The sequence below is a fragment of the Gimesia algae genome, from assembly GCF_007746795.1.
Lineage (GTDB): Bacteria > Planctomycetota > Planctomycetia > Planctomycetales > Planctomycetaceae > Gimesia > Gimesia algae.
In genome coordinates, this window is sequence record NZ_CP036343.1 from 832,837 (window position 1) to 948,179 (window position 115,343).

The following is a 115,343-nucleotide window of genomic DNA, read 5'->3' on the forward strand; positions in this document are numbered from 1 at the left end:
ACTCTCTTCACTACCAGATCACCGCAGTTATCGACGCACATCGGCACGCCATCGCTGCCTGTCACACCCATATCGCCCATGGATCGTCCCTATATCAAAACATATCAACCGCTCCTTTTATCCACCTGCTCAAAACAGACCGTTATAGTTCACGATCAATCAAATTGAACGCTCTCATTTCGATCTGGTCAACTGGACGTATTTTTCTTACTATTCGTCGGCGCGATCTCACGAACGGATTTAACATCGGCAACGAAAGGATTCACGATGCTCCCTCGTCATCGAATTTATTTAGTCGCATTTCTGTTTCTGGGCAGCGTGTTACCCACAACACAGGCAGCCGATCAGCAGCCCCTGACGATCCAAGTCATCAACCAGACCTGGAAAGCACGACGCGAGCGCCTGCAGGCGATGCGGATCGAACTTTCTGTGGATATCACGCGCAGCACACTTCCTTATATGAGATTTGCTGCAGGTGGTGACGATGAAGAAGTACCGCTGACGGAAGAAGAAACACTGCATTATCTGAATCAGACAGTCAATTTTAAAACACACTATTCACTGATCCTGGATAGTCCCCGCATCCGCTGCCGTCACTGGGGAGATTTTCCAAGCCCCCAGTTAGAGTCTATGCAAAACCTTGACTTAACCGTGACAACCGACGGAAAAACCGCTGCCCTTGCCTATACATACAAAGGCATCCGCAACCTGACTATCTTTAAATCACCGGAACCTCCCATGAGTGCTCTTTCGAATCTGACTCTGCTTCGCTGGTCACTGCTGGCAGGCGATTCTGTTTGTGGATTCACACTTGATCAATTCAGAGTCTGCCCGCAGCTCGAACAGGTACAGGGCATCCCTTGCACGGTCCTGGAAAAAAACGGTACGCATGGGTTACAACGCTTGTGGGTCTCACCGACAGATCGGGAATGTGTCGTCATGAAATATTCGGTTGAGCGATCCGGCCAATCTCTCTCTCAGCATGATTTCCATTATGTCGATATCCCGAACGAAGGTCCGGAACCGAAATACTGGACCACAAAAGTGTATCAACATAAATCGAACCAGGTTATCTTCACTTACGGTCGTCGCATCAATGTTGATTCTTTTGAGTCCCGGGCGACCGTCACCCCCGCCGACTTTCAACTGGAATTAACAACCGGTACGCACGTGACAGATACCAGAAAACGAAATCCCCAGGGCGGGGAACTCATCTATGATGTGAAATAAACAATTTCTCTCCTCCTTCAATCTGGAACGCTCACCATGTTAACCCGCGCCGCTGTTCTCCATGAAATGCAACGTCCGACTCCCTACGCGATTTCCAAGCCGCTGGTCATTGAAGAACTCAATCTCGCCGATCCCGGCCCCGGTGAAGTCCTCGTGGAAATGGCCGGCGCCGGCCTCTGTCACTCCGACCTCTCCACGATTGACGGTTCGCGCCCCCGCGTGATGCCGATGGTGATGGGACACGAAGCCAGTGGCATCGTCCGTGAAGTCGGTCCCGGCGTTCACGATCTCCAGCCCGATGATCACGTCGTCTTTTCGTTCGTCCCCCTCTGTGGTCACTGCATTCCCTGCGCCACGGGTCGCCCCGCGTTATGCGAACCCGGCGCAGCAGCAAATACCGCCGGCACATTACTTTCCGGCCGCCGTCCTTTCAGTAGCATCTCTGGTCAGGAAATCAACCACCATCTCGGCGTCGCCGCCTTTGCCGAACACACGGTCGTCGCCCAGGAATCGCTGATCAAAATCGATTCCCAACTCCCTCTCAGCACCGCGGCCCTGTTTGGCTGCGCCGTGATGACGGGCGTCGGCGCGGTCGTCAATACAGCGAAGATAGAACCCGGTTCCAGCGTCGCCGTCTTCGGTCTGGGTGGCGTCGGCTTAAGTACCGTCATGGGCGCCCGCGCCGCGGGGGCTGAAACCATCTTCGCCATCGATCTGCTCCCCGATAAACTCGAACGCGCCACCCAGGTCGGCGCGACACATACGATCAACGCCAGTGAAGAAGATCCGGTCCAGCTGATCAAAGACATCCAGAACGGCGTCGATTATACCTTCGAAAGCGTTGGTAACGAGTTGGTCCTCCAGCAGGCTTACGCTGCCACTAAAAGAGGCGGCACCACCATCACCATCGGCCTGCCACATCCCGGCAAAATGTTCTCCGTCCCCGCCGTCAGCCTGGTCGCGGAAGAACGCACGATCAAAGGCTCCTACATGGGCTCCGCCGTCCCCCGCCGCGATTTACCCCGCTTCATCGCCGCGTACCAGGCCGTTCTGTTCCCCGTCGACAAACTGCTGACCAGTACCATTCAGCTGGCTGAAATTAATGAAGCCTTCGACGCCCTCGCCACCGGCACCGCCGTTCGACAGGTGATTACGTTTGAGAAGTAACCGACCGGTAATTCTACGCAATCTTAATCAGGTTCGACATGAACCGCGGCTAACGCCGTGCGGCTGATTTTGTCTACAGGCATCTTCCATTTGTTGTTCCCTGTACCAATACGCCGACGACTACGAACGAGGCATACCTGATTAGCCGAAGGGCGTTAGCCCCGGTTGTCTCTCAATCCATTTTTGACTGCATATTTTGAATTATTGTTCGATTTAATCAGACGAATAACCCGACCCCACAATCCCCCACACCACATCCGCCATCTTCTGCTGTCCCGCCTGAGAAGATGAATCGAATCCAGCGTCGCATCTCCCCCCGCGAGGATTGACAGCAACACCCGTTTCGGCACCAGCTTCACTCCATGTTTTTTCGCCAGTCTCCGTTGAATCCGGCCAAACGCATGATAAAACGGAGGTAGTGGCAATTCCAGCATCACCAGCTGACGTCCCGGCGATGCCAGCTGGGTCAACAACAAATCCAGGTGGGTCGCAAACTCAGCCGGCGTGGTACTCCCCAGGACATCATTCCCGCCAATTTCCAGCAACACCAGCGGCGCATCGATGTTTGTCTCAGCGACCCGCCGCCTTGCCGTAAACACCGTATCCCCCACATGCGATAAGTCCTGTACTTCAATGTCATGCTCCCGCGCCAGAATGCGCGGCCACGTTTCCGTCTGTGCATCTCCCAGTCCCGCCGTCACCGAGTCCCCAATCACCGCCAGACGTCGCGTAGAAACCGGTTCCACTCCCGGCGTCAGATGATACGGCACTTCCAACAGCAGCCCCAGCAGCCAGATTCCCACCATGGCCTCCGCCGCTGCCTTCCGCCAGCGTTTCTTATAAGCGGTTCCCAGCCAGACCAGCGTCACCAGCGTCGCGACCCCATAAAACCACCAGGGCAGGGGAGTCGAAGAGACCGCCATCGCCAGCCCACCAATCACCAGCGAAAACACCATCCCCCGCCGCGCAAGTGAACTCTCACGCAGCGACAACAACGCCGACAGCAGCACCAGCGTCACCCCCGTAAAAAACGCCTGTCCCGAGGCACAGTGATAAACTATCGGATTCATAAATGGATTTGAACTTCACACTTTCGATTAGAGAATTACTTCACCTGACTGATAACTCTATTAATCCGACTTAAAATAGCGTTTCTTGTTCAACAGCGTTCCAATGCACATATTCAGTCCCCAACCAAGGGCGATTAAAGAAAACACCAGTTCCGCAAGAAAGCGACTGGGGCGAGACGAATTATCAATAACTGACTCAGCAGGATTCTGCGGATTTACATAACAGACTAATTCGTCACTCTTATTTTCCTGAAACAACTTGATCCTCTGATACAGGTCGCGGTGAAAAGAACCAAAATTGTCTCTCCCACGATATATGGATGCGCGATCGCCAGTGTAGATTTTTCCGTTAGTTTTGTATTCATAATTCACACAAACCTCTTCCGTATTATCTTCACCAACAGAGAGTTCGACCTTCAATACCTTGATCACGGGTGTGGGAACAGTGTCCTTAAATTTGTAATAATCCTGTATGTCAGACAGAAAATGAAAAATGAATAAATCTAGCCCGACTAAAGTCAGCACCGGACCAATCGAGATTCCCAGATAAAAATTCCGCGGACAATACAATTCCTTTTCTGTAGGAGGTTTCTCACTTGAACTGGTATTCCACCCCGACATTGATCACGACCTTTTATCAAACCATAAACCGTTTATTTTGAAATAACATCCACGCTTTAAGTCCCCCGATAACTGCGGATCGTCAGACAGATCCCGGAGATGAAAACGACCAGCCACTGCCACCCTGATTCAGTCCACCACTGATATCCCATGGAAACAGTACTCATTAACCAGAATGCTGTCACAAATCGTTCCCAGTGAGTGAGTGGCATATCGGGATCAATACTGCGCCGCCGGACTTCCGAAAACGGTTCCCACTTTTCCTGTTTTTCAAGAGGCACCGCATCACGCAGAAACGCAATGATAGCGTGTTGATCTCTTCGCTTGAAATGATCCAGATTGATTTCCAGCTTGTCAGTCGGCGAATTAAGAATGATCTCGTCTGACATCGATAACCAGTTGAGGCCTGTAATCTCATCCTTCGCAAGCACGTTTGTCTCAGGACCGATCACCTGGGTAATCGCCTGCGGCGAGAGCGTCAGCCGAAACTGCCTCCAGTAAGCCAGCCCCTGCCAGATACCTGACACACTGATTAGTACCATGACGACACTACCGAAAAGCGTAACCAACACTGATTTACTGGTGAAACTGCCTGTTTTAGAGTAGAAATAATTGATCAGAAAAATACCGGCACCAATCCAGAAAACCATCACCACAACAGTCAATACAGCATACCAGGGTTTAGCTCGATATCTCTGTTCCGATAAGATTTCATTCATGACAGTATTCTCGTCGATGATTCGATGTTACCAGGCTCCTGTCTGTACCACTTCTCACGAGCCCCGCCAATCATGATTCCCACGATCGGCCCCAACACAAACGCAGCCGGAATCCCGTACAGCCGCGCCGCATCAATGCAGGTGGTATCAGCCATTTTTGAATTATAAACCAGTGGCTCATTCCTGAGCCTGCTGCCCAGCAGCGCCCCACCCACGACCAGGGCCAGGCAACCCACCAGACCATACACCGCATGCCGCAACCAGGGTCCAAACTCAGCCGCCACAATAAAGGGACCCACCAGAGCCAGGATGCCCATACAGCCCAGCATGACAACCTGCGTAAAACGGACTTGTCCCTGCTCGAACAATACGTCCGTTTGAAAATGACCTGGCTCAATCACATAATCCCTGGTCAATACAGTCAGGTAAAAGCCCAGAATGAACCCGGTAAAGACGCCGCCTAACACACCTTTCAGAATAGTTTCCACGAGCTTCATCGTTACAGTCTCTTTCAGAAAAGACTCTTTAAATATCCACATAGTAGTCTAACAGAAATATCGCCCACTTCGAGAAATATCTGGCACGCCTCCCGGTAATTCAGTTATGATAATAGACGAGGATTTTGACTCGCTTCCACCAACAAAGGTTCTGTCCATGCGACGTATCATCTTCTGCTATCTTGTCTTCAGTTTACTGGCCATCGCATTCCTCTCCATTACGCCAGTCAGCGGCCAGAAACACCCGCCGAAAAACTCTGCCACATTCACCCCCTGGCCGTGGCCCGTCGCGCTCCCCACAAACAGTTCCGCGGAAATCAAAGTCGCCGCCGACCTGTTGGCAAAATCACTCAACAGCCCGCTCGGGGTACATCAGTCGAATCAGAACCCGGGCTGTGCACTCTGGCTGGAAGTAGGCTCCTGGAAACCCAATCCGTCCACACCCGGGTATCTCATCCTCATTCAACCCGGCGGCGGAAGGATCATGGCCTCCGACCTGAAACAGCTTCAGCTGGCCATCGAGCAGTTGAAGCAGAAAAAACATGTCCGCGACGGGAAAACCGAACTCCCTGTCGGCGTCATTACCAGTTACCCAATTCACCCTACACACTGATTTCCTGCAAACAATCCGTGACAAATCCATCAACGCCTGCTAATATTTAAACTAACTTAAATATTATTCTGACCCTCGCCAAATCTTCCCCCCGTAGAGAGCTGGTCCATGCCTGTACCAATACGGAACCTGATCCTGCCTGCAATCATCACGGTCTGCCTGAGTTCGTCTTTCTGGACGACACTTCAGACCGTTTCGGCAGCCGAGCCTTCGAAAAAAACGCCGCGCATCGAATTCAACCGCGACATCCGCCCGATCCTCTCTGAAAAATGTCTGCACTGTCACGGCCCCGATCCCGCTACCCGGGAAGCCGACCTGCGACTCGATGATCCGACAGACGTGAAACAGCCTCGCGACGGTTATGCCATCATCAATCAAAAGTCACCTGCAGACAGTGAACTGCTCGAACGACTGCTGACATTAGACACCGATCTCAAAATGCCTCCCGCCGATTCCGGAAAAGAAATTTCCGCAGCGGAAATCAAATTGATACAGGCCTGGGTCGAGCAGGGGGCAGAGTATCAGCAGCACTGGTCCTTCATTCCGCCACAACGGCCCGAATTGCCTGCGGTAAAAGAAACGAACTGGTCTCAAACTCCCCTTGATCATTTCGTACTCGCTCGTCTGAAACGGGAACAGTTACCACCGTCCCCCCGCGCGGATAAAGCCACACTCTGCCGTCGGCTTTCACTTGATCTGACCGGTCTACCTCCCACGCTCGACGAACTGGAAACGTTCCTCAACGATCATACTCCCCAGGCGTACGAGAAGCTGGTCGACCGTCTGCTTAGCTCTCCCCATTACGGCGAACACCGGGCCCGCTACTGGCTCGACGCCGCCCGTTACGCCGACACCAGCGGATATTTCACCGACGAAGCATGGGAGATGTGGCACTGGCGGGACTGGGTCATCAACGCCTTCAATCAGAACATGCCCTTCGATCAGTTTACCATCGAACAACTGGCGGGTGACCTGCTACCCACGCCCACCCAAGACCAGCTCATCGCCACCGGCTTCCACCGCAATCACATGACTACCTTGGAGACTGGCATCATCGATGAAGAATACCGCGTCGAATACATCGTCGACCGGATCGATACCACGTCCACCGTCTGGATGGGCCTGACCGCCGGCTGTGCCCGCTGCCACGATCACAAATACGACCCGCTCTCCCAGAAAGAGTTCTATCAGCTCTTCGCCTTTTTCAATAACACACCCGAAACCGGCAACACCCACACGGTCGGCAATGCCAAACCGATTCTCAAGATTCCCACGAAAGATTATCTCAACCGCGAACAGCAGCTCAAAGACGAACTCGCAGCGCTGGAACAAGCACACCAACAGCGCGAGACACAACTCAAATCGCAACAGAAACAGTGGGAAGAAACTGCGCGCAACAATCTCACGTCTCCGGCCTCCGATCAACTGGTGATCCACGAACCGCTGGACGAAATCACCAACAGCAAGTCGCTGACTTCAATGGGACCGGTCGAAATCAAACCGGGGTTTGTCGGTTCCGCTGCGAACTTCGACGGCACCGCACTGTTGGAAAGTAACACGCCATTCCGCTTCACACGCGACAAACCGTTTACGCTGGCTGCCTGGATCAACCCCGCCTCCGGTGGCCCCATCTGTCTGTTCTCTCAGAACGACGATACCAACCAGCTCCGCGGCTTCGATATCATGCTCCGCAAAGGCAAACTCTCCGTCCACCTGATCCACAAATGGAATTCCAACGCCATCCAGGTCGTCACCGACGCCGGCATCCGCACCGGTCGCTGGCAACATCTGCTCGTCACCTATGACGGCTCCTCCTCCGCAGCCGGCGTTCACATTTTTATCAACGGCGAACCGCAGACCACCTCCGCCCCTTACGACAGACTCACCGGCGACATTGCCGTCGACGAACCATTCCGCATCGGCCGCCGCAGCACCAGTGCCTTCTACAAAGGCGCACTCGACGACCTGCGAATTTATCAGCGTCCATTCTCACCCGACGAAGCCCGGGAACTCGCCGACGGACAATTCCTCAACGGCCTGCTTTCCATCCCTGCCGAAAAACGCACTACGCAACAGCAGCAGGAACTCCGCGACTATTTCCTTAAAAACGCCGCCCCTGATTCCCTGCGTACCGCCGAGAATCAACTGGCTAAACTCCGCAGCCGACTCACCAAGCTGCAGAAGAACATTCCCACCACGATGATCATGCATGAAAACGAAAAACCGCGGGAGACCTTCGTTCTGCTGCGAGGCGTTTACGATCAGCATGGCGAAAAAGTGACCGCCGCTGTGCCCCAGGTCCTGCCCGCATTCTCCACGCAACTCCCCACCAATCGTCTCGGCCTGGCCCGCTGGCTCACCAGTCCCGATCATCCGCTGACCGCCCGCGTGTATGTGAACCGTCTCTGGCAGCAGTTGTTCGGTGTCGGCCTCGTCAAAACCGTCGGCGACTTCGGTTCGCAGGGGGAATGGCCCAGTCATCCGGAACTGCTCGACTGGCTGGCCGTCGAATTCCAGCAAAGTGGCTGGGATGTCAAACACCTGCTGAAACAGATCGTCCTCTCGTCCACTTATCAACAATCCTCCCGCGTGACCGATGAACTTTACGAACGCGATCCCGAAAACCGTCTGCTGGCCCGCGGCCCCCGTTTCCGTCTCGACGCCGAAACCGTCCGCGATAACGCCCTGCAGATCAGCGGCCTGCTCGTGGCGAAGCAGGGGGGACCGAGCGTCAAACCATATCAGCCCCCCGGCCTCTGGGAAGCGGTCTCTTACGATGGCAATGTCACTTACAAACAAAGCACTGGCGACGGACTCTACCGCCGCAGCCTGTATACTTACTGGAAGCGTCAGAGCCCACCCCCCGGGCTGATGGCCTTCGATGCCCCCACACGCGAAACCTGCACCGTCTCTCGCCCTCGCACCAACACGCCGCTGCAGGCGCTCGTATTAATGAACGATCCTACTTACATCGAAGCGGCTCGCGTCCTTGCCACGCAGACATTAAAACGACAGGCAACCGCTGCCGAACGCATCGAGTTCCTGTTCCGCGCCGCCACCAGTCGCCCGCCCACTAAAGCCGAACAGCAGATTCTCAGCCGCATCCTCCAGCAGCAAACGAGCATCTATCAACACAACCCCGCAGCCGCTGCAAAACTGATCAATGTCGGCGAAACTCCGGTCGACAAAACACTGAAACCAAACGAACTCGCTGCCTGGACGATGCTGGCCAGCATGATTTTCAACATGGATGAAACCCTGACCAAACAATAACCGTGTTCACTCACAGGAACCGTCATGCAGATAGACCTGAATCAATTACAACACGATTTCACCCGCCGCCAGTTCTTCCGCTCCAGCGCAACCGGCATCGGTGCGGCGGCCCTGGGTTCGCTGCTGAACCCCGATCTGTTCGCCAGCGAAACACCGTCCGTCAGCAGTTCGCATTTCCCGGGCAAAGCCAAACGCGTGATCTATCTCTTCATGCATGGCGGCCCGTCACAGATGGAACTGTTCGACTATAAACCCCGGCTCAAACAGTTGAATTCTGAGCCGCTCCCCGATTCCGTTCGCGGCGATCAGCGTTTGACCGGCATGACTTCCGGCCAGAAGTCGTTCCCCATCGCCGCCCCCAATCAGTTCCGCTTTCAGCAGCATGGCGAAAGTGGCACCTGGGTCAGCGATGCCCTGCCGCACTTCGCGAAAGTCATCGACGATGTCTGCGTGATCAAATCGATGCACACCGAAGCCATCAACCACGACCCCGCCGTCACCCTGATGCAGACCGGACACCAGCAACCGGGCCGCCCCAGTTTCGGCGCCTGGTCGAGTTACGGCTTAGGCAGCGAGAACCAGAATCTCCCCTCGTTCGTCGTCCTCATCTCCGATGGCAGCGCGTCACGTCCTGCTGACCCGCTGTATGCGCGCCTGTGGGGCACCGGCTTTCTGCCTTCCAGCCATCAGGGGGTCAACTTCCGCAAGAACGGCGATCCCGTGCTCTACCTCTCCAATCCGCCGGGCATCAACGACGCCAGCCGTCGCGGCATGCTGGATGGGCTCGCCCAACTCAATCAGCGACAGTTCGACGATTACCGCGATCCCGAAATCCAAACCCGCATCGCGCAGTACGAAATGGCGTATCGCATGCAGACCTCGGTCCCCGATCTGACCGACTTCTCCAGTGAAACCGAACAGACGTTCGACCTCTACGGCGACGCCTCCCGCAAACCGGGCACCTACGCCGCCAACTGCCTGCTCGCTCGTCGCATGGCAGAGCGGGGCGTGCGATTCATTCAACTCTACCACAGAGGCTGGGACCAGCATTACAACCTCCCCAGCGATCTCCGCCTGCAATGTGGCGACATTGACCAGCCCACCGCAGCACTGCTGACCGACCTCAAGCAGCGCGGTCTGCTCGACGACACCCTCATCGTCTGGGGCGGCGAATTTGGTCGCACGATCTACAGCCAGGGCACCCTCACCAGCACCGATTACGGCCGAGACCATCACGGCCGCTGCTTCACCATGTGGCTGGCCGGCGGCGGCATCAAGCCCGGCATCTCGTATGGTGCGACCGACGACTTCTGCTACAACGTCGCCGAAAACCCCGTCCACGTCCACGATCTCAACGCGACGCTGCTACATTGTATGGGCCTGAACCACGAACGCCTGATCTTCAAACACCAGGGCCGCGACTACCGCCTGACCGACGTCCACGGCACCGTGATTGACAAGATCCTCGCATAGATTGATTAGACTACCGGGTGGTACTGTCGGCTTGCCCGACAGTGATAAATCAACGCCAATAAAGCAGCCGCGGTGGCACTGGTGGCTCGCCACCAGTGAAATCAATATCGATACCAGAACAACTAAAAAAGGGTGGGCTCGAATAAAATTCGGGCCGAGCGCAGCGAGCAGGAAACAGTCAGAGAAGGCAATCAATTCAGAACCGGATATCCAACCTGTACAGGATCTGCCTTCGAAAACATTCTCTTAATTCGAAAATACCCCACTCAGTTTCCCGTTGTCTGCGACGACACCGAATTGCTTCAGACATAATATGCGGCAGTCCGGATGACCAATACTTCTAAACCGGGTTTCAGTTGCTTCAACTCTTCAATTTGCTCGTCGTCACAGACTGGGTTTCGCCAGACAAATCGAGATACTGGAGAGAATGACTTCGATGCAAACAATTCACGAAAACTCTCAATCGCAGTACATCTCTCTGAATAGTCTTCCATGTCAGTCTCATGGTACTCCCCCCATTCAAAGCAGCTCAGCTGCGGAAAGCAGGTAGACTTCGCCAGATTTAAAATGAAATCCTGCGTATCAAAGCCAGCATCCACACTGAGAAACTGCAGCGGACGTGCTCCCACTTCAAAAAAACGGGCACTCGGAGCAGAAGGAATTGTCAACTCGGCTAAACGCGGCGCTTGTTCGAGTAATTTCGCAATGACTCCATCTTCTTCATATTCGGCGCCGATGATCGAACAGTTATGATCACCCGGTTTATTCTGCTGGATCGAAACTGATTCCAGATTCGAAAACGAGACTTCTGCCTCCAGCATCGGCTCAAGATCCCAACTCAGTGTTCCATTGGCCCCCTCATCAGGACTGCGAAGAATCAATGAGCGAATGTAGGGAGCTATCCCAGACTGTGAGAGCGCCTGCATTAATTCCAGGCAGCCTTCTCCAAAAGAATCGCCAAAAAAATCCAGATCGAACAATTCTTCTGACTGAATGACATTCAGACGTTGTAGATGACTGGCAGGATCCTCAGGTTCATTACAGGAGAAAATTCGCTGCCTTAAAGACTCTAACTGTTTCGCAACTTTTGACATAGAACTGCTCCTGGTTCGTTTTTGCTTTCAATTCGCTTTATTCAGGGGGGAGAAATACCCCACTAAGAATGTGACTCTGTTTTCCCATGCTCAACCGGGTCCGGTTCTCTCGGCTCACTCAGTTCCCTATCCTAATTCTCACAAGTCCATTCATAAATGAAGATCAATCGATAATATCGGGGAAACTGGAATCGTATGAAATTTAATCAACCTGTCTGAGTTCCCCGCGTACCCTCACCAGGATCTCACCCAGCCGATTGAGCCCGGTTCCCTCCTTGCCGCAGCCCCAGTAGTAGTCACCGGGAGCATTCTCCACAATCTCCTGTTCCCCGGTCGATAGCAACAATGTTTTCAGTTCCGCGTGTGTCTGAAATTTCTGGAGCACCCCCTGGTACATGACCTCATCCTTGACCTCTTCCCAGTCCGCCCGCAGGGGAACCTTGCGGCTCCGGCCCAGATTGGCCGCCTGCTTGGCATCATGTGCAGTCCTGATCCGTTCGCGGTACACGTCATCTGCAAACTTCTGCGCCTGAAAATAATGCTCTACTGTCGGCCACCAGAGTCCGTCCCGTTCCACTCCGTGCGGCGAGAAGTTCGAAAATTCGCCGTACGTATCGTTTTTCGTGTAGAAATAAATCGTCATCTTATCATTTCAAAAGCATTAATCAGAAATCACGCAGAGGATTATTCTCCTCAGGATGAAAATGGAGTCGATAATGATAGTAACGAAACCAGTCGACGGCATCTTCTACACTCTGACAAGCCCCCGCACCAAAAGTTCGGTCGATATACTGAGCCGTGACAAAATTATATCCTGCCCGATACGAATTCTGCTGATGAGTAGTTATATCGCTGATATGCTCTACCGTCACCTGAAAACGTTCGGCCATCAGGTACGTCAGCAGTTCTCCCCAGCGACTGCGCGTCTGGATGTACAATACAGGTCGTCCCTCCGCAATATCGGCTTCACTCTGTTGTTGACCGCGCTCCAACTCAACCGGATCCATTTCCTGTAACGCACTGCATTCCTTTTTAATAACAAACATAATACTCCTTACTATTTTCAAATGAAGAACAACCATAATTTTTTTTTGTGTGGGGGGGGGGGAGCCCGAATGCAATTCGGGCCGAGCGCAGCGAGCAGGATGTCGCAGCTCAAGCGTTCGAATCATCCAGACGAATCCGACTTACTATCGAAAACAGAGTGAGGTACGACTCTTCACCAGACAGCAGCCACACTACCACCTCCCGTTGTCTGCGACAACACCGATTTTGGTGTAGAAGAAGATAGTCATGGTTCAATACAGATCAATAGGGAACAGGAAATTGATTCAGACCAGAGAATCGGTCTCATCCCTCTCGACAAGAAACGCACGCACCAGGTTCGTTATCTGAAACAGGTTATCAGGATCGGTTTCATCCCTCATGCTCCAGTATTCAAATTCGTGAGCATGAATCACTCGATCATCCCACAGCATTGCGAGGCAGGTGCGAACACGTTGTTCGGAAATCATCTCCGGTAATAGGTTTTCCAGCGATTGAATCACAAAACAGCCCAGCACACGTTTTTCCTGATCTGTTGTTTGCGGCTGTTGATATAAATCGATGTAATCCGAAAGCCGGGTTTCATCCGCCAGCAGATACTCCCAGTCCTGTGGAATCATATCAAGCTGACTTTCATCCATATCAAGTTTCTTTAACACCAAAAGACAGGCTCCTTCACTCGGAAATTCAAATTGACTCTTCATTGAACAACTTCTTCAAAGGAGGACCTGCTAAAATCAACACAGAAAACTTACTTTATTAAACAGCCTCGACTCCCCAAATGGGGTGTGGGCCCGAATAAAATTCGGGCCGAGCGCAGCGAGCAGGAGGTCACAGCTCCAACGTTCGAATCATCCAGACGAATCCGACTTACTATCGAAAACAGAGTGAGGGACGACTCTTCACCAGACAGCAGCCACACTACCACCTCCCGTTGTCTGCGACAACACCGAATTGCATTCGGTGCCACCCGCGACTTTCAAATGTACCAGGCAGTCTTCACAAAAAATGTGAATCAATCTGCACGGCCGGCCAAGCCGACAGTAATGAAACAACATCAATGCCCCCCCAGGTGGCTCTGGTGGTTCGCCACCAGTGAAATAAATCTCGACACCCGAATAACAAAAAAAGGGTGGGCCCGAATAAAATTCGGGCCGAGCGCAGCGAGCAGGAGGTCGCAGCTCCAACGTTCGAATCATCCAGACGAATCCGACTTACTATCGAAAACAGAGTGAGGGACGACTCTTCACCAGACAGCAGCCACACTACCACCTCCCGTTGTCTGCGACAACACTGAATTGCATTCGGTGCTACCCGGAGGTTGGTTGATTATGAATGATGCATCTCAATCAACGCAGCGATTTTCCGGACCAGCTTTTCCGCGGACTTCGTTTTCGCGACCACGCTATAGCCCGACCAGAAATCCCATTCCAGGCCGATCACTTTTCTCAGGTGTTGAAAATCCTGGAAGCGTTCCTCCGCGCCCGTCACCGGTTCCCCCACGGGCTGCAGTTGAAACTGGTTCACCACGATCTGTGTGATTTGCTGATACAGGACGGCGTCGATGTTAAAAAACTCAATCGTCAGCCGCTGGCTGGCATCCCGATATTTATGCATCTTACTCAGGCTCAATCACCACCGCGGTTCCGTAACACAACACCTCCGTCGCCGAGCCTTTGCTGACCACTTCCGAAGCGTCGTACCGCAGACCGACAATCGCATTCGCCCCCTGTTCCCGGGCATGGGCGAGTAGACGATCATACGCCTGCTGCCGGGCCTGCTCGCACATTTCGGTATAGGCACCAATCTGCCCGCCTACGATATTCTTCAACCCTCCCAGAAATCCCTGCGCAATCGTCGGCGACCGCACGATGATCCCCCGCACAATGCCCTTGTATTCCTTAATTTTATAGCCTTCGATCGTAAACGTCGTCGTGACCGGCATGCTCATGTTGATGTTTCCTGGCTGGTTTCTACTTCTGATCGCTGGCGGGAACACTCACGATTTGAATCAGCGTTTGCGTATCCGCTTTGCCACGCGTGATTGAAATCGAAACCGTCCCCAAATCAGGCTGGTTCGTCAGCAGCAACTGAACCGAGGCCGCCTGTTCGCGTATGAAATGTTGAATGATCACAGTTTGCAGTTTCCCGTCCACTTCACGCTGTTGTGTCCAGTGGGCCGGCAGATAGAGATCAGTCCCGGGGAATTCGCGGCCCAGAATCGACCAGTTGGGTGGCTCAAATCCGCTCTTCTTCACATAAAACGCCACGACTTCCTGAAACGGTTTTTCGGACAGGTACTGTCCCGTATCAGTTCTTCTGCTGACACTCTCCACCTGATCCGGTTCTTTGACAGAATAAGTCGTTGCCCCCTGTTCCCTGGCTTCCGCACCGGGAATCACCCACGCTTCCAGTGGACTTTTCTCTTCAGCGGCCTGCAGGGGAGTCAGCATCAGACAGAATAAACACAGAAAAACAGACCGCATTCCAAACTCCTGGTAAAATTCTCAAAAAAAGAACCACGGACTACTCCAAAGGTTCGCTTACTTTCGTTATTCCCGCAACGATATTTTCAGGCAGCATGAACAGCCCGACTGCGGTCGGCCCCGGATTTCCTTCGGCGGGCTGCCACTGTTTCACGATGGTTTTTCCCGCGCTGCTTTTGAACGTGGTCTGAAACCGGTGTGGTTTCCCGTTCGGATAAGTCACTTCGACAATGCCGATCACATGTTGGGGATACCGGGTATCCACATCGATCGCATCGACCGAACCGGACGGCAGCGCCTGGGCAATTTCCATCAGAGGCAGTTCCCGATACAGGCTGTGGACGGCCCCCGCATTCTCCATCACCACAAACGGCTTCGCCTGCTTCTCAACTTTGTGGCTCCGATTGAATCCGAACAACGCAACCACAACAACCAACACAGCCAGCTTCACAAATAACCGCGTCACAGCAACTCCCCCTAACTTCCGTTTCGGGACGTGAATAAAAGGTGCGACACACATAGAAGAAGACATGCGTGTGTCTGGACCAGAACCAAGGCCGGAACAGAACAACCTGAATCAACCAGTCCCCATCATGACACGCTATCCACCTGAACACAAGCGAAGCTTCAGACTATGAGCAACACATTCGTAATGCGTAGGTCAGGAGTTCAACTCTTCTTTATGCGGTGAAGTGGTGTAATATCCCAGCGGCAATAGGATCGCTTAAATTAATTCACTTAAGGTTCGCGCGAGTTAAGCTGATATGTTTAATAATTTCTAGCTCATCAATTAGAGGCTAAGCTTATGGCGTACTGTTGACTTCTTTTATTTGGCTTTTTGTAGTATCTAAATAATACTTGCAATAACATACCCACAAGCCTTTAGTTCTTTTGCCACATCTGTTTTCCAAGCGCCGTTTTCATCAAGGGCAACGTACACGAGTCCACCAATATCATTAGGGGTTTCAATTTTGCCCTTAACGAGTGAGCAAACATTTTCTCTCCCTAGTTTTGCCATCAGATAACCATGTTCAAATACCACATTTTGACGGGCTCTATTTCTTGGTGGAATTTTGGTCTCATGAACGCCGCGACCATGATCACATGCCGTATACAGAACTAGTGCGAAATCCGCATCATTGGAGTAGTGCTCAATTTTTTCAATGATGGTTTTTCCAGTACTGGCTTGTTCATGAAGAATAATCGCCTCTAAACCTAACTTTTCGATAAAACGGCTAACTTCTTGTTTTGCTTCATTATCATGACCATGAACAATAAAGACCTTGCGCTTATTTCTTGCGACAACTTGTGTTGGAGGTGTTGTTGTTGAGGTGATTGTTTGTGCCTTTTCTGGTTGCGTCATTTGACCAAACTCTAGAGCATCAAGAATTGGGGTGAACTGCTCCGATAAATAGGTTCTCCGCTCGGCATAAGTACTGTATTTATGCTTTATGAACCCCCAGAAAGATCCGAGATTTCGATGTTGGCGTAACCACTGGGGTAGCATTGGAGCTAGTGTAGTATCACTTAGTAACTCTCGGCGTAGTTCTTCGAATTCTCGATTATCAGCATCAAGACCAGTTGCACTAGCAGTAAGCAGGTTCAGGAGATAACTTACCTTATCGAAATCGCTTTCTAATAACTCGATATTCAAACCATTTCTCCTTGTTAGCTCTGGTAACCTAAATCGCTATTCATCAGCATTGTATTTGGAATTGCCACTTGGACTCACGCAAATGTTATACCTCTTTTTGTACTGATCGAGGGGGTGTAACTGTAAACTTTTCAGCGTTCAATGCCCACCAAATATTAAATCTGGTACTGTGACATTCCCACCAGTTTGAAAGATTACAATCTTTAACACCAAATACACCGAGTGGATGGTCAAACAAGCGTGAAATAATAATGTTACGGCATTCATAGGGAACGTCGCGTAACAGTTTGCTGAATGCCCACGGGTTGTATCCGGCTTGTGCTGTATCCAACATCTTGGCAGATATTAGAGCCAAGTCGCAGACTCCGCTGTAAATTATCGCTAGAAGTAGGCCCGCAACGGAATGAATCGCGTGCGACAACGTGGCTTCAGTCTGGTTGCTAAATCTGTCGTGTTTAAGTTTGTTATAGGCTTTCCACCAAGGCGGCGAATCACATGTGGAACTACTCCAAACAGAAAACGGTTCAATTACTGCAGGGTTTGCCCCACCGAAAAACACGACCTTTTGGGCGGAGACCAAACCACGATAGCGGCTGTAATGGTCTTTGATATTTAGTTTTGATTTAGATGAAGATAGATTATTTGTTTTCTCTGCGGCGTTCCACAATGAATCAATTTGGCTTGCGCATTCGAGAATAATATGTGCGAATTGTGGCGACCAGACATTTAAGTGATCTGTGCAATATGGTACGAACTTTACAGCTTCTTCAAGCGCAGACTCAGCTGCAGAAAGACCTTCAAGTGCAGTAATTCCGTATGGTGGTGCATCCCTTAACTGGTGAATGTCGCGTATGTTCAAATTCTATTGAATCCAATATAGTAATAATTAACAATGATCACCGGGAACAACGCCAGATTTCCTGATTCAGTGTTCCCGAACTATTCTCTAAGATATCACTGAGTCTGATTCCACTTGTTTTGAATCTGACTCATCTATTATTGATCGAGTGTATTTCAGGAATTGGAACTGATGCACTGAATTGAATTCTATTACAAGAGACAACCTCTTCCTCTTTGGAACCTTTTGCCCCTAAGCTTAATACACTCAGAAACACTCCAGCACCTGCCTCACTGGTGGTAGATGCCGTGTCTGTCACTACGATATCAAAATGAATCGTTTGTATTGTATCCAATTGACTGGTAGTGCTTACACTTTCTGTCCCTGGGTCATTTTCAGAACTTGGTAAAATCCCCACCTCATGGGTGACAAGATCGAGCCTCGATTCAGAAACAGCTTCAACAACCTCTGTAATAGTCGCTTTGATAAAAGATTTTAATTCCATGTCTTACCTGACCTCCTTGAAAGTAAAGAAGAGAAAATGGCCTTCAAGACATCTCTCCCCGAGAAGACCAGTCACACACACAATTAAATGAAGAGATTATGTAACTAAAATTCAAGCACTTTTAGAATCAGAGCCTGATCCCCCATATTAGCCAGCAGTTGTCTCTGCACTTTACCGTTTTTTCGTTTTTACCGAGTACTCATTTTTAAGAGTGCTGGTGAAATCACAATGTAATGTAGATAGGACTGACATAGATTGCTGGAGAGGTCATAGAGATTCCTCCTGAATGCATATGAAGAATTAAGAATTTCCAATTCCTAACACACAATATAGTGTGCATCCCTAACTGATCACCATAACATATTGCGTGAACAAAATCAAGTAGTGTTCACAAAATAACACCATAACACTTTGTATAATTAGCACTTATGACATAATTTAATTTCAACCACAAATATTCTAAAATACAGCATAGTTCTTGAAACACCACCCGCCATTTACATTGTCACCAATATCACATACAATCGCCTCGACAGTTATTCGACCGAGGGGCGATGATGCAGATTTTGACACTCACCAGTTATATCAAAGCCGATCTGATTGCGCGGCTGTCGCGGGATGAGCTTCCGCCGGAATCGCTGACGCTCGCTGCGCTCTCGGATCATTACAAGGTGAGCGTCACTCCCATCTATCATGCCATCAATGAGCTGATCGAAGAAGGGTACCTCTATCGCGAAAAGAACCGGCGGCTCTGCGTCAATAGTGATCGAATCGGCGATGCCCGCACTGCGGCGCTGTCACCACAGCCAGCCCCTCCCGAAGATCATTTCAAACGGATCACCGATGACCTGCTCACGATGAGCCTCAAAGGGGAATCGCTGTTTCTGCGGGAGATGGCGTCTGCGAAAAAGTATGGCATCAGCCGCACCAGTCTGCGGAATATTTTCAATCGACTGGCGGGCGACGGCATGCTCGAACATGTGCCCCGGCGCGGCTGGAAACTGCGGTCGTTTAATCAGCACGATCTCGACGCCTTCATCGAAGTTCGCGTGGTGCTGGAACTCAAGGCCCTGGATCTGGCAAAGGGGAGACTTGACAGACAGGTATTGCAGAAGATTCTCGCCGGCAACCAGGTCCCCGCCACGGATGACGAGCCATTACAGATCGACAACAGTCTGCACGAGTATCTGATCAAGCAGTCGGACAACTATTACATCATCAGTTTCTTCGATCGGCACGGCCGCTATTTCGACCTGCTGTTCCTCTGGGAATCGAACGATCGCGCCGCCGCGATTCAGGAAATCCAGCAGCATCAGCGGATTCTCACGGCGTTACTCGAGGAAGACTGGACGACCGCCCGCAAAGAACTGGAGTTCCACCTCCGCAGCAATCATCCCGTATTATCGCAGCTGAAACGCTGAGTTCGTTAACATCACGTGGTGACCAGATAGCGTTTATTTGATCGCTTTGATTGTGATGCTCAAGAAAGCGACCTTTATCGACATTTGTATTAACCGGGGCTAACGCCCTGCGGCTGATCTTTTTTTGGTCATTAGCCGCAGGGCGTTAGCCCCGGTTTTTTCTCATTGCAAAGACAAATTCGAATTCAGAAACACTATCTAGTGGTGAGTCATTTTAAATTGGGAGTTGATAGATATAACGAGAGTGCGACAACAGAGCACGTAAACGTAAACACTACCCCCAACCCTCAAATTTCTGCTTGATTAAGCACTAGTCTTCTTTGTGATGCGAAACGGTGACCGTACTGCTGATTCCGCCGCGGGGAGTGAACTCGGCTCGCAGTTCCATCCAGCGGGGATCGGTGGCAGCGACCAGGTCATCCAGAATACGGTTGGTCACGTCTTCATAAAAGGCACCGACGTTGCGGTAACTCTGCAGATACATTTTTAACGACTTGAGTTCGAAGCAGACCTTGTCCGGAATGTAGGCGATCATCAGCGTACCAAAATCGGGCTGGCCGGTTTTGGGGCAGACCGATGTGAATTCCGGGCACACGGTTTCCATGACATAGTCGCGGTGGGGGTAGGGGTTTTCAAATGTTTCCAGCAGTTCGCGGGAGGCTTCGTTTTCGCTCATGATCGTCTGTTTCTAAAGTAAAATGAATCTGTTTTTAAAGGTGAACGAGTTCTATAGGCATTCCGCAGCGCGTGCAAGCAAAGCCAACCTGTTTTCAGGTAAATCGGCTCAAATCTTGATAAAGATCCGTTGCAGATACATCCAGAGACAGATCAGCCACAATACAAACAGCACGGTCGCTGAAACCGCGATGGGAGAATACGGACAGTCAGCGACGAACAGGGAATCATACACGGTCCAGCCGGTCGCCTGGTCCAATGTGTTCAGATGAATCTTGAGCGATTTTGTGATCCAGGGTCGCATCAACTGGGCCATACAGTACATGGCAATCGAGTTCATGCCGACCACCACAAGCGGGAAGGCCCATCTTTTGTACCCTTTGACATCAATGATCCAGTAAAAGACCGCCAGGAACCAGAAGGCCCAGCCGGCACTGAAGAGCGCCCAGCCGGGAGACCAGATGCGTTTCACAATCGGCACCAGATGCCATTCCCAGTTGTTGATATTCACGGGCCAGATGGACGTATCCAGCAGCATCGAAATTCCAAAGCAGATCAGCCCCGCCTGCAGCAGCCATTTGATCTTCCTTTTCTCCAGTCGATTCGAAATCAGCAGTTGTCCCGCCATCAGTCCGAACAGCATCGTGGCAATCGACGGGATGAAATTGAGCGTCTGATAGCCGCCGTTATTCACCCAGAACGTATCCCCCTGGTCGGGGTCATCTTTCGGGTTATCATACCGCGGAAACATATTCAGAAACTGACGATCGACGGCGGCCGCTGCGTTAGTATGTTTATTCCAGGCACTGCCGATCCCGGAAAACTGCGACCACTCCGCTTCGTCCTTATGCTGGACTTCCTTGAGATACGTTTTGACGGCGGCCAGTTCGTCCTCAGGGGGCATGTACTGATAGAAAAAGAACCAGTAGCCACCCAGAATGGTGGCCACGCCAATCAGCTGCGTCACAAACGAGCGGTTCACATAAAAGAAGACCACCAGGTATCCCAGGCCGATCTGACATAAGACATTCGCAAACGTGAAATTCGTCTGTGGTCCGGCTTGCGAAGAGAGAAAAACGCCCAGCGCCACCAGCAGGACGGCACGAAAGATTGCGTGCATCCAGATCTTGAACGTGGAATCTCCCTTCTGTTTGCGTTTACGGACGGAGAAGGGCATCGACACGCCGACCATGAACATGAACGAAGGTTGAATCAGGTCCCAGAAGGCGGACCCCGTCCATTCGACGTGACTCAACTGATAGGAGAGCGTCTGCCAGAGCGTTTTCCAGGAGGTCTCCCACTGTGTGCCGTTATACTGATCCAGCACTTCGGGGGAATTCCGCACGACACTGGCAACCGCCAGCCCGCCCGAGGCCATCGCCAGCATCACAAAGCCGCGATAGGCGTCCAGTGAGACCAGACGCTGATTGGCTTCCGGCTTTTTCTTTTCTTTCAGACGTAGATCCTGCTCCGTCACTGCTCTGGCCGGTTCGACCTCAGCGGAGACTTCCACGCCCGGCGTTTTCTGCAGCGGGATGGTTTCGGAGTTTTGCGAGTCGGAATTGGGATTATTTTGCGACATCTGATTTACCGATGACTGAAAAGTAGCTAATGTATGGCAGGAATCACTCAGCATGATCGATTCTAAGACCGATGGCTACTGTTATCCTAACCTTTTTGGAATTCAACGTAAATCATCTATCATTAACCCTCGATTGACTTTCAGTTTAAGAAGACCTCATGACGATCCTTGTCACTGGCGGAGCGGGCTATATCGGCTCACATTGTGTTCAGCAACTGCTCGCCGCCGGGCAGAAAGTATGTGTAATCGATAATCTGTCCCGCGGCCATCGCGCAGCGGTTCCCTCCCAGGCCTCGTTTTTTCAACTCGATCTGAGCGAGACCGATGAGTTAATCGACGTCATGAAATCGCAGCGGATCGAAAAAGTCATCCACTTCGCGGCACTCGCCTATGTTGGAGAATCGGTCGAAAATCCGCTGCCCTATTATGCGAATAACACGGCGGGCACGCTGTCACTGCTGCAGGCGATGCGACAGTCGCGCGTCAGCCAGATTGTGTTCAGCTCCACCTGCGCCACTTATGGGATTCCGGAGACCATTCCCGTTACGGAAGAAAGCGCACAGAGCCCTATCAATCCTTATGGCTGGTCGAAACTCTTCATCGAACAGATTCTGACCGACTGCGCCCACAGTTACCCCAACTTCGGGTTTATCGGCCTGCGGTACTTCAACGTCGCCGGTTGCGCCATCAATGGTTCACTGGGCGAAGACCACAGTCCCGAAACGCATTTGATTCCCAATTGCCTGAATACGGCGCTTGGCAAGCAGTCGCATGTGACTATTCTGGGAAATGACTATCCGACGGCGGACGGGACCTGCATCCGCGACTATATTCACGTCGAAGATATCTGCCAGGCGCATCTGCTGGCGTTGAACGCGCTCACGCCGCAGGCAAACCGGTTTTACAACGTGGGTCTGAGCAGCGGATTTTCCGTGCTCGACGTTGTCCAAACAACAGAGCAGGTGACCGGTCGTGCAATCCCGATCGAATATCAGGCCCGTCGTCCCGGAGATCCGCCAGTGCTCTCCGCCTCGCATGAAAAAATCACTCGAGAGCTGGGCTGGTCGCCACGCCATACTTCGCTGACCGAGATTATTGAATCGGCGTGGAACTGGTTTCAGAAACATCCTGACGGTTATCAGAGTAAGGGCCCAGCCGCCTCTTCCAGCGAATCCGGGGAGAACACGTGAGCAACGGTTTTCCTGAAATCCGGTTTCAGGGACAACTCCGCCCCTCCCAGGCCGAGGCGATTGCGATCATCGAACAACAGCTGGCGGCGGGACAAAAACGCCTGCATGTTGTCGCGCCTCCCGGTTCCGGGAAAACAGTATTAGGCCTGTTTCTGTGGGCGCATCATATCCGCAGACCGGCGCTGGTACTCTCACCCAATTCCGCGATTCAGTCCCAGTGGGCGGCCCGCACCGACCTGTTTCATTCAACGCTCACGCCAAAGCAACTGGTCTCGACAGAAACCGACAGCAGTGCGCTGTTGACGTCTCTCACATACCAGTCCGTCACGCTGCCGCGACGGGGAGATGCCGACCTGGAAGCCGACGCGCTGGACTTCTGGATTGATGTACTCATCTATAAAGAGCAGGCACAGGATCCGGTGGAAGCAGAGATCTGGATCAACGATCTCAAAGTGCATAACCCCGATTACTATGAAAAGCGGATGCGCGTCTATCGCAAAGCGGTCCGCGATGAGGCGATCCTGAAAGGGAACGCGCTGGAGATGCTGCATACTTCGTCACAGCAGACGCTGGAAACCTTCAAACAACAGGGTGTCGGCTTGATTATTCTGGATGAATGCCATCACCTGATGGGGCACTGGGGCCGGGTGCTGGCCGACGCGCATGACTATCTGGATCAGCCTGTCATCATCGGTCTGACGGCGACGCCTCCCGATGAAAAAGGGAAACGCCCGGAAGACATCGACCGCTACAACGACTTCTTCGGCCCCATCGATTACGAAGTTCCGATTCCCGCGGTCGTTAAAGATGGTTACCTGGCCCCCTACCAGGACCTGGCCTATTTCGTGAGACCGTCGCCAGAAGAATTGTCATACGTCGCCAACACCGACGATCAGCTGCTATTAATTATGGAAACCTTGTGTACGCCCCGCGTCACAGAACCGGAATCTCAGTCGGAAAATTCAACTGATTCAGAGAGTGAAGAGTCGCTACCCGTCGAACGTGCTGAGCCACTGCAGGAGTGGTTACTCCATCTACTGACGAATCTGGAGCTTCCTTCAGGCCAGGTAGTGGAAGACTGGACCACGTTTGAACGACGCGATCCCTCCCTGGCAGAAGCCTCGCGTCTGTTTCTGCAACAGCGTAGCATAAAACTCCCAGCCCATGTGCCTCCCATATCAGTCGATCTGATTGAAGAAGACATCCCCCGCTTGAACTACTGGGCTCCGGTGCTCGATCGCTACATTCGCCATCGCCTCAGGCGGTCTCCGTCACCGGCAGATCAGCAACTGGCAGAACAGGCGATCGATCAACTCCGATTACTGGGCCTGCAGATCACCGAAACCGGCTGCCAGGCGTGTGCTTCGCCCGTTGGTCGTGTGATAGCGTATTCTCGAAACAAAATCAAAGCGCTGGTGCCGATTCTCAGTCAGGAGATTGAGAACCTGCAGGAACATATTCGCGCGGTGGTGATCGCCGATTTTGAAAAGACGTCGGCCACTTCCGCGGAGGTGGAACATCTACTGGATGAAGAAGCGGGCGGCGCGATTGCCGCCTTCAAACAACTGGTCAATCATCCGCCGACCGACTGGTTGAACCCGGTGCTGCTGACCGGCTCCAGTGTATTGGTCGATGACGACATTGCGGATCTGTTGCAGAGCAGGGCAGAAGAGTGGCTAAGTGCTCGAAACATCGATGTCACCCTCAGTCGCGAACCTTTTGACGGCTTTGACCTGCTCAACGGCAGTGGTTCACAGTGGTCACCACGTGTCTATGTGGAGATGATTACTGATCTGTTCCAGGCAGGAATCACCCGCTGTCTGGTCGGCACGCGGGGACTGCTGGGCGAAGGCTGGGATGCGAATAAGATCAACGTGCTCATCGATTTGACAACCGTCACAACGTCCATGACCGTCAATCAGTTACGCGGCCGTTCGTTCCGTCTCGACCCGGAACAGCCGGAGAAGGTTGCCAACAACTGGGACGTCGTCTGCATTGCGCCTGAATTCACGAAAGGGCTGGACGACTACGAACGTTTCAACAAAAAACACTGCCGCCTGTTTGGCGTCACCGATGACGGCCTGATTGAAAAAGGGGTCGGGCACGTCCACGCCGCGTTTACCGAACTCAAACCTGAGGGGCTGGAAGAATCGGCCCAGTTACTTAACAGCGATATGCTGACCCGTTCCACGAAGCGCGCCGAATCCCGGAAACTCTGGAAGATTGGCGAACCGTACCAGGGTATACCTCTGAAAACGATTGAGATTAACAGTTCCAGCCGTAAAGGGTCAGGCTGGGGATTCATGCCGTTTCAGGGACTGCGTTCTCCCTGGTCGGCGGAATCGTTAACTAAAGCTGTCAGCCGTGCGGTCCTGGAGTCACTGCAGGAAGCGGGGCAGCTCTCGAAAGAATCTTCACTGCAGATCGGTGCCCGCTCCGGTAACTATATTCGCGTCTTTCTCGACAAGGCATCGGCAGCAGATTGCGACCTGTTCCTGTCCGCCGTCAATCAGGTCTTCGGCCCTCTGCAGGGAGCCCGCTATGTCATTCCCAGGCACGTGCATGAGATCGAAGACACCTGGATCTCGCGTTTACTGCCGGGGCTACTGGGACGTTTTTTTCGCAAGACCGAAAAAGAACTGGCGATGGTCCACGCTGTGCCGGCAACGCTCGCGCGAAATAAGCGGCTGGTGGCGATCTTTGAGTCACGCTGGAATCAGCACGTCAGTCCGGGCGAGGCGCTCTTCGCCTATCGGGGGGCAGGGGCAGAACTGGTTGAGGAAGCGCAACGAGCGGGCTTTGTTCCCCATAGCAAAATCCATGAGAAAGAGATTTTTCTCTAAACAACCACCGAATCATCTGGCCAGAATTCAGGCTACGATCATCAGGTTTTCTCACCACTCTACTGACAGGTTGCACCAACACTGCTACAATAATTACCCTTATTAAGAATTAGTTACTCTCCCGTTCCCCGCCTCTGCAGACAACAGGATTGATCATGGCTCTGAATTCACACCGACGCCCGTTTCTCTGGCTGACCTTACTGGCACTGCTACTATCTACCGCCGCTTCCCAAGCAGCCGACCCCCGCAAAGTCATTGGTCCCAGCACCGCAGATCAGAACCTGAGTGATTATTTTTATGATCAGACGCTGCAACTGACTAAGCGCAGTCTCAAAAACATCACAGATCTCGAAGACTGGAAAAAGAAACGTGTCACCTACCGCAAACAACTCTTTGAAATGCTGGGCCTGTCGCCATTGCCTGCGAAAACCGATCTGAAGCCGGAAATCACGGGCACGATCGAAAGCGATGGCTTCATCGTCGAAAATATTACGTTTCAATCCCGTCCCGGCCTGTATGTCACCGGCAACCTCTATCGACCTGCAAAACAGGCAGGTAAAATCCCTGCGATTCTGTATGTCTGCGGTCATGGCGGCGTTAAGAAAAACGGAATCATTTACGGCAACAAGGTGCACTACCAGCATCACGGCGAATGGTTTGCCCGCAATGGCTATGTCTGCCTGACAATCGATACACTGCAACTGGGCGAAATCGAAGGCCTGCATCATGGGACCTTCCGGGAAGGGATGTGGGAATGGCTCTCGCGCGGTTACACTCCTGCCGGTGTCGAAGCCTGGAACTGCATTCGTGCACTCGATTACCTGCAGTCACGTCCTGAAGTGGATGGCGAAAAGCTGGGCGTCACCGGTCGTTCCGGCGGGGGCGCCTACAGCTGGTGGATTGCGGCGCTGGATGAACGCATCAAAGCCGCCGTCCCGGTCGCCGGGATTACGACTTTGAAAAACCATGTGATTGATGGCGTGATTGAAGGGCACTGCGACTGTATGTTTATGGTCAATACCTATCAATGGGATTACGCCCAGGTGGCTGCACTCGTCGCACCGCGACCGCTGTTAATCTCAAATACAGACAAAGACAGCATTTTCCCGCTCGACGGCGTCGTTGACGTCTACCGCAGTACCATGCAGATTTATGACCTGTATGGCGTGCCTCAGAATCTGGGTCTGCAGATCACCGAAGGCCCGCATAAAGATACGCAGGAACTACGCATTCACGCCTTCCGCTGGTTCAATCATTTCCTCAAAGGGGATGACAGCCTGATCGAAATGGCGGCCACCAAGTTCCACACACCGGAAGAACTGAAAGTTTTCCAGACACTTCCCGCAGACCAGAAGAACGCGAAAATCCAGGAATCCTTCGTCAAACTGGCTGCCCCAGCGCCCATTCCTGCGGACACACAAGAGTGGGAACAGCAGACCGAGCGCTGGAAACAGCAGCTGCTGCAAAAATCCTTCCGTGCTTGGCCTGAAAAAGTGAACGCCAGCAAACCTGAAATAAGATCAATCACGAAAGACGGCCTGGTTCTGCAGACGATCTCCTTCGACAGCCAGAACCATGTGCCACTCGACCTGTTCGTCGTCTTGCCGGCAGACAGCGATGCCACGAAAATCGACAATATCAATCTGGTCGTACTGAATCAGGCGGACTGGAACGATAACTTCAAACACATTGTTCCCTTTTTTCCCGGGATGCAGGCTGAGAATGCGTCTTCCCCTGAAAGTGACAAACGTTTTCAGGAATTTCGTAAACAGGTGCTGGAAACGAAAGCCCCCATCGCCTACTTTGCACCTCGGGGTATTGGCTTGAGTCAATGGAATCAGGATAAGAAGAAACAGGTTCAGATCCGTCGGCGTTTCTATCTGCTGGGACAATCCCTGGAAGGTATGCAGGTCTGGGATATTCGTCGTGCCATTCAGACATTGAAATCACTCACCGACTCTTCTGGTGCGCAATTGACTTTGCAAGCGAGCGGTGACGCAGCAGTTTTGTGCCTGTATGCCTCGCTCTTCGAAAGCGGGATTGCGTCGCTGGAACTGGAAGGCATCCCTGTTTCACATCAGCAGGGACCAGCATTATTGAATGTACTGCGTTATCTGGACCTACCCCAGACTCTCGCCATGGCAGCGACACGCAGTCCTGTGATCTTAACCAATGCAAAACCAGAGGACTGGAAATATCCCGCTGAGGTCAGCAAAAAGCTGGGCTGGGACCAAAGTCGGCTCCAGATTAAGAAATAACGAAGAGAAATCGCAGCGAGTTTCAAACCAGTCTCTTCGCTCCGTTTGCTCATTTCCGCTGCGCCGTTATAATCGATATAGAGTCATCGGCAGCACGGATCAGGGATTGCCGATATTTCTGCAGGGTTATCGCATAGACGCTTTTTTCTCATAGACAAGGTACTTCGACGTGAACCGTCCTCCCCATACCGCAGCAGCATTTCCCGACCCCACTACGATTATGACCGAAGGCTGGCATTGCCTGCATTTGTATTATCGTGTTGATCAGGGAGCGTTGAATCAGATTGACCAGGCGACCCGTGCAGAAGGGCGCAGACAGTTGGCAGCCATTCTGGATGCGGAAGCCGAAGATGCCCCCATTCGCATGCAGACCTCAATCGTTTCCGGCCACAAAGCCGATCTGCAGGTGCTGGTGATGGATCCGGATCCGATCAAAATCGACAGTATCAAACAGGCCATTCGCAGCTGTGGACTGGGTCCCGCTCTGATCCCCACGTATTCGTTCGTTTCGATTACCGAAATTTCAGAATACGTTCCTACACTTGAACAGTTTGCTGCCAAACTCAAGCGGGAAGGAACTGATCCGGAAGGCCCCGCGTTCCAGGCGAAAATCAAAGCTTATGAAAGCCGCCTGCCAGCGATGAACCAGCAGCGTGTCTACCCCGAGTTTCCTGATTTTCCGGTCTGTACTTTTTACCCAATGAACAAATCACGAGTTCCCGGTGCCAACTGGTATATGGAACAGTTCAGCAATCGCTACAGCATGATGGCTGAACACGGAATGAGTGGAATGAAGTTCGCCGGTCGCGTGGTACAGGTCATTACTGCTTCGACAGGCTTTGATGACTGGGAGTGGGGAGTGACTCTCTGGGGTAGAGCACCCGAGCCCATCAAAGAAATCGTTTACACAATGCGGTTCGATAAAGCTTCCGCGAAGTATGCAGAGTTTGGCCCGTTCTACCTGAGCTATATCGTACCCCCGGAAGAAGCAATCGCCCATCTCAAACTCTGATAAGTTCGAGACGGGCGATGCAGGCTTTCCATCAAGATCACTTGTTCGGTTTAGCGACGAAAGCGGTAGTTGTTGTTCGTCTGGTCAAATTCGGTTGTAGCCAGTTCCGATTTCAGATTGATATCGGTAAATGAATATGATTCGATCAGGGTCTTTTCATCCAGTTCTTCAGCAGAAGCACTGGCCAGATCCTGTGCAGGCCAGCCGAAACCGCGAACAAAAATCGGCAGACACGTCTTCTGGTCAATATAGATGACTGATTTGCGATACGTTTCTGACTCTTTCTTATTGGCAAAATGAGCGATGAAGCAATAACAGTCTTTCCCATCATATTTCTGATTGGGAATCATCACACATTCGGTATTCAGGTTTTCATCCAGATCTTTCTTACGGTAATCGATAATTGTTTCCGCCAGCGCTTTGATACCTGCTTTGGTAATCGGATAACGAGATTCCTGCATCGCCAGAGAACCGTAGGGATCCAGTTTTAGAGTGGGAACCAGTCGGCCTTTCAAGCCACCCATTTTTACCAGCATTTTTTCTTCGTTTTCGCCATCTACATACAGCAGTTCCTGACCCTTATCGCCGACAACCCACTTCATGTAAACGCTGAATGGTTTGTGACGGCATTTCAGGTTGATCACCTGGTTGTCAGACAGTTCGCCTCCCACATATTCCTGCTTGGAAAAGGTAGCAGTATAATCGGGAATGGTTTCCAGATAGCGGCAACCTTTTTCCAGCAGCAGCTGATTCATCAGGATCGCCATACGTCCCGTCAGCATTCCGTTCGCCTGTTGTGACTGCTGCTTTTTAGCTTCACCTGGCTTATCTGACGGTTTAGAATCTGACATTTCCGTCGGCTTATAAGCGATGACCGGGATAGGGACAGGCTTGGACGCGATCAGCGCCATATCATTAGGATCAGCATCAGCGGGAGCAGGGTCAAAACTGAAATATAATATTCCAATTGCAGCAGAAATGATGGCCGACGCCATGACATTTGAAAAATGATGTTCTGATCTGATTCTTAGCATGCGCATCATGCGGTACCATTCCTTTTCGGTAAGAAAATGCAAGGCACCGTCTTGTCTGAATTGAATTCCCATAACGGAATCCACTCATCCGTGAAAAGACGTAAACCGGGCTTGCCCGTCGTGATATGATGTGGCCAGCACACGACAATCCCTGAGTGCGTCTGACAGATGTTTGATTTCATTAAAAGTGCTCTCATCACTCTGAAAATAGAACTCTCGTGACCCTTTGGCGGTTCTATCTTCAAATACGGAGAACAATACGCTCACTGCGTATTTCCGATTCGTGCATCTCCAGGTTCCGATTCAACCTCACTGTCAAACCGTATATTTCAATATTTGGGGGTGGCTATGACTAAAAATTCGTCATTTTAACTGCTGAGTATTAACAAAACTGATGCCTGATTTTTAATCAGATCACACTCAATACAAGAGGGGTTCAGATTAGATGAAACCCACAATCTCGCCGCAGATTACCCATACCCGCATGCGCCATTTTTCCTGCAACCGTGACTGCGAATTTGGAAAGCATGTCATTTTTTTCATAGCAGGTTTCATTTTACTAAGACATTCATTTACAATGATTTAGACTGTGTCCAGTTTTACTGTACCCTCTTCAGGGCCATTTGGACCAAGTATAAAAAATGAGAGACGCGATGCTTAAATGTGATACGCTCTAGCTGATACTTGCTACATTCTCTGATTCCGATATCTTCTCCCCTTTGCTTAAAAGGTCTGCACTATGAAATTGAATCGGCGCTCCTTTCTACAATCTTCTACTGCCGCTCTGTTCACAGGCACTTTGCTCAGATCACTTTCGGCATCTCCCTCCAAAGCAGCGGCGCAAAGATCACTGAAGCTGGATCTGTCCTGTGGTCGCATCGGTGTGAAAGCAGATCAGCGACAGGCGATTGACTATGCCCATCAGTATGGATTCGAAGCCGTCGTGCCGGACGCAGGCTACCTGGGAAAACTTTCTGACAGCCAGTTAGATGAACTCAAAGCAGATATGCGAGATAAAAATCTGGTCTTCAGCGCCGCCGGCATGCCCGTAGATTTTCGCAAAACGGATGCCATCTTCAAGCAGGGACTGTCGAAACTACCCCAAAACGCGGCTGCTTTACAGCGGGCTGGCGTGACCCGGACAGGCACCTGGCTGATGCCCACACATGCTGAACTGACCTATAATGCCAACTTCAAGCAGCACACGCGCCGTCTCAAAGAAGTCTCGCAGATCCTCGCTGACCACGGCCTGCGATTCGGGCTGGAATATGTCGGCCCTAAAACACTCTGGTCGAGTAAAATGTATCCCTTCATTCACTCTTTGCCCGAAGCCCGCGAACTGATCACCGCCATTGATGTTCAGGGGGTGGGCCTGATTCTGGACAGCTGGCACTGGTACACCGCTCACGAAACCAAAGACGACCTCTTAACATTGACCAACGCCGATATCGTTGCTGTCGACCTGAACGATGCGCCCGCCGGTCTGGAAATCGATCAGCAGATTGATCAGAAACGGGAACTCCCTATGGCAACCGGCGTAATAGATTTAGCAACATTCCTGAATACGCTGAACCAGCTTAACTACGATGGTCCTGTTCGCGCCGAACCCTTTAATGCCGCGTTAAGAAAAATGCCCGCCGATCAGGCAGTCGCTGCAACCGCAACCGCGATGAAGAAAGCCGTCGCGCTGATTCAGTAAACCGGATCAGACTACTGGACCATCAATACTGATTTGACAGAAGATCGACGCCAGCCGTGCACTCCAGCGAGCGCGCGGATCATTGCAGACAATGTGCGTTTCCCAGTCGGATAAGAGGCTACTTTTTTTCGTCTTTGGGTTTGGCTTCAGCAAGGGTAATTTCAATCGTTACCGGCGTGCCCCGTGGGGGAATCTTGTCCTTGTTTGCTTCGAACAGCAGGTTTTCTTCACCGGACGCTGAACTGGCGATATTCACATCAATGATCGCTGTTGGAAAGTTCGCGACGCAGATCAGGTCACCACTTTCTGCGTAGTAGTATTTTTCGCCGGTCATTTCATCGAGGGCAAAACCGCTGCCGGCAAAGATCCAGTCGAACTTCATTACCCTGGGCTGACTCTCATCATAAAACTTTTTGATCGCAGCTTGAAATGCTTTGTCTTTGCTCTTCGCTAAAAATTCATCCCGGGTCTCTTTAGACATCTGCCCGAACCAGATCAGTTCCTTATATTTCTCATCGAAGCGCAGCTCACTCTTTTTATCGATGGTGATACCTTCCGGTAACCGATCCAGCTTTGCGGTGAAATAACGATTCGTGGCCGTCCTGACCCACTGCTGAGCAATTTCGCGCTGCGCTTTCCCGTCCTTGCCTTTCCACACCAGAACAATATTCAGTTTCTGTCCCTGCGGGGGCTGAAACTTCGGCGTGAATTTAACAGGCGTCCCCACTTTGGCACCAATTGCCAGCAGGCCGGCGTGAATGGCCGTTGCCGGGGATTCGATCGACAGAATCGATTCATGCTCTTTGGTCTGTTTTTTACACAACAGCATTTCCAGCACGCCTTCCTGCAGACAGACATGCGTTTTCAACAACAGTTTTTTGTGGGGCAGATCCAGCAGGACCGTTTTCTGTTTATTCAGGGCAACCGGTCCGTCCGCATCTTTTGCTTTCGCATCCGCAGCAGTTCCCGATTTATCTTTAACAGGCTCGGCGGCTGTCAACGGTTGACTGCAAAGCAGTACGAACGCGAACAAAGAGAAGGTGGCAAAGAACGGTCGTTTCATAAATCCATCCATCGGGGTAAAAGGCGGTGAGTGCCCATCTGTGACATACTGTTATTCTAGGTACTTCAATCCAAAAGTCTGCCCTGATTCGACAGGAATTAGCAGATCTTCTCAGAAGAAATGGATTCGTTCAGCCAGTCGATATAATCGGCTGTTATCTGTTCGCGATCTGGTTCAAATTCCAGTGTATGCCGCGCTTCGGGGTAAGAAAACAGGGTTTTCTGATCAGACCTGATACGTGAAAAATAAGCTTCAGTCGCCAGATTATCAATAATCTGATCCTGTCCCGCCAGCTGACAGAACACCGGACAGTTGATCTGCTCAGTTGCTGCCTCCGACAGGTGATCCAGTTCCCGGTTGGCCAGCAGGAAGGCCACACTCACCTTATGTAATGCCAGGGGATCTTCCTGAATCCATTTCTGCCAGTCCGGATCAGCGGTAAACAAAGTCGGATCACTCAGAGGAATCGGCACCCGTTTGTCCCTGATTCCAAGTCGTTCGGCCAGTGAAAGTTGCAGCTGCTGCAGAGCAGTCGCATTGACCTTTGCTTTAATCCCAGGATAAAGTAACGCCAGTCCGTCGATCAATTCAGGTCGTTCTGCAGCAACAACAGTCGCCAGTTTTGCGCCCCAGCTCATACCCTGCAGCACGATTGGCACTGTTTGTTCTGGCTGCTCCCGTTGAAACCGAATCTGAGATAACAACTGCACTACATCCTGAACCAGCCGCCGCCAGTGGGAGGCATGTCCCCGATCCCGCGTATTGAGCCCCGAACCCCTGCGATCAAAAAAATAAATCCGCGCCCCCTGCTCACAGAGTTGACGGCACGAGGATTCGTACCAGCCGGAATGACTCTGAATCCCATGCAGGATCACCAACGTCACGCGGACTTGCTCATTTTCTGGATGCCAGACGCGTCCCTGCAGACGGTAACCATCCGAGGCAATGAATTCTTCTATGACTGCTTCCGTCATTCATTCATACCAGCATGGTTTCCAGAATACGCGAATAACAGCCGAAGGTCCCCTGATCAAACAATACGAACCGAACGAGTTTAATCTGCTTTGTCGACTCCAGCTTCGTCGCCACCGTCCGTAATGCAATTTCGCCAGCCAGATCGACTGGATAACGATAAACGCCTGTGCTGATGGAAGGGAAGGCCACCGACTGGCAGTCATATTGTTCCGCCAGGTTCAGACAGGTTTCGTAAGCTGACTCTAACAGTTGACTCTCCTTTTTTCCGCCTCCCTGCCAGACAGGGCCTACCGCATGGAAGATATACCGGGCAGACAACTGTCCGGCTGATGTCGCGACGGCACTTCCGGTCGGACAGCCATCCGGATAGCGACGTTCCAGCTCTTGCATGATTTCAGACCCTGCAGCATCGTGGATTGCGCCATCAACGCCGCCTCCAACTGCCAGATAGGAATTGGCAGCATTCACAATCGCATCCACCTCTTGTGTGGTAATATCTCCCAGAACCAGCTCAATCAGGGCAGATCCAAACTGTACGATCATCGGCTCTCCATCTATGATTCGAAATGATAAATCGCTAAGATCAGACATTGATCCTGACAGCCAGTATAAAATACTATTGTCTCAGATCAAAGAGCCAACTCGTCAACAATCCCAGCAACGATTGCGAATCAGTCTACCGTGATAAAAGTCAGCCTCCTCATTCCGACTCTGGATCAGTCCGGCGCAGAAAAACAGTTGTCTTTGCTTGCCACGTCACTGCCTCAAGAGGAATTCGAAGTTCAGGTCATCGCACTCACACGCGGCGGTCCCTATGAAACACTGCTCCGCGAACACAATATCCCGCTGACGATCTTAAAAAAACGCTTTAAGTTTGATCCTCTCGCTTATCGTGCGCTCAAGAAAACGATTCAACAGCAACAGCCCGATATCCTGCATACCTGGTTATTCGCTGCCAACTCCTATGGCAGAATGGCCGTCAAACGACTGTCTAAATCTCAGAAAACGCCCAAAGTCATTGTCTCCGAACGATGTGTCGACACCTGGAAAAGCAGATGGCAGCACAATGTCGACCGCAGACTGCTGCCGCAGACATCACTGCTGGTCGGCAATTCTCAAAGTGTCGTCGACTTTTATCAGGAGCAGGGCGTCCCTGAATCGATTTTACGGGTAGTCCCCAACGGGATTCCCATCCCCCAGGTCGCCGACACCGAAAACACGCGCAAGGAGCTCTTTCAACAACACGATATTCCCGCCGATGCGCGGCTGATGGCCTTTGTCGGACGCCTGGCGCGACAGAAGCGGATAGAAGACCTGCTCTGGACACTGCAACTACTGCGACAGATGAACGAAAAAATCATACTACTGCTGATCGGCGAAGGTCCCGAGCGTGCCAAACTGGAACAACTGGCACATAAATACACGGTGACTCCCAATGTGCGGTTTCTGGGACACCGCCCGGATGTGAAAGCACTGTTTCCCCTGTTCGACCTGTTTCTGCTGGCCAGTGATTTTGAGGGACAGTCCAACAGCGTGATGGAAGCCATGTCCTATGGAATCCCAGTGATTGCCAGTGATATTCCTCCTAACCGGGAACTGGTCGTCCATGGAGAAACCGGATTTTTAACGTCGGTGGGAGACTGCACCGGATATGCACAATATGCTGAACGCATCCTTGCAGACCCTCAACTCGCCACTGATCTCGGCTTAGCAGCCCAAAAAAAGATGCAGCAGGACTTCAGTATCGCTAAAATGACAGCAGGCTATGCTGCGCTCTACCGCGAAGTGCTCACATAAAATTATCGCGTCACACAACCAGATCTTTCATTTTAGTCGAAGAGTAGAATCCGTTTATCATGTGTGGAATTACCGGTACCTCGTGGACCTCGCGAGACAAAAATATCTCTCCCGACGTGCTCCAGCGCATGACCAGCGTGCTGGCGCATCGAGGCCCCGATGATTCAGGCGGTTTTCATTCGGATATTCCTGGAAAATCGATCCTGTTTTCTGCAGAGAATTCATTCGCCGATTTTCAACCCCACTCTGATGTGGGCGCTGCATTAGGCCACCGACGTCTCTCGATTATCGACCTGGGAACGGGTCACCAGCCTCTCACCAATGAAGATGGTACGATCTGGATTGTCTTCAACGGCGAAATCTATAACTACCAGGAACTGCGCAAAGAACTGATCCAGCAGGGGCATCAGTTCAAAACCGAATCCGATACAGAAGTCATCGTCCACCTGTATGAAGAGCAGGGGACTGCCTGCGTCGAACGCCTGCGTGGCATGTTCGCGCTTGCCATCTGGGATGAACGCCGCCAGCGACTGTTCATGGCCCGCGATCGCCTGGGACAGAAGCCACTCTTTTATCGTCAGGAAGCAGACCGCCTGAGTTTCGCCAGTGAGCTGAAATCGCTGCTGCAGATTCCTGGTGCCGACAGAACCGTCGATCCCCACGCGATTGATCTGTTTCTCGCCTATCAATATGTGCCACACCCCTGGTCAATCCTCAAAGGTTATCACAAACTGCCTCCCGCACACCGGGCCGTTTATGAAAACGGGCAGTTGCAGATTGAACGTTACTGGACACCCCCGTATCAACATCCGGAAATCAATTCCCAGTTTCCATTTCAGTCTGTTGATCAGTGGTCAGCCGCGCTGCGTGAGACATTGACTGAATCCGTTCGCATCCGCATGCGCAGCGATGTCCCCCTGGGCGCCTTCCTCTCGGGAGGCATCGATTCCACCATCATCGCCGGCCTGATGCAGAGCATGTCGGATCGACCGGTGCACACGTTCTCGATCGGCTTCCCGGTCAAACAGTTTGACGAACGCAGCTACGCACGTGAAGCTGCTAAAATGCTGGGAACCGATCATCACGAATATGTCGTCGACCCCGCAGCGCTGGAAATGCTGCCGCGCCTCTCCTGGCATTACGATGAACCTTTCGCGGACAGTAGCGCGATTCCCACCATGTATCTCTCGCAGGTCACCCGACAGGAAGTGACCGTCTCCCTGTCCGGAGATGGCGGCGATGAACTGTTTGCCGGCTATGATCGGTACCGTGCGGTTGCTTTGTCCCAATGGTTTGACAGGCTGCCTGCCTTCGCCCGTAAAATGATGACCGCATCCATCTGGCAAAAGTTGCCTGCGTCTGTGGAACAAAAATCATTTCGTCGTCGCGTCAAACGCTTTCTCGCCGGACTGTCTGTCCCACCCGAACGCCGCTATCTGAAATGGGTTGGCATTTTTGATACCGAACGACGCCACGAAATGTATGCCCCTGGCTTTCGGGAACAGCTCGCCGATTTCGATGCCGATCAGTTTCTGCTCGATGCCTACCAGCTCTGCCCGGATCGTGACTTTGTCACCCGTACCACAGCCACCGATGTGCAAACCTATCTCCCCTGTGATATCCTGACTAAAGTTGATATCGCCAGCATGGCACACAGCCTGGAATGTCGCAGCCCGTTTCTGGATCACCACGTGGCCGAACTCGCCGCGGCGATGCCTTTGAAATATAAAATGCACAAAGGGCGGGGCAAGCAGATTCTGACCGACACGTTTTCCGATCTGTTGCCCGAATCCATCCAGACCCGTAAAAAAATGGGCTTTGGAGTGCCCCTCAATCACTGGTTCCGCAACGAACTCAAGCCACTTTTGTTTGATGTACTGTTAGATCAACGGGCCCTCGATCGGCAGATTTTTGATCCGCAAGCAGTCGAGCAGTTGATCAGTGAGCATCTGAATCTGCAGTGGGATCACAGCGCGCGGCTCTGGTCGCTGCTGGTTTTGGAACTCTGGTTCCAGACGTTCCTCGATCCCGTATCCATTCCCGATCACTTCCCGGATCCGGTACTCATCTGAGAGCCAACACACGCTTTTTCGCGGACAACCCCTTGAGCTTTGTCCTCAAATCCGTGAAAATAGAACCCTCTGAAACAGTTTTCCCGCCAACCTGTTCCTACCCGTAAGAGATTCTGATGCGCAGCTTACTATTCCTCTTCATCAGTTTAAGCATCATGCCTGAAGTCGTATTGGCAGAAACTCCTGACACAGGAAACAATGCAGACAAAATACGATATGAAGAATGGCCTCAATGGCGCGGCCCGCGCGGAGATGGGACCTGGCAGGGACCGCCGATCAAAACCAGCTGGCCGGAAAGCGGATTAAAGAAACTCTGGGAGCACGAAATCGGTGGAGGCTATGGAGGCATTTCTGTTGCAAAGCGAAAACTCTATCTCATGGATCGCCCGGCCACATCATCAGAAGAACAGGAAAAAGCCCGGGGCATTCACGGGCATCGCGCAGACCGCCAGAACATTGAACGCATATTCTGTTTCGATGCGATCAACGGAAAACAGCTCTGGTCACATTCTTACCCGGCTGTCTATGACAAACTGGATTACGGCAATGGTCCTCGCTGTGCCCCCACAGTAGTGAATGATCGAGTCTATACCCTGGGCACGATGGGTGATGTCTTCTGCCTGGATGCGAATACGGGAGATGTCATCTGGAAAAAACACCTCGTCACAGATTTCGGCGGAAAAGTCCCGCAATGGGGTTATGCCGCGGCCCCCTACCTGATTGGTGACCTGGTGATTCTCATGCCAGGCGGAACCGACGAAGGAACTGCCATTGTAGCCCTCGACCCGAAAACGGGAAAAGAACGCTGGCGTTCCCTGAAAGATGAAGCCGGTTATGCCACGCCGCTCCTGATTCATCACAACCAGCAGGACCAGTTAATTGTCTGGTCGCCGAACCATATTCATAGTGTCGACCCACAGACGGGAGCCAATTTCTGGTCGGTTCCTTATAAAGTCACCTACGGCGTGGCGATTGCCAGCCCGATCGAAAAGGAGGGCCTGATCCTGGTCGCTGGTTACTGGGAGGGTTCCAAAGCCATCCAACTGGGAGACAAGCCAGAGCAGGCAGAACTCAAGTGGGAAGACCGCCGTACCTTAAGAGGTTTGATGTCTCAACCGCTCTACCGGGATGGGTACGCTTACCTGCTGGACAAACAGTTCGGTTTGACCTGTTTTGAATACGCCACCGGTAAGAAAATCTGGGATGATGACAATCAGATGACGCCCGGCAACAGCCGCAACCCGCAGGCAACACTGGTCTGGCTCAACGATTCCTCGCGCGCTTTGATTCTCAATTCGGAAGGTGCTTTGATTCTCGCTGAACTGACCCCCGCCGGCTATCGGGAACTTGCCCGCACCAGATTAATCGGGGAAACCTGGGCACATCCGGCTTACGCAGAAACACGTGTCTACGCGCGCAGTAATACCCGGCTCGTCGCCTGTGAGCTCCCCGTGGAAGAATCGATTTCTGATTCCCCATAAAAGCAAACAGGCTGACCTGTAAACTTCATGACGAACTCGATAAAATGCACTCTGGGCCCTCAGGAGATTTCCTGATCAATCCTGAAGTACACCTCTGTTCTTCGATCTGATGTACTGAGCGCTGATTCTGATTCTCCCGTTATCTAATGAAAACAGTTATACAGTATGAATTCACCAGCGGAAAAGCAGTCCGAGACCCCGCAAACCGGTAATGAACTCTTAGGACCAGAAATCTGGAACCTGCCGAATCTGATCACCGTCAGCCGACTGGTGCTCTCGCTGATTTTGTTCGTCATCATTTATCTGGAGGGCTGGTGGAAGACCTCTGCTGCCTTATTCATTCTTGCTGCTGCCACCGATTTCCTGGACGGCTATTTCGCCCGCAAATACAATCAGGTAACCACGCTGGGCCGGATTCTGGACCCTTTTGTAGATAAAATCATCATCTGCGGTGCCTTCATTTTTATATTGGAAAGTGGCCCCTCTTCGGGAATCAATGCCTGGTTTGTGCTGATTATTATTGGGCGCGAAATGTTCATCACCAGCCTCCGGGGTTATCTCGAACAGCACGGCCGTGATTTTTCCGCCAGTTGGAGTGGTAAAATCAAAATGGGGGTCCAATGTGTCGCAGTGGTTCTTTGTCTGCTGTCCCTTAGCCTGGAAGCCCCATATAACAGTCCCACATTTATTCTGCTTCGCGACATCTCTGTCTGGTCAGCGGCACTCATCACCCTGTACAGCGGAATCGATTACGTGTTTAGAGCCTCAAGAATTTTGCGTAATAAGCCATTGTCATAAACGTGATCTGATCTTTGAATACCGAAGAGTGAACCTGCAGCGGGAATTCATTTTCAAATTTTTCGAATTTCTCGTCTCTTCTAATAACTCCTCACCGTATAAAATAGCAGCAGCCGGACAACTGACTTTTATTTACTAGACATGTTCTTATGCCTGACAAAAATCATCCTCTACCTCCCCCTGATCCCGTCATTATTGTTCAACCACAGGACTACCAGACCGAGGTCAAAGATTTTCCCTCAGCGCAACCCGTTTTTAAAAGTACGGTCCGCTCGCCACGCAGTAAAGTGCCACTGATCCTGTTTATTCTGACGTGTCTCAGTACGTTCATCGTGGGCGCCACATATAACACCCCGTTTGTCCCCGTCCCCAGAGAATTCGCCCGCATCTATGAACATATTCTGCAGGTTGGCTGGTCCCAATTTCTGATTGATGGAATTTCTTATGCGGGGCCTTTGATGCTCATTTTACTGTCACATGAAATGGGGCACTACCTGCAGTCGCGACGTTATCACATTCCTGCCACCCGGCCTCTGTTCATCCCCATGCCTCTGACTCCGTTTGGAACGATGGGTGCAGTCATTATGCAAAAGGGCGGGATGGCAGACCGCAAACAGATGTTCGACATCGCCGTCTCCGGGCCGCTTGCGGGTCTGGTCTTTGCGCTCCCCATTGCGTACTGGGGCGTGCTGAATTCAACCGTTGCCATCACATTGAAACAACCAGGCTCCATCAGCTATGGAGAACCGCTGATTCTGCAGTGGATGATCAGCATGGTCCACGGACCACTGGCAGAAAATCAGGAAGTGATTTTAAACCCGCTGTTGTTTGCAGGCTGGGTCGGTATCTTCGTTACCGCCTTAAATCTTCTTCCGATCGGTCAGTTGGATGGTGGTCACATCCTTTATACACTGCTGGGTAAAAAAGCGAATCTGATTTCCCGCCTGCTGATGGCCACAGCAGTCGGATATATGTTTTACACAGGTGAGTTTGGTTACTCTCTGCTCATTCTGTTACTGGTGGTTTTCGGAATCAACCATCCTCCCACTGCCAATGACAGAGTCCCCCTGGGAACAGCCCGGATTATTATCGGCTGGCTGACACTGGCATTTTTCATCATCGGTTTTACGATCACGCCGGTCATTTTTCACACATAATTGTAACGTCGCATCAGATCACCTTGCAGGGGGCGCTGCTATTTAATCTTGCTCAGGATCTGTTCGGCGCGAAATACAATTTCCAGATCCTTATTTCTGGTGGCTTTCTGCAGTTGTGTCTGCGCGGCTTTGCCATACTCTTCCAGCGTCTTTTGTGCCGCTTCACGTTTCGCCCAGCTCTGGTTACCCAGTTGAGCAATCAAGGCATCGATGCGTTTCAGCAAAGCCGGGTCGGCATCCAGCAGGATGACAATTCCCGTGCGTCGCACCACATCGGGAAACGGGGTGATTTCCAGCGGCAAGATTTTATCGAGATAACTTTCATCAAGACAGTACACAATCGTCGCCTGATCGCTTCGCAATGCGTGCTCACCCAGAATCCGCAGGACATGCTCAACTTCTGGTGTGCCCAGTCCCAGATCAATCAGTTGTTTCCTCCAGACATCCAGTACTTCCGCCTGTGTCAGAGCAGCAGATTCAATATAAGGTACCAAAACAGCAGTTGCTTTTTTATCTGTCTTCGCAGCCTGAGCCTCTTTTTTATCGGCTGGCTTTGCAGCGGCATCAGCGAGTTTCGGTAACGCGCCTATCGCCTGTAACTGTTTCCCCACAGCTTCCAGCGCTTTGGCTTGGGCTTCTTTTTTTTTCTTGTTCAACGATTCTTCAGATAAAGGATCAACGGGTTTCGCTTTCGCTGGCTGATCTGATTTAGCTTCAGGCTGCTGGTCCTCTTTTTTTGTCCCGGGCACCTGATCGATGGCTGCCACTTTCCAGCGATCCTTCTGCTCAACAGGCTGCATGACCGTCAGATCCTTCAGGGGATAGGTGTCTGCATTCTGAACCTGAAATCCATTCTCGGCATGGGTCATGGTAAGACGCGGACTATGATTCAATTCCACGTCATACAGAATAAAGCGATCACATTTATCGATGCCTTTCACAAACAGGCGATCCGCCTTTTGCAGCGGGCTCAGCCAGTGGGAATCAGACAACGGCATGCTGAGCGGGCTCTCTTTCAGTAGATTCTGCGATCGCCAGTAGATGCGTTTTGACTGAATCCGGGCGGTCGGCCAATGTGTTAAGAAACGCCCGGCGGGAAATTCCAGCAGCACATCAATATCTTTGGTTGCCGGCCCTGCAAACGTAATCAATCCCAGTGGCGCTGGTTTGTCGCTCTCACTGGCATCGGCACTCAACCGACGGGACTGCATATAACCGGGGGTCGTGGATCGAAACAGCGCGGCGTCATTCAGCTTCTTACCATGCGCCGAGACCAGAAACACACTGACATCCCGCACGATCAGCTTTGGTGATGCCGAAGTCTTTGGCGCGCCGGCCCAACCAGTTCCACATGCACACAGAAGTCCGATTACACCAATCAATGCTCCTGCACGAGCCGAAACCCGCTTCCGCCCGTCTGATAAATCAGAGGTATTCTGAATCTGTTTTTTTGATTGTATAGACTGTTTCATGGTCGATCGTTGTAAGGGGGTTCGTTTTCAGTTACTTCTGATTGGCCTGTTTCTGATTGGCGGCCAGATCTTTGGGGACAGCCCGGATCAGTTTCGGGGCGCCCCAGACAAAGCGGTCCCCCACATCCTGATCTTTTCCAAAATCCACAACCAGTGACAATGTCTCTCGGCCTGTCACATCCAGATCGAGAGATTGCAGTTTCGTAGCAGAAGTGAATTCCGGATTTTCAAAAAGGGTTTTGCCATCGGCAATGACCTTAACCGCGACATTCCCCAGCTTTCCGGTCTCTGCCTGCAAGCCGGGGGTGGTCTGGAATCGTTCAAAGTTCTTACCCAGCTGGTAAACCAGCACGGTTCGGGCATGCACACACAGTCCATTGGAAAATGACTGCGTTCCAATCTTTAATGGCTGACCTGTCAGAGACTTGTTAACCTGATATGGATACTGCTGATAAAAAAAGGGAACCTGGGTCACACTGTCCGGCTGGATTTCCACGAGTGAAACCGAACGGGCATTCACGGTTTTCACCGATTCCAGATAGTCTTTGTTGATCGAAAATTGATCGCCCCAGGGCATCGTAATACTGGCGGTGTTCCCTCCATCCAGTTTGACCACACCGGGAATCTGAGTATTGCCAATCAACGTCATCAAACTCTGTAAAGCCAGATTACTCTCAGGCTTGACCCGATTCTTGTGCAACACCAGCCCCACGACACGGTCCAGATTGACTTCGCGTTGCTGTCCCTGATATTGAAACAACAGACTCTGATCGTTAACCCCCACGACTTCACCAGACACCCGATGGATATTACCATCCTGCGTGGTGACATAAGCCGAGTCTTCTGTCTTCGATTCTCCTTTGCGGTCCACCGTTTTCGACTTCTTCTTGTCTTCCTGAATCTTCCAGAGCTCATGGATGGCCCCCGGTTTTAAAATCAGGTTGATCTCTTTCTCAGCGACGGGAATCTGAAAGCGAACCCCCGTTTTCTTCCATTCCCCTAAAGTACCCGAAAACATTCCCGACTGAGAGAAGGTCACCTTCCAACCAGAACTTTGCTTACGTTTGGCCTGTTTGTAGAGTTCACTGGGATACGCGCCGAGATAGAGTTTCGCCTTGCTGTTTTTATCGGTTTCTACAGCAAACGTGTATTCGCCATCCTGGGGAATCTGGATCAGTCCTTCATAAACAATTCCGAAATTGATCGCACTGCGCCGGGACAGCAATGCCAGTCGCGGACTGGCGCCATATTTTTTAACAGGAACCGCTTTCAGGTCATGCACCGATTTGACTGAAACAGGATGACTCCATTCCATCAGTCGATACGCGATATATTTTTCCGGTTTTTCAATTTTGACAGGCAGCCGATACCCCTCAGCATCGAGCCTGAACTCCCTTGCGGGAATCTCCCGCACTTCGGTATTGACGCGAAACAGTTGCTCTTGGGGAACTTCTGCTTTTTTCATCCCGGGCCCTGACATCTGAATCTGCAGCTTCGCCAGTCCGACCGAGTGATAATAGAGCAGGGTAAAGCGCTGCAGACCTTTACGGAGCTTCACCTTCGCTGTACGGGGACCGGCTGAATAGCTCGGTTTCTCTCCGTCAATCAGCAGCTGACTCATATTCTGGGGCAGCGCCGGTTCCAGAAATTTATATGATGTCACATCAAACAGACTGATTTCCTGCAGATCCTTGCCTGCTTCGATCTTCAAGACCTTGGAATCGACAGAACGAATCGTACCCGTGACCTTTTTGCCATCATAGAGCAGCACTTCGTCGGCACGAGAGAGGGAGTTGCACAAGAGTCCCACCAGACCGATCACTCCCGCCAGCAATAAGCCGCTGAAATTACGTTTCTTCATAAGTGATACCATCTTCATCAAAGTCTTTAATCCTGTTTTTCAGTCGTCGTTTTTGATTTATCAACAGCCTGATTTCGCGCAAGACGGCGAAAATAATCTGCCAATATGTCTTCATAACCGGGTGGAAATCCTTCCGTTCGAGACTGCAGAATCTTCTCACGCTGTTTAGGGGTCAGGTCCGCCCAGTTACGTCCTTTTTTATCGGGAGCCTTCAGTTCCCCCTCACCGCCGGGACCTTTTCCCAACGTGGAAGAATTGGCCGGACGTGTCGGATTAGCACCTGCACCGCCGCCCCCTTTTTTACACGACTTTTCCAACATCTCCACCAGCGTATCCAGTCGACTGATTATACGGGGCTGAGTTGTTTTCGCCGGCTGGGTTGTTTTTCCATGATCAAAATCAGTAATCACTGACTTCACGTCGGTCTGAATATTCTTGAACGGATCCTTCAGCCAGGCTTCATCCTTCACCAGCGAATAATTATCTTTCGATTCCGGTGGAATGATCAGTGGTGCTTTCACCTGTTTGGCCTCTGGCTTTGCCGCTTCGACCGCATCTGCTTCACCATGTGCACTCTGCAGACTGCCAGTCATAAGCAGCGGGGCACAGATCGTCAGTGTGAGACAGCAATTTAAAGGGACCCTATTCCATTTGATACGTTTCATTATTCATCTCCTGCCAGACAATGGGGACAGGTCATACTGTGTAATCGTCCGGTGATTAAATCTATCTCTTTCTGGCGGACCGAAAGCAGATCAATCCGTTCCTGACGTGACGTTTCCGTGATTTTTTTCTGGTCGATCTGACGATCCAGCTGCTCTGTTCGCGTATGAACGGACTGCTGCATCCAACGTAACATTTTGACTTCCGCCAGCAGTTTATTACGATTCCCTTTACAGCCTTTGCATTGACCGCCTCCATTTTTATTGGACGGACGGGAGGCATCAATCATCGCATCCAGCAGCGCCTGCAGATCGTCCTCGATCTGTTTCTGATCATCAATCATCGCTTTGTCAGCTTGCCCCAACAACAGGCCTTCGTCGACCAGTTCCATCTGTTCCCGTACAGCGCCCAGCGCAACCGGCAGTACCAGGCTGAACTGCGTCAGTTCACAGAGTTCGATTGATTCGGAACAGGCGCTGATAATTTTTTCTTCTGAAGTCGCCAGTCGACGAACGGCAGCCAGAGCCTGTTTCTGCTTCTGCGCCACACGATCTTTCAGTTTCGTCGTCACTTCGCGAATCTGTTTCTGCTGCGCGATCATATCCTGCAGTTGATCCATCACGTGCTGGCGTACCAGCGATTCGACCTCTTTCCGCAGTTTGTCTTCCAGCTTTTTGGTTTCCAATTGTGCCGAGGTCAACTGCGAAATCGCTTTTTTCTGTTCCTCGGAAGCAGGTTTGGGTTGAGAGGCACCCAGCTTCTTGCAGGCTCCCCCCATACATTTCCCTGCGCCGGACAATGACTTGCAGATGCTCTGCGAAGCGGGTCCATACTCACGCAGCATCTGTTCCAGATTCTCTGCGGACTTCTGATTTCGCTGTTCGCTGGTTTCCAGCGCTTTCAAGTCTTTTTTATTGCCACTTTTTTTCTGCTGCTCCAATGTATTCGAGAGCTGCAATTCTTCTTTCTTCAGTAATTTATTCAACGTCTCACGCGAATCAATCAGCTTGCGCAACTGTTCCAGCTTCAGTTCCAGTCCGATATCAGCGGTCAGTAACAGCTTTTTGAGCTCTTCCAGCAGAACGAGAATCTCTTTCTGTTCCTGACTCGCCTTATCCAGTTTGAGATCATCCAGCATTTTGGAAGCTTCGCCCATGCGATCCAGGATCAACTGCTCCCGGGCTTTTCGTAATCCCAGCAACAGTCGCGCGGCATCGTCCGGCTGCGATTCGCGAATCAGCTTGGAAAGCCGAAACATCCGCTCTTCCAACTCCTGCATATGCGCTTTCGCTTTGTCCTGTTCAAACTGAATTCGTACTTGCGGTGCAATCTGCTTACCGTCATCTGCACTCTTGTTTGCATCTGCAGCAACTTTCTCCGCTGCACCAATCGAGCCCATCATCTGGGAACAGGCAAATAGAATCACCAGTCCCGTCGCCATGACTTTCTGCTTGTTCTGCATTTCCCTCACCTCCATTACAGGGGGGCCTTGAAACTTATTTCTGACTTCAATTATCGAAGATCGAATTGACCTGTTTTTTCTTCAGTTCTTCTGTTTTTTCTTTCACCAGCTGTTCCAGTTTGATCACCGCATTCAACTGATTGACGACATCAATAAAACTGTCCCACTGGGCCATACTATTTAAAATCTGGTCCAGTGATTTCAAAACCTCATCCTGTCGTGTATTGATCTGTTCCAACGGGTCAGGGGAGTCTCCCCTTAATGTTTCCAGCGACTGTCGCTGTAGTTCCATGTCGCGATCATGCAGGGTCTCCAGAGGCTTGAGCACTGTCTGCGAAATTAATTGATAGGTCTCTTCCCCTCCCAGTTGGTTCAGTTTCATTTCCTCAACAGATCCGTTCAATGCATGGCTGACCTGTCCTACCTCTCGTCTGACCAGTTGATGCTGTCGCATCCAGTCGGCTGCCTGATCCAGACTTTGCGCCAGTTTCAGTTGATCTCTCAATTGTTCCGCCTGATCCCGGGCTTTCCGCAGTCGCGATCGCAACTGCTGTTGTCTTAACAGTATTTCCCGAAACAGTTCTTCCGGCTTGACGACGCGAAACACCAGTTGACGCGAACTCGTCTTCTGTACCCCGGTATAACAATTATCCTCTGCATGACTTTGAAACGTAATCACCGCGCCGGGGCTCAATTTCAACTCAGAAATAGAAACCTGTTTTTCATCTTCAATCACATTCTCCACGGCAGTATCAACTGGTCCGTAGATGGGATATTCTTTTTTTGTAACGGCCTGCTTTTTCCGTTCGTCTTCGGGGTTTCCAAATACTTGATCCAGAGCGGCTTCCGTCACGTTCTGACTCTTTTTCGTCTCTGCTGCGGCGAGTGGTAAATCCGAATTCATGCCAACCCACCTGATACCATAATCATCGCGGGCAATGATCGAGAAGGGGATTGTCGCGTCCGCTGTAATCCGCTGTCGTACTCCTGAATACCGGAAACTCAATCGGGGACTTCGATCGGGTTGCACACCAATCGAGACAGGACGTGGATGCGAATGAATCTCATAGTCTGCCGAGTGTAACGTCAACCGAAAATTGACAGGCTTTTCATGCGTCCATTCCGCCTGAAAGTGCTTACCATCTGTACTCTTCCATTGTAACGAAACGTCCTGAGAATCAACGTCAATCTCACGGACTTTGACATTTGTCGTCAATTCCAGCAGGACCTTCGATTGCGGCAATAATCTCACATTTCCCTGGCTGGCTGAGAAATGTGACACAAACGGTTCCGAGAGCCGGGGATGCGTCGCCTGCAGCTTTAAATCCGTAATGCGCGGGCGGTCAATGGGGACAATCTCAAACGGCTCCGATTCTCCATCTCCGCCCCAGGCATAAGCATGAACCGGATGTTGAAGCGGAGGCACTTCGTATCGAAAATCACCTTCCTGAAATCGATTCATCGTAATCGTTTCACTGTTTCCCTCTTTTCCGGTCAGATACAGCCACACACTTTCTGTCGGTTCTGCCTGATCTTCGACGACCACCTGCAAAGCGGCCGTCTCCCCACGGGGAATGATCCACTGTCCGGCCTGCAGCCCGACCACAGTCAGTCGCGTATGACGAGGCCAGGGCGCGTTCGAACCTGCAAACCACCGCTGACTCCAGAGCCGGCTCGCTTCGGGAACTGCGATTCCAAAACCAACGGGAATCAGAATCACCGCCAGCAATATCAGCAGACAATTTCTGGTATGTCGGGAATCAATCACCTCCAGAAAGGGATACTGGCTGAGCGACTGGTAATTCGACTGGACCGCCTGTTCAATCATCGGCTGTGACTGTTCGGACTGTGTCAGATGACTTGGCAACTGCAATACACTGGCGACACGCGGCGCCAGCGCCTGCTGAGGAATCGCTTTTTTCGAGCGATCAATCAAATTCGCAATTTCAATGGGTGACAGTGAAACCCGTAGAGGTAGATAGACATACCGATAAATCAGATAACCGATTACAGTCAGGCAGACCAGCAGATACAGCATGCGGGCCACCAGGCTCAGTTCCAGCCACCAGTCGAACAGCAGCGACAAACTTGCCAGCCCCAGCAATGCAGCGAGAATCCGCACGGTTGCCTCCAGCAGAGTATGCCGGCGCAATGCGACCCCGACGCGTTCCAGTTTTCCGGAAATCGTCTGCTGCAGCGCCTCGAATTCATCAGATCGTGGCGTGGGGGACATCGATTACAAACTCCTTCTGTTCTGTGAGCATATTGTTAAATCAGCCGACACCATTTTCTTAAGATCCATTCTGTGACCAGCAAACAGAAAATCAGTATGTAAAACAGGGGAGCATCCCAGATTTCCTGACGTTCTTCCAGCAGGCGGGAGACCTGTTTGATTTGAAACGCATTCACGATCCCGTCTGACTCTGCGAGATCATATACACGTCCTCCCGTAGAAACAGCCATTGTCTGCAGGAACGCTTCGTCCAAAGTCGGGTTTTCCAGTTCCTTGTTCGGAAACTCGACTTTGATCGGCAGCGTCGCTGCTTTGACCGTCGCGCCGGCTGCTTCGTCGCCCAGCCAGACTCGAACGAAATATGTTCCCGGCTGTGTGACCGGAAACGTCGTGGAAAATTCACCCGGCTTGTTTCCCGGCGCGAGTGTCAACGGTATGGGTTGATCGTCGCCGCGTTCGACATCACCGTACAGCCGCTGCAAGCCTGGTTCCATCTGTGAATCATCCAGAAAGCGGGCAATGATTTTTGCCTGACTTCCAGGTTGATAAGTGGCCTGGGGCGTCGACAGACGAAAGGGATAATTCCCCCCCAGCTGTTTGCTGCGCCCTGCGCGATCCACAACGCGTGCCCAGAAACCATCGAAGAACTGCTCATCCAGATAACGCCAGCGGTAGGTACTGTCGAAGCCAATAAAGATCGACCAGCCAGGGCCTACTCGCTGTGAAGCAATCAGAACTTCCTGACCATATTCGTTACGCATGCGGGGATCGGCGTGCACCGCCAGGACGGTCGCCCCCGGCTTGGCTTTGGTGACGGGGAAATGCCAGAACATCCCGGGTAGATTATCCAGAATCTGTTCATTAGCCTGGCGATCCGTCGAAAAAGTGAAGATCGGGTCCTGAAATCCCGGATCCGTCACATCCAGTTTCCAGGGAGAACGCGCACTCAGGCGGATCTGCACCTGCGAGCGAAACAGGCCCGGTTCCCGGATCACAGGCAGCAGATTCAGCCAGCTGAGTGAGGGATCAGACTGGCGATCAAACATACTTGCGGTCTGCATTTCACCGGCAATATAAACGAGTCCCCCCCCCGCTTTGGTGACAAAGCTGGTCAGCAGTTCCGGAAAGTTAATCGGCCACTGAGTCGGATCAGGGTCATACAGGATTACACAGTCATAGTCGTTCATCTCTTCCTGGGTCACAGGCAGGCGACGAATGGGCAGATCACCTGGATGTTCATAAGTTTTATCAGCCGCCATCAGCCACGAAGAGAGATTAATCTGTCGATCCCGCAGAAACGTATTCCGTAGAAACTGAACTTCGGGAAACGTCGAACCGGCGATGAACAACACATTCAGTCGCTGACGAATCACCCGCACTTCCGCGGATGCCAGATTGTCATCCTGTGATATTTCCGGTCCTGCATCGACAATCTTGGCTCGGAATTCCAGCTTCCCGGTTTTGGTTTCGCTGAATTCGTAGGTCTTGGGTTGCAAAGCTCCTTCCAGATTGAGCACGATGTCTTCGCGGATGAATTCCTGCCAGGGGCCGCCATTTCTGCGCTGTTCAATCACCAGTGTTGCCGATTCCGCCTGCATGCCCCGCGATTCAATATGCACGGTGATCTGGTTGGGATCCTGCACAAACACAACCGGGCTGGCTTCCAGTTGAGTGATCGCGACATTCCGCGGCCCATCAGTCGTCCCCACACCGACGGTCACCAGAGGCACGCCTTCATCCGAGAGCATCTGCAGCACTTCTTCCGGCGCTTCCCCTGCGGTCGACTGACCATCACTGACAATTAACACTCCCGATAATGGCATTCCCGAATAAGACAGTAATGCCTGTCTCAGGGAACTGGCAATCGCGGTTCCCGTTCCGCCAGGCTGCCACTCTTCCGAAAGTAAGAGTGCCTCGGGATTAAATTTATCAGAGAAACTGTGGAGATGGACGGTGCGTGCGCCGTCTGCAGACAGTTTTTTCAGGAACGATTCATTCACCAGTTTCTGAGCCAGTTGCATCCGGTTCATCTGTCGTAATGCCGTCGTATCAGCTGACATTCCCAGATTTCGGGAGACTTTGTTCGCTTTGTCTTCATCCTTCCAGGCGTCTTTTAATGACATTGAAAGGGAATTGTCCAGAAGCACCAGCAGATGTGAGGGGATTTTTTCTTCTTTACTGAGTACCAGAATCGGCTCCAGCAGCATGGCAATCACCAGCAGTACAATGGAAATCCGGATCGTATACAGCAGGCAGCGCCGTATGAAGGGCACCTGCTGGGCATCACGTTTATAGAGCCACCAGCCGCCACCAATCAAAACGAGAATGCCCAGAATCAGCAACAGCCGCCAGTCTCCTCCCGGCAGCCCGACCCACTGCGCAGACCAATGACCTCCTTCGGTCCAGGTCGAAGCTTTGATGCCAAACAGGAATTCCAGAAAACCGTTCAAAGTCACTTCTTTCTGTTTATCGCCGACGGCCAATAAAAGTTGCCAGCATACTTTCGGAGATCAGACAACCCAGTAACAGGACAGCCAGATAACGCCACAACTCGGTCCCTTCGGTGGTGAGGTCCATTTCTTTACCCTGGTACCGAATCAGCTTTAAAGGCATTTTTCCCAGAAACTGCTGCAACGCCGGTTCATCCAGCTTCTTCTGTAAGGAGTCATCTACGTCGGGATTGATTGCAAATTTTTGTGTCTGTTTTCCAAGTTGCGAATCCTGCCACTCGGCTTCCACGATGCCAGCAAAGCGAACCGGGGGAGAACTGAGCGTGGTTTTGGCTTCGGCATTGCTGGCAAAGACGAGTTCGAGGGGGGTTCGTTCCTGATCCTGCCAGACCAGTTCGCCCGATTGCGGCGCGGTAACCGTTTCCAGTTCAAAATGGATCGGCTCACCCGCAGTCAGGTTCTCTCCCCGTTGTATTTCAGCAGCGATCTGCTGCGCCGCGACTCGCATCGCCAACACAAAACTCGCCTCGGCGGGCCAGTCGCTCCACTTTTTATCCGCGGTGATGGTCCATAAGAGTACGCGACCTTCCCCAAACCGTTTTTCGAGAACCGCTGGCGACTGCTGCGCATCATTCCAGCGTGCCAGCACGCGTGCCTGCTGCGAATCGGTGCCTGCATCCAGAGTCACATCGACGAAACGCCGCGGTCGGATGCGGCTTAATAGTTCGGGCGTCAATCCCTTCAGTAATTCGATGGGCGAATCCGCAATGGGTTCAATCACCAGTCCCTGGGAAGTGAGATCGCGCACCTGCTGCAACCGTGCCGGCAGTAATCCGTTCCCCCCTTTGTACAATCCTTCGTTGTAGAGTTGCAGATCACACTGATCGCCGGCAAAAATCATCAGACCGGTTCCCAGAGAGACCAGTTCTTCGAGTTCTTTGATCCGCTCTCTGGAAATTTGATCGACGTTGGCCAGGACAATCAGGTCGGGTGCCGTAAGCAGTTGTGTTTTCCAGGTCGTACTTTCCGCCTGGGTCACCTGCCAGTTGGAATTCCCGGCGGAAAGTGCCAGCGCCAGAAAATCGGTTTCACTGTCAAATGGATTCAGACCCGGTTCTCCGTCCACGAGTACGACATCCACCATCTGGCGTACGTTGATGATCTTACGTTGAACATTGTCATCCAGTAATTTATCAGCGGGGATGCTGAGAGAAATTGTATGCTGCCCCGCCTGATCAAAACGCACGCTGACCGGCACACTCACTGTTTTCTCAGCCGGAATTTCAGGCAGTGTGACTGGTGTGACATTACCATCCACGGTCAACAGAGCCTGTCCCGATTTCAAAGGCTCCTCGCCGGCATTTTCAATCACCGCGGTCAGTTTTACTTCCTGGTCTACCAGCGCGATCCGACTGTCCAGTTCGAGGGAGCGTAACACACGATTGCCGGCAGGCTCGTCACCAATATCAATAAAGCGGACCGTCACCTGCTCCTCGGACCAGCGATCAAACAGATCACGCACTTCATCCGTCCAGCCGGCCTGCCAGAGATCGGTGATGATGATGACTTCCTTGACGGGGAATGTTGCTTCCTGAAGTTGGCGATCGATATCTTCCAGTGTCGACATCCAATGACTGCCTGCCTGGGAATGAGGCAATTCATTCACGCGACTGACCAGTTTTTTCCGTTCAATTTCATCCAGGTGTGCCATCCGCACCAGCGGCGCTGCCGGATTCGATGCCAGCACAACGGATACGGAATCCTGTGGTCCCAGCTGGTTCAGCACCTGACGCGTGGCATTTTGCGCTCGTTCAAAAGCGCTCTGATCCGTCTTCTGATACGCCATGCTCAACGAGTCATCAATGACAATCACTCGACTGGCCCGGCCTTCAACAGACAGGAACCCCGCCAGATTCGTGCCCGAACTGATGGGACGGGCGACAGCCAGAAATAAAGCCAGCACTGCTAACGTGCGAATTGCCAGCAGCAGCCACTGTTCCAGCTTCAAACGGCGCTTATTTGTTTTGAGCGTCAGTTTAAGATATTCCATCGGCGCCCAGTCCACGCGGATAAACCGTCGCCGGTTTAACAGGTGGATAATAATGGGGGCGGTTGCCAGAACCGTTCCCGCCAGTAATAAGGGAGCCAGAAACTGCATCTTGTTTTCGAATTCTTCTTTCTGTCAGGAGGGTTGCTTTAAATCAGGTGGCAGGGTTCTGCGATACAGTTTCTTCGGGCGAGTCATCGCGAGAAGATCCCCCTAATGCAGACATTCTGCCACGATGTGTTTTTGCCCCCGCGAACTGACGATTGTGCAAATAACTGCTCAACACAATTCCCAGATTTTGATCCGTCAACACCTGCAGATAATCGATGCCACAATATTGACAGCGCTGACGTGTTTCCTGAATGAACTGTTCCATGGCCGCCTGGTAGGCTTTATGAAACGCCCAGGGCTCGGCAAAGATCTCTTCTTCGCCTTCGATGTCTTTAAAGATGACTGAATCCTTGAATGGCATCTCGACTTCATCTCGATGCAGAATATGCAGGATAATCACTTCATGCCCGGCGTGCTGCAGTTTCCCCAGCGACTCGTAAAATCGATCCAGAGGCGTTAATAAATCTGAGAGTACAAACACCACACCGCGGCGATGAATCTGGTCGGCGACCTGGGAGACCGCAGGTCCGATATCCGTTTCTCCCGCCAGTTCCACCTGCTGCAGCACTTCGATGAACTTCGAGAGATGGGAAGGCGTACTCCCGGTTCGCAGATCTTCCTGTACATGGTCGTTCAGAATCGCCAGACCGACCGCATCCCGCTGTTTTAATAACACGGCCGACAGGGAGACGGCAATCGTGGCCGCACAATCGTATTTCGAATACTCAGGTCCGCCATAAGCCATCGAAGAGGAAGAATCGACAATGAATACCGCGCGCAGGTTGGATTCTTCTTCGAATCGTTTGATATAGAAACGGTCCGAACGGGCGTAGGCTTTCCAGTCCAGATTTTTCAGATCATCGCCGGGTGTATAACTGCGGTAGTCCGCAAATTCAGGAGACAACCCATGCAGGGGGCTGCGATGCAGGCCGGCAATCGAGCCTTCAACGGGCTGTTTTGTTTTGAATCCGATCCCCGCGATCCGCCCGATAATTTCAGGATTTAAGTATTCGTTCATACTGTCCATCCTTTCCGGCGGCACTCTGTTGTAATGGTGTTTCTTCAATCAGCTTCTCGATCACGGTATCGGGAGTCTGTCCTTCGGACTCGGCATTGTAAGACAACACAATCCGATGTCTTAAGACTGCCTTCGCGACAGCCTGCAGGTCTTCCACCGTGACTTCAGGACGACCATAGAGGGCGGCACGTGCTTTCGCTGCGAGAATCAGCGACTGACCGCCACGCGGTCCGGCGCCCCACAACACCCAGCGATTGATGAACTCAGGCGCATCGTCACCATCCCGACGTGTGGCCCGGATCAGGTCCATCGTGTAATCGACCAGAAAATCACTGATCGGTACTCGGCGTACCAGATGCTGCAACTCCAGAACTTCTTCCCCGGTCAACGTCGATTCCGGCTCCACCTGATCATCGCCTGTGACCGCTTTATAAATCTGCCGTTCTTCATCACGCGTCGGATACTTGACGATAATCTTCATCAGGAAGCGGTCCAGCTGCGCTTCAGGCAGGGGATAGGTCCCTTCCTGTTCAATCGGGTTCTGCGTTGCCAGTACAAAAAACGGGCGGGGGAGCTGGTAATGTTTCGTTCCCGCAGAGATATTCTTTTCCTGCATCCCCTGCAGTAATGCCGCCTGGGTTTTGGGAGGCGTACGGTTAATTTCGTCAGCCAGCAGCAGGTTGGTGAAGATCGGGCCTTCAATGAATTTGAATTCCCGGGTCCCGCTTTGACGATCTTCGTAGATTACGTCAGTCCCGGTAATATCTGCGGGCATCAGGTCGGGAGTAAACTGAATCCGCCCGAAATCCAATGACAGGCTTTTGGCGAGCGTCGAAACCAGCAGCGTCTTTGCCAGACCGGGAACGCCTTCCAGAATACAATGTCCGCCCGCCAGAATACTGACGAGCAACTGTTCTACGACATCGTCCTGACCGATCACGACGGTACGAATCTGTTCGCGGATGCGTTCCTGGGCCACTTTCAGTTTTTCCAGTGCAACCATGTCTGGTGCTGTTTTAATCTCTGACAAGATTCACTCCCTGTTCTACCAGCCTGAGAGGACCGGTTATATTCGTTAGACTGTGTCCAGTTTTACTGTAGCGTCTCTAAGGCCATTTGAGACGAGTATATTAGATTGAACGACGCTATTGTTAAATGTGATACGCTCTAGAAAATCAGCGTTGATAAATTGGTAAATATTTATAAGGCAGTTGTAATACGATCAGCGCCACACTGGTGCCGAAAACAGGACCGATCCCATCTCCGTTCCAGCTGCCATTCGATGTCTGTGATTTGATCAGACTGTCCCGCTGTCCGGGAAAATAGGCATCCCAGTATTCATCGCCTGCCTGATAAAACGCCTGGGCAGCATACAGGTTCAGATAAAAATAATGTCCCGATTGAAATCCGTTTTTCCGGTTCTTGAACTGACCATAGACGTATTCCATACATTCTTCTGCCAGCGGCGATTCATATTCTCCCGCGGAATACAGACAGGTAATGGCAGCCGCGGAAATCGGCAGTCGGGTATCGTTGCCAGAGCTGTAGGAGTAACGAATCCCCCCTTCGGGAGTCTGGCAGAGTTCCAGGTAGCGAACTGCATTCTGAATCGTAGTTTTGGGCACGGTAAAACCGGCATTGTGTGCCGCGCGGAGTCCCTGCATCTGGGTGACAGTCACACTTCCTTCATCACCACCGCCGGGGGTATAAATCCAGCCTCCCCTATTACTCTGCCCGGAAGCCGTTAACTGAATTCCGTCCTTGACCACTTTGGCAATCCGATCGCGCACTTTCGCGTCCGTTTCCATGCCATACACGCTGGACAGAAACAATAAAGAGAAACCATGACCATACATCGGGCGTCCATTTTCTGCTCCTGCAGCGATCAGTCCATTTCCCTGGGCCTGACTTAAAACATATTCGGTCGCTTTGCGAACCTGATCGGCATAGGGGCCGCGACTGGAAGTATTCCCGTTGGCCAGAAAAGCAATGCCAGCCAGCGAGGTCATGGAAACCGGGTACGTACTGCCATCCTGAGTGGTCTGAAAGCTGCCTCCAGCGGTCTGTTGTTTCGCCAGGTAGGCCAGACCACGCTCAATCGATTTGACGGCAGCAGGCGTCATGTGTTTAGGTAGAATTTCTTCTGCATGCATTTCGGCTGGCCTGGTGATCAACATCAGACACAGTACACAGCCTGTCAACAACTGATTAATTTTCATAAGACGCCCGTCCTTGAAATCACTGACGATTATTCAATGGAATAAGTCACCCGAACCGTTACGGCAATCGGGATTTCCTTCATCATGTCTGAACCTTGTTCTTCACTATGATTAAACCCGGATGCAGACACATATCGGGTAACGAGCTGCCTGTAAATCGCGGCTGTACCTTCCTGGGCATGTCCCGCTCCATCAATGGCGATCACTTTCCCCAGCTTGACGCCTGTCAGTTTTGCGAGTTTTTCGGCCTGATCCCGGGCATTCTTGATCGCCTGTTCGAAGGCGGCTTCTTTCAGTTCTTTCACCTTCGTCACTTTGAAAGTCGCCATCGTATTGCGGGCTTTTGACGAGTTATACGAACCCGGTACTGCAGGCGTGGTGTCATTGCCAATAACCACGCCCGCATCTTTCCCGGAATCAACAATTCGCACTATGGTTTCCAGCAGTTCCTGAGAATTTAACTTATCAATTCCGGTCACGCGCAGTTTGAGCGTTTCGGAGACAGACAACTCCTGGGAATCGGAATTATTGACTGCCATGCCCCGCATCATTGCCTGGATCTGACTCGCATTCAAAGAAGAGTAAAGGGACATGCCTTCCTCAACGACTTCCAGGCCGGGGATCTTCAGGTTTTTGAAGGCGGTTTCAGCGCGCCTGCGATTCCCATGAAATTTGGTGACCGCATCACCCGCCAGCTGCCCCTGGCCGATGACCAGGCCTGTTAACTCAACAACGTCAGGTTTGGCATCCACGCTACCCAGCCCCATCACCGTGATGCCTTCGTTTTCGCCCGCTGAAGCTGGAATTGTCATGGTTCCCCAGCAGCAGAGTACCACTAGAGAAAACAGGGGAGATCGTTGTATAAATCGGGACAGACCACTCATAAATAATTCCGTATTTTAAGCGTTAAAGAAGTTTCTTATTGATTTTTGGGTTTTGACTTCTGTTCTGGTGAATCGGGAAAAGTCACCGGGTAGGCCGTCACAGCCTGATTTGAGACACACAGTACGAGTCCCTGCCTGAAATCGATCGAGCCTCCCAGAGAAGTCAGATCTTGCCCTCGATAGATCCCGAGAATGTCGCCATTTGTCTTGGAAATCTCAAAAATCCCCCGACTGGTAAAGATCCATAGCTGCTCCGGGTCGAGCAGGGCACTCATGCCTCCGGCGGCAACGGGTAACTTGACTGCCCAGTTCAATTCATGCGACTTACGGTCAATTGCTTCCAACTCGCGAGACATGAGATAGACATTCTTCTGATCAATGCCCACCAACTGAGCTGATTTTTTGATCGGGCGTTTCCAGAGTAATTTTTTTGCTGCCAGATCCAGAGCATAGACTTCATCCATGCCCGCTTCTTTGAAATAAACCTGATTCTGATCCCGCAGCATCTGACCTTCAGAATGCAACTGGACCGCTTCATCAACCACCGCGTTGTAATTATTGGTATTGGACAGATCGACATTGTAGGGATACCGAAATGCCCAGTTGATGGTTCTGGTGGGAATGCTGACTTCAAACAGGGCGCCATTATTCGTTAATATTAACAGGCTGTCTCCCGTCTTCCTTAGAATCGGAATTGGCATGATGGTCATTCCGTTCGATGAATTTCCGGCAACCACACTCCCCAGGGGAATTGACCATTCTTTCTTCCCGGTTTTCAATTGCAGGCAGTTCAGTGTCAATAATTTATTATTCTGCTTGTGTGAGATCACATAAATGTGTTCGCCATCGACGAGCGGTTTTGAGATAAAACTCTCAGTCGCCAGACTGTACATCCAAAGCTGTTTCCCTGAATCACGATGATAGGCAATCAATCGATAAGCCGCACGATAGCGGTTCATCTCTTTCTGTGGGATCAACGTTGCCAGAACGTAATCACCATCCACCGTAATGTGGTACTGCTTCAAATTGGATGACTGATGAAAACTGTAGTTATTGAAATTCGTGCCGAGGTCCTTGAACTTCGAGTTCCGCCACACCAGCTTACCGGTCTGCAGATCGACTCCAAAACAGATCCCGTAAAAATTAAAATACGCCCGTTTGTCATCCACGGCCATCGGCGGGACAAAAGTCTGATATGATTTCCCACGTCCATAGTAGTCTGATTGCGAATTCACGATCGCCTGTTCTGCCGTCTGATCCAGATAGGTGACCTGCCAACGGGGTTGAATCTGTTTGGCTGACATCTTAAGTGGCTTGGAAATTCGATTCGAAAGCACTGTTGTCGCCAGAGAGTTGCTGATACTTTTTTCGGAATCAGCGGGCAGGAGAGATTTAAGATACAATACCGGATCGACCGAGGCGCCTCCTAACGTCACCTTCTGGTCGGAATACTGTTGTGCGATGAGTTGAATCGTCGCAGCAGCCTGTTCGGTTTGCCCGTGACGTATCAGTGCGAGCGCGTATTTGACGTTGAGGTCAATTTCGGAAAGATTGGAATCAGGATGATGGTCCAGTACCGCACGCCAGTAACGTGCTGCCTGCGGGAACTGCCCCTGTTCGAATGCATCATTGCCCAGCAGATCAGCGACATCATCGCCGATGGACGTCAAAAAGTACTGGGAAAATACTTTTCTGGCTTCTGCTGTCGCCTGGGGAGTCACCAGTCTTCCTGAAACGGTGAGGTCTTCAAACTGTTTTCGGGCTTTGCCGTCAAAAAACAGTCGAAAGGCTTCTCGACCTTCTGGCGGCAAAGAAGCCAACGCCTGAAAGATACGATCTTCTGCATCAATGAGAAAACCGTCTTTCGTAGGCAATAATCGTGAGGTGGATTTCGTCTCTGAAAGTTCCTTTAACGATGACAACGCTTTCTCCCACATCCGATGCCGGATATAGCGTTCGTAATCTTCCAGCAGGTTTAGCTTTTTCTCATCAACCGAGATGCTGAACCCCGGCATTTTGTGGGGAGAAGTACCGTTAGCCGCCATCGCATCCTGAACCACCACAGCATTATTCAACAGAATAACCTGTTGTGCTTCAGCCTGATCCCCGTGGCAGAAGAGAAAGAACACTCCCGACCAGACAATGCATTGAGTCCAGACGGAATTCAGATTGAAGTGTTTCACGTGCGCACCTATAGATAACATTACCCATCCTTAGCCGATGAATGGCCTGTTTCCTTGTTGAAATTAATTGTATTGGCGCGATGTATAAGAACATAACCAGGATGTTTGTGGGGTGACAGGAGTTCCCGGTTTTTACATAATTCGCTGTTTTTCTGATTCTTCTCTCGCTCATCTCTGCGATCAAAAGACTATGTCATCATTGTACACCATATCACATTCGGAAGTTCAAGGACTAATTCGTTGCTTTTCATTATTTTAACAACTTTTCATTTTTAAGAATCCCAACGTCATTCAACACGTCCCAGGAAATGTCTGCCTGTCAGTGATCCTGCAACTCAAATTCTGCCTGCTTCAACTGATGACCATTAACAATAATCGCCAGACGATGGGTGCCGGGATAATAGTTGCGTGTGGAAATGGGTTTGAAGGAATGCTTTGACCGATACAATCTGGAATGCTCAGGGTATACACCTTCCGAAATCTTAAATACTTTACGGGTCGATGTTCCCTTCAGCCTCACAAATTCAACAGCATACTCCACGCGAATTTGCCCCAGTGCCGTTGTACGCGAAACCAGTTCAAACTCAAACTCCACCTGTTCTCCCATATTGATAACAGGCGGTCGGAGTTGAAACTTTCTGATTCTGAGATCCTCCGGTTTGCGATATCCGAACAGAGCCAGCGTCTGCGGATCTCCCTGTTTTAATAATGTCCGACAGCCGTGCTTCACAATCCAGCGTGTTTCCTGTTTTCCTTTGAGCCACTGCTCCGCGAGCGAAAGTACGACATCGGGATGATCCTTGGAAATGTCATTCAGATGATTGGCGACACTCCGCCTGACATACTCGCTGGGATCGGCTTTCAACCGATTCAGGATCGGCAATACGGGTACAGGATTCTGTTTAAAGGCAGGTAAAGCCATCGCCCAGGGCAAGCGGGGACGACTCCCCTCAGAAGCCAGTCTGCGGACATGATGATCGGACGACGCTGCCCAGCGCTTTAACTGGCGGACCATGCGCTGCTGATCCTGTATAATAAACGGGCGGACCGCAAATTCACTGCTGGAATACTTTGTGAAATGCTCCAGCGCGTGCAGGGAACGATCCCAGTCGGCCTGACCATAGACTTCGACAAAGTCAGGGAAGAACATCGCCTCAAAGCCGCCGAAAGCGGGGGCAGACTGCTCTAATACACTGAGTGCTGTCCCATAATCTTTTGGCAGAAACTCGTGCAATGCATGCGTAATATGCCGCATCCGCTGTTTGAGTTCGCGCTGTTCCCATTGTTCGTCAAATACAAACTGCAGCATACGCTTTCGTGGAAAGCGTGGCGAATGGCGGGAGAGTTCCTCAATCAGACGATTGAGATAGACTTCATCATAGCGGTCTTTCAGCGGTTCAGGCATGAATATCGTACTTCAGATCAGATTATATTTCCCAGTAAAACTTTCGAACTGAACAGTTCGCCGCGTATCGTACTCTTTTCATTACCGCTCTACAAACAAAACAGGCCCACCTGTCTCAGTTGGCAGGTGGGCCTGAATGAAAAAGATGTTATGGGTCTGTTACCCCATCAGTTTGGTAACAGCCTGGGCTTTCACCAGTTCGCGTGGCTGATTCAGATGGTTATACACAATCGTTTCCGGATTAATTCCGAACGAATGGTAAATCGTTGCCAACAGCTCGCGGGGATGGACGGGATCTTTGCGCGGGCTGGAACCGGTTTTGTCCGATTCGCCATGCACGTAGCCCCGTTTAATGCCGGCCCCTGCGAGCAGGGAAGTGTAACAGTAAGGCCAGTGATCACGACCGTCATCACTGTTCGAGTTTCCTGAAGTACTGACGCCGCGTTGCGGGCTGCGTCCGAATTCACCCACAGCTACGACCAGGGTCTCATCCAATGTACCACGGTCGTATAAATCAGAAATCAGACTGGCCAGTCCCTGATCGAACATGGGAGCCGACTGATTTTTCAGACGATTGGTCAAACCACTATGGACGTCCCAGGAATGGTTATTGGAATTGGCGACCTTTGGCCAGACCACTTCCACCACGCGCGTTCCCGCTTCAACCAGGCGTCTTGCCAGCAACAGACTCTGCCCGAACGTATTGCGACCATATTGATCACGGACGGCGTCCGATTCCTGATCCAGGGAAAACGCATCACGGGCGCGTCCGGAAATCACCAGATCCAGAGCACGCGTGTAATATTTATCGAGCTTGTAGTCTTCGACCGCCTTATTGAGCTGAGGCATACCTTTGTTAATTGTATCTCGCAGGCTGGCCCGACGCTGTAAACGAGATGTATACACATCCGGTCGCAGCTTCAGATCATCCACGCTGATCTTATCCATCTTGTTCATATCCATATCGTCTCCGGGGGGATACAGATAGTAAGGATCATAAGCACGTCCCAGGAAGCCTGCGGTACCCGCTTTACCGACCACATTACTTTCCTGCAGAGGACGTGGCAGCATCACGAATGGTAACATGGAAACCTGTGGAGGCTGCAGACGGATAATATTGGAACCAAAGTTCGGGAAGTCCTTGGGTGTGGGTGGTTCCAGCTGACCTGAAGGGCTGACCTTATCGGTCGTGTAGCCGGTTAACATCTGATAGATGGCCGCGGTATGATTGAAGAGCCCTTTGGGTGTGTAGCTCATCGAGCGGATCATCGTGAACTTGTCGTTATTCTGAGCCAGATTGGGAAGCAGTTCGGTAAACTGCACTCCAGGCAGTTTCGTGGAGATGGGGTTAAACACGCTGCGTACGTTATCGGGTACGTTTTCTTTGGGATCCCACAAATCGAGATGACTGGGTCCGCCCTGCAGAAAGATCAGAATCACGCTCTTGGCTTTGGCCCAGCCTGGACCACCACCTTCATTACTGTTGGCAGCCGCTTCCTGCAGTTGCAGCATGGAACCCAGTCCCATCCCCATCATGCCGGAACCACCAACCCGTAACAGATCGCGTCGTGAAATTTGATTTCGAGACTCACATACTTCCTTGCCTGGTTGACCGGGAATGATCAGCATTTCAGTATCTCCTCACTTCGGTTTGAGAGCAGTTTCAGTTTTGTATTCTATGTTTAAAACGGTCTTTCGTATAGCTCTTAATGATTAAACAGGAACGCAGGGCTGTTAATCAAAGCCCAGGTCAGGTCCTGCGCGGCAATCAGACGATGATGTTTGAGCTGTTCGGCACTCAATTGCACATCACTGCGCAGTCGCGTCAGCATCCGATCAACCGGCTTTACCTCCAACATGGCCTGCAGATGATTACGGTATTGGACCAGAACCGGGTCGGTCGGACGCGGTTGCTTACTGTCGGCCACTGCTTTGATCATCGACTGCAACTGACTGTCGGCTTTGCTGTAATATTCCTGCAGTTTCTTTTTCTCAGCAGCATTTCGTTTCTTTCCCCCCTTAGCCAGAATATTCTGAATATCCTTGGGATGCTGATCGAGGGTGGTCGGTCCGATGCTGTCCGTGATCGACAGGCGGAAACGGCCAATCGAATGGCTATTGCTGTTGAACTCCTGTTTCATGACAAATGTCAGAATGGTTCCCTGATCATCAGTGAGAAGCTTCGACCGAATATCAAAACTGGCCACATGTGGTTTTCCGATTTGTGGTGAAACCGCCCAGCCATTTCCTTGTGGAGCAAGCTTGCCGTCAATGGCCGTGGCAATCGCATAGCCATTTTGACTGAAATCAGCCTGAGCATTCAACAGCGTGAGTTTAGTTTTCTGATCCGGCTTTGATTTCGGAGCCGCGTAAACTTCGAATTCAGTCAATACGAAATTTCCATCTGTCGAACGCCCGGGACCTTTCCTGGGAAGCGAATCATCCGTCAGCACTTCCAGCCGGACTGCCGAGAGATTTTTCAGACTGGTTTCGGTGACAATTTCATAATTCCCTTTCCCATTTTTCCCCTTCGCCAGCAGAGACAGATCTTTCTGTGGTTCCAGAGTTGCTTCATTCGTGGCTTTAACCGTGACAGACTTGATGGGAGTCCAGTTGGTGCCTTTCGCTTCCTGTTTTTCCCAGGCGGCGATCTTGTCCTGAATCGAACTCTGATAGGCGGACAATGCTTTCTGCAATTTAGCCGTGCGCACCTGCTGTTCCTTGTTAAGGAAGGCTTCGCGTGGCGCAATCGCTTTCTCAAACTCTGCTACTTTCTGTTGCGCTGCCTGAATATTCTGTACGCGCTGGTTTTCCTGCTGAATCACCTCCGGCTTTAATCCTTTTTCATAGGCAGCCAGCCGTTTTTTCAGTGACTCATCCTCACTCTTAATCTGTTGTTGAATCAGCTTGACTCCTGCCTGCGTTTCCTCGGGTGAAGCGGGGCGATTTAATACCCGCAGGAAGAGTGAGTTAATCAGAGCCGGGTCGTCTTTTTCGGTCTGGACCAGTTTACTGATGGCATTATTGGGATCGCTGATCGCATTTCCCACCGTCGGGCCACTGATCAAAGCCATCACCGGCCCCAGTTCTACGCTGGATGACCGCTCGCACTCACAGGGGCTCTCGCGTTGTGCACGCCCGAACTTTGCCAGGAAGTCACTCTTCAATTCAAAACCGACGTCGGGCAGTTCAGCAGCACGCGTACCGGCGGGAACTCCGGGAATATTTGACTGTGATCCCGTTACACGACACAAGGCATCATATAAAACTTCTGCAGGCAGACGCCGTGCTTTGGCGTGCGAGAAATTGATGTTGTCATCCTGATTCCACTCGTTGGATTCGATCGATAACTGATAAGTCCGTGACTGACAGATCACGCGCATCATGTGTCGAATATCAAAATCATGCTTTAGAAAATCAGCCGTTAATCGATCCAGTAATTCCGGATTCGAAGGCGGATTTCCAGCCCGGATATCATCAATCGGCTCGATCAGACCGGTACCCGTCAGATAACCCCAGATGCGATTCGCATACGCTTTGGCAAAGTACTGATTGTCCCGGGAGGTAATCCAGCGTGCCAGTTTTTCACGACGTGAGAGCTCCTCTTTCACTTTGCCAGTCACTTTAAACTCGGCAGGGTAGGGAAATTCCGGAGGTGTTTTGGCACCGGTTCGTTCGTGAATCATCTCTCCGTCTTTTTTATCGTACACCACTTCAAACAAAGGCTTACGTCCTTCGACGGCAGTTCCACCAATCGTGCGACCTTTGCTTTCCGGGGCGTTCTTTAAATCATACTGCGCGAAGAAAGCCGACGTTTCGTAATATTGATCCTGAGTCCAGCGTTCAAAGGGATGATCGTGGCACTTATTGCAGTTGAAGCGGATCGACAGAAACAGATGTGTCGTATTTTCCATCGTATCTTCGGGAGTACGATGAATCTTGAAATACGAAGCCGCAGGTACTTCTTTATTGGAACCCGAAGCGGACAGAATGCTGTAGACAAACTTGTCGTAAGGTACATTCTTGTCTATTGATTTGCGGATCCAGTCGTGGAACAGTTGAGAACCTTCTGTCCCCAGGTACTTGCGATTGACCTGCAGCAGGTCAGCCCATTTATTCGTCCAGTGTTCCACATATTCCTGGCTGCCCAGTAAACGATCGATCAACTCGTTGCGTTTGGTACGAGACTCGCGTTTATCGGCAAGAAATGCTTTCACATCATCAATCGTGGGTGGTAATCCTGTCAGATCGATATAGATCCGACGGATAAACTCAGTGTCTGAACACAAATCAGAAGGCAAAGTCTTCGTTTTTTTGAGTTTCTGATCTACCAACTCGTCGATGTAGTTAAAAACAGGTAGCTGTTTCCAGGCAAACTCAGAGCGATCTCCCATGACGGTGACCGTCGTCGCCGCATACTTGCCCTCATAGCGGGCGAGCAGGGGGGCTTCGCCTCGGCGGAGCACTTCAGCGATCCCGCCGTGATGCATTTTGGCAATTTCAATGTTGCTGCAATCGATAAAGGCATCGGAGGTCACATCGCGGATCTCTCCATTATCATATGTTGCCAGAACCCGGAACTGCTGGAGCAGTCCTGCGCGCGGCACAACCGGATTTTCAGGCACGACCTTGATGCTGGCGACGCGAGGCGCATCCCGTTTGAGCGGTGTGCCCTCTTTAATCCAGGAGGAAACAATCTCATAATGTGCGTCTCCGGGAAGAGCCACCTGGCCTCCCTTGTGAGGTACTTCGGCAATTGCTTTCAGCAGAATCAGACTCTGTTCCGGTGCGGCTAAATTCACACGTCGTGATTTGAGATCGTCTGTAAAGGCACGCAGGTCAAACAGATCATCAGTCCCTCTCAGAGAAAGTTTAAATCCATCTTTCCCTTTATTTGCACCGTGACATAAGCCGGAATTGCACCCCATTTTTGTAAACGCCGGCGCCACGTCCCGCCAGTAGTCAGGACTGTAACTGTTCGGGAAGTCTGCAACCCTGATTTTCGCAGTTGCCTGTTGGCCGTGCAGACTGAATTGAACTTCTGCGGTTCCTGGTTTCAACGCCCTGACCAGTCCGCGGGGAGAGACATTAATGATCTCTTTTCCCTTGAGCGACATCTGCGCCAGACGAGTCAAATCTGTCTTAGCACCGGATTTGGTATAGCCGGTCACCAGAAACTGAACGGTATCGTATTTCTGAGCAATCGTGGTTTCTGCAGGCTGGACTTCCAGTTTCACCAATGGATCAGTATTGCTGAACGATTCGGCGGGGAGTTTCTTCTCATTGATATCAACGACAACAAGCTGCCTTTTCTGTTTCCCGGAAACTTTCTGTTTTCCTGCTGGCTTAGCCGCAACCAGAGAACCAGCCTGTTGCAAAGGAACTGGTACAAAGGATTTTTTCAACGTTCCTGTTTTCGCTTCATACAGGCGTACCTGGCCGTCCTGCCCGGCAGTCGCAATGACTTCACCATCCGGATGGTAGCAGACCGTGTATAAACCGGATTCTGGAATTTTGACTTCACTGACAACTTTTACCCCTTTATTCCGAATCTCCTCGATCTGTTTCTTATCTGCTGCAGATCTTGATGCGACCCGCTCGGAGAGAATTTTCACCAGATCATCTGAAAACTTGTCAGCGATATCAAAATCGAACACTTTCAGTTCACCAGTATGATTCAGACTGCTGACAGCGACCAGTTGCTTGCCACCAGGATGAATATCCACACCAAAAATACGCCCCTTCAGAGCAGGGAACTGGCGTACCAGATTTGCATCATCTCCAATCACCCGTTTTGACTGCCGAAAGACATGATACAGTTTGGGCACACCATCCGCTCCGCCGACCAGCACTGTATCCTGTGTCGGATGCCGATCGATGGCAGCCAGTCCGCCCGTCAGAGCCTTGGGGGTAATCGAAGTAATATTATCGATGAACCGCTGTGTTTTCAGTTCCGTCAGTTTCGTTGTGCGATCCCGGCTGACAGAAATCAGATGGCTGCCATCCTTGGAAAAAACGGTATCCAGAACCCAGTCGTAGTGGGCATTCTGATACAGGACTTCTTTTCCGGTTTCAACCTCAATCACGCGGACGGTATTGTCACTACAGCCAAAAGCCAGAAGCTTTCCATCAGGAGACCAGCTGGCACCGTAGAGGGTATCGTAGGTGAGTGGAATTGACTTCTTCAGCGTTTTGGTTGCCAGATCCCAGATCTGAACCTCTCCCCGTTCCGCGGGAGTCCCGCCTGTGACTGTCAGATATTTCCCATCTGGTGAAAACTGGACCGATTCGATGCGTTGTGACTTTCCAATCAAACGGGCCAGAATCTGATCACCTTCAGCAGCATGTAAAATCACTTCATGAAACCCGGCGACGGCCAGAATTTTGCCATCGGGTGAATAAGCCAAAGAAGTAATGACCGGGGGTGAGGAATAGGTTGGCGGGTGCTCCTGAGTGAAACGATACTCCACCTTTGCCGGCGAATCATTGCGGGCTCCCTGTTGAATCCATAAGCGCACCAGGTTGATCTGATCCTGAGACAGAGGCGTTTTTGCTTTCGGCATTTCCGCTTCATTGCCATTAGGTGTGATCAGTTTGACCAGATAGCTTTCATCCGGCTTACCGGGCACAATCGCTTTTGTTTCACTTTCTCCCCCTTTGAGAAAATGGGAGAACTCGGTGACGACATATTCCCCTTCGGGATTTCGCGGATGGTGGCAACCGGCACACTGTGCCTGCAGGATAGGCCTGATCTGCTGATAAAAGCTGATTGGTTTCTCAGCTGCAGAAACATGCGCAGTAGTCAGACAGAAAATAGAACTGGCGCAGAGCACGGCCTTGAAAAAAGCAATGGTACGGATCTTGTCGCAGGACATGAACCTCAACCCCCTTGTGGCAAACCTAAGTTAAAATAACTCTGGTGATGAGAAGACAGTTTCTTCTCATTGCCCCTTATTGATTTTGAGAGGGCTCATTGTTTCAGAGCAAAAATCAACCAGGGTGAGAGTAGTGGAAGGATAAGTTTAACTCTGACTGTTCCTCAGTCAGTAACTTAATATTCGACTGCATTGATATATACTATTATGAATACATCCTAATTCCTCGTCGATGAGAATTTCCTGTTTTTCAAAAATTTTTAGAAGATTTCCCACTAAGCAACTGCGCCCAATGGCCTTTACGTAAGATTGTTTATGAACTAACTCCCGGAACAAAAAAGGGGTAGCCGTTTCCAGCTACCCCTCTCACTCAGGTAGAAAATCAACCCAAGCAGGCACGAATCAACAAATTCGTTCTCTTAATAATCACTTTCCGGATCCGCCAGTAATTTCGCTGGAGGAACATTGGCGGCAATCTTACCGAAGGCAGTCAGTAACTGTGACTTCATGTCTTCAATCGTTGCGCCACCGGGGGCATCAATCCAGATACCATTGCACGCTTTGGCCATGGCCTGCATCAAGCTGCGATCAGCTCCTTCACCCACGGTCATGGTGTGAACCGTATACCCCAGGTTGGCTGCTTCCACAGCCTGCCAGAACGCATACTGTTTATCCCGATCATTGGTGGAGTAGTCAGACTGACCATCATCATCGAAATCGGTCACATCATCCCAGTCCCAGCTTCCCGGCAGTGACCAGCCCGAAGGCGAGCGGTTTGCATTCCCGTCGGTCATGACCAGGATGGTAGGGCGAGCACCAGCGCGGCCGTGGGACTGCAGTAACTCTTTTGCATCCTTAATCCCATAACCCATACCAGTGTAAGGAGCGTAGTGAGAAGCCTGCTTGTGTCTCTGGATCGCATCAATATCGGAATATTGATTGGTAATCAGATCATCCCCCAGATCAACAGACTCAGAAATCCCCTGTTCATTTAAAACAGATTGAACCCGTGACGTATCATCGTAAGTCACCAGCCCGATATGATCGCCGAACTCCAGCCCGCTGAGGAACTGGGTAAACAGCGTCACGCCTTCTTTCATCGCATGGAACGGATAAATAGGAGCCCGCCACAGATCTTCAGACTGGCTGTTCAACTTGCGTTGTTCAATCAGATATCCCATCAAAGTACGATACCCATATTTTTTGCGGTACCCGTAATTCTTGACAGTCCCGTCAGAGCGAACCCACTTAATATATTTTTTCCACAGATTTTTATTCGTGTTACCAGAAGGCTCCCCATTCAAATTACCATAGTAGTTCTTGCCTTCCTGAGGGAAGGGGTATTTCAAATTACCACTGGAGTCAACTTCGTCCAGATCCAGCGACCTGAAAATATAATCATCATTCGTCGAACTGATATACTTTCCTACGGCAGAATCAATTTTGCCGTAACCCGTTGCCGGAAATTTCAGATTTCCGGTATCGGAATAAGTCGCCCCGGAAGCAACTAAAGTATCCCAGATATCATCCAGATTGGCTTCGACGGCTGATTTCCCCAGGCGATAAGAAGACATTGCATCAAATTCACTGTCGTAACTCATTGAACCTGAATAGTCGAGTACGAGTACAATATCGCGTGCTTCAATAAACGCGATTGCGGAAGTTGTCACAGCGGCTGTTTTCTCACTCATGAAACCAGCAAAGAACAACTGTAGACGTGAGTCAGGCTGTCCCTCGGTAGCATTATCTTTACGGGCCGTGACTTTCACCACATTATATGGCTTGGCGTTTTCGCCCCAGACCATGTGAAATGTTCCGGAGCTGTCCTGGTAGCGTTTCCCGAACTCGACATCGGTCTCAGGATCAATATAGACCCCATTCAACCGAGCGACTTTCTCAGCAACGGCTCTGGCAGTTTCGACGGCAATGGAATTCGCATCCTGCACATCGCTGCTGACATTGTCGCTGCCACCGATTCCATCAGCCGTCGTCTGGACGGCATCAGTAATCTGCTGCGCCGCAGCCAGCGCAGCCGCTTCGACGGCATTCCGCATCCTGGTCTTGGTCATTGTGATCACAGCGATGTCGATACCAAACGCCATGAAGCCCATGGTTGCGACGAGGAATGGCGCTGCCATTACCATGAACGCACCGCGACGACTCTGGTCGTGCGGGGAACTGGTTTCCTCATCTTTCAGTTGTTGCAGTTGTCTCATGTTTCCCCCTCTTGTACTCTCGAATTAGAGCCACAGACACTTAAGTAAATTGTGCGTTTCTAGTTGACGATCTTAGTCGTACCGTTATTCAAAATCAGATCCCAGACAGGATCACCACTCATTGGTTTGGCCATCGAACCTTCCAGGTTCATAATATCTGACAACGTGGAATTCGAAGCGCCTTCGGGAATCTCAATCCCAATTCGAAATAACCTGTTTCGGTTGTCGGAATTACTTAAATCAAAATCAGTCCCTGTGCTGGGAGGATTGGGCATGGGATCTAAAGGAACCCCGTTTTCATCTTCCGCATGGGTAATTGTGACCACCAGATTGGTTTCATCATTTTCAATTCCTGATGCACGCAGAAAATTGCGGACATCCAGAATGATTTTGTCATTCAGAGTCTTACCAGCGGGAAGCTTTAAACCGGCGTCCATCGAAGCCAGACGGCCTGCCTGGGCCAGGGCAGCGTCCATGACAGTCGTGGTGTGAACGGCCTTTCGCACTGCCACCATACCCAGAAGTAACGCCAGAAAAACTGGCGCAATTAATGCAAATTCAACCGCTGCGACTCCGCGGCGGCTTTGCTTTGAAATGACGGACTGCCTTCTCTGTTTTTGCATGACTTGCATAAATTTGCTCCTGCAGGCGATTGCTTGCCGAAATAAGTAAATATTAATTTCTGTCTGATTACTCGTGACGTCTGACGGAATGTCCGGACAAGACCATGCTGTCTTCTTTGGCGGCAGCCTCTGCGGCTTTGACCGGATCAACAAAAAACGAGCTTAGTAATCGAACATCTTTGTAAGGCACTTCAACGCGAACCAGGAATAACTGGGCTTTTTTCGCGTTGGTTAATTCGAGATCGGGCAGGGTCTTATAATTAATTTGCGATACATCTGCGCCTGGGGTATCAAACTGACTGGCATCCTTGACCATGATTTCAGCAAGATCGGCATCGAAGACGGTATTCAGCAGGGCTTTGACTTTGGTTTCCACCTGTGCGGTCGTCACTTCTTCACAACGCCCCAGCTTGGCGCCTTCCTGTGTCGCTTCCTGAATGATATTGGAAATCATATAAGCGTAGCCAAATTCAAAAATGGCATAAACAAACACAAGAAAGACCGGAGTCACGAATGCCAGTTCCACTAAGGCGAGACCGGAACGTGCTTCTACATTTTTCAGATTCAATGCCTGTCGGCGGTGCCGCTTCAACATCATAATTTCTCTTGAAAAAGTTATGTATGTCCCTCCATGGTCATATCTGTCTAAATCTGCTGATGTGCAGTCTGCTGGGAGAACTATTTCAAGAGGGGTTGGAATTGTCCAATAAAACAATAGCTCAGGATTTGCCTGCTGCAGGTCTTTTCTTCAAAATAATCCGGATTATTTTCCTGTTGATAAATCTCAACAGGTCCTGATAATGCAACATCAGCCATCAGAGCTCTGAAGAATAAAAACCACATTTTCGTGCTGTATTTCGTGATATTTGTTATTTTCTTGTTTCTGAGAGACTGATATCAAGGCACTTCAATTGAAATTCATGTTGCATTAGCGATACACTGTCTGCAGTCGTGCCAGCTGGTTACATGAAATCAATAAAACAAGATATGTTTTGGCAGAAATAAATTATGGGTAAAAAGGCATCGTCAACGATCAAGGCAGGCTCAAACATCCAGGTAAAAGAAGGGATCTGTGTCCCGGAGTTTCCGGAAATCAGCTGCGAAGGGTGGACGGGTATGGTTGTCGAAGTCCGTGGCAAGAAGGTTTCTGAACGAACCTATATCCTTGAATGGGATGACGAAACTGAACAGAAAATGCCCGCAGCTTATAAATCTCAATGTGAAGAGCAGGGGCTGTTCTTCAAAATGGCCTGTCTGCCCGGCGATGCATTAACCCTGCTGGAAGGTTAAAGCTGCACATCGTCCCGCCGGAAGAATTCGGATCCCTCGTTCGCCTGTAGTTCTGCTGCGATCACTGACAGGGGTCTTCCCAGACCGGGCACACAATATCCCGGTGCCAGTTCAGCCAGTGGCACCGCCAGAAACACGCGATTGCCGATGTCCGGGTCAGGGACGATGCGATGGGCAATCTGCAACTGCTCTTCATTAAAGAGAGCCAGGTCAACATCAATGGTACGCGGCCCATTTTTATTAAGAGGGTCACGCACACGCAGCAGCCGAGCCTCAATTCCCGGAATCACTTCATCCCAAATCCGCTGCGCATCACATTCGGTCTCTAACAGAACTGCCGCATTTAAAAAATCAGCCTGATTTTCATCTCCCACCGGCTGACTCTGCCAGACTGACGATTTCTGGCGAATTTCACCACAGCCTGCCAGCAGCCTGACGGCCTGGGCAAGATTGAACTCAGCCCGAATATTACTGCCTAAAGCCAGATACACCTGATTCATTTCAGACTCCTGAAACATCCTCACGCGTTCTGAAGACGGTCACTCCGACCGACCGGGCAAAACGCAGCGCACCTGGTTTCTCAATCTGCACCTCTGCTGAATGAACTTTATGATCCTGCAAACAGATCTGCGCGACTTGGTCCGCCATTTTTTCCACCAGTTGAAAATGTGAGCTTTCAACCAGTTCAATGATCTCTTTGGTGATCGTTCGATAATTCACTGCATCATTGATATCATCTGACTGGCCTGCTGTTTTCAAATCCACCTGCATGGTGATATTGATCAGCACATCCTGTTTTTTTTCTCGCTCTTCATCGTTGATGCCGATAATCGTGCGTAACAGTAAGTCGGAAATATGAATTTGATCAGGCATTTTATGAGAGTAGTTTAAAATAGGGCAGACTTATGAGGCAGACCAGCTACAATGATAAATCACTATAGTCATTATCCCTCTGATTGCACAGCGAAGAATTCCTGACTTCTGGCAGGAACACAGGATTGACAGCAACAGCATCAACAGAGGGGTTACAAAGTAGAATGAGCAACGAAATGAACCAAACCCCCGTATCAAGACGTCACTGGCTGAAACAGACTCTGATTCACTCCATGGGACTCGCTGCCGCCGGGCAGTTGCAGATGGCTTCCTCATTCGCTAACCCCTCAAAGTCAGCGGAAAAACCGCCGGTGATTTTACTCAGGTCAGGCTGGCAAACCGTCAATATCGGCGATATCGGTCATTCTCCTGGCATTTTAAAACTACTGGAAGTATATGCTCCCGAGTTTGAAATCATTCTCTGGCCGAACAGTGTCGATCGCGGCGTGGAACCGATGCTGAAAAAACGTTTTCCCAAACTGAAAATCGTCAAAGGTCGTTTGAACCGCAACGGGAAACTGGACTCAAAAGAATTACAACAGGCCTTCGAAAAAGCGGATTTCTTTCTGCACGGCTCTGGTCCCAGTGTTGTCTCCCGCCGGGAACTGACATTCTGGAAACAGCAAACCGGTAAACCATACGGCATCTACGGCGTCACCGTTTCCGAGATCAACCCCGAACTTCATGAACTGCTCTCGGGAGCCGATTTCATTTTTACCCGTGAAACACATTCGCTTAAAAACCTCAAAGAAGCCAAAGTGACGTCAGCCCAGCAGGATTTTGCCCCCGATGCGACCTTTGCCATTGACCTGACCGATGATGTCAAAGCATCCGCATTTCAACAGAAACATCAGCTCCAACCGGGTAACTATCTGTGTGCCGTCCCGCGTTTACGCTATACACCTTACCACAAAATCCATAAATCCAGCCGCTGGTCTCAAGAAAAAATCGAGGAAGTGGAATCGGTTAATCAGCAGTATCAGGAGCAGGATCATGCTAAACTACGCGCCGCTATTATAGAGTGGGTTCGGACCAGCGGTCAGAAAGCGGTCGTCTGTCCCGAAATGACCTATCAGACGGAAATCATTCATCCCCTGGTCATTGATCCGCTGCCCGCCGATGTCAAATCCAAAGTCGTGGCCCACGATGAATACTGGCTGCCTGATGAAGCCGGCTCATTGTACCGCGATGCCGCCGCGGTGGTGAGTATGGAATGCCACTCTCCGATCATCGCCTGTGCTTTTGGTACCCCCGGGCTCTATGTCAGACAGCCCACCGATACGATCAAAGGTCAGATGTGGTACGACATCGGCTTAAAAGACTGGACTTTTGAAATCGATGAAGTCAATCAACAGCAGATTGCCGAGCGTGTCATTCAGATTTACAACCACAAAGCCCAGACAGAAGACAAGCTGAAAGCGGTCATGCAGTCGATTCATGAACGACAGCAGAATACCATGCAGATATTAAAGCAGGCCGTTCTGAAAGCACATTCATCCTGATCCTGATATCTGGCAGCGTGAAATTACTCCAGCCCGGCCGTGAGCTGTTCACCACCGGCGACCGTCAGCACTTCACCTGTCACAAAATCAGACTGCAACAGATAGAGCAGGGCACGACAGATTTCAGCAGTACTTCCTGCCCGCTGCAAAGGCACTTTCTGCACCCGCTGGTCCAGATAAGACAGGTCTTCTCCTGGTGGGGGTAGAATGGCCCCCGGAGCGATGGCATTGACCTGGATCACAGGTGCCAGCTCCAGCGCCAGGCATTCCGTGAGCGTGACCAGCCCTGCTTTGGAAATCCGGTAGGCCAGATGTCCCTTACCGGCCCGTTGCGCACGCCAGTCTACAATATTGACGACATGGCCGGTCTGCCCCGGCTGGAATTGTTCCGTAAACCGCTGGCAGAGAAAAAAAGGGGCCTTGAGGTTGATATCCAGATGGGAGTCCCAGTCTGCCTCCGTTGAATCAGACAGTCCTTTATTCTCAAAGACGGAAGCGCTGTTAATCAATATGTCAACTTTGCCAAACTGTGTCATCGCCGCTGCAAAAATGTCAGCAGACGCTGTCACCGGGTCCGAGAGATCAGCCGAAACGTAAGTCGCTATGCGTCCTCGCGCTCGAACCTCCTCACAAGTCAGCTTCGCCGCCTCATGCGAACAGTGGTAATGAATGCAGATATCAACGCCGGCTTCCGCTAAAGCCAGCGCCATTGACCGGCCAATTCGTACCGCAGATCCTGTAATCACTGCGACTTTGCCTTCCAGATTCAACGTGAACTTCCTCCAGGGAAACAGGAATAAAAAAAGCCCCAGTCATCAAACCAGGGCTATTACGAGCTCTACTGAAGATGTTTCGTTCAAGTTATAGCGGAAACGACTTCTTTGACAACAGGGGTTCTTCCGAACGCCCGTTCAATTTTGCCAACCAATATCTGCTTTGTGAAGTCAGATTTCAGAATATAGTCACTGGCTCCATGGTTGAATGCCTGAATAATTGACGTGGTGGAACGGTTCGAGGTCATCACCAGCACTTCTACACCCTGCGTAAGTGGTGATTCCTTGATGAATTTGACGGATTCAGCATGATTTCCATCCGCACCATCCAGATCGAGTAAAATCAGGTCAGGAGAATTCAAGGCGGCCTCCATAAATGCTTCTTCAACCGAAGCAGCTGTTTCCACTCGATAACGTTCGTGCAATAACCCTTTGAATAATGCACGATTCATTTCATCCTGATCAATCACTATCACACGTTTTCTGTCACCAGGCTCGTGTTCAAAATCGATAATCTCCCCCAGTTGGCCTACAAAGCCAAAATAAACGGCAAGGGGCCCGATACCCGTCTGGAAGATCCCGCAGCGGGAACCCGCTTCCGGGGGATAGAGTGTATCAATCTGGTCTGTTTCAATCACAGTGGGGTGGCCGAGTCGGAATCCCATGTGATCAACCGCTTTTTTTGCCTGACCTGCGATCATGTTTGATAACTCACAGGCAAAATCGGTCAGAACATGTTCATCATCTGCCAGTTCCTTATCTATCAGCAAAGACACAGCCTGAGACACCAGTTTACGAGGAACATTCACCACCACGATCCCTTTGCCGGGACCATTGACTTCAATTGCTGAACTTTTATCAAAACGCGGTGCTTCATCGACTTCGATAATCTTTTCCAACTCGACTGTCGTGCCGACAAAATATTTGAAAACATCGATCACAGAATTAATGACCGGATCTGAAAACCGCCTGGTCAATGTTTCTGTCGTATGTGTTGCAGGAATATATGACATAACTGAACCTGTCTTGAACAAATAGTTGTATCTGAAGTAATAACGTCGCAGAAGCACGAACTGACCCTCAGCCCGGTTTCTGACCTCCAGAACCTATTCCAATTTAATATTGAGTGTTTAAACTATATGTCAGAAATCCCGTCCCGCTGTGAGCGATTACTTCTGGAACAGGGCTCTCATTAGGCACCCGCTCTCACAGTTGTTAAAATCAACACGACCCGATTGTGGTACGAGCAGGCTGACCAGCATGGAATCGACGACTCATCTCATTGAACTTCCTTTTTTTAGCAGCCAAAGCAAACTTCCCCAAAACCTTCTCCCCAGGCGATGAAAGAATCATCTATGAAATCCCAATTTTCTTTTTTTCGTATTTTTTTCATCTCCTTTATCGGACTGCATTTATGTCAACCGGCCTTTGAAGCATCTGCCTCCACAAATCCTGCAGGGAAATCTGAGTGGTCAGGCAGACAGGATACCTGGCATGGATTTCAGCGAAACCATTTTCAGATTGAGGGCCGCAAATGTTATGTGGTGATTCCCGAGAAGGTCGCGCCTGGTAAACCCTGGGTCTGGCGAGCCCGGTTTCCCGACTTCCATTATGAAATGGATGTCGAACTGCTCAAGCAGGGATTTCATATCGCCTACCTCGATGTCGCCGACCTGTTCGGATCCCCCCAGGCAATTTCATACGGAAACAAATTCTATGACGACCTGACGAAACAACACGGATTTCAGACTAAGGTTGCTTTGGAAGGAGTGAGTCGTGGCGGGTTGTTTATTTATAACTGGGCGCTCGCAAATCCGGAAAAGGTCAGTTGTATCTACGCAGATACTCCTGTCTGCGATTTCAAAAGCTGGCCGGGCGGCAAAGGCACCAGTGCTGGCTCCGAATCTCGCTGGCAGGCTTGTCTGAAAGCCTATGGAATCACTGAAGCCGAAGCCCTTAACTATAAACTTAATCCGGTTGATCGCATTCAGATCATCGCCGAAGCCAGAATTCCGGTACTGCACATCATTTCGGAAAATGACCAGGTTGTTCCGCCCGCCGAAAACACGCGTTTGATGTTCAGCCGAATTCCGGAACAGTTTCGGAAGGATAATTTCAAAATCATTTCGGTAAAAACTGGGACTGAAAAATCAAAAGGGCACCACTTTACGCATCCACATCCCGAGCAGGTCGTAACCTTTATCAGACAAAATACGCTGCAAAAAGACGCAAACCAGCGTCCCAACTAATTTAGCAGGATCATTCAAAAAACCGAATTGCATACTTTTCTTTCCCCTCTGGATCGGAAACAATAGATGGGAGCAAGGAAGCCGGATCAACAGAAGCAAAACAGATACTTACTGAATTGAGTTACCCCCGTGTCTTCCCACCGCGTATCCTTACAGACTGGCATAAAACGTACCAGACAGTTCGTTGGGTTCCAGCGTGCTGCCAGCGTTACTTTGTTCTGTCTCCTGTATCTGATCACTAATACGGGAATGCTGCCCGGGTTACAACAGGGCAAAGGTTGCTGCTGTGCAGAGCAGAAAAAATCCAGTAATGACTGCTGTTGCATCAACAAAACCTCCTCCAGCGATTCCCAATCTGAGGGTTCCTGTTGTACGACCAGAAGACACAAATCCGGCAGTTGCTGTGAGGTGAAAAAGAAAACAACACCCAGGACTCAGCGGGAGTCGAATCTCCTGCAACTTTCACGATCCTGTGGATGTGGTGATTCCTCCGATCATGCGCTTTGCGTCGCCTTCCCCCGAAACGTAAATTCTGGACCCGCACTTTTGAACTCAAGTGACTTACAGGCCATTTTGACGTTCATTGATGTTCCCGCTGTTTCGATGGCATTCACGCCAGATACCCCACCTCCCCGCGTCTGAACGCTTCCCACTTCTTTAGCAAGTCTGCAGATCGAAGTCGATTTTCATTAATCCGGAATCGACGTGTCTGCAAACTGTCTCGTCCAGACTACTGGTGCCGCCCGAATTTCCCGGCCACCACACTGTAACAGAACAGGTATCCTGAAATGAAACAAAAAACACCCCTCTCTCGTCGCGCGCCTCATGGCTTCACCCTGATCGAACTCCTGGTTGTGATTGCGATTATTGCGATCCTGATCGCTCTTCTGCTCCCCGCTGTCCAGCAGGCCCGCGAAGCAGCCAGGCGCTCCACCTGCAAAAACAGCCTGAAACAAATCGGGCTTGCACTACATAATTATCACAATGCGCACGGAGCCTATGCCCCTGGCTATATCTCCAGAAATATCACGAGTAGCGTCAACAGCACTACTGAGACCGGCACTGGTTTCGCCTGGGGAGTGATGTTGCTCCCGTTCCTGGATCAGTCTCCACTTTATAATCAACTCAACCTCAATCTGGACTGCACCGTCAGTCCGAATATTGGTCTCGCTGACTCTGCAATCCCCATCTTTCGCTGCCCCAGTGACACCAATCAAGGTGTCTTCTCAGTCAGCGACGGATCAAACACCTATCGGGTTGCGTCAGCCAATTATGTTGGCATTTATGGCTATGGCAGCCTGACTGAAAAGCCGGGGGCTCCGATGGGAAAAGGAATTCTCTACCGAAACAGCAATACACGCATTCGGGATATTACCGATGGTACTTCGAATACGATTGTTGTTGGTGAGCGTTCTCATCAGCACCAGTTTGCCAGCGCCGGCACAACCGTCGAAGCCGATTCAACATGGTATGCAGCCATTCCGAGTGCCACGCGTCCCGCTGGAATGATGAGTATGACAGAAGGACCAGCGTCCCTGATTCTGGGGCATGTCGGACAGCCGGCCATGATGAGCATGTCGGAAATGCACCACCCACCCAACACGACCAACCATATTGCTAACTTCTCGAGTAAGCACGAGGGGGGAGCTCATTTCCTGCTGGGAGACGGAGCAGTCCGGTTTCTGAGCGAGAACATGAACTACGACACCTTCCGGTATCTGGGAACCATCAATGACGGAAACGTCATTGGCGAGTTTTAGGACAGCCCGAAATCTCTGATGAAACGATCTGAAAACTGCCCCGCACTGACCTGTCAGTTGCGGGGTGGTTTCTTAACAGGGCCTGCATGAACCACTTATCACATTCCAGGCTCCCGGTCTTGCAGGAGATACAGTACCATCGCCGGAGCCAATTCACCGGGTAGTCCCTGCGCATGACCAGGACATTCCCAGCCCTTCAAACCGGTCGAAACCAGAGCCGCGTCCCTGCTGCGGAACCCAAAAGCCTGCCAGCAGTTGCCACTTCGACCTCTGGGTCGAAAAACTGTTTTTCGATTTTTGTAAATTCCGCGCAATTTCGTCAGTTTATTTCTTGTATTTTATTCCTCAATGACATAATAATCTCGCACTTTAAAAATTGCGTACCGATATAGGCATTACGATTCGAAATCGTCTCGAACATTTCATCAAAATCGGATGCCTGTTTTTTTCAGGCACCTCTAGTGGAGGGTTTATGAGTTGCATAAAGGAAGACATCTTCTCATTGATTGTCGTAATGTCTCGCGGGACATTTGTCTAAACGACCAACTGGTTCTTGAAGCCATGGCGCGTGGTGCTACCCGCGCTGGTGCAACTGTGATTTCACAGGTTAGATATCACTTCGGTCATAATTCAGCACCGGGCTTCACCGCTATGTGCCTTCTCGATGAAAGCCACTGCTCAGCACACTGCTACGCCGACCTCGGCTTAATCGCTCTGGACGTCTTCACCTGTGGCGACACCGACCCGAATGACGTATTACGTTATATTCGGGAAGAAATCGACCTCGGTGATGTCAGCATTCTGGAGATGCCCCGCTTCCCCATCCCGAATGGGAAACCTGCCTTACAGGAAGCGGCCAGCTACCCTTGCGAAGCTGATCAGGTCGTCGCTCTATAAATTCTCAACATTTCCAGACTCTACCAGGAAACCATCAGAACTCCCTACAGTTCTCACTCGTGACGTGGTAGATTAAATCTGTTGTTGAATTCTTGTCATAAAAACCGCATTCAGGCAAGTGTGCTCCGATGACGTTTACAGTCAACGAGCGCACTTGCCATGCGTGATGACGGGGAGAGTGCGTCCATTCTTTTGAGTACTATCAGGATAAGCAGAACATGAGTGGAGAACGAGAGTTCCACGACGGCCGCGGCGATGGTTTAAAACCTCTGAAAAGCCTGGACCTGTCCAAAGTCAATTCCTTTCCCGAACTCTTACAGGCGATGTCCGAGACAGCCTTCTCAGGCAGAAAACTGGGTGTTGCCTACGATATCCTGCTTGAAATGTCTCAGGATGCGGACTGCAAAGTCGTCCTGACACTTTCCGGTGCCATGACCGTGGCCAAACAGGGAAGCATCATCTGTGACATGATTGACCGGGGGCTGGTCCACGCCGTTGTGGCCACAGGAGCTCTGATCGCGCATGGCTTAACCGAATCGATCGGCCTGGTACATTACCAGTACAATCCCAACGACTCTGATGAAACCCTCTATAAAAAGGGTTATAATCGCATCTACGATACACTCGAAATGGAATCGAATCTGAATAACGTCGAACGGCTGGTCCGCTCCGTCCTCAGAGACTCCCAGCCGGAAGATGGCACCTGGTCCTCGGCCCGCCTCTGCCGGGCTTTAGGTCAGCGTTTATCCGAACTCGACGACGGACGTGGCATTCTCAGAAGTGCCTACGAACAAAACGTACCGGTATTTATTCCTGCTTTCACCGACAGTGAAATCGGACTCGATGTCTCCACCTGGGCCATGTCAGAATTCATCGCGCAATCCGGCAAATCGCTGGAAGAACTCGATCAGGATGAGATTTTGAAGGTCCTGCCCCGTTTCAATCCGTTTATTGATTTGCAGGAATATGCCCGACTGATGCGCGATGTCATGACACTCGGCATCTTCACAATCGGCGGTGGCGTCCCCCGTAACTGGGCACAACAGGTGGCCCCGTATTATGAAATCGCCAACTTTCGTCTGGGCACAGAGTGGAAAGAACCCCGCTTCAAGTACGGCGTCCGCATCTGTCCTGAGCCGGTTCACTGGGGTGGTCTCTCCGGCTGTACTTATTCGGAAGGGGTCAGCTGGGGCAAGTTTGTCTCTCCGCAGGATGGAGGGCTGTTCGCCGAAGTCTACGCCGACGCGACCGTTGTCCTGCCGCTGCTGATGAAAGCGGTCTTCGACAAAATGGATGAAAACGCCTGACTGCGGGGCACAGTCCTTGCTCAATCAGGGGCAGGGGATGAGCGCGGGTCTTGTTCCAGGTATCGGGCGATTCCCCGGCCCAGCTGCTGGCCCACGGTCCTATAACCCGCAGGGGTGCTGTGTGGTGTGTTCCAGCAGGTCTCCAGCGTAATCCCCACGACATATTCGCGCGTCACACTCCGCACCCAGTTACTGGAAATCTCTTTCCAGCGTTTGTCATATTTAGGACCGGTCGAAGGTGTGCTTTGATCCAGCTTGAATGGCTCCTGCATCTCCTGACGGCAGACTGCGATAAACGCATCTTGCAGAGCCTTTCGACGCTGCGTATCGAGCTCCGGAGGGGCAATATAAAAGTAAGGCTGCTTCGAGTTCGCACCTGGATTGTGCAGGTCCACAAATAATACCAGCCGCTCACTTTCATCAAGTGCCTTCAGAGACTTCATCGCAGACTGGACTGCATTCCAGCGCGGATGCTCCGACCAGTCCCGGTTATGGTCATGTGGCACCTGATTTTTACCGCCGTTACCTGTCGCCACGTTATCAATGTCCATGATCGGCACATAGTAGATATCCGCCTTTTCCCTGAGAGCAATAGCCTGCGGATGATCGCTGACGGCCCACTCAATAAAGCCGCGGCCCACCCAGCTGCCTCCGGACTCCCAGGCATGCTGCCGCGCCTGCACCCAGATGACCATTCGCGATTCGTCTTTCTCACCGACCGGCGAAACGACTAAGGCGGGTACACTCCGGCCGGCCCGGGTCTTACACAGCTCAAAAGCCGTCACATTCGCATGCTTCTGACTCAGCGTTTTGACTGATTCTTCCGCGTCAGCGGGAACAAAGGGAGGCCCCCAGGCAAACCAGACGACCTTCGCTTCTGGTTTCACGTTCCACACACAGGTCTCTCCCTGTTTTTTGCCCGGTCCTGTTTGAGACCAGAGACGCTGATCGGAACTGAATGCCGCTTGCTCAGGCAGCGCCCACGCTGCGGACAACTTCAGTCCGTTCGCCTGCTTCATCTGACTGGCATCGACCGTCACTGTGAGTTCTTCCCCTAGTGTAATCCCCGTCACCTGAAAGTACCACCAGCAAGGCCACCCAAATTGCGGATCACCGGCGGGACGAACCAGAATCGTGCGCTGATTCTGGTCGATTTTCACCACTTCGGCAGAACCTCCCGGAAAATCAGAGGAGACCACCAGATCCTCAGCCGCGGCTTGAGAAACGATAAGAAACGTCGACAATACCCACAACATGATCAAGCAGTGCAGTCTCGACATCGTTTCTCCCTGTTTGGATTATTTTAAGATGCCCTCGGCAACTTTACCCTGTCCTGGTTCTACCAGAGCCACCGGCTGAGCATTATGTTCGAAATGTAACTCATCCGCCTTCAGACCAAACTGATGCAGTAATGTTGCATGAAAATCATGCTGAGTGACAACATCTTTCACAGCCCGGTGACCAAAATCATCTGTGGCGCCATGAATGTGCCCCTCTTTAACACCACCACCGGCCATCCAGATACTGAAGCCTTCGGTATTGTGATCGCGACCTGGTTTTTTGCCCGCCCCTCGGTCCTGAACAACAGGCAAACGCCCCATTTCGCCGCCCCATTGTACCATCGTCGAATCCAGTAAACCACGCTGTTTCAGGTCAGTCACCAGGGCCGCACACGGTTTATCGCAGGTTTTACAACGGGATTCCAGCGCCGCAAAAATGTTCTCATGCATGTCCCAGGCGTAATTCCAGATCTGCACAAATCGCACGCCGCGCTCCACGAATCGACGGGCCAGCATACAGGCATCCGCGAACTCTTTGGTCACCGGATCATCGGCTCCATACATCTGGTGGGTTGCTTCTGTCTCTTTCGTCAGGTCCAGCGCTTCGGTCGCCGCGGTCTGCATCCGGGCCGCCAGTTCGTAACTGGCAATCCGAGCCGACAGATCATCTTCTCCCGGATGACGTTCCAGATGAATCTGATTTAACTCTTTTAACAGATCCAGCTGATTACTCTGCGGCTTTCCTCTGAGTTGTGAAATCGGGTTCAAATTTGCAATCCGTGGTTCCGATTTACTGACAACAGTCCCCTGAAATATTGAAGGTAACTGACGGCTATCCCAGTAAGGAGAACCGACCGGATTGCGGGGAATTGTAATCGCGACAAAGGCCGGAAGATTCTGAGTTTCGGCGCCAAGACCATAGGTCACCCAACTCCCCAGTGAAGGCCAGCCTTCGCGTCCGCGTCCCGTCGTCATCGCCCGCATCCCGGCCACATGATTCCGTATGTTGGGCAACTGCATGGAACGAATCAGCGTCACATCATCGACAATCTCACCGAAGTGAGGCAGCAGAGCCGTATTGATTTCCATCCCCGATTCGCCACACTTCTGAAACGTGTCAGGAGATGGCATGATGATAGACGTCGCCTGACCGGCATTGTCGTATTTAATACCATCGCCGGGAAACCGTTTGCCCGCATATTCATCCAGCAGCGGCTTGCGGTCAAACAGATCCAGGTGACTGGGACCGCCGCCACAGAAAATCGAAATCATTGATTTCGCCCGGGCCGGATGACTCGTTTTTTTCGGTGTCAGATCGTACCTTATTTCTTCCAACGCAGGCTTTTCAGGTGCCGCCAGCAACTGGTCGTCTTTTAACAACGTCGCCAATGCCAGCGAAGAAACACCAAAGGCACTTTGCGCCAGAAAATGACGACGGGAACCGTTTGAATAATCATGACTGTTCTGAAACACAATGCACTCCCTTCGGAGAGGTTATCAATCTACAGACATCTGACTGACGTCTGATTGCAAACCGTTTATTCGACATATAAAAACTGATTCGTGCCAAACAGGACATGGCACAGTGATGCCAAAGCTTCCTGCTGGGGATCTTTTACTTTTTTCGCCTGGTATTCCAGTAACTGTAGTTGAAAATGTTTCTCCAGAGCCTGCATTTCAGCTGCCGATGGTTCATTACTTAATGCCAGCTTCCAGGCGGTTTGCACCAGTTTTGTTGCATCAGCAGATTTTCCCGCTGTCGCCAATACCCGCCTGGCAAACGCAACAGACTGTTCACGCATGAATTCGCTGTTCAACAACGCCAGAGATTGCGTCGCGACGGTGGAAGAGACACGTCGCTCACAATTTGGCTCCATACTCGGTGCATCAAATGCATTCAGCATTGTCACAGGCTGAGTCCGCCTCACCTGGATATAGACGGAACGCTTGAGTTCCCGTCGATCGGCGGAAACTTTTCCCGAGCCTACAGTAATGATTCCACTATCAGCCAGAGAGACCGGGATGGGTGCACCAAACGGGGCCCGATTCAGTTCGCCACTGACGGCTAGAATTGCATCGCGAATCGATTCCGCTTCCAGCCGTCTCAGATTCATCCGCCAGAGCAGCCTGTTATCTGCGTCGACGGCCAGCGCTTTCTCAGAGTGGGAAGCCGAGGTCTGACGATAGGTCCGCGAAGTCATGATCAGCCGATGAATCCGTTTCAACTCCCAGTCATGCTCCATGAAGTCGGCTGCCAGCCAGTCCAACAGTTCCGGATGCGTCGGAGTTGCGGAGCGCGAGCCAAAATCCCCTGTCGAATCGACAAGCGCCTGTCCGAAATGATGCATCCAGAACCGGTTCATCAACACGCGAGCCACCAGCGGATGCTGTCCACTCGTCAGATAACGGGCATACGCCAGTCGACGACCCGACGTTGGGACTGCAGGATCATTGGTGGGAAATGTATTTTCTGTTTTTGAACCCACAACCGTGAGTCCGCCCGGCGCAATCTTTTCTGATTCGGGTGAGGACATATCCCCTCGATAAAACACAAATGTCTCAGGCAGATGCTGAGTGTCTTCGGTCGCAACCCGGATGTACTCCGGTTGAGGAATCTGCTTTCTTAGTTTGTCGGCTTCCGCTTTCACATCTTCATAGCGTTTTGCCAGTTCCTTGCCATCTTTATAACGCGCCAGGAACAGATGCAGCCGCCCCGGGACCAGCAGATCCAGCATCGGATACTTTTTCTTGAGGAATTCTGCCTGTTCGGCAGTTCTCTCTTTCACGGCTGTTTCATAAGCGGTTTTCGCCTGCTCCCGGTCTGCTTCAGGGACTTCCTTCAAAACCCGTTCCGAGATTAACTGCGTCACTTCTGCTTTGATTTGATTATGCTGCTCGTCCAGTTTTTTGACTTTCGCTGACAGCTCCACCGCTTTTGCTTTTTCTTCCTTTGACATTAACGCAGCCCGACGGCTGGTCGGCTTTCGCCACTTGTCGGCATCATAAACGGGGGCAATGACGGCTCGCAGCCGATAAAAGTCTTCCTGGGGAATCGGATCAAATCGATGATGATGACATTCCGCACAACCGACGGTCATCCCCAGTAACGAGGAAGACATAATCTTCACGGTTTCCGTAATCACCTGATTCCGGGCCAGAGCAGGATCCATCGGGCTTGATCCCGTTCCATCCGGCGCCAGCCGTAAAAACCCGGTCGCCGTCAGTTTGTCACACACGGCCGGATCCTGGTCTACCAGTTTCTGCGCGGTCGCATGCGTGGCTTTCACCAGTTCGTCTCCCGCCAGTTGTTCTTGAATAAACTGATCCCACGGCTTATCTGCATTCAGTGCGCGGATGACATAATCACGATAATGCCAGGCATCCGCGCGAATCACATCTTTATCGTTGTAGCCTTCTGAATCGGCATAGCCGGCGACATCCAGCCAGTGCCGCGCCCAACGTTCGCCATAATGGTGAGACGCCAGCAGACGATCCACCATTTTCTCATACGCTTCGGGCGACTCGTCTGCCAGATACGTTTTCACATCTTCCGGAGCAGGGGGGAGCCCCGTCAGGTCAAAGGCTGCCCGGCGAAGCAGCGTCAGTCGATCTGCTTCCTCGGAAAACCAGAGCCCATTCGCTTGCAGCTTACGAGCGACAAATGCATCAACCGGATTTACTGTCGATGCTTTCGCTGCCTGGGAAAGACGTACAACATCCGGCAACTTCGATTTATGGATTGGTTGAAATGCCCAATGCGAACGCTCGGCTGCCGTCATCAGAAAATCACCAGGCTTCACTTCGCCTGCTGGCTCCGGTCCTGCGGCGGCTCCCTGATCGATCCAGCGGGCAATGACGGCCACTTCGTCAGGTTTTAAACGCTGTTTCTCATCGGGAGGCATGTCGCCTGATTCTACGTATTGAAACAGCAGGCTGTCAGCATGCTTTCCGGGAGCAATCGCATCTCCTGAATCGCCGCCTTTCAAAATTAAACGCTTTAACCGCAGATCGAGTGCACCGGAAAGCTCTTTTTCTTCACCGTGACAATGAAAGCAATACGCTTTGAAAATGGGTCGGATGTCTTTTTCAAACGTCAGCCGTTCATCAGATGCAGAAGCAGAGGGAATCCACGCAAACAGTGAGATTAAGCCGGGCAGCAGTAGTGCATTCACACGGTAATACAAAGCGCTGTTCCTTCATATCGGGGAACATCTTCAGGGAGGGTGTCATTCCGCTGAACTCAACGAATATAACTACAGTGGTGGGAATCTTTTATAACATTTATCGGCTGTAAAGTCAATTTATTTAACTTTACTTACAGCTTTCCGGAACCACAAACAAAAGACGTCACGCGAACTGTCGATGGGCAGACGTCGAAAATGCCAACAATCATAAGAGTTACAGCAGATGAGCCTCGATCACTCCCGAACCAGAGTCTGTTCCACCACCGGGTCAGGCAATTCTTCTGGTTCTTCCATCGCGGGCACCTGTGAACGTTTCGCATACCGCGCCAGCAATGCAGGTAGAAAGACCAGGTCTCCAAACAGGGCAGACGAAATCGTCAGACCACTCATAATGGCGAAGATCCGCTGATCGCGCATGTCGCTGAAAATGACTGTCGAAAATCCGGCGACCAGAATCACGGTTGTCATGATCAGAGCCGTTCCCACCCCGGTAAAAGCGCGGCGAATCGCTTCTTCATCACTGTCGATCAGCAACTGTTCTTCTCGGAACCGGGTTAGAAAGTGAATGGTATCATCGACGGCAATCCCCAGACAAACCGTAAAGGCACACACACTGACAATCTCCAGGGACTGTCCCGTAAATACCAGAAACGTTCCTGTGACAGCCAGTGGAAACATATTGGGGATGATGGAAATCAATCCCAGTCGCAGGGAACGGAAGGCAAACGCCAGCACAATCAGAATGATAATCGCAGCACTCCCCAGACTGGCGGCGAGATCCACGACGATCTGATACAGGTTCCGCCAGCGCCACACAGCAGACCCCGTCAGCTCAAATTGAAAGTGCGGGTGCGCAGTACCAATCGTTTTCAGTCCCTCTTCGATCCGTGTGAAGGTCGGGCCATAGCGGGCGATCCCCAGATCCTGCACATGAAAACTGACTTCGGCCTGATTCCGTTCCGGTGTATAAAAGGCGCGCTTCAGCGGGGGAGGCAGCAGATCCATCATCGACATCCGCTCTTCCGGTTTGCCTTCGCCGGGCAGCGCCCCCAGGATATTGCGAATCGAAATCGGATGGCCAATCAAGTCTTCCTGCAACAGTAAATCATCGACTTCACTGATGGCAATCAGCACCTCGGGAGAATCGGAGGCAACGTCATCATCCCAGGAGACGCGCACCAGTGAATGCTCCAGCCCTCCCATGGCCCGGTCCATATGATTCAACGCCACCGCCGCTTCCGAGCCATCGGGCAGCATATTGGCCCGCCGTTCATCAGGACGAAGTGTCAACGAAATCAAAATCAGAACGGCGGTCGCACCGATGCCCAGCGAGCTGATAAATCGTGTCCGCTTGAGAACCATCTCAATGATGACACTGATCCGACCCAGATGCCGGTCGATGATTCCTTTTCCATAGCCGACATGAATCGAACGTCCCAGCCAGGTACGACAGGCCAGGGGAATCACCGTGATGACCGCAATGAAAGTCAGCAGCACCCCAACCACACAACTGTAGCCGAATTCGCGCACGGTTTCATGGTGTGCCAGTGAAAGGGAGCCAAAGCCGATGGCCGTCGTCACCGAGGTCAACAGGCAGGCCAGTCCGACTTCCTGAACGCCTCGCCGGGCCGCATCACGCCCACTCAACCCGGCGGCACGGTGCTTTCTAATCTGGACCATCAGATGTACGCCATCCGTCAACCCCACCAGACTCAACAAAACCGGCAGCACAACATCATTAAACGGATTATCCTGAAAATCCAGGAACTGAATGAACCCCAGGGTCAGAAAGACGCCGAACATCGGCGCCAATGCGACGATGATCACGGCAGAGATCCCGCGAAACAGGATGACCGCCATGAACAGGATCATGCCGTAACCGATCACCTGGTATTTCACTTTGTTTGCATTGTGAGTTCGAACTGCAGTCAGATAGATTGGCACCCGTCCGGTGGTAAGGAAAGAGAAGTCTACGCCCGGATACTTCGCAGCAACTTCACCCGCGACCTTCTTAATTCCGGTCGTGCAATCTTCATCATCGTCCACACGAAACCAGTCGAACTTGATCATCAGCAACAGCGTCTTGCCATCCACGGACAGCAGTTGGCCGCCGACCAGTGGGTGTGCGACCGTTTTCACTTTGGCGGTATCCAGTCGCTTCTGGGAAGCCCGCTCATTGGGAATCAAGGGTTCCCGCAAGCCGAAGATATTCAGATTGGGAATGTCCTCCAGCCAGAAGACACTGCGCACGTAGTCCAGTGATTCAATACGTTCGACGATTTCACGCAGCGCTTTAATTCGCTCCGTAGTAAAAAAGTCTTCCGAATCAATGACCAGAATGGTGTGGGCATCGGTCAAGCTGATTGGATCAACATCCGGGGGCGCTTCGCGCACTTTTCGTGGCTTTTCCGGCTTCTGTTGCTGTACCTGTTGAACCGGAGCCGGTTTAAACCAGTCACGGACCTCTTCGGGCATGGTATAGCCCAGCATCGCAATTCCGCTCAGCAGCAAAATGAACAGGGTGACCATCACGGGATGATCAGCCATCCAGATAGAACATCGATTAAACGCGCGAAACACTCTCGATTCTCTCTTTCAGCGGCGTAGATAATTTAAGAAGGAAATAGAACAGAGCGAACGCACTCATTCGGGTGAGTTACAACCCGATTACCTGTTCGGAATACTGATTTCTTCTTTCTGAATTTCACCATCGTTGTTGAAATCATTGATATTTCCGTAGCGCTGAGTCACCAGGGGAATTTCATCCAGCATGACGTGACCGTCTCGGTTCTTATCGAAACGTTCGAAAAATTCTACCGTATATTTTTCATGTTTCTGCAGCAATTCTTTTTTTTGCAACTTTATCTCTGCGTCACTCAACTTTTTCTGAGGTTTCGGATTTTCAATCTTTTTCTTCTTGCGGGGTTCGGCGACTTCGAAAAAGGCAATCGCCATTTCTTCCCAGGTCTGATCGCCCCAGGTCACATATTCACTCGGATCGGGATTGAAGGGATTCTCCTTGGAATTATCGAACTTCACGGTGAACTCCAGCGATTCTACTTCGTCCAGTTTCATGGGCTGACTCAGCTCGTAGATATGCTGCCAGTTGAAATCGTAGTGAGGCACATCCAGCAGAATTTCCGATTCGTCCTTCTGCTTCATAAACAGCCGAAACGATTTCCCCCGCAAATGCATATGTGGCGCAATCGCCAGCAGTTCTGCTTCAGGGGGAATACGGCGTACTTTTGCTGTCACGGGAAAATCTTTAGTGTGTGGCGGAATTTCAAACTCCTGATCGATGCCAATCAGCGTGAAAACTTCGTGCGTGATTTCTTCTTCTTTGCCAAATAACAAACCAACTTTAGAAGTGTCTTGCGCTACCGATCCATTTGGCGTGTAATGCATCTGAAATACCAGCTTCGAGCCAGCGGGTACACGGCGGGCACGCCCTTCCGGCAGTTTTTTGATCCGCTGACCCGGTACATACGCGGTCAGCCAGCCGATGCCTTGGAAGTCGGCTCCATCGGGTGGGCGAATAAAAACAATCGCATGATGCACGACAGAGCGATTACCCGGCAGCACCTGCGCCCCGGTCACCCATTTGTCTTCTTTAAACCCCGGATCCACGACAAAATATTGATATTCCACCACACCTTCCGCGGGAACCTGGAAAGGCCGCTTCCGCATTTCAAAAACCGCGCTGGGAATTTCCGGCAGATGCCAGCCTTCGCGGAACTCGGGAAGTTTCGGCATGTTTTTCACATCACCATATGGCATGCCCCCGGCAACCCAGTCGCGGAGTACTTTCTTATCCTCATCTGACATGAAACGGGCATTGGCATAATGACCATACTTCGGACTCGCATGCCAGGGGGGCATGCGTCCGTCATCAATGGTTTCCAACATCGTGTCTGCCCAGCCCCGGACTTCATCATAGTCGGTCAGACTGAAGGGCGCGATCTCTCCTTTGCGGTGGCATTCCACACAATGTTGATTCAAAACCCGCACCACTTCATTACAGAACGTCAGACTGGTCGTGACTTCTGTTTTTTTGACGCGTCCAATGAAACAACCGTTCGGCTCTGTCTTTGCCAGTTTGACTGGTTTACCCGACAGAACCTGATCCAGCGCATTTTTCAGATCATTGGAAGTCGTTTCGGCTCGGGATATTCCCGGTAGATACTGATTATCGATCCGTCCCCGATATTGAATCGCCAGGTTCTCATCCAGCACAAAGACTTCCGGAGTTCGTACCGCCTGATACCGATCGGCGACTTCATTCCCGTAATCCTTCGCCATCGGAAACTGGATCTGATATTTTTTGACGTATGCCTGGACGTCTTCCAGTGAGTCCTGCCGGTTACTGTTCACGCCAATCAGTCGCACGCCTTGAGATTTGTATGCTGACTGTATCTCATTCAACTTCGGCCCGTACAGCCGTGCCAGCGGACATTCCGCTCCCAGAAAACAGACCACCGTCGCTTTCTGAGCAGGTTGTTTCTTGAGTTCAACAGTCTCACCTGAAGTGCCCGGCAGACGAAATGTCAGATCAGCGGGGGAGGGAGTGCCAGTTGGTTTATCCCCCCAGAGAGGACTTCCGCAAACCAGAATCAAAAACACGGCAAAACTTAAACAGCGACTAAACATAGAGCGATCCTTCCTCCTGCAGTGGAATATAGACAGGGGCTGTATTGTATCAACAGGCTGGAAAGCCTCGCAAGACCCACTGTACGGAATTGAAGCCCGTCTCGTTGATTGCATAAATTCATTTGGATATACTCGACCTAACTTGAACAGGTTTCAGATTTTGGCAAAAGTGTGAAAATTGAGTTTTGTTGTATCTGAATCGGTTCACGGCAGTGTGCTCCTGAAAAACGACAAAGGAAGGCGTAAAGTGAAAGCTCCACGTAGCGGCGGCGGTTGGAAAGCGATTAAATACAGTCTGACTCTGGCAAACCGGGTAGGCTGGTGGAAACTCTGGAAATCCATGCGTTCCAAAAACGCCTGCAAGACCTGCGCGGTCGGCATGGGCGGGCAAAAGGGAGGCATGGTCAATGAAGCGGGCCTGTTTCCCGAAGTCTGCAAAAAATCATTTCAGGCAATGGCTTCCGACATGCAGCCCGCAGTCGCTTCCGACTTCTTCGCGAAGTACAATATCGACCAGCTGCGATCTTTCAACTCACGCAAACTCGAATACAGCGGCCGACTCACCGAACCACTGCTGCTCTCTCCCGGAGAAAAACATTACAAACCCATTTCCTGGGATGCGGCCCTTGATCTGGTAGTCGAGCGTCTGAAAGCCTCTGGCCCCGAGCGGACTTTTTACTATGCCAGCGGTCGTTCCTCGAATGAGGCCGGCTTCCTGTTTCAGATGATGTCACGTCTGATGGGTACAAATTATGTCAACAACTGCTCTTACTATTGTCATCAGGCCAGCGGGGTCGGTCTAGGCTCCAGCATTGGCACCGGAGCGGGGACGATTAAACTGGAAGACCTCGAACACACCGATCTCTACATTCTGATTGGCGCCAATCCTTCCTCCAATCATCCGCGACTGATGAAAGCCTTCATGGAAATCCGGCGGCGGGGTGGCAAAGTGATCGTCATCAATCCGGTCAAAGAACTGGGACTGGTCAACTTCAAAGTCCCCAGCGACGTCCGCAGCATGCTGTTCGGTTCCAGCATCGCCTCCATGTATGTGCAGCCGCATGTCGGCGGGGACCTGGCGTTACTCACCGGCATCGCCAAGGTCGTCCTTGAACAAAATGCCCAGGACAGCAGCTTTATCGCTGCGCATACTGAGAACTATGAAGCCTTCCAGGAACAGGTTAACCAGACCAGCTGGGACGACATCATCGCCCAGAGTGGTGTCGACCGCGATACCATTCAACAGATCGCCGATCAGTATATCTCTGCAAAAAATGTCGTCATCGGCTGGTGCATGGGCATTACGCATCATCTACATGGCACCAATAACGTGCAGACCATCGCCAATGTTTCCCTGCTGCGAGGCATGGTCGGCCGCCGCGAGGCAGGTCTGATGCCGATCCGCGGGCATAGTAACGTACAGGGGCTCGGGTCGGTCGGCGTGACACCGGGACTGAAACAGGCCATGCTCGAACGTCTGGAGAAACAGCTCGGCATTCAGGTTCCCACGACACCCGGCTATGACACGATGGCCTGCATGGAAGCATCGCATCGCGGTGAGATCGACTTCGCTTTCTGTCTGGGTGGCAACCTTTACGGCAGCAACCCCGATACGAAATATGCGCTCGAAGCCATGAGCCGCATCAAAACGATTCTATATCTCTCCACCACACTCAACACGGGGCACGTCTGGGGCACGGGGGAAGAGACACTGATTCTCCCCGTGCTGCCGCGCGATGAAGAGCCGCAGTCGACCACACAGGAGTCGATGTTCAGCTACGTCCGCATGAGTGACGGCGGGAAATCCCGGTATGAAGGCCCCCGCAGTGAAGTCTCCATCCTCGCTGCCATCGGCCAGAAACTGTTCGCCGGCGATAACCGCATCGACTGGAAGAAACTGGAAAGCCATTCCGCCATCCGCGAACTGATTGCCGACCTGATTCCCGGCTATGAGAACATGCATCAGACGATTGAATCCAACAAGGAATTCCACGTCACCGGCCGCGCGGTCGCGGAATACCAATTCCCCACGGAAAGCGGCAAAGCAAAGTTCCACGCGATCCCGCTGCCTGAGATTCCCGTGGATGACAACCAGTTAAGACTGATGACAGTCCGTTCGGAAGGGCAGTTCAACAGCGTCGTCTATGATGACGAAGACATCTACCGCGGTCAGGAACGACGCGACGTCATCCTGATGAACCGGGCTGACATTGATCGCCTGGGACTCAAACCCGATCAGCGGGTGAAGGTCAAAAGTGAAGCAGGGGAGATGCCTTATATCCTGGTCCGCGAATTCGACGTCCGCGCCGGCAACGCACTGATGTATTACCCGGAAGCCAATATCCTGGTTCCACACACCGTCGATCCGCTCTCGAAAACACCCGGTTTTAAATCAACACGGGTGACGCTGGAAGTGGAAGCGACGGTTTAAATACTATTAGTAGCACGGCAACTGAATTTTCGGATCACCCAGCCGATCCCCATGAACAACACACCGCCCACCGCTGCGCAAACGAGATAAAACCCTAAAGTGATCATCACATGAGTCAGACTTGGGGAAACGGCACTCAACTCACCAGAATGTCTCAGCCAGGCGCCCGTTTCAAGATAGTAATACTGAAAGAGATTCGTTCTCCGCAGAGTACCCGGAGCACCACCTACCCCCAATGAATGGAACCAGAGCCCCATCCCCACAAACACAATCAGAAATCCAGCCAGAAACCAGGGCCGCAGTCGTTTCCCTTTCGTTTTTGTTTCCTGTTGTCGCTCGTCACCTGTAATAATCCACTTAAAAAAATCCTGAATCGAAATGCTAATCAATGCTTCAGATTTGTTATTTTCTTTACAGTGCTGGCAGTGTCGCCTTATCAGGCTGCGACCGAACTCTGTTTCTGAGTTCATTAATAAAGGTTTGGTCACCTTCTTCCAGGGGAGAGAGGAACAGCAGAAATGCATCGTCATCCGTCGTATTGATTTCGACAATCGTATCATCGATGAAGTTTCCCTCTTCAACAATAATGACCTCTGCCACATCTTCATACTTCGCTGCGTAGACCTCTAATACTCCCTCGATTCTCTCATAAGAAACGACACGTTGATCAGTCAACAGATTCCCGTCATCTGAAATGGAAGTGATGCCCGCCGAATAAAAATAAAGAACAGTTTCATCCGGCCTGATGATTCCTTCATCAAGAAGCAGTTGTAAGTCACTTTTTGAAAGCTTGTCGCCCGTAATCACCGCTGAATCGACAAAGGCTCCACTTTCAGCGAGTATTCCGAGTCCAAACAGGCTTAAACCTAAAACGACTAAACTCAGAACAATCCCCCCGAGCGGAATCACGAAATAGTAAAACCCGACAGGTGTGGACCGGTAACTGGAATCCGCTTCTTTTCTTAAGCGATGGTAGGCAAAGGAGCCTCGGATGCCCTTCCAGTAGAAGTAGAGCCAGATCATGGTAAACAGCAGCCCCGAAGGTCGCCCGTTCTCCAGCATTATAAAGATTTTTGCAAAAATGAAATAAATAACGAGGGTGACTGCGGCAGTTCTGGAATAGAACCGGAGACCCACCCCGCACGCCAGCACCAGGGCAACATCGATGAAGTTAACCGGATCAGCAAATGGTCCGAATACGCCTTCGGCTGAAGAGGCCATCGCAGCGACGATGACTAAGGTACTCATCGCCGCTGAGATAAAGGCAGCGATGGAAGCCTGCTTTATATCATGAGTGGCATCATCCAGATTGTATTCAAATTTCACTCTGTTACCCTGACTGTTTTCAATGAAACAATTTGCTGTAAATCGCGTCACATGTCATCACAACATTTGAATCGATTCATATGAACAGCACAAGAGTTGATTTAAGTTATTCACCTGACTTCACTAAAAACCAGGCGAGACCTGAAGGCTTAAGTCCACTTCAGACCTTTGGGCAGCTCCGCTGCAGAATAAACCACGTGCAGCACCCGGCGGCGCGCTGGCAGTTTCGCAGCACGGGAACGGTGCACCAGTAGAGGCCGCATCAGCAGCACTTCCCCCGGGCCAGCAGGGCAGACTTCAAACGCCTCTTCATTAAACTCTGCTACCGACTCTTCACTCAAGCGTTCCCGATGGCTGCCGGGCACCACTTCCAGTGCCCCATTCACACCCGGGCAGGCATCTAGATGTACGCGTACCGCCAGCAGTTCCCGTTGCATTTCGACGGGCGGTTCGACATATTGGACTCCCGCTTTGATTGACCAGTTGGTCCAGCGGGGATCATTTGTTGCACCTGCAATCGGAACGAACAGATCCTGATGCGGTGGCACAAACCAGTTTGCAGCGGGGCGTTTATCGAACAGCGTCGCGCTGACTAATGCAACCGTTTGTCCCAGGACTCCGCGTGCCAATTCCACCAGTGCACCGTGCTCAAGCAGAGGCCTGAGAGCAGGCACTGCGAGGAGCGCATTCCGAATCGCATAACGGGTACCATTGCGCCGCCGACGAAAGTTCTCCTGGACAACCGAGTCAAGCACCTCTTCCAGAATGTCATGAGTACAGGAAGGCAAGGGGGCCGACACTTTCTGGTAACCTGCCTGTTCCAGTTGACAGTCTGTGATCTCTGACATTACCCGGCTTTTCCTGTTTGAGTATGCGATATCCGCTTTGAAAACGGGACTCAAGCAGAAATGTTATCAATCAGAATGACGCATTCAAAGTCCATTTCAGTTCTAAATTCCAGTAGTCTCGTCGATAGAATTCGGTATGTCACGGGCACACTTTCGAACCAAAGGTTGAAACTCATCTTCGGGTATGGCAAAATGTACATATCGCTATCCTGAAGTGACTGTGATTTCAATCTGCGTTCGAAAGGTGGCTCACTTGCGATTTGCTCTTCTGGGATCAGGACTGTTCTTACTTCTCAGTTCCTGTTCCTGTCAAAAATCTGTTCCGGCACCTGCCTCTGAACAGTATCAGGGCGACACAATACCCGTAGAGGCACCACCTGCAAATTCAGAAGAACAGCGTCTCTCTCCTCTCAATGTCAGCAAAACCAAACCGAGTCAATCGGATCAGGCAAATCTCTCAAAGAGTTCGCCTTCTGATTTTTCTGGTGACCCACTGACAGTAAATCTGCCGGGAACCTGTCGCGCCGTCGAGGCAGGAGGAGCGGGGCGGTACCTGATTTTTCATCTGGACCATTTGCGGTTACTGGCAATCTTCGATGTGTCCGCGGCTCGCGTGACGAAATACCTGCCAGTCGAGTCCGATGACATCGCCTTTACTGCGGGTCTTGAGAAACTGGTAGTCGTGCTCCGCGATCAGCAGAAAATACAACGCTTTGATCTTCAGACACATCAGCTGGAATTGACGCGTCTTCTGAATAATGGAGAAGTTTCTCAGATCAGTATGGGCTCTGCTTCAGCAGGCCCGATCTTTCTCTGTCGTGGAGACATGTCCGTCAATGCAGAGAATTTTCTCGATCTGCAGACTCTGGAACCAGCCCACCTGAAACGCGGTGGGAGTGACTGGAAGTTCAAAGACGTCAATACCCGCGACTGTATTGTGCATGCTTCCGCGGATGGCTCGGTCTTCGGAGTCGCACGCCCGGGTGTCGCATCACACAGCGGCTATGGAAACCTCATCATCAAACGAAACCAGATTCAGGAGTTCTATCAGGACCGAAATCTCGGAGTCAGCCTGCCTGGCCCGGACGGAAGTCTGATTTATTCCTTCTCGGGAATTTATACGAACACCCTCATTAAAGTTCTGGCGGAAAATCATTCCCGCGCGATTCCCGCTTCTCTCGGAAATCTGTATATGCGAGTCAGGGCCGACAGTCCGAATGTTACAATTCATCAGCAGCATGATCCCCGGCCACTCCTTACCATTCCCCAGGTCGTACCTTCCATCTCCAGGCGTGACTGGCACAAGGATTTCTTCGTGAGAGAAACTCCTCAGATACTACGTCTGCATTATTTCCCCGATATGGATCTGCTGGCTTACCTACCCGCCACCAACAGTCAGGTTGTCCTGCATCGGGTTCACCTGCAGCAGGCTCTGGACAAGTCACCTCTTGATTATCTGTTAATCACCAGCCAACCCAGGAATACTGCAAAACAGGGAGACTTCTACCAATACCAGCTAAATGCCAAAGCAAAGCAGTTGCCGATTCAGACCTCGATCGAAGTCGGCCCGGAAGGTATGACGATTACTCCACAAGATACCTTGATCTGGCAAATCCCAGTAGCATTCAAACGGGAGACAGAAACAGTCATACTTTCAGTTAAAGATGCAACCGGGCAGGAAGTTTTCCAGACCTGGCAGATTGACATCCAAGGTCAGCAAATTCGAAAAAACAAGACAGCATCTTCCGTTGCCGGAAAACCATCTCCACTACATCAGCCTGAGCCTGGCACTCATCAAAAATCGACAATTCCAAAAGCCACACTAATTCAGCCTGAACCGCATCAACGGACAGTCAACCTTCCGGGAAGCATTGATGACCTGGTCGTCTGTGGCGGGGGACGTTACCTGATTCTGCATCTTCTTGATCTGCATCAGCTGGCGGTCTTCGACACGAACAAATCAGCCGTTGTAAAATATATCCCCGTTAATTCTGACGATATCCTGTTCACGGCTGGCGCAGATGATCTGATCATTCTGTTGCGCGACAGGCAGATTTTTGAACGCTGGAATCTCAAGACCTTTCAGCGCGAACTCACGGTTGCTTCCCCTATTGCTGATCGGATCGCTGCCCTGGTAATGGGATACGATTCCGCGGGTCCCCTCGTGCTGTTTACTGGCGACGACATGAGGAAGATGAAGGTTCATTTCTTCAATCCTGAGACGATGCGGGAACGGAAGTATCAGTCGCAGCATCCTCTGCGCGTCTCTGTTGAACCGCACCACGTCAAAGCCTCCGCTGACGGGACGTTGATCTCTTATGGAGCCGCGGGGGTGCTGATTCTGGAAGACCAGAAGGTCAGCAACCATCCGACGCAGATTCCCTCTCCCTTTGTCCTGCTCCCCAGTGCAGACGGATCAGTCGTGTATACACCACACGGCTTCATGTCGCGACAGATGAATCCCATTAACCGGGACGACCCACGCAGTATTCCCATCCCTTCCGTGCAGCCCGGCTTTTATCTGATGGCAAAAGAACAGCCACAACACAAAACGAAAAAAGAGTTCTACCTCTATTCTAAAGGGGCAAAAACCCCATTGGCTCAATTGACCAGTGTCAACCCGACCCTCAGTGACAGTGAACGCCAAAAGGCTCCCGGTCCGCATGTGATGGCGTTGTCGAAACATTTCCAGTATTTGCCCTTCGAGAATCTATTGATTCAAATCCCCGCCACGAAGCAGAGTCTGATCCTGCACGAGATCAACCTGGAAAATCTGCTGAAACAGTCGGACCAGAACTATCTGTTTGCCGTCTCACACCCGCTGTCAGCAGCCATCCGCGGAAAGCACTGGATCAGCCAGATGGATGTCAGATCGAAACAGGGAGGTGTGAAATATCAACTCGAGGCGGGGCCTGAATGCATGTTTGTTTCTCCCACGGGCCTGCTCTCCTGGCAGGTTCCCGCCGATTTTCCGAAGTCCCGAGTCTCACTGATTCTGTCGATCACAGATTCTTCAGGTCAGCAGTTTTTTCAAACTGATAGACTCAGAGTAAAAGGCCCCAGCCGTCAAATAGAGACAGCCCCCCAGCCTGACTCCTCTCCAGAAAAGACTGTTTCGACACAGAACGCAGATCCAGTTATCGCCAGAAAACCGGACCGTGAGGAACCGCTTACTGCGAGAAAGCCATAACAAGCCTCAGGTATCAACGTCGATGAAACGTTTTTTGTATTAACGGGATGATGGTTTGATCCGCAAAACGCCCAGATATAATCCGGTCATCACAGACAGATTCACCAGAAAAACACTGACAATTACAGCAGCCAGCAGATACATCGATAAAACGGTCAGTGAAAATCGATCCGTGTTATACAGCCCGAAATTATAATAGACGCCCACCAGGTAACTCAGCCCAAAACAGCCAAATACGATTCCCGTAAGGTAGACAGTCCCGACTTTCAGACCAAATTGTGACAGACACCGGCTCCCCGTTGCCCACAGACAGAGCAGCACCAGAAAGATTCCATATACCATTCCACTCACCACACAGATTCCCTGAAACAATAAACCATAAATCAGATCAACACAACTCAGCGATACGCCACAATAAATAACCGCCGAAACGGAAACAGCACCTTACCGTTTTTCTGGAGCGGATAGGCGGGTTTGTAGCGTTCCAGTAATTCTGCTTCGAAGCGGGCACGCTCACGATCATCGGGTAATGCTTCCAGATAAGGTCTGAGCCCCGTCCCTCGAAACCATTCCAGAATTGATTGCACACTCTCCATGATATGGATGTATTTCGTTTCCCAGAGCTCAATCTCGGAACTCAGCGGCGCAAGCAGATCGTAATAAAACGACCGCGATTCAGAGCCCAGCGCCTCCCGGGCCTCTGCGGTCTGCGCATTCCACTCCGGCAGTTCCGAGACTTCCTTGACAAGGTAGTGCAGGGGAGAGTCGTAATGCATCGGCAGTTGTACGGCCAGAGCGCCTCCCGGTTTCAGAAAACTCATCAGCCGGGGAAGGAGAGATTCATGACTTGGCACCCACTGCAGCACCGCATTCGAAAACAGCAGATCATACCTGGTGTCCGGTTTCCAACTGGTAACATCCGACTGGAACCAGTGTATCTCAGGCTGAGACTCTCGCGCAGTTTCCAGCATTTCAGCCGAGCTATCCATACCGCTGAGTTCCGCTTTCGGCCAGCGTTTTGCCAGTACCGCCGTACTGTTGCCAGGGCCACATCCTACATCCACAATCCGTCGGGGTGATTCCAGCCGCAAGCGTGCTGCCAGATCGATGGCAGGCTGCGTCCGTTCACGCTGAAATTTCAAATATTGATCCGCATCCCAGACAGGCATTCCCTGGTTCCTTAAGCAGCCGTTGAAATCAACAAACCCTGATCCCTCAGTGTGTTGTTTCTTCACACAACATCAGGACAATGATAAATGACGGCAGGTTCACTCAGGGTCGGAGTCGAACGCGGAAGGATTCTGAGTCAGTTAAATACCTTTCCATACGGTTTCATCGTGGAATAGCCTTCAATCTGATTTCAGAAATCGATTCAATCGACATCACCCAGAACATTTCGAATTTTCTGAGCTAAGAGACCGATCTTCGCCGGTTTTTGGACCAATTCATAATCGTTGATATCTTGCAGAACTTCTCCCGTCATCCCGGACAAGTAGAGGACTTTCAATTCAGGATCCTGTTGCGTTAACTGTTTTGCCAGTTGCTGTCCATTCATATCCGGCATGTTAAAGTCAGTCAATAACAGTGAGATTTTGCCTATATGGGATCTGGCCGCCTGAATGGCCTTACTCGGACCTAAGGCCTTGATGACTGAATATCCTAATTTTTCCAGTAACGCTGAGACAACGGTAAGCACTGATTCCTCATCATCACAGACCAGAAGCGTTTCGGTGCCGCCTGTAATCGGATCTTGGGAAGCAGGGGGAGCAACACTTTGCGCGTCTATTGTTTTTCCTTGATCCTGGGGGAGATAGATTCGGAACTCGGTTCCTGCTCCCAGTTGACTCTCCACCGAGATAAATCCACCGTTATTAGAAATATCTCTGAATACTGTGGAAAGACCAAGTCCGGTCCCCATCTCTGCAGGTTTGGTTGTGAAGAATGGTTCAAAAACCTGCTCTACTGTTTCCGCGGACATCCCGCAACCATTATCAATCACGCAAAACCGTGAATAGGATCCGGGAAGTGTCCCATATTCACGAGAAATCTGATCTTCAGTAAGGAGAACATTCTTCGTACTGATTATCAGAGTCCCCCCTTCAGGCATCGCATCACGCGCATTGACCACCAGATTCATTAAGGCCTGTTCGATTTCAGCTTCGTCTGCCCAGGCAGGTTTCGTATTCGGGTCCAGGCTTAGCCTTAGAATAATTGTTTCTCCCAAAATCCGCTGGAACATATTCTGATTGCCAGCGATCATCGTGTTCAGATTAATCCAGGAGGTATTTGGCTCTTTCTTTCGGCCAAAAGCCAGCATCTGCTTTATCAGGTCGGTAGCACGCTCACCGGAATTTTTGATTTCCTGCAAGGGGCCTCGATACTCTTCAGGCAACTCGTTTTCCGGTGTCAGCTGCAGTAGCTCCGCATTCATATTAATACCCACGAGAATATTATTGAACTCGTGAGCCACTTCAGCCGCTAATTGTCCGATGGCTTTCATTTTCTGACCATGCTGCAGCTGAATCTGCAGTTGCCGATTGAGTTCCATGGCATGTTTCTGTTCGGTCAGGTCCTTAAACATGACTAGCAGTAATGGTTCCCCGGCAGTTTGAATCAAACAGGAATAACATTGGATAGATCGTTTTTTACCGCTTTTGATCTGAAGTAATGATTCCTGATCGTAACCCATTCCTTCCGTTCGCGCAATTCTGACGATTTCCTCCCAGTGTGCTTTATCAGAAAATAAATTGAGTTCATGAATGGTTTTTCCAATAACTTCCGCACGTGCATACTGCGTTGTCTTTAGAAAAGACTCATTCACATCACGCAATTGTTCTGTATCAAAATTAATGATCACCTGGCCCAGTGGATTCAGATCAAAAATCTTGGAAAACCGTTCCTCAGATATTTGTAATGCGTTTTCATTTTTTTTACGGACGATTTCATTCCGATGTGCTCTGAATAGAGTCCCACCGGTAACAAGCAGGGGTTTAATAAATTCGACAAATTCTTCATTGTACCCGGTTGGTCGGTTTGCAATAACCGCCACTCCCGTCAGATCTCCCTGTGAGTAAATCGGCAGGCTGAGACAAGAACTCATCCTCTCTTCAAACAGTTCTTCCGCCAGTCTGCCGAGTTGTGGTACTTCAGTGGGCTGACTGAAAATAACCTCTTCTCCAGTTCTCATAATCTGGTCAAACAATGCTTTCAGAGAACCGGATTCCTGTTTCGTTGAAAGTGTGACGGTGTGAAATTCCGTCAATTCTATGTGGGGAGACAGACACTTGCTGGCTCGAATATTCAGACAGGGGGAGCCTGATTCTGTCTTCTGAACATCAGCAATGAATCCGAACTCGCTGTCTGAAGTCCTCAATAGTGTCAGTAACAGGTCTTCAAATACCTGGTCAGACTCTGAATCGACAATGTAATGCTCCAGCAGGTTTCGAATGGATTCAATCAAATGAAACGAGGTGCGCAATTCCTCTTCATACAACACCTGTCGGGTGATATCGGTTCGAACACCGGCAATCCCACCTCCTGCTGTTTTTTGTTCCGAGATCAGTAACCAGCGACCATTTCCTAATTTTTGCCGATGACTTCCTTTCGGATTCTGGTGCTGTTTCACACGCTCCTGGATCCACTCTTCTTCTCTCCCTACAGCATCCACGATTTGCCCTCGATGGGCCGAGATTCGGATATGATCTTCAAACCGTTGTCCGGGAGTCAAAAGGTCTGCGCTTTCCACATAGAATTCGCGGAACTTGGAATTACACATTACGAGCCGGTCGTCGGCATCATAAAGCGCGAATCCTTCCGTCAGAGATTCGATGGCCTCTGTCAACTGGACACGCAATCGATGAGATTCCTCTTCGCTTTTCTGCAGGTTCTGTTCGACCTGCGCGTGTTCGATTGCAATCGCTGCCAGATACACTGCCTGTTCAATGAGCTGCAGGTGAAATTGACTTGGCTTACAGGGTTTATGGTAGTAAATGGCAAAGGTACCCAGAACGGCTCCCGTTGAGGAGCGAATCGGTGTCGACCAGCAGGCGCGCAGATCATAGATTAACGCCAGTTCTTTAAAGTCTTTCCACAAAGGATCGTTTGCAATATCTGCGACGACAATCTGTTGATTTAGATACGCGGCAGTCCCACACGATCCTATATTCTGACCAATTTTTATACCATTAATGCTACGAATATAATCTTCAATGCTACGAATATAATCTTCTGGCAAATTGGGGGCGGCACCATGTCTGAGTTGATTTTCGTCATCCAAAAGCAGAATTGAACAGATCATTTCTTTGCTGTTCGTTTCGATATATTCCACCAGCGTATTCAAGGTAGCCTTGAGAGAGACCCCTTTGCTGATCAGCTCCAGAATAATTTTGATATCAGGTAATACATTTAAGGACTTTTGTTCTGCAAGAACCTCGATACCATCATCATTCATCTGGATGTTTCCAATAACTTAGTAATAGAAAAGCTACGGACAAAACACATTTTCGTTTTCAGACGGGTCAGTATTGATAGCCATCATTAATGGGTGCTTTATAGTAAATCATCAGACACATCACGGCAATCCTATCCTTGAGCGAATCAAATTTAACCAGAGCGTTTCTCAATCGAATATACTCCGTCCAAATGGACCTGGAGACGCTATAGTAAAACTGGACACAGTCTAAACTGATTTAAGAAAATTTCGAGAGCAGTATTTTCTGTGCTTTATTAAGCAATTAAACTGAGCACCCGCCACACCGATCAAATGAGGCTTTTTGCCTACAGGAGCATTCATCCAGCGCAGGTTCCCGGAGTCGTACCAGCAGACTGCAAATACCGTGGGAAAGAAAAGAATATACCGCCCGTGGAGGAGGCAATCGCTTAATAGTGTCGCTCACCACTCATGAATGGGGACTATTTTTAGCTCAGAAACCGTACCGCTCTCCGATACCCAGACCGTAAAGATATCTTCCGTTTTCTTCTCATCGCGCTCCAGAATTTCTTTAAAGTTCACTCCCCAGGCCTTCATCGATTGGATTTTCCCATCTGCATCCACACTCAACGGAAATTCGATCGCTCGGCAATCCGCAAACTCAAATTGAGCTGGTTTCGTCCCCGGAGTGACTTTTATTTTCTGCTGCAGTTTCTCAAACGCCGCGCGCCCTCGTTCCTCAATCTGCTGTTGAGTGAGCGTGTTCTGCTCTTTTTTATTATCGGGTAGTTTGAGTTTCAGAATGGAACACAGCCACAGCCTATGCTTACGGATAAGATAAGTATCGAACTGATATAAATCCGGAGCAATTACTTTCCCCCGGGCTGTCACCACGGCCCGATACTCGAGAGGAGGCCCCGAAGAACCGCCATAATTCGGGGAAAGTTCCCAGTTCACATGCCATCGATAGCCAATCTGTTTCTTTGAAACGAGACTGGCCCCTCGATCGGAAAAATGGAAATCCGGATCCAGACGCAGATTAATCAGCGATGTGAACGCTTTGTCTGGCTTCGTACGTTGAATCACCTTCGCCACCGGTACCACGTCATTCAATTCGACTGGCGGCGAATCCGGCTCATTAATAATGCGTTCAGGGTACGCGATCATCAGTGTCCCGACTGAACGAGATGTTTTCAGATCTGCATCAGGAATCAGTTCAGCGACCGATAAATTCGGGCCCAAGAAAAGTAACCACCGTCTCAGCATCGGATCAACATCTTGTTTCCTGTCGGGCTCTCCCCCCGCAGGCGATGCCGCAACCAGCATGAAGAATGTCAGCAGAACAATTTTTCCCATGTTCAATTCCTGTCCCGTTCGTCGATCAGTCGTAAATCAGCAACCGTTCCGTCCTCTTTCACCCAGACCGTGAACAGTTCCGGGGGCGTTTTCAGTCTCTTTGTCCGCACTTCCTGAAACTGCACTGCCCAGACGTAAAGAGATTCAATCTGCCCCTCAGCGTTCAGACGCCAGGGCAACCGCGCTCGCTGCAGATTCACAAACTGGAACTGGAACGATTCGGCCTTGTAGATCCCATGCAACCTTTCGACCATTTTATCGAACGTTTGACGTGCCCGTTTCTCGATTTCGGACGGACTCAGTTTCTTCTGGGGCTCTACATCTGCGGCCTCCAGCTTCAGTTTCGCACAGGGCCAGATCCGGGGGCGCTCGGTTTCTCGGTAGCGGGGATTCTGATCGGGATCAAATTCCGGTTTGGGCAGCAATAACGGAACGGTATCGATCAGATAACGGTCATGCGGAATCAGAGAACCTCGCGAATCGACCAGCGCCTTGATCAACTCTGGCTCTTCCACCAGACCTCCATAGACCGGGAACCGTTTCCAGACCACTTCCCACAGAAACGATTCTGTTTGATCCTCGTCTCCCGAGGCACCCCACTGCGCCAAATTCGCCTTTTGAAACTGAAACGTCTGCTTCTGCTCCAACTGCTGATTCACCAACGCCAGAAAGGCGGCATCCGGCTCCGAAGCAGTGACTGCTTTGCCAACCCGTACCATAGACTCCAACTGCACGGGTTTCTGCTTCAGGCCTCTGCGTTTCCAGTCACCTGGTTCATAAGTCAAGAGCAAATGCCCCATGCGAATCACATAGATACTGTTGCGGTCGATTTCAGTCAGACGGGGCATCTGCTCAGAATTCATCTTCCAGTCTTTGAATTCCGTGGGAGCCTGAGCTACTGCGGCAGCTTCACCAACAGCAATGAAAGTCAGCATCAGTAACAGGCATTTCAGATTCATTCTGATTCCCTCTGGAATTCAGTCGGCTCCCTCACCGCAATTCAGGCTGCCGCAACCTGGTGAAAAAACCGCTCAGTCCGCGAGAACCGAAGACCAGACAGAAACCAAACAGCAGTCGACAGGCAACCGCCACCCCCTCTGCCTGCAGAGTGAGGGGAATTTGAGCAAAATCGCTGGATTTCTTTAACTGAAACAGTTGAAACAAAACGTTTCCCAGATCAGCAATCCCCCAGGTCAGAACCAGAAGTCCCACTGTAGAAAATGCGACTGACTGCATCTGTTCTGCGGTAATACTTTTCGAAGCCGACTTAATTTCACTGTCAGGTAACAGATATTTCACGATTGTCGCTGAACCAAACCAGAGCAAACAGGCTGTGATGGTATAAAAAGTCAAAGGCATCAACTGCAGATAAAACATGCCGGAGACCGGTGTGGAAAACTGAGCCGAAGCCGTCTTCCAGGCGACAAACGTCATCACAAACGACGCCACGGTCTCCAGTGCCTTGATTGCATAAAACAACCCGACCAGTCGACAGCCAATATAAGCAACTTCTTCTTTTTTCATCTGATCCTCTCAAGCCAGTTTTTAGACAGCGTTCTGCCGTCCCCATCGATACTGTTACAACCTTAACAGATTCAGCACCAAAATCAGAGCCGAATCAAGCTGACAGTTCCTGAAATGTTTTCAATTCCCTCTCAGGTCAATCCAACAGATTATCACGCTTGAAATGTGGCACGTGTTGCGATCAGTTCTGACAAATCCCGAAATGTTTTCAGGTCACCGAATTTCAGTTGCTTGCCTCCCAGTCGCTGAAGTTCCCAGCGAAACAGACAATACATCGTCAGAAACATACCAGGTACCAGAAGAAACCAGGGGCTCCCGATCCCCAGGGAAAACATCAATGCGAAAGGCAACGTCCCGGTCATCCAGAGCAGACTGAGATCGGCTCCTCGATACGAATCCCAGTTCACCCGTTCCGGCCGGGGCAGAGTACCCGGCGCCAGATTCGCAATCCGATACAGGAAGGCAAACGCATACCGATAAGAATACTCACGCAAATCTGTCGAAGGAGCAATCTCCGACACATCCGCGCCGGCTTCCTGCAACAGGGCCTGGATGGTCAGAAACGCCGAGGCAGGGCGGCACGGCTTTCCGAAAAACGTCTCTTCACGAATCACAGGGACAGCTGCATACCGGGCGATCAACTCACACACACCGCCCAGTGTTTTCTCTCCCTCTGGCTCAAGCACCTGCTTCCATGCTTCATCCGGCAGATCGATCTCCCAGAGTTCATTCTCAGCCCGCCCCAGTGGCCGCCACTCAACCAGGTCCATCTGATCCCGCCACTCTTCGACCGTTGATTCGAAGGTCAATTCCTCTCGCGGGAGCATATCGTAATCAAGCAGAAAATAGAGCCGATGCTGTTCGCGAAACACCGACAACACATATTCCGCCGTCACCGGCTCTCTTAACACAGGCTCTGCTGATTCCATGAATTCATCTCCATTGAATGAGAAACACCGTGCACTCACCGCTCACGCTTGAAACGCGGCACGCTGTGCAATCAGTTCCGACAAATCCCTGAAGGTTCGCAGGTTCCCGAATCGTACCCGGACCGGGTTACGTTCCTTAGTAGCATAGGCAGCAAGCACCAGGCATCCAAACACAAACATAAATAACAGATAAGCTGCAGTCCCATATCCTACACTCAGAGGGCCGAGGAGGAGATAGTATAATATAGCCGCTGTTCCAATCCAGTTCGTATCCCACACCGGTCTTTTCACCTGCACTGTAGGTAAAACCCCGGGTGCCAGTTTGGCGATCGGTCCCAGAAACAGATCCAGATGCCGCCGTGTCATTTTCGATAAGGCCGTCGAAGGAGCAATTTCTGCAACATCAACACCAGCCTCCTGCAACAGCGAACGAATTGTCAGAAAAGCAGACGCAGGTCGACACGTTCGACCGATAAAAGTCTCCAGGGAAATCACCGGCATTGTCATTCGCACAGCGATCCGTTCACAAAAATCGCGCACTGTGTGCATCTGAGAACCAGATACCACCTGCGCCCAGTCTGACTCGCTCAACCCCAGCCAGTCTTTAGTAAATATACTTATTACCGCCGAGTCATAGAGCTGGCAGGCCTCAAACAGCGTATCCAGTGGAGAATCAAGCGTCACCGGGATTTCTTCTTCCTCGGAAAGATTTAAGCTTTTGCTCCATTCGTGACGCGACTGTTCCAGCAGCACATCCAACACATATTCCGGCGTCGCCGGCACTTTAACCACAGGGGAAGCAGATTCCATATTCACTCCTTTGCCTCTTGGGCCAATCGACGGGAATTTCTGATCCAGCGCCAGATCAGCACACAACCGGGGAGTACCAGCAGGACAAAACCACCAGCGAGGGACAGCAATAACAGAACAGCCCGCTTTGCGGGATCAGCAGGGTAGTTGGTATGATCCACTGTCAACTCTGGTCGCTGATAATACTTTTCGCCATAGTGTTGGTCCAGGTTCTCACCCGCATCCGCCCAGGCAGCTTCGTCCGACTCGATTTGCGCATAAAACACGTTCCCCTGTTCAATCTCCTGTTTCAACTCTGTTTCCAGCTGTTCCAGGTTGCGTGCCACCTGTGTTTCCAGGATCTCTTTGGCTCGCTCGCGGTAAAATTCTTTCGCAGTTGTCTCTGGCGCTTCATAGGCAGCTTTCAGATACGCTCGCGACGCCAGCAGTTTGGAATCATCCTGCCAGTCAGTTGCCATCAGCAGATCTCCCAGCGCTTCCAGCAGAATCGGAGAACGATAATTGCCAAACCGCATCATTCCCAGCACACCTTTGACCGCTTTATCAATTTCCTGCTGTTCGTCTGCTTGTATCACCTGTCGCTGTTCGAGTAGAAATGTGGTAAAACCAGTCTTCCCCAGATCGTAGCTTTTATTCAATGGCAGAGTCGCCCCCCCAGCCCGCTGCTGCATCACATACTCCACCAGTAGCTTCTGATACACCTCGCGACCAAAATGCGCCTCCGGATTAATCTCAACTGCCCGCTTAATATGTTCCAGTCCCTCTGCATAGTGACCGGCATGGATCAGGAACGTCCCCAGGTTCGCTTCCGACTCATAGCGGCCTTGTTCCGGCCAGCGTGCCATCTTCTCCTGAATGAGTTCAATCGCTTTGTCGTGCTCTCCCAGCTTTTCGTAAGCCACCGCCAGGTCATCATAGTCGGCCGGCTTACGATCCGCTGTTGTCTTTTGGCTACGGTCTTTGATCCGCCATTCATAATAGGCATCCGAGTGCCTCAGAAAATGGCCGGTAATCAGTTCCTGCGCGTAGGGAAACCGCTGCCGTTCCATCTGTAGCGTGTCGTGGTCCCACATGCAGGCGAGCAGAGGAGTCGGCATCAGCAGCGTACAGACCAGAATCGAAGTGCCTAATGATCGCATTAACCTCGCTCCATTCCACCGATACACCACAACGCTCCGAACATCATATTTTTCTGAGCTGCTTCTTTCTGCTGTGAATCACGGGCTTCGCTTAACTGCGAGACAATCATCTCCGACGTTTCCTGATCGACGCCTTCCTCCATTAATGCTGCCTGAACCTGCTGACTCGAGGCGCCATCACGCATCTTTTCTGCCCCAAATGCGTAAAGTGCCTGTACCATTTCTTCCTGTGCCGCAGCTTCCCCGTTACTCATAGAACAATCTCCCTGATTTCATTTTCCGATTGACTTGATCTGGAGCAGGAAAATTTAATGGATGCTCTGGCTCCTGAGAGTTAGAATTCATTCTGTTTTTTCTTCGACAGGTTTCTCTTCCGCTATCTCTTCCGCAGGCTTTTCGCCAGCAGGTTTCTGGGGTTGTTCTGCAGACGGCACAGGATTTTTCGCCGGGGTTTCCAAATTATCACCGGCAGGCGGCTTGGATGGTTTCTTCGGCAGAACTTGGGGTTGCTCCCCGTTCGTCGGTGGCGTCTGGCTTTGATTCTGTTCCTGTTCTGTCATCTGACTCTGGTTATCATCATCTTCATTCCCCTTGTTATGTTCGGCGGAACCAAAATAGAAACCAACGATCGTCCCAAATATTCCAATCAGAATGATCAGCACATCCTTGGCTTTATCCAGGTCATTTTTGCGGATTGCGATATAGGCCAGTCCCCCTGCTACCGCCATCGTACCCAGGCAGAACACGATCGTAATCAGATTACGGGCATTGTCAGGATGGGACTCGAGCGAATTCATCAACAAGAAAATCAGTAGCACAGGCAGACCGATGGAAGCGATCATCAGGTATGACACAACGGCACGAGCCCCACCGCTCGATTTCGAAAAGATCTCGGCCAGCGAAATCACTTTGGGAGTACGGCGAGGCGTCCTGTTTTCCAGCGCCACAATGCGTTCAGGAAGCTCACTGAACCCATCGGTCCGGAGAAATTCCTCTAATGCATCCACACGATCACTTAACGCGGCAAATTCTTCATCAGATACTGGCATGGTTTTTTCCTTACACAGCAGGTTCAAGTGTGAGGTCGTAACATCTGATTTGACTAGTGCCAATAACAAAGTAACACGTGAGACTGCAGACAGCAAGCAGTTTCTGCAGAACAGGGGACGCCCTGGATAAACAGTCGAACCATCAATACTCAAAATCAGTCGCCAGGCAATCCCAGTCCAACTGTTTCAATGATTGTAATACTTCCGCATCAATCGGAAGCGCATAATCATCCTGATACCAGACCACCGTCAGGCAGGAACCATCCTTCTCCTGGTCGTGTGCCGGTGGAAATGATTTAAAACAGCCAATACAGCAGATCAACGGGATCCATTCCGGATCCATCTCCCATTCTTCAGGATAGTTCGATCGCCTCTCGCGCGCCTGTTCCCTGTCCCCCGGTTCATGTTGATAATCACGACGGCGTGGCGAGATCAGATGCGGCTCTCCCAGTGTATACTCACGATGAGCAGCGCGCCGCAGATCAACATCAATCCCCCAATCATTGGCTTTCTTGTCAGGGACACCTTCCAGCATCCCGGCATAAGTCTGTGACTGTTCCAGTTGATTGAGAATCAACTTCCGCCCCGACTCCTGCTGGAGTCGACAGGTCACATGAGATATCGGATCATATTCCATAGCCTCATACTCAATTCTTGCGAAGTGTCTCAATCACCGGGTGCCATTTGTCGGCTTGCCCGACAGTGAATACCAGAGAGCGCCAATTCTGCTGAAAGAAAAGAACAGGGGGCCACCTTCAGGATTTTCGTTTCACCCAGTCCGCAATCCGCTCATTCTCTTCTAAATGTTCCCGTTCATAATAATAAACGGTTCCTTCTCGCAGCCTGACACTTTCAGCAACCACATAAAAAGGAATTTTCTCAAAACTGGCATCACTTTCAGCTTCAATACAAAAAACCGTATGCCTGTCACCGACGGCAATGAATTTCCGAACCACTTCGATTTCGTCAACGGAGGCCAGCCTAAAGAGTGGGTTCGAAAACAGAACTGGCAAGGAAAGATACATAACCTCGTGAAACTCAACTTCGACCTCGTGATAATACGCGAAATCAAAACTTCCGGTAATCAGGAGATTGTCCCCTGTATAAGAATCTATTCTGAAATCATCAATATTCGTTTTCTCAACAATCTCATTGATTCGCTTAAAGACGTCCATCACCACTCCACCAGTTCCCTTTGAATACATTGCACTAACGGCACTCCTGCCACCATCAGATCATCTTACCACATTCATCATACACACCCGAAATATCCACGTCAGGAAGCGAAACAGATCCTCCTGCTGACGCATCACCCCGTCCCCCGATCCTCCGAAGGCGGATGCCCCAGTACCTGCCGATACTGGGCCGAGAACTGAAAGACACTCGCAAACCCCAACAGGTGCGCGACTTCTCCCACCCGCAGCCCCTCATGCTGCATCAGCCGCCGTGCGAATTCCATGCGGGTCCGTCTCAGAAACTGTTTGGGACTCTCTCCCATCTGCTCGCGAAACAACCGTCTGAGATGCGGCTCCGAGAGCCCCGCAGTCTCCGCCAGCGCGCTGATCCGATGATTCTGATCCGGGGCCGCTTCAATCAGCCGCACCACCTTCCGCAGTCGATCATCCAGCCGTCGCTGTGTGCCTTGATCGCCCTCCGGAAACATCAGCCGCACCGCAGCCGCCAAGAGACAGCCCCCCGCATCCGCCTGTTCCGCCTGGATCGTTTTCAACAAACCAATGAGCGCCGACCGTTGTGGCTCCTGGCCAGGGAAGGGGACCGCACGTTCTTCCGTCAACCGCGCCGCCGCCTGAAATTCGACAAACAGATACGAAACCGACTCCCGACTAAAATACCGGTTCTCCCGCACCCCAGGCGCCAACAGCCCCAGCCAACCCGCAGTGACCTGAAACGATTCCTCGGCGATGCGATACTCGCCGCTGCCCGACTCCACATACAGAAACCGGTAATGCGAGATCCGCCGGGGCCGCAGATGCAATTCCTGGTGAAACCGCACCCGGTTACTGGCAATATACTGAAATGAGTCTCCCATCACGACAGTTTCCCAATGATCGTTTTTGACATATAAATAACCGATTCTCCTATTCCTCAGTGGGATCGTCAACAGTAGGATGGCCGATTATGTTATCAGTGCTCCTCGCCAATTCGGTTCACTTTCGCCCGCTCGACCTGGCCGCGATCCTCGTCTATCTCACACTCATGGCGGGGATGGGACTCTGGTTTTCCCGCCGCAACCAGTCGACCGAACACTACTTCCTCGGCGATCGGAATTTCCCCGGCTGGGCCATCGGACTCTCCATGCTGGGTACTTCCATCAGTTCGGTCACGTTCCTCGCCTTCCCGGCAGCCGCGTTTGCACTCGACTGGAGACAGCTGATCTCCAACCTCACCTTACCCTTCGTTGCCGTGCTGGCCATCATCGTCTTCATTCCCTTTTTTCGCCGCGGCAACACCACCAGTGCCTTCGAATACCTGGGAGATCGTTACGGCAGCGTCCCGCGTCTGTACGGCACACTCAGTTTCATTCTCCTGCAACTGATCCGCCTCGGAAAAGTTCTCTTCCTGGTTTCGATTCCGGTCAGCCTGCTGACTGGTTGGGATATTCGTCTCGTGATCATAGGCGTCGGCATTTTCATCTCCTTCTACACCATCGCCGGCGGGATTGAAGCCGTCATCTGGACCGACGTCATTCAGACCATCGTCCTCTGGCTGGGAGGCATCCTCTGCTTCACCATCATTGTCCTACGTTTGCCTGGCGGACTCGCGCAGGTCTTCGAAGTCGGCTCAGCTCAAGGCAAATTCGGCGTCGGGTCGTTTGACTTCAACCTCACCGAACGTACCTTCTGGACCGTCTCGCTGCTGGGTATTCTGAACTGGCTCGCGATTTACTCCAGCGATCAGAATGTTATCCAGCGGTTTATTGCCGCCCGCAGTCTGCGCGAAGCTCGCAAAGCGACCACCATCTATTCGGTTCTGGCCGTGTTGACCTGGTCCTTCTTCTTTCTGATTGGTACCTGCGTCTTCGTCTTCTATCGCGTCTTTCCGGAAGCCGCGGTCGCAAACCTCCAGGCCGATGAAGTCTTCCCCTGGTTCATCCTCACGCAGGTTCCCGCGGGACTGGCCGGGCTGGTGATTTCCGGAGTCCTCGCGGCCGCCATGTCCAGCCTCGACTCATCAATCAACTCTATCGCCACTGTCACTACCGTCGACCTGCTTAAACCCTGGCTTGCACCGGGAAAAGACGACCGCTTCTACTTACGATTTGCCAGACTGATCGCAGTGTTTGCCTCGGTGCTGATGATCGGTGGCGCCGTCTTCTTCAGTTCCGTCGAGAAGGAAAGCATGAACGACCTGAGTTGGATTATCGCCTCCGTCTTCGGCGGCTGCCTGCTGGGCCTGTTCATGCTCGGCTTTTTCACCCGCCGCATTGATAATACGTCAGCCGTCATTGGACTATCAGGAGCGATTCTGGTCAACCTCTATCTCGGTCTGAGTACGGGCGGCTGGCTGCCGGAATCATGGTCGCTCGAAATTCATACTTATTGGGTTGGCCTGTTTGTCAATCTGGCCTTCATCGTCCTGGCTGTCTGTGTGAGTCTGTTTCGCGGTCCTAATTCCCGTGATCTCACTGGTCTGACCGTCTGGACTCTGGAGAAAAACTCATGAGTGCTATTTTGCAGACCGACATCGTGATTCTCGGAGGCACGCCGGCCGGCATCGCCGCTGCCATTGCTGCCGCCCGACTCGGACGCAGCGTGTTGTTGATCGAACCGCAGTCCCATCTCGGCGGCATGTCCACCAGCGGTCTGGGCAAAAGCGACGTCGAACGCCGCCACCTGATCGGCGGTCTGTTTCAGGAATTCACGCAGCGCATCCACCAGTACTACCTCGATCACTACGAGCCTGAATCAAAAGACGTGTCACTCTGTCAGAACGGTTACTACTTTGAACCCTCCGTCGCCGAAACCGTCTTCCACGACATGCTGGAACATCCTCAGATTAAGATCCTCACGAAACACAGGCTGGTCTCTGCCACGACCAGCGAAAACCGTCTGATCGCAATCGAGATCATCGATACGACAGCGGGTACATCACAGGCTGTCCGCGCACAGACCTTCATTGATGCGACGTACGAAGGCGACCTTTTCGCCGCTGCGGGTGCCGACTTCCGCCTGGGACGCGAATCCCGCAACGAATTCAATGAACCCCACGCTGGCCAAATCTATTTCGACTATCAACGACAACAGTTTCTTCCCGGCAGCACCGGGGCGGGTGACGACCGACTCCCCGCATACACATATCGCCTCTGTCTGACAACCGATCCGGCCAACGCCGCTCAACTGACAGAACCGCCTCCCGACTACGACCGCAGTCATTATCTTGGCTATTTCGAGGATCTCGCCGCGGGTCGTCTGGCCGGCCCGCTGCAGCTCAAACCGGGCCGGGGCTACGAACCGGCGCACTTTAAC

91 protein-coding genes (1 of these 91 running past the window's edge) are annotated in these 115,343 nt (G+C 51.2%); 26 read left to right on the plus strand and 65 right to left on the minus strand.

Translation table 11 applies throughout. The annotated features are described in order from the left end of the window. Positions 1-267: 267 nt before the first annotated feature. Complete coding sequence (locus Pan161_RS03000; protein ID WP_145224114.1) at positions 268-1,230, plus strand: hypothetical protein; 963 nt, start codon at positions 268-270, stop codon at positions 1,228-1,230. A 36-nt stretch (positions 1,231-1,266) separates the two neighbouring features. After that, on the plus strand, positions 1,267-2,397 hold the full coding sequence (locus tag Pan161_RS03005) for a zinc-dependent alcohol dehydrogenase family protein (protein WP_145224115.1): 1,131 nt from the start codon (positions 1,267-1,269) through the stop codon (positions 2,395-2,397). Positions 2,398-2,552: 155 nt separating this feature from the next. On the opposite strand, the gene Pan161_RS03010 is transcribed toward Pan161_RS03005, so the two are convergent. Genes Pan161_RS03010 through Pan161_RS03025 form a run of 4 tightly spaced genes read right to left on the minus strand, consistent with a single transcriptional unit; the run spans position 2,553 to position 5,304 of the window. Continuing rightward, the gene (locus Pan161_RS03010; protein WP_232103602.1) at positions 2,553-3,467 is read right to left on the minus strand and encodes an SGNH/GDSL hydrolase family protein; all 915 of its coding nucleotides are present in this window, start codon (positions 3,465-3,467) and stop codon (positions 2,553-2,555) included. Positions 3,468-3,527: 60 nt separating this feature from the next. Beyond that, positions 3,528-4,088, minus strand: coding sequence for a DUF3592 domain-containing protein (locus Pan161_RS03015; protein WP_145224116.1), 561 nt, complete (start codon positions 4,086-4,088; stop codon positions 3,528-3,530). 56 nt (positions 4,089-4,144) lie between these two features. Beyond that, positions 4,145-4,807 (minus strand): hypothetical protein, encoded by a 663-nt coding sequence (locus Pan161_RS03020; protein WP_145224117.1) that lies wholly within the window; start codon positions 4,805-4,807, stop codon positions 4,145-4,147. After that, positions 4,804-5,304 carry a hypothetical protein gene (locus Pan161_RS03025; RefSeq protein ID WP_145224118.1) on the minus strand — a complete coding sequence of 167 codons (501 nt, stop codon included), beginning with the start codon at positions 5,302-5,304 and terminating at the stop codon, positions 4,804-4,806. Before Pan161_RS03025 ends, Pan161_RS03020 begins: the two co-directional genes overlap by 4 nt. A 157-nt stretch (positions 5,305-5,461) precedes the next feature. On the opposite strand from Pan161_RS03025, the gene Pan161_RS03030 reads away from it, so the two are divergent. The 3 genes from Pan161_RS03030 to Pan161_RS03040 all read left to right on the plus strand — a co-directional run bounded on the left by Pan161_RS03030 (position 5,462) and on the right by Pan161_RS03040 (position 10,663). Then, complete coding sequence (locus Pan161_RS03030; RefSeq protein WP_145224119.1) at positions 5,462-5,917, plus strand: hypothetical protein; 456 nt, start codon at positions 5,462-5,464, stop codon at positions 5,915-5,917. A 108-nt stretch (positions 5,918-6,025) separates the two neighbouring features. Continuing rightward, positions 6,026-9,190, plus strand: a complete 3,165-nt coding sequence (locus Pan161_RS03035; RefSeq protein WP_145224120.1) for a DUF1553 domain-containing protein — start codon at positions 6,026-6,028, stop codon at positions 9,188-9,190. Positions 9,191-9,214: 24 nt separating this feature from the next. Continuing rightward, positions 9,215-10,663 carry a DUF1501 domain-containing protein gene (locus Pan161_RS03040; RefSeq protein ID WP_145224121.1) on the plus strand — a complete coding sequence of 483 codons (1,449 nt, stop codon included), beginning with the start codon at positions 9,215-9,217 and terminating at the stop codon, positions 10,661-10,663. Between the two features lie 302 nt (positions 10,664-10,965). Here the strand turns inward: Pan161_RS03040 and Pan161_RS03045 are convergent, their stop codons facing one another. From Pan161_RS03045 to Pan161_RS03095, 11 genes are all read right to left on the minus strand, one after another. After that, positions 10,966-11,757: a hypothetical protein gene (locus tag Pan161_RS03045; RefSeq protein WP_145224122.1), complete on the minus strand. Its 792-nt coding sequence runs from the start codon at positions 11,755-11,757 to the stop codon at positions 10,966-10,968. A gap of 202 nt (positions 11,758-11,959) precedes the next feature. After that, positions 11,960-12,400, minus strand: a complete 441-nt coding sequence (locus tag Pan161_RS03050; RefSeq protein ID WP_145224123.1) for an NADAR family protein — start codon at positions 12,398-12,400, stop codon at positions 11,960-11,962. 22 nt (positions 12,401-12,422) lie between these two features. After that, positions 12,423-12,803 (minus strand): hypothetical protein, encoded by a 381-nt coding sequence (locus Pan161_RS03055; protein WP_145224124.1) that lies wholly within the window; start codon positions 12,801-12,803, stop codon positions 12,423-12,425. 285 nt (positions 12,804-13,088) lie between these two features. Beyond that, positions 13,089-13,505, minus strand: coding sequence for a hypothetical protein (locus Pan161_RS03060; protein ID WP_197995669.1), 417 nt, complete (start codon positions 13,503-13,505; stop codon positions 13,089-13,091). Positions 13,506-14,130: 625 nt separating this feature from the next. Beyond that, complete coding sequence (locus tag Pan161_RS03065; protein ID WP_145224126.1) at positions 14,131-14,418, minus strand: hypothetical protein; 288 nt, start codon at positions 14,416-14,418, stop codon at positions 14,131-14,133. 1 nt (position 14,419) lies between these two features. After that, a complete protein-coding gene (locus tag Pan161_RS03070) occupies positions 14,420-14,752 on the minus strand; it encodes a YbjQ family protein (RefSeq protein ID WP_145224127.1) in 333 nt (110 codons plus the stop codon). Positions 14,753-14,774: 22 nt separating this feature from the next. Continuing rightward, positions 14,775-15,287, minus strand: coding sequence for a hypothetical protein (locus Pan161_RS03075; protein WP_145224128.1), 513 nt, complete (start codon positions 15,285-15,287; stop codon positions 14,775-14,777). Between the two features lie 40 nt (positions 15,288-15,327). Next, the gene (locus tag Pan161_RS03080) at positions 15,328-15,753 is read right to left on the minus strand and encodes a hypothetical protein (RefSeq protein ID WP_145224129.1); all 426 of its coding nucleotides are present in this window, start codon (positions 15,751-15,753) and stop codon (positions 15,328-15,330) included. 381 nt (positions 15,754-16,134) lie between these two features. Beyond that, positions 16,135-16,941 carry a TIR domain-containing protein gene (locus Pan161_RS03085; RefSeq protein ID WP_145224130.1) on the minus strand — a complete coding sequence of 269 codons (807 nt, stop codon included), beginning with the start codon at positions 16,939-16,941 and terminating at the stop codon, positions 16,135-16,137. Positions 16,942-17,026: 85 nt separating this feature from the next. Next, a complete protein-coding gene (locus Pan161_RS03090) occupies positions 17,027-17,800 on the minus strand; it encodes a hypothetical protein (RefSeq protein ID WP_145224131.1) in 774 nt (257 codons plus the stop codon). A gap of 130 nt (positions 17,801-17,930) precedes the next feature. After that, positions 17,931-18,284: a hypothetical protein gene (locus Pan161_RS03095; RefSeq protein ID WP_145224132.1), complete on the minus strand. Its 354-nt coding sequence runs from the start codon at positions 18,282-18,284 to the stop codon at positions 17,931-17,933. 554 nt (positions 18,285-18,838) lie between these two features. Between Pan161_RS03095 and Pan161_RS03100 the strand changes: the two genes are divergently transcribed. Continuing rightward, entirely contained in the window at positions 18,839-19,705 is an 867-nt protein-coding gene (locus Pan161_RS03100) for a GntR family transcriptional regulator (protein ID WP_232103603.1), read from the plus strand. 310 nt (positions 19,706-20,015) lie between these two features. Here Pan161_RS03100 and queF read toward each other — a convergent pair whose 3' ends face one another. Beyond that, positions 20,016-20,381 carry a preQ(1) synthase gene (gene queF / locus Pan161_RS03105; RefSeq protein WP_145224133.1) on the minus strand — a complete coding sequence of 122 codons (366 nt, stop codon included), beginning with the start codon at positions 20,379-20,381 and terminating at the stop codon, positions 20,016-20,018. A 108-nt stretch (positions 20,382-20,489) separates the two neighbouring features. Next, the gene (locus tag Pan161_RS03110) at positions 20,490-21,962 is read right to left on the minus strand and encodes an acyltransferase family protein (RefSeq protein WP_197995670.1); all 1,473 of its coding nucleotides are present in this window, start codon (positions 21,960-21,962) and stop codon (positions 20,490-20,492) included. 158 nt (positions 21,963-22,120) lie between these two features. On the opposite strand from Pan161_RS03110, the gene galE reads away from it, so the two are divergent. From galE to hemQ, 4 genes are all read left to right on the plus strand, one after another. Next, positions 22,121-23,152: a UDP-glucose 4-epimerase GalE gene (gene galE / locus Pan161_RS03115; protein WP_145224135.1), complete on the plus strand. Its 1,032-nt coding sequence runs from the start codon at positions 22,121-22,123 to the stop codon at positions 23,150-23,152. Then, on the plus strand, positions 23,149-25,995 hold the full coding sequence (locus Pan161_RS03120; protein WP_145224136.1) for a DEAD/DEAH box helicase: 2,847 nt from the start codon (positions 23,149-23,151) through the stop codon (positions 25,993-25,995). Before galE ends, Pan161_RS03120 begins: the two co-directional genes overlap by 4 nt. 155 nt (positions 25,996-26,150) lie before the next feature. After that, positions 26,151-28,253 carry an alpha/beta hydrolase family protein gene (locus Pan161_RS03125; RefSeq protein ID WP_145224137.1) on the plus strand — a complete coding sequence of 701 codons (2,103 nt, stop codon included), beginning with the start codon at positions 26,151-26,153 and terminating at the stop codon, positions 28,251-28,253. A gap of 169 nt (positions 28,254-28,422) precedes the next feature. Beyond that, positions 28,423-29,265, plus strand: a complete 843-nt coding sequence (hemQ, locus tag Pan161_RS03130; RefSeq protein WP_197995671.1) for a hydrogen peroxide-dependent heme synthase — start codon at positions 28,423-28,425, stop codon at positions 29,263-29,265. A gap of 50 nt (positions 29,266-29,315) precedes the next feature. Here the strand turns inward: hemQ and Pan161_RS03135 are convergent, their stop codons facing one another. Further along, positions 29,316-30,371 carry a DUF1571 domain-containing protein gene (locus tag Pan161_RS03135; protein WP_145224138.1) on the minus strand — a complete coding sequence of 352 codons (1,056 nt, stop codon included), beginning with the start codon at positions 30,369-30,371 and terminating at the stop codon, positions 29,316-29,318. Positions 30,372-31,038: 667 nt separating this feature from the next. Between Pan161_RS03135 and Pan161_RS03140 the strand changes: the two genes are divergently transcribed. Further along, entirely contained in the window at positions 31,039-31,998 is a 960-nt protein-coding gene (locus Pan161_RS03140; protein ID WP_145224139.1) for a sugar phosphate isomerase/epimerase family protein, read from the plus strand. 118 nt (positions 31,999-32,116) lie between these two features. Here Pan161_RS03140 and Pan161_RS03145 read toward each other — a convergent pair whose 3' ends face one another. The 3 genes from Pan161_RS03145 to Pan161_RS03155 form a co-directional block, all read right to left on the minus strand. Beyond that, positions 32,117-33,061: a YdjY domain-containing protein gene (locus tag Pan161_RS03145; RefSeq protein ID WP_145224140.1), complete on the minus strand. Its 945-nt coding sequence runs from the start codon at positions 33,059-33,061 to the stop codon at positions 32,117-32,119. Positions 33,062-33,159: 98 nt separating this feature from the next. Next, positions 33,160-34,035, minus strand: a complete 876-nt coding sequence (locus tag Pan161_RS03150; protein WP_145224141.1) for an alpha/beta hydrolase — start codon at positions 34,033-34,035, stop codon at positions 33,160-33,162. A gap of 4 nt (positions 34,036-34,039) precedes the next feature. Next, positions 34,040-34,579, minus strand: coding sequence for an O-acetyl-ADP-ribose deacetylase (locus Pan161_RS03155; RefSeq protein ID WP_145224142.1), 540 nt, complete (start codon positions 34,577-34,579; stop codon positions 34,040-34,042). Positions 34,580-34,717: 138 nt separating this feature from the next. Here Pan161_RS03155 and Pan161_RS03160 point away from each other — a divergent pair, with 138 nt between their 5' ends. From Pan161_RS03160 to Pan161_RS03180, 5 genes are all read left to right on the plus strand, one after another. Beyond that, positions 34,718-35,833 carry a glycosyltransferase gene (locus tag Pan161_RS03160; RefSeq protein ID WP_232103604.1) on the plus strand — a complete coding sequence of 372 codons (1,116 nt, stop codon included), beginning with the start codon at positions 34,718-34,720 and terminating at the stop codon, positions 35,831-35,833. A 59-nt stretch (positions 35,834-35,892) separates the two neighbouring features. Then, the gene (gene asnB, locus Pan161_RS03165) at positions 35,893-37,905 is read left to right on the plus strand and encodes an asparagine synthase (glutamine-hydrolyzing) (RefSeq protein WP_145224144.1); all 2,013 of its coding nucleotides are present in this window, start codon (positions 35,893-35,895) and stop codon (positions 37,903-37,905) included. A gap of 116 nt (positions 37,906-38,021) precedes the next feature. Next, positions 38,022-39,386, plus strand: coding sequence for an outer membrane protein assembly factor BamB family protein (locus Pan161_RS03170; RefSeq protein WP_145224145.1), 1,365 nt, complete (start codon positions 38,022-38,024; stop codon positions 39,384-39,386). Between the two features lie 165 nt (positions 39,387-39,551). Next, positions 39,552-40,184 carry a CDP-diacylglycerol--glycerol-3-phosphate 3-phosphatidyltransferase gene (gene pgsA, locus Pan161_RS03175; protein ID WP_145224146.1) on the plus strand — a complete coding sequence of 211 codons (633 nt, stop codon included), beginning with the start codon at positions 39,552-39,554 and terminating at the stop codon, positions 40,182-40,184. 149 nt (positions 40,185-40,333) lie between these two features. Next, entirely contained in the window at positions 40,334-41,341 is a 1,008-nt protein-coding gene (locus Pan161_RS03180; protein WP_145224147.1) for a site-2 protease family protein, read from the plus strand. A 38-nt stretch (positions 41,342-41,379) separates the two neighbouring features. Here the strand turns inward: Pan161_RS03180 and Pan161_RS03185 are convergent, their stop codons facing one another. The 18 genes from Pan161_RS03185 to Pan161_RS03270 all read right to left on the minus strand — a co-directional run bounded on the left by Pan161_RS03185 (position 41,380) and on the right by Pan161_RS03270 (position 71,661). Beyond that, entirely contained in the window at positions 41,380-42,813 is a 1,434-nt protein-coding gene (locus Pan161_RS03185; protein WP_145224148.1) for a hypothetical protein, read from the minus strand. A 31-nt stretch (positions 42,814-42,844) separates the two neighbouring features. Then, a complete protein-coding gene (locus tag Pan161_RS03190; RefSeq protein WP_197995672.1) occupies positions 42,845-44,674 on the minus strand; it encodes an NPCBM/NEW2 domain-containing protein in 1,830 nt (609 codons plus the stop codon). A gap of 26 nt (positions 44,675-44,700) precedes the next feature. After that, positions 44,701-45,339, minus strand: coding sequence for a hypothetical protein (locus Pan161_RS03195; protein WP_145224150.1), 639 nt, complete (start codon positions 45,337-45,339; stop codon positions 44,701-44,703). After that, positions 45,339-46,799: a hypothetical protein gene (locus tag Pan161_RS03200; RefSeq protein WP_145224151.1), complete on the minus strand. Its 1,461-nt coding sequence runs from the start codon at positions 46,797-46,799 to the stop codon at positions 45,339-45,341. The genes Pan161_RS03195 and Pan161_RS03200 overlap by 1 nt, the downstream gene beginning before the upstream one ends. 46 nt (positions 46,800-46,845) lie before the next feature. Next, a complete protein-coding gene (locus Pan161_RS03205; protein ID WP_145224152.1) occupies positions 46,846-49,032 on the minus strand; it encodes a hypothetical protein in 2,187 nt (728 codons plus the stop codon). 35 nt (positions 49,033-49,067) lie between these two features. After that, on the minus strand, positions 49,068-51,515 hold the full coding sequence (locus tag Pan161_RS03210; RefSeq protein WP_145224153.1) for a vWA domain-containing protein: 2,448 nt from the start codon (positions 51,513-51,515) through the stop codon (positions 49,068-49,070). Further along, on the minus strand, positions 51,499-53,640 hold the full coding sequence (locus Pan161_RS03215) for a BatA domain-containing protein (protein WP_145224154.1): 2,142 nt from the start codon (positions 53,638-53,640) through the stop codon (positions 51,499-51,501). Before Pan161_RS03215 ends, Pan161_RS03210 begins: the two co-directional genes overlap by 17 nt. A 43-nt stretch (positions 53,641-53,683) precedes the next feature. Next, on the minus strand, positions 53,684-54,658 hold the full coding sequence (locus Pan161_RS03220) for a DUF58 domain-containing protein (protein WP_197995673.1): 975 nt from the start codon (positions 54,656-54,658) through the stop codon (positions 53,684-53,686). Then, entirely contained in the window at positions 54,636-55,661 is a 1,026-nt protein-coding gene (locus Pan161_RS03225; protein ID WP_145232487.1) for an AAA family ATPase, read from the minus strand. The genes Pan161_RS03220 and Pan161_RS03225 overlap by 23 nt, the downstream gene beginning before the upstream one ends. Before the next feature lie 172 nt (positions 55,662-55,833). Continuing rightward, positions 55,834-56,877 (minus strand): prenyltransferase/squalene oxidase repeat-containing protein, encoded by a 1,044-nt coding sequence (locus Pan161_RS03230; RefSeq protein WP_145224156.1) that lies wholly within the window; start codon positions 56,875-56,877, stop codon positions 55,834-55,836. Positions 56,878-56,906: 29 nt separating this feature from the next. Beyond that, complete coding sequence (locus Pan161_RS03235; RefSeq protein ID WP_232103605.1) at positions 56,907-57,689, minus strand: SIMPL domain-containing protein; 783 nt, start codon at positions 57,687-57,689, stop codon at positions 56,907-56,909. Positions 57,690-57,796: 107 nt separating this feature from the next. Further along, the gene (locus Pan161_RS03240) at positions 57,797-59,965 is read right to left on the minus strand and encodes an outer membrane protein assembly factor BamB family protein (RefSeq protein WP_145224158.1); all 2,169 of its coding nucleotides are present in this window, start codon (positions 59,963-59,965) and stop codon (positions 57,797-57,799) included. A gap of 298 nt (positions 59,966-60,263) precedes the next feature. After that, on the minus strand, positions 60,264-61,349 hold the full coding sequence (locus Pan161_RS03245) for a DNA alkylation repair protein (RefSeq protein WP_145224159.1): 1,086 nt from the start codon (positions 61,347-61,349) through the stop codon (positions 60,264-60,266). A gap of 159 nt (positions 61,350-61,508) precedes the next feature. Beyond that, positions 61,509-62,978, minus strand: a complete 1,470-nt coding sequence (locus tag Pan161_RS03250) for a DUF1501 domain-containing protein (protein WP_145224160.1) — start codon at positions 62,976-62,978, stop codon at positions 61,509-61,511. A 77-nt stretch (positions 62,979-63,055) separates the two neighbouring features. Then, entirely contained in the window at positions 63,056-68,224 is a 5,169-nt protein-coding gene (locus Pan161_RS03255) for a DUF1549 domain-containing protein (protein ID WP_145224161.1), read from the minus strand. Positions 68,225-68,643: 419 nt separating this feature from the next. Further along, a complete protein-coding gene (locus Pan161_RS03260; RefSeq protein ID WP_145224162.1) occupies positions 68,644-70,440 on the minus strand; it encodes a vWA domain-containing protein in 1,797 nt (598 codons plus the stop codon). Positions 70,441-70,499: 59 nt separating this feature from the next. Then, a complete protein-coding gene (locus Pan161_RS03265; protein WP_145224163.1) occupies positions 70,500-71,072 on the minus strand; it encodes a TadE/TadG family type IV pilus assembly protein in 573 nt (190 codons plus the stop codon). A 58-nt stretch (positions 71,073-71,130) separates the two neighbouring features. Next, complete coding sequence (locus Pan161_RS03270) at positions 71,131-71,661, minus strand: TadE/TadG family type IV pilus assembly protein (protein ID WP_145224164.1); 531 nt, start codon at positions 71,659-71,661, stop codon at positions 71,131-71,133. Positions 71,662-72,071: 410 nt separating this feature from the next. On the opposite strand from Pan161_RS03270, the gene Pan161_RS03275 reads away from it, so the two are divergent. Then, on the plus strand, positions 72,072-72,353 hold the full coding sequence (locus tag Pan161_RS03275; protein WP_145224165.1) for a hypothetical protein: 282 nt from the start codon (positions 72,072-72,074) through the stop codon (positions 72,351-72,353). On the opposite strand, the gene folK is transcribed toward Pan161_RS03275, so the two are convergent. Together folK and folB are read right to left on the minus strand one after the other, a co-directional pair. After that, entirely contained in the window at positions 72,350-72,853 is a 504-nt protein-coding gene (gene folK, locus Pan161_RS03280; RefSeq protein ID WP_197995674.1) for a 2-amino-4-hydroxy-6-hydroxymethyldihydropteridine diphosphokinase, read from the minus strand. The two genes, Pan161_RS03275 and folK, sit on opposite strands and share 4 nt — an antisense overlap. A 1-nt stretch (position 72,854) precedes the next feature. After that, positions 72,855-73,226 (minus strand): dihydroneopterin aldolase, encoded by a 372-nt coding sequence (folB, locus tag Pan161_RS03285; RefSeq protein WP_145224167.1) that lies wholly within the window; start codon positions 73,224-73,226, stop codon positions 72,855-72,857. 176 nt (positions 73,227-73,402) lie between these two features. Between folB and Pan161_RS03290 the strand changes: the two genes are divergently transcribed. Then, positions 73,403-74,728, plus strand: a complete 1,326-nt coding sequence (locus Pan161_RS03290; protein ID WP_145224168.1) for a polysaccharide pyruvyl transferase family protein — start codon at positions 73,403-73,405, stop codon at positions 74,726-74,728. Positions 74,729-74,751: 23 nt separating this feature from the next. On the opposite strand, the gene Pan161_RS03295 is transcribed toward Pan161_RS03290, so the two are convergent. Both Pan161_RS03295 and Pan161_RS03300 read right to left on the minus strand, forming a co-directional pair. Next, positions 74,752-75,498: an SDR family oxidoreductase gene (locus Pan161_RS03295; protein ID WP_145224169.1), complete on the minus strand. Its 747-nt coding sequence runs from the start codon at positions 75,496-75,498 to the stop codon at positions 74,752-74,754. Positions 75,499-75,584: 86 nt separating this feature from the next. Then, on the minus strand, positions 75,585-76,514 hold the full coding sequence (locus tag Pan161_RS03300) for a response regulator (RefSeq protein ID WP_145224170.1): 930 nt from the start codon (positions 76,512-76,514) through the stop codon (positions 75,585-75,587). A gap of 342 nt (positions 76,515-76,856) precedes the next feature. On the opposite strand from Pan161_RS03300, the gene Pan161_RS03305 reads away from it, so the two are divergent. The 4 genes from Pan161_RS03305 to Pan161_RS03320 all read left to right on the plus strand — a co-directional run bounded on the left by Pan161_RS03305 (position 76,857) and on the right by Pan161_RS03320 (position 81,714). After that, the gene (locus Pan161_RS03305; RefSeq protein WP_197995675.1) at positions 76,857-77,750 is read left to right on the plus strand and encodes an alpha/beta hydrolase family protein; all 894 of its coding nucleotides are present in this window, start codon (positions 76,857-76,859) and stop codon (positions 77,748-77,750) included. A gap of 788 nt (positions 77,751-78,538) precedes the next feature. After that, a complete protein-coding gene (locus tag Pan161_RS03310) occupies positions 78,539-79,510 on the plus strand; it encodes a DUF1559 domain-containing protein (RefSeq protein WP_145224172.1) in 972 nt (323 codons plus the stop codon). A gap of 477 nt (positions 79,511-79,987) precedes the next feature. Continuing rightward, a complete protein-coding gene (gene speD, locus Pan161_RS03315; protein ID WP_081459519.1) occupies positions 79,988-80,407 on the plus strand; it encodes an adenosylmethionine decarboxylase in 420 nt (139 codons plus the stop codon). Between the two features lie 218 nt (positions 80,408-80,625). Continuing rightward, positions 80,626-81,714 (plus strand): deoxyhypusine synthase family protein, encoded by a 1,089-nt coding sequence (locus Pan161_RS03320; protein WP_145224173.1) that lies wholly within the window; start codon positions 80,626-80,628, stop codon positions 81,712-81,714. 20 nt (positions 81,715-81,734) lie between these two features. Here Pan161_RS03320 and Pan161_RS03325 read toward each other — a convergent pair whose 3' ends face one another. From Pan161_RS03325 to Pan161_RS03345, 5 genes are all read right to left on the minus strand, one after another. Then, the gene (locus Pan161_RS03325) at positions 81,735-82,994 is read right to left on the minus strand and encodes a M14-type cytosolic carboxypeptidase (RefSeq protein WP_145224174.1); all 1,260 of its coding nucleotides are present in this window, start codon (positions 82,992-82,994) and stop codon (positions 81,735-81,737) included. Positions 82,995-83,012: 18 nt separating this feature from the next. Continuing rightward, positions 83,013-84,467: a DUF1501 domain-containing protein gene (locus Pan161_RS03330; RefSeq protein ID WP_145224175.1), complete on the minus strand. Its 1,455-nt coding sequence runs from the start codon at positions 84,465-84,467 to the stop codon at positions 83,013-83,015. A gap of 65 nt (positions 84,468-84,532) precedes the next feature. Further along, positions 84,533-87,178, minus strand: coding sequence for a DUF1553 domain-containing protein (locus Pan161_RS03335; RefSeq protein WP_145224176.1), 2,646 nt, complete (start codon positions 87,176-87,178; stop codon positions 84,533-84,535). A gap of 234 nt (positions 87,179-87,412) precedes the next feature. Continuing rightward, positions 87,413-89,725, minus strand: coding sequence for an efflux RND transporter permease subunit (locus tag Pan161_RS03340; protein WP_145224177.1), 2,313 nt, complete (start codon positions 89,723-89,725; stop codon positions 87,413-87,415). A 120-nt stretch (positions 89,726-89,845) separates the two neighbouring features. Then, entirely contained in the window at positions 89,846-91,825 is a 1,980-nt protein-coding gene (locus Pan161_RS03345; protein ID WP_145224178.1) for a redoxin domain-containing protein, read from the minus strand. Positions 91,826-92,072: 247 nt separating this feature from the next. On the opposite strand from Pan161_RS03345, the gene Pan161_RS03350 reads away from it, so the two are divergent. After that, positions 92,073-94,256: an FdhF/YdeP family oxidoreductase gene (locus Pan161_RS03350; protein WP_145224179.1), complete on the plus strand. Its 2,184-nt coding sequence runs from the start codon at positions 92,073-92,075 to the stop codon at positions 94,254-94,256. Here Pan161_RS03350 and Pan161_RS03355 read toward each other — a convergent pair. The 3 genes from Pan161_RS03355 to Pan161_RS03365 form a co-directional block, all read right to left on the minus strand. Next, positions 94,253-94,645 carry a hypothetical protein gene (locus Pan161_RS03355; RefSeq protein ID WP_232103606.1) on the minus strand — a complete coding sequence of 131 codons (393 nt, stop codon included), beginning with the start codon at positions 94,643-94,645 and terminating at the stop codon, positions 94,253-94,255. The two genes, Pan161_RS03350 and Pan161_RS03355, sit on opposite strands and share 4 nt — an antisense overlap. A 22-nt stretch (positions 94,646-94,667) precedes the next feature. After that, complete coding sequence (locus Pan161_RS03360) at positions 94,668-95,582, minus strand: hypothetical protein (RefSeq protein ID WP_145224181.1); 915 nt, start codon at positions 95,580-95,582, stop codon at positions 94,668-94,670. A 149-nt stretch (positions 95,583-95,731) separates the two neighbouring features. Continuing rightward, positions 95,732-96,430, minus strand: coding sequence for a phytanoyl-CoA dioxygenase family protein (locus Pan161_RS03365; protein WP_145224182.1), 699 nt, complete (start codon positions 96,428-96,430; stop codon positions 95,732-95,734). A gap of 253 nt (positions 96,431-96,683) precedes the next feature. On the opposite strand from Pan161_RS03365, the gene Pan161_RS03370 reads away from it, so the two are divergent. Then, positions 96,684-99,620 carry a hypothetical protein gene (locus Pan161_RS03370; RefSeq protein ID WP_145224183.1) on the plus strand — a complete coding sequence of 979 codons (2,937 nt, stop codon included), beginning with the start codon at positions 96,684-96,686 and terminating at the stop codon, positions 99,618-99,620. A gap of 39 nt (positions 99,621-99,659) precedes the next feature. On the opposite strand, the gene Pan161_RS03375 is transcribed toward Pan161_RS03370, so the two are convergent. The 14 genes from Pan161_RS03375 to Pan161_RS03440 all read right to left on the minus strand — a co-directional run bounded on the left by Pan161_RS03375 (position 99,660) and on the right by Pan161_RS03440 (position 112,906). Beyond that, a complete protein-coding gene (locus Pan161_RS03375) occupies positions 99,660-99,971 on the minus strand; it encodes a hypothetical protein (RefSeq protein WP_145224184.1) in 312 nt (103 codons plus the stop codon). A 47-nt stretch (positions 99,972-100,018) separates the two neighbouring features. After that, positions 100,019-100,789: a trans-aconitate 2-methyltransferase gene (tam, locus tag Pan161_RS03380; protein ID WP_145224185.1), complete on the minus strand. Its 771-nt coding sequence runs from the start codon at positions 100,787-100,789 to the stop codon at positions 100,019-100,021. A gap of 203 nt (positions 100,790-100,992) precedes the next feature. Continuing rightward, positions 100,993-104,070: a GAF domain-containing protein gene (locus Pan161_RS03385; RefSeq protein ID WP_145224186.1), complete on the minus strand. Its 3,078-nt coding sequence runs from the start codon at positions 104,068-104,070 to the stop codon at positions 100,993-100,995. A 441-nt stretch (positions 104,071-104,511) separates the two neighbouring features. Then, on the minus strand, positions 104,512-105,405 hold the full coding sequence (locus Pan161_RS03390; protein WP_145224187.1) for a hypothetical protein: 894 nt from the start codon (positions 105,403-105,405) through the stop codon (positions 104,512-104,514). A gap of 2 nt (positions 105,406-105,407) precedes the next feature. Beyond that, positions 105,408-106,364, minus strand: a complete 957-nt coding sequence (locus Pan161_RS03395) for a hypothetical protein (RefSeq protein ID WP_145224188.1) — start codon at positions 106,362-106,364, stop codon at positions 105,408-105,410. 31 nt (positions 106,365-106,395) lie between these two features. Next, positions 106,396-106,929 carry a hypothetical protein gene (locus tag Pan161_RS03400; RefSeq protein ID WP_145224189.1) on the minus strand — a complete coding sequence of 178 codons (534 nt, stop codon included), beginning with the start codon at positions 106,927-106,929 and terminating at the stop codon, positions 106,396-106,398. A 152-nt stretch (positions 106,930-107,081) separates the two neighbouring features. Next, positions 107,082-107,858 (minus strand): hypothetical protein, encoded by a 777-nt coding sequence (locus Pan161_RS03405; RefSeq protein WP_145224190.1) that lies wholly within the window; start codon positions 107,856-107,858, stop codon positions 107,082-107,084. Positions 107,859-107,900: 42 nt separating this feature from the next. Next, on the minus strand, positions 107,901-108,668 hold the full coding sequence (locus Pan161_RS03410) for a hypothetical protein (protein WP_145224191.1): 768 nt from the start codon (positions 108,666-108,668) through the stop codon (positions 107,901-107,903). Positions 108,669-108,670: 2 nt separating this feature from the next. Continuing rightward, the gene (locus tag Pan161_RS03415) at positions 108,671-109,807 is read right to left on the minus strand and encodes a tetratricopeptide repeat protein (protein ID WP_145224192.1); all 1,137 of its coding nucleotides are present in this window, start codon (positions 109,805-109,807) and stop codon (positions 108,671-108,673) included. Beyond that, entirely contained in the window at positions 109,807-110,061 is a 255-nt protein-coding gene (locus Pan161_RS03420; RefSeq protein WP_145224193.1) for a hypothetical protein, read from the minus strand. Before Pan161_RS03420 ends, Pan161_RS03415 begins: the two co-directional genes overlap by 1 nt. Before the next feature lie 87 nt (positions 110,062-110,148). Beyond that, positions 110,149-110,856 (minus strand): hypothetical protein, encoded by a 708-nt coding sequence (locus tag Pan161_RS03425; RefSeq protein ID WP_145224194.1) that lies wholly within the window; start codon positions 110,854-110,856, stop codon positions 110,149-110,151. Positions 110,857-110,998: 142 nt separating this feature from the next. After that, positions 110,999-111,493 carry a hypothetical protein gene (locus Pan161_RS03430; RefSeq protein WP_145224195.1) on the minus strand — a complete coding sequence of 165 codons (495 nt, stop codon included), beginning with the start codon at positions 111,491-111,493 and terminating at the stop codon, positions 110,999-111,001. A 118-nt stretch (positions 111,494-111,611) separates the two neighbouring features. Then, the gene (locus tag Pan161_RS03435; RefSeq protein WP_145224196.1) at positions 111,612-112,061 is read right to left on the minus strand and encodes a hypothetical protein; all 450 of its coding nucleotides are present in this window, start codon (positions 112,059-112,061) and stop codon (positions 111,612-111,614) included. Positions 112,062-112,165: 104 nt separating this feature from the next. Next, on the minus strand, positions 112,166-112,906 hold the full coding sequence (locus tag Pan161_RS03440; protein WP_145224197.1) for an AraC family transcriptional regulator: 741 nt from the start codon (positions 112,904-112,906) through the stop codon (positions 112,166-112,168). A gap of 89 nt (positions 112,907-112,995) precedes the next feature. On the opposite strand from Pan161_RS03440, the gene Pan161_RS03445 reads away from it, so the two are divergent. Both Pan161_RS03445 and Pan161_RS03450 read left to right on the plus strand, forming a co-directional pair. Continuing rightward, positions 112,996-114,540 (plus strand): sodium:solute symporter, encoded by a 1,545-nt coding sequence (locus tag Pan161_RS03445; RefSeq protein ID WP_145224198.1) that lies wholly within the window; start codon positions 112,996-112,998, stop codon positions 114,538-114,540. Next, a protein-coding gene (locus Pan161_RS03450) for an FAD-dependent oxidoreductase (protein ID WP_145224199.1) crosses the window boundary here: on the plus strand, positions 114,537-115,343 show its 5' portion. Its footprint extends 798 nt past the window's final position; only the first 807 of its 1,605 coding nucleotides appear in the window; its start codon is at positions 114,537-114,539; its stop codon lies beyond the right edge, outside the window. The genes Pan161_RS03445 and Pan161_RS03450 overlap by 4 nt, the downstream gene beginning before the upstream one ends.

Bases quoted from the DNA above. Each gene is read 5' to 3' on its own strand.
- Pan161_RS03000 (WP_145224114.1), top strand. From the start codon at position 268: ATGCTCCCTCGTCATCGAATTTATTTAGTCGCATTTCTGTTTCTGGGC.
- Pan161_RS03005 (WP_145224115.1), top strand. From the start codon at position 1,267: ATGTTAACCCGCGCCGCTGTTCTCCATGAAATGCAACGTCCGACTCCC.
- Pan161_RS03010 (WP_232103602.1), bottom strand. From the start codon at position 3,467: ATGAATCCGATAGTTTATCACTGTGCCTCGGGACAGGCGTTTTTTACG.
- Pan161_RS03015 (WP_145224116.1), bottom strand. From the start codon at position 4,088: ATGTCGGGGTGGAATACCAGTTCAAGTGAGAAACCTCCTACAGAAAAG.
- Pan161_RS03020 (WP_145224117.1), bottom strand. From the start codon at position 4,807: ATGAATGAAATCTTATCGGAACAGAGATATCGAGCTAAACCCTGGTAT.
- Pan161_RS03025 (WP_145224118.1), bottom strand. From the start codon at position 5,304: ATGAAGCTCGTGGAAACTATTCTGAAAGGTGTGTTAGGCGGCGTCTTT.
- Pan161_RS03030 (WP_145224119.1), top strand. From the start codon at position 5,462: ATGCGACGTATCATCTTCTGCTATCTTGTCTTCAGTTTACTGGCCATC.
- Pan161_RS03035 (WP_145224120.1), top strand. From the start codon at position 6,026: ATGCCTGTACCAATACGGAACCTGATCCTGCCTGCAATCATCACGGTC.
- Pan161_RS03040 (WP_145224121.1), top strand. From the start codon at position 9,215: ATGCAGATAGACCTGAATCAATTACAACACGATTTCACCCGCCGCCAG.
- Pan161_RS03045 (WP_145224122.1), bottom strand. From the start codon at position 11,757: ATGTCAAAAGTTGCGAAACAGTTAGAGTCTTTAAGGCAGCGAATTTTC.
- Pan161_RS03050 (WP_145224123.1), bottom strand. From the start codon at position 12,400: ATGACGATTTATTTCTACACGAAAAACGATACGTACGGCGAATTTTCG.
- Pan161_RS03055 (WP_145224124.1), bottom strand. From the start codon at position 12,803: ATGTTTGTTATTAAAAAGGAATGCAGTGCGTTACAGGAAATGGATCCG.
- Pan161_RS03060 (WP_197995669.1), bottom strand. From the start codon at position 13,505: ATGAAGAGTCAATTTGAATTTCCGAGTGAAGGAGCCTGTCTTTTGGTG.
- Pan161_RS03065 (WP_145224126.1), bottom strand. From the start codon at position 14,418: ATGCATAAATATCGGGATGCCAGCCAGCGGCTGACGATTGAGTTTTTT.
- Pan161_RS03070 (WP_145224127.1), bottom strand. From the start codon at position 14,752: ATGAGCATGCCGGTCACGACGACGTTTACGATCGAAGGCTATAAAATT.
- Pan161_RS03075 (WP_145224128.1), bottom strand. From the start codon at position 15,287: ATGCGGTCTGTTTTTCTGTGTTTATTCTGTCTGATGCTGACTCCCCTG.
- Pan161_RS03095 (WP_145224132.1), bottom strand. From the start codon at position 18,284: ATGGAATTAAAATCTTTTATCAAAGCGACTATTACAGAGGTTGTTGAA.
- Pan161_RS03100 (WP_232103603.1), top strand. From the start codon at position 18,839: ATGATGCAGATTTTGACACTCACCAGTTATATCAAAGCCGATCTGATT.
- queF (WP_145224133.1), bottom strand. From the start codon at position 20,381: ATGAGCGAAAACGAAGCCTCCCGCGAACTGCTGGAAACATTTGAAAAC.
- Pan161_RS03110 (WP_197995670.1), bottom strand. From the start codon at position 21,962: ATGTCGCAAAATAATCCCAATTCCGACTCGCAAAACTCCGAAACCATC.
- galE (WP_145224135.1), top strand. From the start codon at position 22,121: ATGACGATCCTTGTCACTGGCGGAGCGGGCTATATCGGCTCACATTGT.
- Pan161_RS03125 (WP_145224137.1), top strand. From the start codon at position 26,151: ATGGCTCTGAATTCACACCGACGCCCGTTTCTCTGGCTGACCTTACTG.
- Pan161_RS03135 (WP_145224138.1), bottom strand. From the start codon at position 30,371: ATGGGAATTCAATTCAGACAAGACGGTGCCTTGCATTTTCTTACCGAA.
- Pan161_RS03140 (WP_145224139.1), top strand. From the start codon at position 31,039: ATGAAATTGAATCGGCGCTCCTTTCTACAATCTTCTACTGCCGCTCTG.
- Pan161_RS03145 (WP_145224140.1), bottom strand. From the start codon at position 33,061: ATGAAACGACCGTTCTTTGCCACCTTCTCTTTGTTCGCGTTCGTACTG.
- Pan161_RS03150 (WP_145224141.1), bottom strand. From the start codon at position 34,035: ATGACGGAAGCAGTCATAGAAGAATTCATTGCCTCGGATGGTTACCGT.
- Pan161_RS03155 (WP_145224142.1), bottom strand. From the start codon at position 34,579: ATGATCGTACAGTTTGGATCTGCCCTGATTGAGCTGGTTCTGGGAGAT.
- asnB (WP_145224144.1), top strand. From the start codon at position 35,893: ATGTGTGGAATTACCGGTACCTCGTGGACCTCGCGAGACAAAAATATC.
- Pan161_RS03170 (WP_145224145.1), top strand. From the start codon at position 38,022: ATGCGCAGCTTACTATTCCTCTTCATCAGTTTAAGCATCATGCCTGAA.
- pgsA (WP_145224146.1), top strand. From the start codon at position 39,552: ATGAATTCACCAGCGGAAAAGCAGTCCGAGACCCCGCAAACCGGTAAT.
- Pan161_RS03180 (WP_145224147.1), top strand. From the start codon at position 40,334: ATGCCTGACAAAAATCATCCTCTACCTCCCCCTGATCCCGTCATTATT.
- Pan161_RS03185 (WP_145224148.1), bottom strand. From the start codon at position 42,813: ATGAAACAGTCTATACAATCAAAAAAACAGATTCAGAATACCTCTGAT.
- Pan161_RS03190 (WP_197995672.1), bottom strand. From the start codon at position 44,674: ATGAAGAAACGTAATTTCAGCGGCTTATTGCTGGCGGGAGTGATCGGT.
- Pan161_RS03195 (WP_145224150.1), bottom strand. From the start codon at position 45,339: ATGAAACGTATCAAATGGAATAGGGTCCCTTTAAATTGCTGTCTCACA.
- Pan161_RS03200 (WP_145224151.1), bottom strand. From the start codon at position 46,799: ATGCAGAACAAGCAGAAAGTCATGGCGACGGGACTGGTGATTCTATTT.
- Pan161_RS03205 (WP_145224152.1), bottom strand. From the start codon at position 49,032: ATGTCCCCCACGCCACGATCTGATGAATTCGAGGCGCTGCAGCAGACG.
- Pan161_RS03215 (WP_145224154.1), bottom strand. From the start codon at position 53,640: ATGCAGTTTCTGGCTCCCTTATTACTGGCGGGAACGGTTCTGGCAACC.
- Pan161_RS03220 (WP_197995673.1), bottom strand. From the start codon at position 54,658: ATGAACGAATACTTAAATCCTGAAATTATCGGGCGGATCGCGGGGATC.
- Pan161_RS03225 (WP_145232487.1), bottom strand. From the start codon at position 55,661: ATGGTTGCACTGGAAAAACTGAAAGTGGCCCAGGAACGCATCCGCGAA.
- Pan161_RS03230 (WP_145224156.1), bottom strand. From the start codon at position 56,877: ATGAAAATTAATCAGTTGTTGACAGGCTGTGTACTGTGTCTGATGTTG.
- Pan161_RS03235 (WP_232103605.1), bottom strand. From the start codon at position 57,689: ATGACAATTCCAGCTTCAGCGGGCGAAAACGAAGGCATCACGGTGATG.
- Pan161_RS03240 (WP_145224158.1), bottom strand. From the start codon at position 59,965: ATGTTATCTATAGGTGCGCACGTGAAACACTTCAATCTGAATTCCGTC.
- Pan161_RS03245 (WP_145224159.1), bottom strand. From the start codon at position 61,349: ATGCCTGAACCGCTGAAAGACCGCTATGATGAAGTCTATCTCAATCGT.
- Pan161_RS03250 (WP_145224160.1), bottom strand. From the start codon at position 62,978: ATGCTGATCATTCCCGGTCAACCAGGCAAGGAAGTATGTGAGTCTCGA.
- Pan161_RS03255 (WP_145224161.1), bottom strand. From the start codon at position 68,224: ATGTCCTGCGACAAGATCCGTACCATTGCTTTTTTCAAGGCCGTGCTC.
- Pan161_RS03260 (WP_145224162.1), bottom strand. From the start codon at position 70,440: ATGAGACAACTGCAACAACTGAAAGATGAGGAAACCAGTTCCCCGCAC.
- Pan161_RS03265 (WP_145224163.1), bottom strand. From the start codon at position 71,072: ATGCAAGTCATGCAAAAACAGAGAAGGCAGTCCGTCATTTCAAAGCAA.
- Pan161_RS03270 (WP_145224164.1), bottom strand. From the start codon at position 71,661: ATGATGTTGAAGCGGCACCGCCGACAGGCATTGAATCTGAAAAATGTA.
- Pan161_RS03275 (WP_145224165.1), top strand. From the start codon at position 72,072: ATGGGTAAAAAGGCATCGTCAACGATCAAGGCAGGCTCAAACATCCAG.
- folK (WP_197995674.1), bottom strand. From the start codon at position 72,853: ATGAATCAGGTGTATCTGGCTTTAGGCAGTAATATTCGGGCTGAGTTC.
- folB (WP_145224167.1), bottom strand. From the start codon at position 73,226: ATGCCTGATCAAATTCATATTTCCGACTTACTGTTACGCACGATTATC.
- Pan161_RS03290 (WP_145224168.1), top strand. From the start codon at position 73,403: ATGAACCAAACCCCCGTATCAAGACGTCACTGGCTGAAACAGACTCTG.
- Pan161_RS03300 (WP_145224170.1), bottom strand. From the start codon at position 76,514: ATGTCATATATTCCTGCAACACATACGACAGAAACATTGACCAGGCGG.
- Pan161_RS03305 (WP_197995675.1), top strand. From the start codon at position 76,857: ATGAAATCCCAATTTTCTTTTTTTCGTATTTTTTTCATCTCCTTTATC.
- Pan161_RS03310 (WP_145224172.1), top strand. From the start codon at position 78,539: ATGAAACAAAAAACACCCCTCTCTCGTCGCGCGCCTCATGGCTTCACC.
- Pan161_RS03320 (WP_145224173.1), top strand. From the start codon at position 80,626: ATGAGTGGAGAACGAGAGTTCCACGACGGCCGCGGCGATGGTTTAAAA.
- Pan161_RS03325 (WP_145224174.1), bottom strand. From the start codon at position 82,994: ATGTCGAGACTGCACTGCTTGATCATGTTGTGGGTATTGTCGACGTTT.
- Pan161_RS03340 (WP_145224177.1), bottom strand. From the start codon at position 89,725: ATGGCTGATCATCCCGTGATGGTCACCCTGTTCATTTTGCTGCTGAGC.
- Pan161_RS03345 (WP_145224178.1), bottom strand. From the start codon at position 91,825: ATGTTTAGTCGCTGTTTAAGTTTTGCCGTGTTTTTGATTCTGGTTTGC.
- Pan161_RS03365 (WP_145224182.1), bottom strand. From the start codon at position 96,430: ATGTCAGAGATCACAGACTGTCAACTGGAACAGGCAGGTTACCAGAAA.
- tam (WP_145224185.1), bottom strand. From the start codon at position 100,789: ATGCCTGTCTGGGATGCGGATCAATATTTGAAATTTCAGCGTGAACGG.
- Pan161_RS03385 (WP_145224186.1), bottom strand. From the start codon at position 104,070: ATGAATGATGATGGTATCGAGGTTCTTGCAGAACAAAAGTCCTTAAAT.
- Pan161_RS03390 (WP_145224187.1), bottom strand. From the start codon at position 105,405: ATGGGAAAAATTGTTCTGCTGACATTCTTCATGCTGGTTGCGGCATCG.
- Pan161_RS03395 (WP_145224188.1), bottom strand. From the start codon at position 106,364: ATGAATCTGAAATGCCTGTTACTGATGCTGACTTTCATTGCTGTTGGT.
- Pan161_RS03400 (WP_145224189.1), bottom strand. From the start codon at position 106,929: ATGAAAAAAGAAGAAGTTGCTTATATTGGCTGTCGACTGGTCGGGTTG.
- Pan161_RS03405 (WP_145224190.1), bottom strand. From the start codon at position 107,858: ATGGAATCAGCAGAGCCTGTGTTAAGAGAGCCGGTGACGGCGGAATAT.
- Pan161_RS03410 (WP_145224191.1), bottom strand. From the start codon at position 108,668: ATGGAATCTGCTTCCCCTGTGGTTAAAGTGCCGGCGACGCCGGAATAT.
- Pan161_RS03415 (WP_145224192.1), bottom strand. From the start codon at position 109,807: ATGCGATCATTAGGCACTTCGATTCTGGTCTGTACGCTGCTGATGCCG.
- Pan161_RS03420 (WP_145224193.1), bottom strand. From the start codon at position 110,061: ATGAGTAACGGGGAAGCTGCGGCACAGGAAGAAATGGTACAGGCACTT.
- Pan161_RS03425 (WP_145224194.1), bottom strand. From the start codon at position 110,856: ATGCCAGTATCTGATGAAGAATTTGCCGCGTTAAGTGATCGTGTGGAT.
- Pan161_RS03430 (WP_145224195.1), bottom strand. From the start codon at position 111,493: ATGGAATATGATCCGATATCTCATGTGACCTGTCGACTCCAGCAGGAG.
- Pan161_RS03435 (WP_145224196.1), bottom strand. From the start codon at position 112,061: ATGTATTCAAAGGGAACTGGTGGAGTGGTGATGGACGTCTTTAAGCGA.
- Pan161_RS03440 (WP_145224197.1), bottom strand. From the start codon at position 112,906: ATGGGAGACTCATTTCAGTATATTGCCAGTAACCGGGTGCGGTTTCAC.
- Pan161_RS03445 (WP_145224198.1), top strand. From the start codon at position 112,996: ATGTTATCAGTGCTCCTCGCCAATTCGGTTCACTTTCGCCCGCTCGAC.